The 115,343-nt window shown below is 39.8% G+C and carries 104 protein-coding genes and 1 riboswitch (1 of these 105 running past the window's edge); of the genes, 50 read left to right on the top strand and 54 right to left on the bottom strand.

The features are described 5' to 3' along the window. Positions 1-260: the final stretch of a flagellar brake protein gene (locus tag FW757_RS01920; RefSeq protein WP_257325865.1), read on the top strand. The gene continues 466 nt to the left of window position 1, outside the view; the window shows 260 of its 726 coding nt (coding positions 467-726); its start codon lies beyond the left edge, outside the window; it ends in the stop codon at positions 258-260. Between the two features lie 54 nt (positions 261-314). On the opposite strand, the gene FW757_RS01915 is transcribed toward FW757_RS01920, so the two are convergent. The 4 genes from FW757_RS01915 to aceK all read right to left on the bottom strand — a co-directional run bounded on the left by FW757_RS01915 (position 315) and on the right by aceK (position 3,878). Continuing rightward, entirely contained in the window at positions 315-569 is a 255-nt protein-coding gene (locus FW757_RS01915) for a DUF2999 family protein (protein ID WP_149981015.1), read from the bottom strand. Positions 570-631: 62 nt separating this feature from the next. Beyond that, a complete protein-coding gene (locus tag FW757_RS01910; protein WP_182767454.1) occupies positions 632-1,594 on the bottom strand; it encodes a zinc-binding dehydrogenase in 963 nt (320 codons plus the stop codon). 21 nt (positions 1,595-1,615) lie between these two features. Next, positions 1,616-2,008, bottom strand: coding sequence for a hypothetical protein (locus tag FW757_RS01905; protein WP_182717912.1), 393 nt, complete (start codon positions 2,006-2,008; stop codon positions 1,616-1,618). An 82-nt stretch (positions 2,009-2,090) separates the two neighbouring features. After that, entirely contained in the window at positions 2,091-3,878 is a 1,788-nt protein-coding gene (aceK, locus tag FW757_RS01900) for a bifunctional isocitrate dehydrogenase kinase/phosphatase (RefSeq protein ID WP_446440809.1), read from the bottom strand. A gap of 104 nt (positions 3,879-3,982) precedes the next feature. Between aceK and FW757_RS01895 the strand changes: the two genes are divergently transcribed. Both FW757_RS01895 and FW757_RS01890 read left to right on the top strand, forming a co-directional pair. Then, positions 3,983-4,930, top strand: a complete 948-nt coding sequence (locus tag FW757_RS01895; RefSeq protein WP_145233680.1) for a LysR family transcriptional regulator — start codon at positions 3,983-3,985, stop codon at positions 4,928-4,930. A 149-nt stretch (positions 4,931-5,079) separates the two neighbouring features. Then, positions 5,080-5,529: a hypothetical protein gene (locus FW757_RS01890; RefSeq protein WP_149981184.1), complete on the top strand. Its 450-nt coding sequence runs from the start codon at positions 5,080-5,082 to the stop codon at positions 5,527-5,529. A 1-nt stretch (position 5,530) separates the two neighbouring features. Here FW757_RS01890 and icd read toward each other — a convergent pair whose 3' ends face one another. Continuing rightward, complete coding sequence (gene icd, locus FW757_RS01885) at positions 5,531-6,790, bottom strand: NADP-dependent isocitrate dehydrogenase (protein ID WP_446440808.1); 1,260 nt, start codon at positions 6,788-6,790, stop codon at positions 5,531-5,533. A gap of 167 nt (positions 6,791-6,957) precedes the next feature. Here icd and FW757_RS01880 point away from each other — a divergent pair, with 167 nt between their 5' ends. After that, complete coding sequence (locus FW757_RS01880; RefSeq protein WP_182717915.1) at positions 6,958-7,770, top strand: M61 family metallopeptidase; 813 nt, start codon at positions 6,958-6,960, stop codon at positions 7,768-7,770. Here the strand turns inward: FW757_RS01880 and FW757_RS01875 are convergent. The 5 genes from FW757_RS01875 to FW757_RS01855 all read right to left on the bottom strand — a co-directional run bounded on the left by FW757_RS01875 (position 7,759) and on the right by FW757_RS01855 (position 16,701). Continuing rightward, positions 7,759-10,461 carry a 7TM diverse intracellular signaling domain-containing protein gene (locus FW757_RS01875; RefSeq protein ID WP_182739227.1) on the bottom strand — a complete coding sequence of 901 codons (2,703 nt, stop codon included), beginning with the start codon at positions 10,459-10,461 and terminating at the stop codon, positions 7,759-7,761. The two genes, FW757_RS01880 and FW757_RS01875, sit on opposite strands and share 12 nt — an antisense overlap. Positions 10,462-10,491: 30 nt before the next feature. Then, entirely contained in the window at positions 10,492-12,762 is a 2,271-nt protein-coding gene (locus FW757_RS01870) for a TonB-dependent receptor (RefSeq protein WP_145233672.1), read from the bottom strand. Positions 12,763-12,868: 106 nt separating this feature from the next. Continuing rightward, entirely contained in the window at positions 12,869-15,115 is a 2,247-nt protein-coding gene (locus FW757_RS01865) for an NAD(P)-binding protein (RefSeq protein WP_182739226.1), read from the bottom strand. Positions 15,116-15,124: 9 nt separating this feature from the next. Continuing rightward, positions 15,125-16,081, bottom strand: a complete 957-nt coding sequence (locus tag FW757_RS01860) for an acetoacetate decarboxylase family protein (protein WP_182717918.1) — start codon at positions 16,079-16,081, stop codon at positions 15,125-15,127. Between the two features lie 68 nt (positions 16,082-16,149). Beyond that, positions 16,150-16,701: a dienelactone hydrolase family protein gene (locus FW757_RS01855; protein ID WP_149981006.1), complete on the bottom strand. Its 552-nt coding sequence runs from the start codon at positions 16,699-16,701 to the stop codon at positions 16,150-16,152. Positions 16,702-17,150: 449 nt separating this feature from the next. Between FW757_RS01855 and FW757_RS01850 the strand changes: the two genes are divergently transcribed. Together FW757_RS01850 and FW757_RS01845 are read left to right on the top strand one after the other, a co-directional pair. After that, a complete protein-coding gene (locus FW757_RS01850; protein WP_182717921.1) occupies positions 17,151-17,294 on the top strand; it encodes a hypothetical protein in 144 nt (47 codons plus the stop codon). A gap of 126 nt (positions 17,295-17,420) precedes the next feature. Then, positions 17,421-18,308 carry a TIGR02285 family protein gene (locus FW757_RS01845; RefSeq protein ID WP_182717919.1) on the top strand — a complete coding sequence of 296 codons (888 nt, stop codon included), beginning with the start codon at positions 17,421-17,423 and terminating at the stop codon, positions 18,306-18,308. Between the two features lie 19 nt (positions 18,309-18,327). On the opposite strand, the gene FW757_RS01840 is transcribed toward FW757_RS01845, so the two are convergent. The 5 genes from FW757_RS01840 to rnm form a co-directional block, all read right to left on the bottom strand. Then, positions 18,328-18,906 (bottom strand): YceI family protein, encoded by a 579-nt coding sequence (locus FW757_RS01840; protein ID WP_145233661.1) that lies wholly within the window; start codon positions 18,904-18,906, stop codon positions 18,328-18,330. Positions 18,907-18,909: 3 nt separating this feature from the next. Beyond that, positions 18,910-19,464 (bottom strand): cytochrome b, encoded by a 555-nt coding sequence (locus tag FW757_RS01835; protein ID WP_149981004.1) that lies wholly within the window; start codon positions 19,462-19,464, stop codon positions 18,910-18,912. Positions 19,465-19,657: 193 nt separating this feature from the next. Then, on the bottom strand, positions 19,658-20,491 hold the full coding sequence (locus FW757_RS01830; RefSeq protein WP_182718908.1) for a segregation and condensation protein A: 834 nt from the start codon (positions 20,489-20,491) through the stop codon (positions 19,658-19,660). Positions 20,492-20,506: 15 nt separating this feature from the next. Further along, positions 20,507-21,127, bottom strand: coding sequence for an L-threonylcarbamoyladenylate synthase (locus tag FW757_RS01825; RefSeq protein WP_145233655.1), 621 nt, complete (start codon positions 21,125-21,127; stop codon positions 20,507-20,509). Next, positions 21,120-21,977, bottom strand: a complete 858-nt coding sequence (rnm, locus tag FW757_RS01820) for an RNase RNM (RefSeq protein WP_182718907.1) — start codon at positions 21,975-21,977, stop codon at positions 21,120-21,122. The genes FW757_RS01825 and rnm overlap by 8 nt, the downstream gene beginning before the upstream one ends. 423 nt (positions 21,978-22,400) lie before the next feature. Between rnm and FW757_RS01815 the strand changes: the two genes are divergently transcribed. The 6 genes from FW757_RS01815 to trpA are packed head-to-tail and all read left to right on the top strand — an operon-like array spanning position 22,401 to position 29,046. After that, a complete protein-coding gene (locus tag FW757_RS01815) occupies positions 22,401-23,969 on the top strand; it encodes an anthranilate synthase component 1 (RefSeq protein WP_145233651.1) in 1,569 nt (522 codons plus the stop codon). 1 nt (position 23,970) lies between these two features. Then, on the top strand, positions 23,971-24,588 hold the full coding sequence (locus tag FW757_RS01810; protein WP_182718905.1) for an aminodeoxychorismate/anthranilate synthase component II: 618 nt from the start codon (positions 23,971-23,973) through the stop codon (positions 24,586-24,588). A 53-nt stretch (positions 24,589-24,641) separates the two neighbouring features. After that, positions 24,642-25,670 carry an anthranilate phosphoribosyltransferase gene (gene trpD, locus FW757_RS01805; protein ID WP_259398526.1) on the top strand — a complete coding sequence of 343 codons (1,029 nt, stop codon included), beginning with the start codon at positions 24,642-24,644 and terminating at the stop codon, positions 25,668-25,670. Further along, entirely contained in the window at positions 25,663-27,027 is a 1,365-nt protein-coding gene (gene trpCF / locus FW757_RS01800) for a bifunctional indole-3-glycerol-phosphate synthase TrpC/phosphoribosylanthranilate isomerase TrpF (protein WP_182718903.1), read from the top strand. Before trpD ends, trpCF begins: the two co-directional genes overlap by 8 nt. A 7-nt stretch (positions 27,028-27,034) precedes the next feature. Beyond that, positions 27,035-28,219, top strand: a complete 1,185-nt coding sequence (gene trpB, locus FW757_RS01795) for a tryptophan synthase subunit beta (protein WP_145233645.1) — start codon at positions 27,035-27,037, stop codon at positions 28,217-28,219. Continuing rightward, positions 28,216-29,046, top strand: coding sequence for a tryptophan synthase subunit alpha (trpA, locus tag FW757_RS01790; RefSeq protein ID WP_182731444.1), 831 nt, complete (start codon positions 28,216-28,218; stop codon positions 29,044-29,046). The genes trpB and trpA overlap by 4 nt, the downstream gene beginning before the upstream one ends. Positions 29,047-29,106: 60 nt before the next feature. On the opposite strand, the gene FW757_RS01785 is transcribed toward trpA, so the two are convergent. Continuing rightward, the gene (locus FW757_RS01785; protein ID WP_145233641.1) at positions 29,107-29,376 is read right to left on the bottom strand and encodes an HU family DNA-binding protein; all 270 of its coding nucleotides are present in this window, start codon (positions 29,374-29,376) and stop codon (positions 29,107-29,109) included. Between the two features lie 174 nt (positions 29,377-29,550). Between FW757_RS01785 and FW757_RS01780 the strand changes: the two genes are divergently transcribed. After that, positions 29,551-30,144, top strand: coding sequence for an inner membrane-spanning protein YciB (locus FW757_RS01780; RefSeq protein ID WP_145233638.1), 594 nt, complete (start codon positions 29,551-29,553; stop codon positions 30,142-30,144). Positions 30,145-30,204: 60 nt separating this feature from the next. Further along, a complete protein-coding gene (locus FW757_RS01775) occupies positions 30,205-30,846 on the top strand; it encodes a CPBP family intramembrane glutamic endopeptidase (RefSeq protein WP_145233636.1) in 642 nt (213 codons plus the stop codon). Between the two features lie 66 nt (positions 30,847-30,912). Here the strand turns inward: FW757_RS01775 and FW757_RS01770 are convergent, their stop codons facing one another. After that, complete coding sequence (locus FW757_RS01770) at positions 30,913-32,337, bottom strand: sodium-dependent transporter (RefSeq protein WP_182718902.1); 1,425 nt, start codon at positions 32,335-32,337, stop codon at positions 30,913-30,915. Between the two features lie 316 nt (positions 32,338-32,653). Between FW757_RS01770 and FW757_RS01765 the strand changes: the two genes are divergently transcribed. From FW757_RS01765 to FW757_RS01745, 5 genes are all read left to right on the top strand, one after another. Continuing rightward, positions 32,654-32,956 (top strand): YciI family protein, encoded by a 303-nt coding sequence (locus FW757_RS01765; protein WP_182718901.1) that lies wholly within the window; start codon positions 32,654-32,656, stop codon positions 32,954-32,956. 218 nt (positions 32,957-33,174) lie between these two features. Beyond that, a complete protein-coding gene (locus FW757_RS01760; protein WP_145233630.1) occupies positions 33,175-33,438 on the top strand; it encodes a PepSY domain-containing protein in 264 nt (87 codons plus the stop codon). Positions 33,439-33,441: 3 nt separating this feature from the next. Further along, positions 33,442-34,116 carry a response regulator transcription factor gene (locus tag FW757_RS01755; protein ID WP_058558569.1) on the top strand — a complete coding sequence of 225 codons (675 nt, stop codon included), beginning with the start codon at positions 33,442-33,444 and terminating at the stop codon, positions 34,114-34,116. Continuing rightward, positions 34,110-35,447: an ATP-binding protein gene (locus FW757_RS01750; RefSeq protein WP_149980994.1), complete on the top strand. Its 1,338-nt coding sequence runs from the start codon at positions 34,110-34,112 to the stop codon at positions 35,445-35,447. The genes FW757_RS01755 and FW757_RS01750 overlap by 7 nt, the downstream gene beginning before the upstream one ends. Then, complete coding sequence (locus tag FW757_RS01745; protein ID WP_149980993.1) at positions 35,434-35,844, top strand: hypothetical protein; 411 nt, start codon at positions 35,434-35,436, stop codon at positions 35,842-35,844. The genes FW757_RS01750 and FW757_RS01745 overlap by 14 nt, the downstream gene beginning before the upstream one ends. Before the next feature lie 12 nt (positions 35,845-35,856). Here FW757_RS01745 and FW757_RS01740 read toward each other — a convergent pair whose 3' ends face one another. Continuing rightward, on the bottom strand, positions 35,857-36,897 hold the full coding sequence (locus FW757_RS01740; protein ID WP_149980992.1) for an AI-2E family transporter: 1,041 nt from the start codon (positions 36,895-36,897) through the stop codon (positions 35,857-35,859). A gap of 134 nt (positions 36,898-37,031) precedes the next feature. Between FW757_RS01740 and FW757_RS01735 the strand changes: the two genes are divergently transcribed. Both FW757_RS01735 and FW757_RS01730 read left to right on the top strand, forming a co-directional pair. Continuing rightward, on the top strand, positions 37,032-37,925 hold the full coding sequence (locus FW757_RS01735; RefSeq protein WP_182718899.1) for a TIGR01777 family oxidoreductase: 894 nt from the start codon (positions 37,032-37,034) through the stop codon (positions 37,923-37,925). A 220-nt stretch (positions 37,926-38,145) separates the two neighbouring features. Continuing rightward, positions 38,146-39,195 (top strand): GGDEF domain-containing protein, encoded by a 1,050-nt coding sequence (locus tag FW757_RS01730; RefSeq protein ID WP_182718898.1) that lies wholly within the window; start codon positions 38,146-38,148, stop codon positions 39,193-39,195. A 59-nt stretch (positions 39,196-39,254) separates the two neighbouring features. On the opposite strand, the gene FW757_RS01725 is transcribed toward FW757_RS01730, so the two are convergent. Continuing rightward, positions 39,255-39,719, bottom strand: coding sequence for a GNAT family N-acetyltransferase (locus FW757_RS01725; protein ID WP_259398525.1), 465 nt, complete (start codon positions 39,717-39,719; stop codon positions 39,255-39,257). 483 nt (positions 39,720-40,202) lie between these two features. Between FW757_RS01725 and FW757_RS01720 the strand changes: the two genes are divergently transcribed. From FW757_RS01720 to FW757_RS01710, 3 genes are all read left to right on the top strand, one after another. After that, on the top strand, positions 40,203-43,175 hold the full coding sequence (locus tag FW757_RS01720; protein ID WP_446440807.1) for a TonB-dependent receptor: 2,973 nt from the start codon (positions 40,203-40,205) through the stop codon (positions 43,173-43,175). Positions 43,176-43,281: 106 nt separating this feature from the next. Next, positions 43,282-44,817 (top strand): tryptophan halogenase family protein, encoded by a 1,536-nt coding sequence (locus tag FW757_RS01715; RefSeq protein WP_446440806.1) that lies wholly within the window; start codon positions 43,282-43,284, stop codon positions 44,815-44,817. A gap of 7 nt (positions 44,818-44,824) precedes the next feature. After that, positions 44,825-46,315: a tryptophan halogenase family protein gene (locus tag FW757_RS01710; RefSeq protein ID WP_182739221.1), complete on the top strand. Its 1,491-nt coding sequence runs from the start codon at positions 44,825-44,827 to the stop codon at positions 46,313-46,315. A gap of 71 nt (positions 46,316-46,386) precedes the next feature. Here the strand turns inward: FW757_RS01710 and FW757_RS01705 are convergent, their stop codons facing one another. Continuing rightward, positions 46,387-48,963, bottom strand: coding sequence for a glycoside hydrolase family 3 protein (locus FW757_RS01705; RefSeq protein WP_182739220.1), 2,577 nt, complete (start codon positions 48,961-48,963; stop codon positions 46,387-46,389). A 321-nt stretch (positions 48,964-49,284) separates the two neighbouring features. On the opposite strand from FW757_RS01705, the gene FW757_RS01700 reads away from it, so the two are divergent. Genes FW757_RS01700 through FW757_RS01690 form a run of 3 tightly spaced genes read left to right on the top strand, consistent with a single transcriptional unit; the run spans position 49,285 to position 53,243 of the window. Continuing rightward, positions 49,285-50,613, top strand: coding sequence for a GH1 family beta-glucosidase (locus FW757_RS01700; RefSeq protein WP_182734311.1), 1,329 nt, complete (start codon positions 49,285-49,287; stop codon positions 50,611-50,613). 43 nt (positions 50,614-50,656) lie between these two features. Beyond that, complete coding sequence (locus FW757_RS01695; protein WP_182718893.1) at positions 50,657-52,183, top strand: MFS transporter; 1,527 nt, start codon at positions 50,657-50,659, stop codon at positions 52,181-52,183. 58 nt (positions 52,184-52,241) lie between these two features. Then, on the top strand, positions 52,242-53,243 hold the full coding sequence (locus tag FW757_RS01690) for a LacI family DNA-binding transcriptional regulator (RefSeq protein ID WP_145233053.1): 1,002 nt from the start codon (positions 52,242-52,244) through the stop codon (positions 53,241-53,243). A 38-nt stretch (positions 53,244-53,281) separates the two neighbouring features. On the opposite strand, the gene FW757_RS01685 is transcribed toward FW757_RS01690, so the two are convergent. Beyond that, positions 53,282-54,247: a LysR family transcriptional regulator gene (locus tag FW757_RS01685; RefSeq protein ID WP_182739219.1), complete on the bottom strand. Its 966-nt coding sequence runs from the start codon at positions 54,245-54,247 to the stop codon at positions 53,282-53,284. Between the two features lie 130 nt (positions 54,248-54,377). Here FW757_RS01685 and FW757_RS01680 point away from each other — a divergent pair, with 130 nt between their 5' ends. Beyond that, complete coding sequence (locus FW757_RS01680; protein ID WP_182718891.1) at positions 54,378-55,325, top strand: sodium-dependent bicarbonate transport family permease; 948 nt, start codon at positions 54,378-54,380, stop codon at positions 55,323-55,325. A 45-nt stretch (positions 55,326-55,370) separates the two neighbouring features. On the opposite strand, the gene FW757_RS01675 is transcribed toward FW757_RS01680, so the two are convergent. The 3 genes from FW757_RS01675 to FW757_RS01665 all read right to left on the bottom strand — a co-directional run bounded on the left by FW757_RS01675 (position 55,371) and on the right by FW757_RS01665 (position 59,853). After that, complete coding sequence (locus tag FW757_RS01675) at positions 55,371-58,292, bottom strand: UvrD-helicase domain-containing protein (protein WP_182739218.1); 2,922 nt, start codon at positions 58,290-58,292, stop codon at positions 55,371-55,373. Between the two features lie 86 nt (positions 58,293-58,378). Then, positions 58,379-58,888, bottom strand: a complete 510-nt coding sequence (locus FW757_RS01670; protein WP_145233049.1) for a M23 family metallopeptidase — start codon at positions 58,886-58,888, stop codon at positions 58,379-58,381. Positions 58,889-58,908: 20 nt separating this feature from the next. After that, positions 58,909-59,853: a Gfo/Idh/MocA family protein gene (locus FW757_RS01665; RefSeq protein ID WP_446440805.1), complete on the bottom strand. Its 945-nt coding sequence runs from the start codon at positions 59,851-59,853 to the stop codon at positions 58,909-58,911. A 301-nt stretch (positions 59,854-60,154) separates the two neighbouring features. On the opposite strand from FW757_RS01665, the gene FW757_RS01660 reads away from it, so the two are divergent. After that, on the top strand, positions 60,155-61,324 hold the full coding sequence (locus FW757_RS01660) for an MFS transporter (RefSeq protein ID WP_149980981.1): 1,170 nt from the start codon (positions 60,155-60,157) through the stop codon (positions 61,322-61,324). Between the two features lie 75 nt (positions 61,325-61,399). On the opposite strand, the gene FW757_RS01655 is transcribed toward FW757_RS01660, so the two are convergent. Continuing rightward, positions 61,400-61,807, bottom strand: a complete 408-nt coding sequence (locus FW757_RS01655) for a hypothetical protein (RefSeq protein ID WP_446440804.1) — start codon at positions 61,805-61,807, stop codon at positions 61,400-61,402. Between the two features lie 461 nt (positions 61,808-62,268). On the opposite strand from FW757_RS01655, the gene FW757_RS01650 reads away from it, so the two are divergent. The 4 genes from FW757_RS01650 to FW757_RS01635 all read left to right on the top strand — a co-directional run bounded on the left by FW757_RS01650 (position 62,269) and on the right by FW757_RS01635 (position 67,881). Beyond that, positions 62,269-63,090 carry an AraC family transcriptional regulator gene (locus tag FW757_RS01650; protein ID WP_182718886.1) on the top strand — a complete coding sequence of 274 codons (822 nt, stop codon included), beginning with the start codon at positions 62,269-62,271 and terminating at the stop codon, positions 63,088-63,090. Between the two features lie 16 nt (positions 63,091-63,106). Continuing rightward, on the top strand, positions 63,107-63,703 hold the full coding sequence (locus tag FW757_RS01645) for a LysE family translocator (RefSeq protein WP_182718885.1): 597 nt from the start codon (positions 63,107-63,109) through the stop codon (positions 63,701-63,703). Positions 63,704-64,276: 573 nt separating this feature from the next. Next, a complete protein-coding gene (locus FW757_RS01640) occupies positions 64,277-66,226 on the top strand; it encodes a methyl-accepting chemotaxis protein (RefSeq protein ID WP_446440803.1) in 1,950 nt (649 codons plus the stop codon). Between the two features lie 296 nt (positions 66,227-66,522). Then, on the top strand, positions 66,523-67,881 hold the full coding sequence (locus FW757_RS01635; protein WP_182718883.1) for a GGDEF domain-containing protein: 1,359 nt from the start codon (positions 66,523-66,525) through the stop codon (positions 67,879-67,881). 62 nt (positions 67,882-67,943) lie between these two features. Here the strand turns inward: FW757_RS01635 and FW757_RS01630 are convergent, their stop codons facing one another. Then, on the bottom strand, positions 67,944-68,771 hold the full coding sequence (locus tag FW757_RS01630; protein ID WP_446440802.1) for a phytanoyl-CoA dioxygenase family protein: 828 nt from the start codon (positions 68,769-68,771) through the stop codon (positions 67,944-67,946). 115 nt (positions 68,772-68,886) lie between these two features. Further along, entirely contained in the window at positions 68,887-69,780 is an 894-nt protein-coding gene (locus tag FW757_RS01625) for a LysR family transcriptional regulator (protein ID WP_149980968.1), read from the bottom strand. A 91-nt stretch (positions 69,781-69,871) separates the two neighbouring features. Here FW757_RS01625 and FW757_RS01620 point away from each other — a divergent pair, with 91 nt between their 5' ends. Both FW757_RS01620 and FW757_RS01615 read left to right on the top strand, forming a co-directional pair. Then, positions 69,872-70,795, top strand: coding sequence for a DMT family transporter (locus FW757_RS01620; RefSeq protein WP_182739213.1), 924 nt, complete (start codon positions 69,872-69,874; stop codon positions 70,793-70,795). Between the two features lie 172 nt (positions 70,796-70,967). Then, the gene (locus tag FW757_RS01615; RefSeq protein ID WP_182718880.1) at positions 70,968-71,213 is read left to right on the top strand and encodes a hypothetical protein; all 246 of its coding nucleotides are present in this window, start codon (positions 70,968-70,970) and stop codon (positions 71,211-71,213) included. A 92-nt stretch (positions 71,214-71,305) separates the two neighbouring features. Here the strand turns inward: FW757_RS01615 and FW757_RS01610 are convergent, their stop codons facing one another. The 3 genes from FW757_RS01610 to FW757_RS01600 all read right to left on the bottom strand — a co-directional run bounded on the left by FW757_RS01610 (position 71,306) and on the right by FW757_RS01600 (position 73,660). Further along, positions 71,306-72,655, bottom strand: a complete 1,350-nt coding sequence (locus FW757_RS01610) for an SPFH domain-containing protein (protein WP_149980966.1) — start codon at positions 72,653-72,655, stop codon at positions 71,306-71,308. Continuing rightward, entirely contained in the window at positions 72,648-72,986 is a 339-nt protein-coding gene (locus FW757_RS01605; protein ID WP_182739212.1) for a methanolan biosynthesis protein EpsI, read from the bottom strand. Before FW757_RS01605 ends, FW757_RS01610 begins: the two co-directional genes overlap by 8 nt. A 266-nt stretch (positions 72,987-73,252) precedes the next feature. Continuing rightward, a complete protein-coding gene (locus FW757_RS01600) occupies positions 73,253-73,660 on the bottom strand; it encodes a hypothetical protein (RefSeq protein ID WP_149980964.1) in 408 nt (135 codons plus the stop codon). 942 nt (positions 73,661-74,602) lie between these two features. On the opposite strand from FW757_RS01600, the gene sbcB reads away from it, so the two are divergent. Further along, positions 74,603-76,048, top strand: coding sequence for an exodeoxyribonuclease I (gene sbcB / locus FW757_RS01595; RefSeq protein ID WP_182731262.1), 1,446 nt, complete (start codon positions 74,603-74,605; stop codon positions 76,046-76,048). A 48-nt stretch (positions 76,049-76,096) separates the two neighbouring features. Here sbcB and FW757_RS01590 read toward each other — a convergent pair whose 3' ends face one another. The 11 genes from FW757_RS01590 to FW757_RS01540 form a co-directional block, all read right to left on the bottom strand. Continuing rightward, positions 76,097-76,759 (bottom strand): hypothetical protein, encoded by a 663-nt coding sequence (locus tag FW757_RS01590; RefSeq protein ID WP_246175522.1) that lies wholly within the window; start codon positions 76,757-76,759, stop codon positions 76,097-76,099. A 38-nt stretch (positions 76,760-76,797) separates the two neighbouring features. Continuing rightward, positions 76,798-77,538 carry an iron transporter gene (locus tag FW757_RS01585; RefSeq protein ID WP_446440801.1) on the bottom strand — a complete coding sequence of 247 codons (741 nt, stop codon included), beginning with the start codon at positions 77,536-77,538 and terminating at the stop codon, positions 76,798-76,800. After that, on the bottom strand, positions 77,525-77,851 hold the full coding sequence (locus tag FW757_RS01580; RefSeq protein WP_246175520.1) for a cupredoxin domain-containing protein: 327 nt from the start codon (positions 77,849-77,851) through the stop codon (positions 77,525-77,527). Before FW757_RS01580 ends, FW757_RS01585 begins: the two co-directional genes overlap by 14 nt. 13 nt (positions 77,852-77,864) lie before the next feature. After that, complete coding sequence (locus FW757_RS01575) at positions 77,865-79,169, bottom strand: ATP-binding protein (protein ID WP_446440800.1); 1,305 nt, start codon at positions 79,167-79,169, stop codon at positions 77,865-77,867. Further along, positions 79,169-79,828 carry a response regulator transcription factor gene (locus tag FW757_RS01570; RefSeq protein WP_145233022.1) on the bottom strand — a complete coding sequence of 220 codons (660 nt, stop codon included), beginning with the start codon at positions 79,826-79,828 and terminating at the stop codon, positions 79,169-79,171. The genes FW757_RS01575 and FW757_RS01570 overlap by 1 nt, the downstream gene beginning before the upstream one ends. Before the next feature lies 1 nt (position 79,829). Next, on the bottom strand, positions 79,830-80,477 hold the full coding sequence (locus FW757_RS01565; protein ID WP_446440799.1) for a hypothetical protein: 648 nt from the start codon (positions 80,475-80,477) through the stop codon (positions 79,830-79,832). Positions 80,478-80,479: 2 nt separating this feature from the next. Beyond that, the gene (locus FW757_RS01560; RefSeq protein WP_446440798.1) at positions 80,480-81,274 is read right to left on the bottom strand and encodes an SDR family oxidoreductase; all 795 of its coding nucleotides are present in this window, start codon (positions 81,272-81,274) and stop codon (positions 80,480-80,482) included. Continuing rightward, entirely contained in the window at positions 81,271-81,960 is a 690-nt protein-coding gene (locus tag FW757_RS01555; RefSeq protein ID WP_149980954.1) for a TenA family transcriptional regulator, read from the bottom strand. Before FW757_RS01555 ends, FW757_RS01560 begins: the two co-directional genes overlap by 4 nt. Continuing rightward, positions 81,957-83,429, bottom strand: coding sequence for an AMP-binding protein (locus FW757_RS01550; protein WP_446440797.1), 1,473 nt, complete (start codon positions 83,427-83,429; stop codon positions 81,957-81,959). Before FW757_RS01550 ends, FW757_RS01555 begins: the two co-directional genes overlap by 4 nt. Then, positions 83,429-84,067, bottom strand: coding sequence for a thermostable hemolysin (locus FW757_RS01545; RefSeq protein WP_149980952.1), 639 nt, complete (start codon positions 84,065-84,067; stop codon positions 83,429-83,431). The genes FW757_RS01550 and FW757_RS01545 overlap by 1 nt, the downstream gene beginning before the upstream one ends. A 242-nt stretch (positions 84,068-84,309) precedes the next feature. Then, positions 84,310-85,191, bottom strand: coding sequence for an NAD(P)-dependent oxidoreductase (locus FW757_RS01540; protein WP_182731253.1), 882 nt, complete (start codon positions 85,189-85,191; stop codon positions 84,310-84,312). A 122-nt stretch (positions 85,192-85,313) separates the two neighbouring features. Between FW757_RS01540 and FW757_RS01535 the strand changes: the two genes are divergently transcribed. Together FW757_RS01535 and FW757_RS01530 are read left to right on the top strand one after the other, a co-directional pair. Continuing rightward, positions 85,314-85,835 (top strand): glutathione peroxidase, encoded by a 522-nt coding sequence (locus FW757_RS01535; RefSeq protein ID WP_182731252.1) that lies wholly within the window; start codon positions 85,314-85,316, stop codon positions 85,833-85,835. After that, a complete protein-coding gene (locus tag FW757_RS01530) occupies positions 85,795-86,781 on the top strand; it encodes a 2-hydroxyacid dehydrogenase (RefSeq protein WP_446440837.1) in 987 nt (328 codons plus the stop codon). The genes FW757_RS01535 and FW757_RS01530 overlap by 41 nt, the downstream gene beginning before the upstream one ends. 202 nt (positions 86,782-86,983) lie before the next feature. On the opposite strand, the gene FW757_RS01525 is transcribed toward FW757_RS01530, so the two are convergent. Further along, a complete protein-coding gene (locus FW757_RS01525) occupies positions 86,984-87,358 on the bottom strand; it encodes a DUF3224 domain-containing protein (RefSeq protein ID WP_149980950.1) in 375 nt (124 codons plus the stop codon). A gap of 98 nt (positions 87,359-87,456) precedes the next feature. Between FW757_RS01525 and FW757_RS01520 the strand changes: the two genes are divergently transcribed. Continuing rightward, the gene (locus FW757_RS01520; RefSeq protein WP_182762815.1) at positions 87,457-88,251 is read left to right on the top strand and encodes a helix-turn-helix transcriptional regulator; all 795 of its coding nucleotides are present in this window, start codon (positions 87,457-87,459) and stop codon (positions 88,249-88,251) included. 279 nt (positions 88,252-88,530) lie between these two features. Here FW757_RS01520 and FW757_RS01515 read toward each other — a convergent pair whose 3' ends face one another. The 5 genes from FW757_RS01515 to FW757_RS01495 form a co-directional block, all read right to left on the bottom strand. Beyond that, positions 88,531-89,142, bottom strand: a complete 612-nt coding sequence (locus FW757_RS01515) for an SLATT domain-containing protein (protein WP_446440796.1) — start codon at positions 89,140-89,142, stop codon at positions 88,531-88,533. A 221-nt stretch (positions 89,143-89,363) separates the two neighbouring features. Continuing rightward, complete coding sequence (locus tag FW757_RS01510) at positions 89,364-89,894, bottom strand: hypothetical protein (RefSeq protein WP_446440795.1); 531 nt, start codon at positions 89,892-89,894, stop codon at positions 89,364-89,366. A gap of 424 nt (positions 89,895-90,318) precedes the next feature. Then, positions 90,319-90,798, bottom strand: a complete 480-nt coding sequence (locus tag FW757_RS01505) for a zinc-ribbon domain containing protein (protein ID WP_182719138.1) — start codon at positions 90,796-90,798, stop codon at positions 90,319-90,321. Positions 90,799-90,803: 5 nt separating this feature from the next. Next, positions 90,804-91,208, bottom strand: a complete 405-nt coding sequence (locus tag FW757_RS01500) for a biotin/lipoyl-containing protein (RefSeq protein ID WP_182719137.1) — start codon at positions 91,206-91,208, stop codon at positions 90,804-90,806. A gap of 137 nt (positions 91,209-91,345) precedes the next feature. Continuing rightward, positions 91,346-92,668: a sodium-dependent transporter gene (locus tag FW757_RS01495; protein ID WP_182719136.1), complete on the bottom strand. Its 1,323-nt coding sequence runs from the start codon at positions 92,666-92,668 to the stop codon at positions 91,346-91,348. A gap of 153 nt (positions 92,669-92,821) precedes the next feature. Between FW757_RS01495 and FW757_RS01490 the strand changes: the two genes are divergently transcribed. Next, positions 92,822-93,565 (top strand): 4'-phosphopantetheinyl transferase family protein, encoded by a 744-nt coding sequence (locus FW757_RS01490; RefSeq protein ID WP_182740677.1) that lies wholly within the window; start codon positions 92,822-92,824, stop codon positions 93,563-93,565. On the opposite strand, the gene lysC is transcribed toward FW757_RS01490, so the two are convergent. Together lysC and nhaD are read right to left on the bottom strand one after the other, a co-directional pair. Next, positions 93,542-94,945 (bottom strand): lysine-sensitive aspartokinase 3, encoded by a 1,404-nt coding sequence (lysC, locus tag FW757_RS01485; protein WP_149982695.1) that lies wholly within the window; start codon positions 94,943-94,945, stop codon positions 93,542-93,544. The two genes, FW757_RS01490 and lysC, sit on opposite strands and share 24 nt — an antisense overlap. Positions 94,946-95,022: 77 nt before the next feature. Beyond that, positions 95,023-95,194: riboswitch (Lysine riboswitch) on the bottom strand. Positions 95,195-95,308: 114 nt separating this feature from the next. After that, positions 95,309-96,556 (bottom strand): sodium:proton antiporter NhaD, encoded by a 1,248-nt coding sequence (gene nhaD, locus FW757_RS01480; protein WP_145242276.1) that lies wholly within the window; start codon positions 96,554-96,556, stop codon positions 95,309-95,311. 178 nt (positions 96,557-96,734) lie between these two features. On the opposite strand from nhaD, the gene FW757_RS01475 reads away from it, so the two are divergent. The 4 genes from FW757_RS01475 (at position 96,735) to FW757_RS01460 (ending at position 102,058) form a co-directional block, all read left to right on the top strand. After that, entirely contained in the window at positions 96,735-98,015 is a 1,281-nt protein-coding gene (locus FW757_RS01475) for a hypothetical protein (RefSeq protein ID WP_182740676.1), read from the top strand. A gap of 5 nt (positions 98,016-98,020) precedes the next feature. Then, positions 98,021-98,566, top strand: a complete 546-nt coding sequence (locus tag FW757_RS01470; RefSeq protein WP_149982697.1) for a condensin complex protein MksE — start codon at positions 98,021-98,023, stop codon at positions 98,564-98,566. Then, a complete protein-coding gene (locus tag FW757_RS01465; RefSeq protein ID WP_182719133.1) occupies positions 98,566-101,343 on the top strand; it encodes an ATPase in 2,778 nt (925 codons plus the stop codon). The genes FW757_RS01470 and FW757_RS01465 overlap by 1 nt, the downstream gene beginning before the upstream one ends. 169 nt (positions 101,344-101,512) lie before the next feature. Beyond that, a complete protein-coding gene (locus tag FW757_RS01460) occupies positions 101,513-102,058 on the top strand; it encodes a DUF4136 domain-containing protein (RefSeq protein WP_145242267.1) in 546 nt (181 codons plus the stop codon). Positions 102,059-102,113: 55 nt separating this feature from the next. Here the strand turns inward: FW757_RS01460 and FW757_RS01455 are convergent, their stop codons facing one another. After that, positions 102,114-102,506, bottom strand: coding sequence for an SMI1/KNR4 family protein (locus FW757_RS01455; protein WP_446440794.1), 393 nt, complete (start codon positions 102,504-102,506; stop codon positions 102,114-102,116). Between the two features lie 77 nt (positions 102,507-102,583). Beyond that, a complete protein-coding gene (locus FW757_RS01450; protein ID WP_182740673.1) occupies positions 102,584-103,096 on the bottom strand; it encodes a peptide-methionine (S)-S-oxide reductase in 513 nt (170 codons plus the stop codon). A 203-nt stretch (positions 103,097-103,299) separates the two neighbouring features. Here FW757_RS01450 and FW757_RS01445 point away from each other — a divergent pair, with 203 nt between their 5' ends. Continuing rightward, positions 103,300-105,156 carry a TonB-dependent receptor plug domain-containing protein gene (locus FW757_RS01445; protein WP_446440793.1) on the top strand — a complete coding sequence of 619 codons (1,857 nt, stop codon included), beginning with the start codon at positions 103,300-103,302 and terminating at the stop codon, positions 105,154-105,156. Positions 105,157-105,200: 44 nt separating this feature from the next. Here the strand turns inward: FW757_RS01445 and FW757_RS01440 are convergent, their stop codons facing one another. After that, positions 105,201-105,464 carry a YkgJ family cysteine cluster protein gene (locus FW757_RS01440; protein WP_145242261.1) on the bottom strand — a complete coding sequence of 88 codons (264 nt, stop codon included), beginning with the start codon at positions 105,462-105,464 and terminating at the stop codon, positions 105,201-105,203. Between the two features lie 126 nt (positions 105,465-105,590). Here FW757_RS01440 and FW757_RS01435 point away from each other — a divergent pair, with 126 nt between their 5' ends. From FW757_RS01435 to FW757_RS01425, 3 genes are all read left to right on the top strand, one after another. Then, positions 105,591-106,763 (top strand): efflux RND transporter periplasmic adaptor subunit, encoded by a 1,173-nt coding sequence (locus FW757_RS01435; protein ID WP_182762336.1) that lies wholly within the window; start codon positions 105,591-105,593, stop codon positions 106,761-106,763. A 3-nt stretch (positions 106,764-106,766) separates the two neighbouring features. After that, positions 106,767-109,946, top strand: coding sequence for an efflux RND transporter permease subunit (locus FW757_RS01430; protein ID WP_149982707.1), 3,180 nt, complete (start codon positions 106,767-106,769; stop codon positions 109,944-109,946). A gap of 173 nt (positions 109,947-110,119) precedes the next feature. Next, the gene (locus FW757_RS01425; protein WP_182731964.1) at positions 110,120-111,565 is read left to right on the top strand and encodes a serine hydrolase domain-containing protein; all 1,446 of its coding nucleotides are present in this window, start codon (positions 110,120-110,122) and stop codon (positions 111,563-111,565) included. A gap of 95 nt (positions 111,566-111,660) precedes the next feature. On the opposite strand, the gene FW757_RS01420 is transcribed toward FW757_RS01425, so the two are convergent. Then, positions 111,661-112,599, bottom strand: coding sequence for a LysR family transcriptional regulator (locus FW757_RS01420; RefSeq protein ID WP_182831087.1), 939 nt, complete (start codon positions 112,597-112,599; stop codon positions 111,661-111,663). Between the two features lie 124 nt (positions 112,600-112,723). On the opposite strand from FW757_RS01420, the gene FW757_RS01415 reads away from it, so the two are divergent. Continuing rightward, the gene (locus FW757_RS01415; RefSeq protein ID WP_182719128.1) at positions 112,724-113,380 is read left to right on the top strand and encodes a nitroreductase family protein; all 657 of its coding nucleotides are present in this window, start codon (positions 112,724-112,726) and stop codon (positions 113,378-113,380) included. Positions 113,381-113,452: 72 nt separating this feature from the next. Here the strand turns inward: FW757_RS01415 and FW757_RS01410 are convergent, their stop codons facing one another. Next, entirely contained in the window at positions 113,453-113,737 is a 285-nt protein-coding gene (locus tag FW757_RS01410; protein WP_145242251.1) for a hypothetical protein, read from the bottom strand. Between the two features lie 845 nt (positions 113,738-114,582). Here FW757_RS01410 and FW757_RS01405 point away from each other — a divergent pair. After that, a partial coding sequence (locus FW757_RS01405; RefSeq protein WP_446440792.1) for an MCP four helix bundle domain-containing protein occupies positions 114,583-115,343 on the top strand: 761 nt, incomplete at its 3' end.

Raw genomic sequence — 115,343 nt, 5'->3', positions numbered from 1 at the left:
TGCAAGGTTTGATCATCGATATTTCACCGACTGGTTGTCGCTTTACTGTGCATGTTAATTCAGGGTTTTTAGCGCTTAAAAAACGCCCCGTGTTTGTGCATGTTCTATCGCCTATCGACAACAGTGCCGTGGTGATCAGTGCGCATGTGCGCAACAATCAAATGCAGGGAGATCGTTTAAGTGTGGGCATCGAGTTTGCCGCACATGAACAACAAAAAATGCAAAACTTATTGGCCGCTTACACGATAGACATTGCTTAATAATTGCATGCTTAACAAATGAGAGTAACTAAATGTACTCTCATTGATAGCTCGTTATTGGTTTTTCAACTGCTGCTTAGCTTTTTCAAGCTCACCTTCACCAATACCAAGTGAATCAGCGGCTTCTTTGATTAAATGAGGCTGAGTCATTACCAAGCCCATTAGTGCTTGTAACTTCTCTGGTGGAATACCGAGTTGCTGCACAAGTGCCATTGCCATCATTGGGTTTTGAGTAAATGCTTGAAAAAGTTCGTGTACTTTTTCATCGCTAACATTGTGCTCTTTTAATGTTGCTATAATTGGGTTCATGTTTTTGCCTTAAATCGCTTTATAGTTGCCCATAGTTATATGGGCAAATATTGGTTTTTAAACTACTGAACTAATAATACAACTTTTCCGGCATTTTCGTTTCGTTCAAGAATCGCGTGTGCCTCACCAGCGTCTTGCCAAGGCAACGTTTTATAAATATTAAAATCAAACTGTTGATTTGCTATATCGTCATAAAATTTTGCTACAAACTCATCGCGTAGTTGGCGTTTAAACGCTTGACTGCGATTGCGCAGTGTTGAGCCATGAAACGAAATACGCTTTTGTAACAAGAGTGCAAAATCTACTTCTGCGAAGCGACCATCTAAAAATGCCAGCATAATTATTTGGCAATCCATTGCAGCGATTGCTGCATTTTTACTTAAATAGCGCCCAGATACCGGATCAACAATCACGTTCGCCGTTAAACCATAGTTTTGCATGTAAGCAACAAAATCGTCGGTTTTGTAGTTGATTACATGATCGGCACCAAGCGCTTTGGCATGTTCGCACTTTTCATCGCTACCTGCGGTAATAACAACCGTTGCCCCAATACGTTTAGCCATTTGTATAGCTGCCCCACCCACGCCACTTGCGCCTGCATGGATCAGTGCTGTTTGCCCTGCTTGTAACTTACCAAGTTGAAATAACGCACCAAACGCGGTTAAATATACTTCGCTGATCGCTGCACCTTGCGCCATAGTTAAATCACTTGGTAAAGCCATTAATTGTGCGGCATCGACCGCCACATATTCGCTATATGCACCGCCTGCACACAAAGTAAATACCGCTTTATTAAGCCAGCTTTGATCAACCTCGGTGCCAAGCTCAATCACAGTGCCTGCGCATTCAAGCCCTAGAATGGGGCTGTCGCCCTGTGGCGCTGGATACTTACCTTGACGTTGCATACAATCAGCGCGGTTCACGCCGATAGCAGCAACTTTAATTAACACTTCATTAGTTTTTAATTGCGGTTTAGCGGTGTCGCTTAATGTTAAATGCTGATCTTGATGAGAAATAAATTGCATTGCAGCTCCTGAATTGATGAGTTAATCGATTTTACGCCACACTTCGGCTTCAACTAACTTACCATTTTCTGTTAAAGAATGATGCCACAAATCTCCTTCAATTTTGTAATCAAAAGCCATGGTTTTGCCAAGCAACGATTCAATGTTACCGTAAACAAAAGTCTCTACAAATTGTTGGTTTTTTAAGGTGTACTGCCCGCCACCTGCATAATGAAACTGGCCATTTTTTTGGGTGATGTAATTAAAATGAGTGGCGGTTATTAGTTTAACTGAGGTCAACTCTGGTGCTTTGGCAGTCACATAACCTTGTTCAACTGCATATTTCCCTTCCACAAACTCCCAACTACCTAATAGCGGGTTAGCTAAAACCAGCGGTGAGGTGATGAGTAAACTTGCTAATAATAGAGATTTCATGATTTTCCTTGGATTTTGTTTTATGAAACTTTACCTTTTTACACGCCCAAAATTAATCAGACTTATGGGTAATAACCCCCGGCTAAAATCGCCAACTTTGTTTGTATGGATACACATCAGCCAATTGCCCAGCATTGATATCAGCTTGGCACTGCAGCCAAAAATCAGGACTAAATAAGTCTTGATGTTGCTGGCAAAAATGACTAAATGCTTGCTGATCAGCACTAAAAAACACTTTAAACTGACTCGGGAATACATCATTTTCGGCAACATCAAAATAGCTTTCGCTGCTTAGTTCATCAAAACTATTTTCACTGCTCGGTAAGTCTCTAAAGTTACAATCCGTTAATGGGCAAATTTCATCATAATCATAAAATACCACGCGCCCCCAACGGGTCACACCAAAGTTTTTCATCAACATATCACCGGGGAAAATATTAGCCCCGGCTAACTCTTTAATCGCCTTGCCGTAATCAAGCATTACATTATTCAGTTGTTTATCGTCACATTGATTGATGTATAAATTAAGTGGTGTCATTTTGCGCTCAACGTATACATGCTTAAGCACTAAGGCTTTATTTGCAATAGCCATGCTTGAGCCGATACTCGCTCGCATATGGGTAAGCAATTCATCGCTAAAACGATTTAAATCAAATGCTAAATAGCGAAATTCATGGGTGTCGACTAAACGGCCGACTCTATCCGCTTGTTTTACAAAGTCGTATTTTGCCATCACCTGTGCTTTGGTTGATGTTTTAGGCGCGCTAAATTTATCTTTTATTACCTTATAAACATAATCTGAGCCAGCAGTGGTAAATACTAGCATTACCATGCCTGGCGTGCCGGGGGCAATAATGTACTTATCATCTATGGGACTATTGTTGGTGGTGTCGACCTTATAGCGATAAAACTCTGTTTTGGCATGTTTAATAAAGCCAATGGCATTGAATAATTCAAATCGTTGCTTATGTGGCATTAGCACTGATAAGTAATCTACATAGCGCGCGGGTTGGTCGGTATCAACCATAAAGTAGGTGCGAGCAAAGCCGAATAATAAACTCAGTTGATCTGCGCCCATCATCACCGCATCAAGCTTTAAACCGCTTTGGGTATGTAAAATAGCGACAGCAAAGGGCATGTTATCGCCATTTTTAGCAATACAACGACCTATTAAGTAGCAGGCTTTATTTCTAAAAAACAGTGAATTAGCGTATTCAATATAGCCATCGTTTAAATTCATCAGCTCATACACTTGACGACATTGCTGCTGCGCACCTAACGCCAAAGTACGCTGCAAAATATCAACATCATGAGCTAAATCTGTAAATCCAACCCGAAAAGCTTGTCGATAAATAAGTTGCTCCACCGCCTGGCTAAAGCCATTTTGCAATGAAATACGACTTACTAAATTATCAAATGGCCGAGATTTAGCGCGGTATTTGGCTTTTAAAACAAATAAATGCACGGTGCGAATTTTTTTATCATCCCAAATCGAGCCAAAAGTTGAATTAAAAAATGTATGCGCAATCGGTTGGTTTTCATGCTCTTGCACCATTTGGCCATAAATATGCTTTGCCTGCTGCCACAGTCGCGGATCGTTGAGCTCTTTAAATGCAATGACTCGCACCGCTTCACTAACATTTTTAACTTGCCTTTCATATACTTGTAAACGCTCACGCATTGCCGATTGTACACTTTGCCATTGCCGTTGCTCAAAACGACTTTGTGCACCTAAGGTAATATTTAAAAACTCAGCAAACATCGCTTCAAAGCCTGCGAATACGGCACGCGCTAATTTGGTCGCAATGACTTGCTCAATTGCGTTGTTAGTTTGAGTCGATAACGTATTTGCTGTTTTTAGCTCTAGCATATTTCTATCACTTATGATGACTATGTCTATTTAGTGGTTTACACACCTTAGCAAGCACGCTTTAATTTAGATAATTAATACAGCGAATGAATAAGATTGATCAAATGAATATAAGAAATGTCGATCTCAACTTGCTTGTGTACTTAAATGTACTGATAGATGAGCGAAATGTCTCGAAAGCGGCAAATAAATTAGCATTAACCCAACCTGCAATGAGTAATGCACTAAAACGTTTACGTGATTTATTTGACGATCCGCTCCTAGTTCGTGCCGCAGGCTCTATGACTCCTACTGCAAAAGCGCTGAGTTTAAAACCTGAAATAGAAGCGCTGTTAAAAATGGCTGAGGCAATAACCCAACCCAGTGATATGTTTGATCCAACCACTGGCGAACTCACCTTTAGAATTATGGCGAATGATTATTTAGAATCAACGCTAGTCGCGCCTTTTATTACCCAGCAACTCAATAAACATCCAGGACTTAATTTTGATGTGCTTAGCCCCAGCGATGTTAGCCTGCAAGATATGGAAAAGGGCAGCATTGACTTAGCCATCAATCGCTTCAACGGCCTACCACGGTCTTTTCATCAGGCCAGTGTCTGGCGCGATAACTATTGCTGTTTAATGCATCCAGCTAACCCATACTTAAAACAGCCTGATCTAGAGCAATACTTAGCGTCAGAGCATATTTGGGTAAATCGTGCAGGCTGGGGGGCTGAAGCTGCCGTCACGAATAAATCAGGTAGCCAAAAGCTGGGATGGGTAGACGAAGCTCTTTGGCAGCTTGAACAAACCCGTCATATTCGGGTGTTTACTCGTCATTACATGGTGGCAAGTTTGCTATGCCAATCGCCACAACTGATCGCCACTCTACCAAGACGACAAGCAATGCTGCTAACTAAACATACCGAGTTAGTGATTAGTCCTGTGCCGTTTCAAATTGTCCCAATTGAAGTAAAAATGCTGTGGAGCCCATTACTGCATCATGCCAGCCCACACCAATGGTTACGCCGCGAACTGCAAGCGTTTGCTAATACGATTGCTGATCGCTAGAAAGCTCTAATTAAAATGGAGCTCTCTCGTTATTATTGATTAAATCAATATCAGTTATTGAAAACAACAATTTCATAAATAGTGTGCTTAGGGCTACAGTGAAGTCATACCAAATGAGTTAACCACTAACACTGAGAGACAACATTATGATGCAAACTACAGCAAGCTTCACCCAACAAGACGGATTATTTATCGACGGCCATTTACATGCGTTCATCGAACAACAACTTTGTAAGCAAACCACCCTTGAGTGTAATGATGTTTACCAAGCATTGGCGACTCTGGTTGATGAATTTGGCTGTCAATGTCGTAAAAACAAACATTTTGACAATGACAGTTTAGATGTACAAACGTTATTGCATGCGTATCAAGTTGAGCATAATCACCCGCATTGTCATGTTGATGCACAAACAACAACTGCGGTATTAGATGAATATTGCTGTCAGGTGCCAGCTATTATTGTTGTTGCTTTAATGGATACATTAAGCGGTACACCAAGCGATGAACACAATGCAAAAGCAATTTATCAACGTGCTGCAACACTGACTAATCGCCCTTGCATGTATCGTGCAAAGCTCTACAACGCCAATGCAGCGTAGCTCATGAAACTTTTAAACGCTCGATTATCCTTTGTGTAAAATCACTGCAACTGAGGATGGTCGAGTTTTGCTGCTCTGCCTGTAAATCAAAGGTCACTTCACCGGCTATAAATGTCTGTTGCAAAGCCAGCTCTATACTGTTGGCCGCTTCGTGCCAATTCATAAACCGTAGCATCATCACCGCACTTAAAATACTACTGGTAGGATTTGCACTATTTTGTCCAGCAATACGCTCAAACGTGCCATGAGTTGGTTCAAAAAAAGCCACTTCATTATTTAAATTTGCTGCGGGCATAATACCAATACCGCCCACTTGTGCAGTCAACATATCTGCTAGATAATCGCCATTTTGGTTGGTTGTTACCACTACATCAAATTGCTCAGGATTCATTAACGCTTGCTGGAGCATGTTATCTGCAATCACTTCTTTAATAACTAACGGTGCCAAGCCCTCACGCGGTATTTCTAGCCAACGGCCATTACTGTGTGGTACTGCTGAGAACTCAGTTTGCGCCAAGGCAAACCCCCAACGCTTAAACGCACCATCAGTAAATTTAAGTACATTGCCTTTATGCACTACCGTTACCGAGTCACTATTTTGTTCAAGCGCATACGCTATTGCATAGCGCACTAGCCGCTCTGACCCTTCTTTAGAAATATTTTTAATGCCAATACCACATTGTTGATCAAAGCGCAGACGGGTTACGCCCATTTCTTGGCATAAAAAATCCAGCATTTTTTCGGCTTCGACACTGCCAGCTTGCCATTCAATTCCAGAGTACACATCTTCAGAGCTATCGCGGATCACAACAATATTGGTATTTTCAGGTTTTTTTAACGGTGACGGTAATGCGCAATAGCCTTTAATCGGCCGCATATTTACAAACAAATCCATTTCATGACGAAGAGCAACATTGAGTGAACGAAAACCTCCGCCAATCGGCGTGGTTAAAGGCCCTTTAATCGCTATTTTAAATTGCCGAACCGCATGAATCGTCTCTTGCGGAAACCAATCCCCATCATATAGCTGCGCAGCTTTTTCACCGTTAAAGACTTCCATCCAGTGAATTTTTCGCACTCCTTGATAACATAACTGCACAGCATGGTTCACAATGTCGCGCATACACGGAGAGATATCCTGCCCTACTCCATCACCATCAATATAAGCAATGATCGGCTGCGCCGGAATATGCCACACGCCTTTATTATCAATGCTAATTTGTTCACCCTGAGGTGGGATTTCAATGTGTTGATAACCCATAACCTGCCATATTTTTATTATAAAATATCATATAAACATTAAACCATGGTTGGCAGTGAGTGTCGTGGTTTTAGCATCTATACTTATTATTCAACAATAAAATAGTGAACGGATTTTATGCTTTACTCGGTCTTCTGTGAGCAATTAAAAACCATTAAGTACCAGATATGAAACTGTTTAATCGAATTTTATTCGTTACTTGTTTAGCGAGTACATCTGTTTTCGCAGCCCAGCTTGACCCTCAAGGATTAACCGAGCTGTCAAAAAGCAAGCAGCAAATAATACTGCAATGGCTGAATTTTAGTCTTGAGCAAACTCAGGCAACTTTAGGCCCACTGCCATACTCTAATTTACCCATTTATTTACACCCTCGGTATATTGCATTTGAACCCGTGCCTTGGGGAAGTGTGCGCCGTGGTGATCCAGGTGGCATAGAGTTACATTTTGATCGCTTTGCCAGTTTTACACAATTACGCGATGACTGGACCCTCTACCATGAAATGGCACACCTTTACTTACCGTTACTACCCTATTCGGGCTTCTGGTTAAGTGAAGGATTTGCAACCTATATGCAAAATATAATAATGCGTGATAGTAAAGTGATCACTAGAGAGCAATTTATACAACGACTATCTGCAGGGCTTGAACGCGGACGTCAGCAAACGCGAACAAAGCAACAGCCATTAAGTGAACTTGCCGACGATATGTGGCAACAAGGTGCACAACAAAGAGTTTATTGGAGTGGTAGCGCATTTTTTATTGAAGCAGAGCTGGCTTTACAGCAACAAGGACAAAGCTTGACACAATTAATAAAACGCTATCGCGAGTGTTGTTATAGCTCAAAAACAACAGCAAAAAAACTGATCACAACATTTGATCAGCTTTCACGCAGCGCCATTTTTTCAACCTTATATGCCCGTTATACACAGCGTACTGATTTTCCGGACATTACCCGTGAGCAGCTTATTTTACTGAGGTGAGTGACATAAAATATCATCAATTTCATCAAACACTTGATAAACTAAATGGCTATCTAACATCACGCTATCGGCTTTAAGGGCTTTGTCTAACTTGATTGCATGTTGGTACAATGTTTCGCACTCAAACATTCCAGCAGTTCCTTTTAGCATATGAACACTTTGTGCAAACCCTGTCATATCGCCATCTGTATATTGCTTGGTTATTGTTTCTCGCTGCTTTTTAAGCCCTTCTATGTACACCTGTTTAAGCACCTCAAATTCATGCTCTGGCAATTTTACATCTTCAAGCATTTCGATATCTAAATAACTAGCAATTTTATGACTAAATTCACTGCGGTCAATTGGTTTGCCTATATGATCAATAAACCCTTGTTTTAGATAGCGATCAACTTCATGCTTCATAGTATTTGCTGTAAGGGCAACAATGGGTGTCGTTAATCCTGTTGCCTGCATAATATGAATCGCTTGTTCACCATCCATTACTGGCATTTGAATATCTAATAAAATCAAATCAAATTGATGATCTAGGGTCGCTTGCACTGCATCTTTGCCATTTTCTACCGCAGTAACCGTTAACCCCATTCGCTCTAAAATACGTTTGATCAGTTCACGGTTTTCAGGATGATCTTCCGCTACCAGCACTTCACCCACGAGATTTCGCTGATCTTGACTTGGCAGCTCTTTTTCTTTGCTTATAGAGATCTCATCAAAACTATTGATCCAACGCACTCGTTCAGGCATATATAGCGCGATATTGAGGCTAAACTCACTGCCACTGCCAACATGGGAATGAGCGGTGATATTACCATCTAACTTTTCGGCTAAACTTTTTGAAATATTTAAACCGAGTCCTGTACCGCCATATTTACGTGAGATCGATGAGTCAGCCTGATAAAACGGCGTGAACAAGTCTTGTTGCTCAGCCTCTGTCATCCCAATGCCGGTGTCTTTAACTTTAATGATAAGCTGCTCTTTAGTGCAACTCACCACTAATTGAATATGCCCTACCGTGGTAAATTTTAATGCATTAGCTGTTAAGTTTAACAATATTTGTCGTAATCGGGTTGGATCAGAAATAATCCAATCAGGCAGTGGGAATTGGTAATCAACTTTAAATTTAAGACCTTTATCACGAATTTGTTTGCCTAATAGCGATTCTATATGCGCAATGGTTGCAAATAAGTCAGTCTCGACTAAATCAATTTCAAGGCGATTGGCCTCTATTTTTGACATATCAAGTATGTCGTTTATGAGTCCTAAAACATGGCGGCTGTTTTGTAAAATAACCCGAATACCATGATTTCGTTCGTGAGGCTTAATATCGCCTAAAATAATACCATCTGCGTAGCCTATAATAGAGGTCATTGGCGTACGTATTTCATGACTCATATTTGCTAAAAAACGGCTCTTAGCTTCACTGGCATCAGTGAGTTCTGACGCCAATTGTTGTAACTCCTGCGTACGCAATTGCACTTTTTGCTCGAGGTTTTTAGTAAGCTCAACATTCTCATCATGTAAAATACTAAATTTATTTGCCACTGCAAACGCGAGTAACATCGCATCTAAGGCGGTGCCAATCAAACCTAATAGGTACAAATCGATTGCAATCGGCGTCAGTACACCTAAATTAGTTAAATTTCCCACCATATTAGGAATTGCCATCGCTAGGTAAGCAAAGACAAAGTATCGCGCGGGTTTAAAACCACTCATCCAACTGCGAACCCCTATGTACATGCCTAAGCATAAGGTGCACCCCGTTACTATTGTTGCCCAAATAAACCCAAAACCTGGCCACATAGCAGCGAAAGGCAAACCTGCGGTTGCCACCACAGCTAATATAATTGATGCTTTGGCTAATTGTGGAAAACTGTCTTTTAGCTTAAGCAAATTATTGAAAAATAATATGTTAGTTAATGGTATTAAAACAAACCCTAGCCAATGAAAATGGGCATTATAAAAACCAAATAGTTGATCTGGAATATGGAAAAACTGGCTCCAGGCAAATACCCAGCATGCTGTAAATAAGGCGTAATAAAGGTGGGTTACATCCCGTGCGCCAAAATATATTAATAAGTTATACAAACCCAGCGCAATGCCTACTCCAAAGCACAACATCATCACCATATTTTCGATGGTGACCTGGGTAAAGAAGTCTGCATAGGGTTTTAATACCAGTTTAGGAGGAGTGTAAAAGTAGTCACTTTCATACTTGGTGATCAAAAAGTAACGCTTGCCTGGTGTAAGGGCTATTTTATTGCCGTAATGAAAAGCAAATTCGTTTTTTTCAATCCCCCCTGTTACGTAACGCGCGGCCTCAGATGTGGGATCGGCCATATCATATACACGTGTTTCAATACGCGATACTAAGGTGTTGTAAGGGAACAACACTAATTCAGCTAGCTGAGTCTGATTTTCAAGTTCGACAACTAACCAATAACTTCCGCCATAATATGTGGTACTTGTTTGTGGTTTTTTATTGTCAAGCCACGTCGCAACCTGAGTGCTGTTATCAGGAAACCCTTCATAACTTGCCGCTAATAAGGTACCAACTTGAAACAAATTTATATCTTGTTGTTGCTCTGTATAAACAAACACATCCGCTGACTGTGTTGCTCGCACTTCGCAGACATATATTGTTAGCAAGCCTAAAAAGACTACATAGCAAAAACCTTGTATTGCTTTTAACAGCATACAATACGCCTCAGTTTAATGACAAAAAGATTAGAACTGATAACTGATATCCAAACCATAGCGGCGACCTTCCCCTTTAAAATCTTCCAACATGCCAAGGAAAGAGCTCAAATCAAACTTCAAATTACTGTACTCACTGGCAAATAAATTTTTCCCCCACAGTACAAAACCTAGGTTATCTAATTGATAACGAATATTACCATTGACTAAACTGTAACCATCTTGCATAGCATACGGATTTTGGTTTTGATCAAAATAATAGTCTGATTGATAATCCACTAGTAATTGTGTTGTTAAGGGATTACCAGCAAGCTCTAAACGATATTCTACGCCTGCACTCACATTCCACTTTGATGTAAATGGCAGCCGATTATGAGTCAAACTGTTACCCAAAGGATCAACAAATTCTTCAAATTCCGCATGGGGAATGTAACCCATCGCAAAACGCATTGAAAGTGCTTTAGTCGCTTGATAATCGAGTTCAGCTTCAAGGCCATAGATCACTGAATCACCAACGTTTTCTAATAATTGCACGGGTGGCTTTTGTGGTGAGTCTGATGGTTGGTTCATAAACACTTGCTGATCATTGTAATCATAATAAAAAGCAGCCCAATTAAACCGCACACCTTGCTCAGGCCACCATGATTTAGTACCAATTTCATGCGCATTGAGACGCTCTTTGCCATAGTCAGCTAATTCGGCTTGCTCTGGGGAAGATAAAAACCCGCCATTATAACCCCCACTTTTAATCCCATTTGCAAAACGGTAATAGCCATGGGTTGTATCGTTAATAAGGTAGTTCACAGCAAACTGGCCAGAAAAACCATTATCGGATTGCTCGCCTTGCACATGATAAAATGGCACTAAAACCCCTGCTAAATCACTCGGATCAACTACCATATTTAATTGTGCCACTGAGTCATAATCAAGTGACTCATAGGAATAACGTAGTCCAACACTTAGCAACCAATCTGAATTAAGTTGATAGTCTAACTGGCTGAAAGCGGCAATATTTTGCGTGTCAATTTGGTTATCATAGAAGAAGGTTGCGGTTAAGTCGGTGGCTAATATACCGCGATAATCTCTTAAAATATCGTTAATATTATCTTGTTTGATTGATTCATCTGCGTAATATAAACCACTGGTTAAAGTATGTTTGTTCCATTGCGTTTGCAAGCGTAACTCTTGGCTAAATAAGTGAGTATCTAAACCTAGATTTCCTTCGCATAATCGCGCTGGTGAGCCATCACAATTAAATGCATGATCGCGCTCTAATTGGTTATAACTACTAATCGAAATAATTTCGTTAAACTCATTTAATTGCCAATTAATATGTGCACTAAACCCTTTACCATCCGTTTTATGCGGAGAATCGTTATTAACTTTAACCGTGTAAAAGTCATCACTGGCATCATTGAAGCCAAAGTTATCATAGCAATTTGTCGAACCAGCTTCGCTAGGACTACATAACTGACCTGTTAATGGATCCGCCACTACACCGATATTACCGACAGGCTGCACAATACCCTGCCAATCTTCGAGGTGCGCTTGTAACAATACCTGTACAGTATCAAACTCACTTAATAGTGATAGCCGTGCATTGGTTTGTTGCATTCCAGCGGTAGGTGATTGTGCAAAAGTATTGGTGGTTGAATAGTCATAGTCTTGATGATTTAAAGCAACACGAAACGCGCTGTTATCACTTAATTGATTGTTATACATAGCATCAATACTAAACGCGTTATTATTTGCTATACCCGCTGTTAAATACCCCGACTCGTTAAATTCAGGGCGTTTAGTGCGAATTAAAATTGCTCCGCCAGTTGAATTGCGGCCAAATAAAGTCCCCTGCGGACCACGCAAAATATCCACTTGCTCAATATCAAAGAAGTTAACGATCTGATTACTTGCAGATCCTACGGCAATGTCGTCTACATAAATAGCCACAGGCGAGGTGTTCGCCGTATTGTAGTCAACTAAACCAACCCCCCGGATATTTACCGCCGGTGGCGTACCTTCAGCCGCATTTTGGCTGATTTTTAAATTAGGCGCGAATACCGATAACTCTGTTGAATCTTTATAATGTTGATTTTTAAGGCTATCACCTTTGACCTGACTAATGGCAATACTAACATCTTCAATTGCCTGCGCGCGTTTTTGGGCGAACACCTCAATGACTTCGAGGCTTTGGCTAGAGCCACTCGAATCGTCATTTTTTGCCTGTGCAGCCACAGCAAAAACGAGGCTCGACGAGCACAGCAGCAATATATGATTTGAAAAAGGATAACGTTGGCTTTTCATTAGATGGTGAACCTTAATACCGACAATGTAAAGATATTGTAATTATTTACGATTATAGACTAATTTATTGATTAAAGTCGCCAAGTTATCCATTAATTAGCTAGTTTTACTGCGCTTCAAAGGCATTTTCACCACTGATCTGCTGCGGATACCCACACAGTGCTCGTGCTGTTTGCATTCCAGCCATAACCGCAGCTTCAACACAACCTGCATTAACACCTGTTTTGATCCAATCGCCGGTAATAAATAAATTACTAAATTGCGTGCCATCAGTTGCTAAACGATATTGACTGGAACCTGAAACCGACAGCACATAACGCTCACTTGGATCAACATTCACTCGCCAGTACTGTTGATCTAAGCGCGCTGATTCTGGCACGTCATGCTGTGTATATAAAATGGACCAATCAAAGTCATTATCGTTATAAGCTAACGGCCATAATGGCTGCATATTAGTTGTTAATAGTTGTGTTAAGTTAGTTTTTACTTGTGCTTTTGCCCGTGCAGGGAAACCATGATCACTCTGTGGTGGATACTCTTGACAAGGAAATGCACTACAAAAATAGGCAATATTCTGCGGACTATTGCTTGCAGGCCACTGCTCTTTATCAATTAAGTTTTGCATTGCAGCCCAAGTATCAAACGGTTCGCTAAAACCACTCAAAATAGGCCCTTCTTCACTTGGCGGCATATACTGCCAACCTAACTGTTGATCTGTTTTATTTAACCAAATCTGACTGGCTTGTGTAGCTACCGAAAGAACATTTTTAGCCTGAGCAGCAAAGTTGTCGTCTATTGCTAATAATTGTGGGCAAACATGCTCTAATGAAGCAACTGAGACCCCAAGGATCAGCCGGTCAAAATCATCTTTAAACTGCAGTGTTTTAGTTGGTAGTTGTGCGCCAAAATGTGCTTGGTAACAGCTGGGCCAATCACTCCAAAATGATTCTAAATTAATATTATTCTGCTTTAGTAACAGGGCCTGCTCGTGGTTTATCTGCTGATAAAGAGGCTCACTTGGCCAGCAAGCTAAGTTTTTCACATCAATTAATGGCTGATACTCTGATGAGTTATTTAAACTCACTTGCTGTTGTAATAACACAGAAGCAACACAGTTTTGGCCACTTTCATCAATCCCAGGTGTAAGTTGCTGTAGTTGATGGAAGAATTCAAAGTTAACGCCTCTTTGTTTTAATAGTTCATACAATGGCGCAAAAATAACATCGCCCATTCCCGCCTGCATTTTCCACATTACCCCACCGCGATAACACAATGCGATTCTAAGCATGGCAAGTGCAGCAACTCCAGCTTCTACATTTGGTTTTTTAAAATCACCTTGTGGGTAGGCAAACACTAAATCATAAAAACCACGCACGGGCGCAGAATCGACACTGTATTGTTTATTCGCACCATTTTTTAATAACCATTGACGAAAATCATACTTGTTAATGACCCCAAAACCATCGCGATAAACTTTATCTTTAATCAATCCAACCAGCATCGCTATCGCTAAATCGGCACAAATATAAATACGCCTCAACTCTGCATTGTCATCCAGTAACTCGGTTAACTCTTGGTTAATCCAGCGTTTTAGTTTTCTGACAATATACCAAATCACTAAACTATCTTTCTTCTCAGAAATTTGTGGCTGCAGTGTGTTGTTACTTTGCACAAAGCTATTTAATTTATCAACAAGTAAGCTAGGTGTTGAAGTGATTTCTTGATTGAGATTTTGTATATCGTTGGTAAAGGTTTGCCATGCATCACTGCCATCAGAAACCAAGGTCTGAATTTGTTGATGAAAATGGCGTAGTAGGTATCTATCTCGTGGTTTTTTTGTCGTTAATTGTGTGCTCTTAGCTTGGACTCTGGCGGCCAGTTCAAATTGTGGTATCCATTTTTTTAGCCATGCAAGGGTCATTTTTACAAAGTCCCACACGGTAATATCTAAACTCCCATTCGCTGGATTGCCAGGTAAAACAGGAAACTCTATAGGCCACGTTTGCCACTGTTCATCAATGTGCTCCTCAAGGGCAATAAAACTATGCGGTTTAAGTGCTTGTTGCCAGGTACTCAGTGCACTCGTTGGCGGACGCTGTAGCTTGTCGTATACAGTTTCAATGGTTTTAAAACTATTAACATAGGCACCAAACCAGACATGTAAACCATGCTCTTCTATGCGCTGCCCCATAACAGCATTACGGCCACTGGCTCCTTTTCCTCCTAAACGCCAACCTTGTTGGTACACTGTAATATGTCTTTTTTGCTGCCAATTAGGTTGTTCAGTCAGGTATAAAGCAGCCGTCATTGCGGCAACACCACCCCCTATAATAACTATTTTTTCTTGCTCCATAATGGATCCTTACTTAGGGAGTATTTGTGTAGCTTGAAGTTGGTCAAAATCCATCTTGATATAAAACGGCAAATACACAGCTTGCGCTCCTAGCTGTAAACCAAACATTTGCGCTAAAGGAAAACTATCTAGTTGCTGTAAATGTAGCTGATAAGCACCACTGAGTAGCTTAAATTGATGGATTTTCTTTATTTCTGAAGGAGAGTGCATAACCGCTTGAAAAACAGCCTTATCGCCTTGCCCGTCAGGTAATTGCTTAAATAGTATTTGATCCATCTGTGGATTCACAAAACCCTGTAACAGCTGCTTTAATAGCGAAAAATCAATACCAATATGATCCCCATCAAACAAATTGGCGACATGCTCGCCAAAGTCCTCTAATACAGATAATAAGCCATCGCTTTGCGTCTTGACGTTTTTGGTGACTGAAAATAAATGCTGTGATTGTAATTTTGACGTTGGCGAAAAATGCTTAAAACAATCCAATGAAACTGAAAAGTCGGTTATATCACTTACCGAACTGGGCATCTGGTAATCACATAAATATTTATTGTAACCCCATGTTTCTCTGCCGTTTATTAATGCATAAACATTATTTACGCAAATAAACGCCGGATACCAATAAAGATGAGTAATATCTTCATCATTGCCTTGCTTTTCTACCTTTGCAACTGGTAACCAAATAATAATATCAGTCTCTTGCATCCAACCGTGCTCACTAAAAGGCGGCGTTAATGAGGCAATTTTTTCTATGTCGGTAAAAGTTAATAATGCATATTCGCCTATGCCTTTAAAATATAACTCATCCGTTGCAACAATATTAAGCGTTGTATCGATATACTGTTGAACTTTATCCTGATCTATTTTTGCAAAAAAACCATACATATTTGCATTAGTCATTCGACATGGTGGCTTTGCAACAGGGTTTGATAAAAAGTGACTATAAGGAGGTAGTTGTACGGTCATGATTTATAATTATTTTATTGGATAAAAAATAAGTATAGCCAAGATTTTTTACAAGGTAGTAATTTCAGTTAATTATTTTCAGTGAGCAAGTATTGGCTATATTGTTGATAACCAAAGCTATCGAAGCCTTTTGACAAGGGATTCATAAACCCATGACCGTAGTCTGCACGCTGGCATTGCACTTTGATTTGCTGCTCTAAACAAGCGAGCACAGGATGAATATCAAAGTGCACTTCTTGCTTCGCAAAAATAAACTCGCAGGCCACGCTGGCAGACAAATCTAAATAATGACGAACTTGATTTGGATAAAATGCCACTAATCTTTTTATCTGTGAATTTTTCACAGTTGCTTGGCTTCGCCACGCAGCGGCTCCACCAGCACTAAAACCGATTACCGTAGTTGGTTTAGTTACTCTACTAAGAATGGTATTAAGCTTGTTGAAATAGTTATCGTGACCACACTCAGTGATAAATAAATCATACTGTAATTGCTCATCAATCACTGGCTGCAATTGCCCATCGTACGGATCGACAATTATGCTTTTAGCGTTAAATTGCCGTGCAAAGTGACTCAAATGAGCGGTTTTACCAAAAATATCACTAACGATAATGTATTCCATAGCCAAATCTTATTATTTACAGTTAAATTACCGCACAACAGTTAAAATACCGCTAAACGCCTTTTTCAGATTAGCTAATTAAAATACAGCAGTTAAAATACAATGGCTAGAATAAAGTTAAAATAATGCTTGCGTAAATAAAATTACTGGGGTAAATTGTCCTCTTGGTCCTAAAAAAGCCTCGCGGTTAACCTCTTTACCCTGATCCAGTAATCCCCGCAAAACGTATATTATAGAGCTAAGTTATTGTACGGCGAGAACCCCAATTCAGACTACGGCATATTTTTAAATAGTCGCATAAATGTCATAAAGATCGTCAACACTGTAATGAAGCTAAACACAACACGGTCTATCTAATTGTGCTTTGAAAGCTAATAAAGAAATTAGCGCACATTAAAGATAACAAGAAAAAAGTGAGTTTTATTATGTCTTATAGTTACAACGGATCTATGATCCAAATCGCACATCCAGTGCAATCAATTTCAGTAAATAAACAACGTGTTATTTTTTCTGATACACAAGGTTTAAAAAATACCTTATTTACAAAAGCAAGTGACGCACGTCAATTTGTTAAATGGTTAAAAGCCAATTAATCGATACTGATTTGCTTCCTCGCAATTTAAATGACGCCAGCTAATGCTGGCGTTTTGCTTTTTTTAAGCTAACTATTTAACAGCTGCTACACTTAGTATATTAATAATTTATCTGTGGTTGAATTAATGCATTATGCCTTTCGTTATGCTTTTTTATCATTGTTAATTAGCACTCCTTTGCATGCTAAAACAATTGATTGGATAGTCACTGACTTTGCCCCTTATTATATTTTTAACGATCAATACGCAGGAACAGGCCGCGATGAAGGTGTTATCGCCTTATTAGAACAACAGCTTCCTAGCTATACATTCAACCGTACTATTTTTCCATCAAGTCGCACAATACAGGAGCTGTCTAACCCAAATCATACTTACTGCATGCTCTCGCTATACCAAAGCCCGCACCGCAAACAACACATCAGCTTTAGTGAACAGACTTCGACGGTTGGCTTATCGCCTTCTATTGCTATTCACCAAGAGCTTGTGCAACATCTCAAGCTTGAAACAAGTACACCTGCATCATTGAAAACCCTACTCAATCAATACCAACTTGCACTGGGGATTTCTATGAGCCGATCATACGGTAATGCTATTGATGCAGTAATTAATAATAGTGCCGACGCATCGATAATTATTCGACCTGGTCGCGATACCCTTGCCAGTTTGACTTACATGTTAAAGAAAAAGCGCATTGATATTTTATTGGGCTACCCAAGCGAGCATTACTATTTAGCAAAATCGATGGGGTTTGAAGATCAGTTAATGCAATTGCCTCTGACTGAAGCTCCCGATCTGAGTTATGGCTATATTGGCTGTACTAATACCGAGCAAGGTATCGCGCAAGTTGAAGTGCTTAATGCAGCACTGAAAGAAATAAAACAACAACCAGCCTACCACGAAGTGTTATTACGTTGGTTACCAGATAATTTAAAACCGTTACTAGAGCAACGTTACAAGCAAACAAAAACGCCCCAACTGAGTGAGGCGTTTATCAATATTAGCATATTTATTTAACCTGAATTCAGGTTAGGTTTTACTTACGCACACCTTCAATATACAAACCAATATCAACATGTGTAGATGCAGGACCTAGGTTGTAATCAATACCAAAATCAGCAAGCTTTAAACTGGTTTCACCTTCAAAGCCAACTCGGTAACCACCCCATGGATCTTTACCTTCACCAATTTTATCGATTTCAAAGGTAATCGTTTTTGTTACACCATGAAGGGTAAACTCACCTGTTACATCAGCTTCATCACCCTCTTCATCAAACTTAATTGACGTACTTTTGAAGGTCGCTGTTGGAAACTTATCAACATTTAAAAACTCTTTACCACGTAAATGCTTATCACGTTCAGCATGGTTCGAATCGATACTTTTAGTATCAATATTAACCATGATCTGTGATGCGTCTGGGTTAGCTGCATCGTAGCTAAAGCCGCCGTCAAAAGTATTAAAACGACCGTGTAACCAGCTATAACCTAAATGCTTAATTTTAAAGTTTACAAATGCATGGGCACCTTGAGTGTCAATAACATAATCTGCAGCGTGTGCAGTATTAGCACCAAACAATGTTGCTGCTACTGCAGCTGAAAGTAATATTTTTTTCATTTATTAATCATCCTTTTGTGGTTTTATCATTCTAACTAAGGTTTTATCTTTATCGATAAAGTGATGTTTTAACGCCCCAAGAGCATGTAAAACCACTAATCCTATGAGGCTACACGCCACATAGTAGTGAACTTTACCTGCAATATCTGCTTGATTAGCTACTGAAAAATCAATTGCGGGAATACTAAATAAGGTAAACACCTCAATTGCACGACCATCCGCAGTAGAAATCAAATACCCTGAAATCACAATGACGCTAAGCAGTAGATATAAAAATATATGTACTGTATGCGCTACATTATTTAACGCTTTACTGCTGCCCGCTACTGGCTCAGGCTGCGTGCCCAATGCACGCCAAGCAAATCTAAAAATTAATAAAGCAACTAAGGTGATCCCTACGCTTTTATGTAAATCCAAAGAACCTTTATACCAACTATCGTAATAAGTAAGTTCAACCATGTACAAGCCAAGGCCAAATAAGCCAATCACCATTACCGCCATTAACCAATGTAATAAAATGGCAACCACACCGTACGAAGATTTTGTATTTTTAAGCATGTGTTATTAATTCCATTATCGAATGACATCAGAATAGCGCGTACCTAGATAGAAGAAAATAGCTAATAACAAACAAGTTATGTGCGTATATGCACAAGTAAGATTAAATTTAGCAAGTTAGCAAGTTAGCAAGTTAGCAAGTTAGCAAGTTAGCAAGTTAATCAATGATAAACATCATCACCCTAATAATTGTTTAATTATTTTCAACCAAACCGATATAAATTTGTGTTGTAGGATCGACTTGCAAGCAAGTGATAAGGTTTTCTTTGATGAGCTCTAGCATAGCAATAAAGCTAACCACTACACCACTGCGGCCTTCGTCAAGAGTGAATAAGTCAGTGAAAGGAAGTTGCGTGCCGACTGTCGATAACTTTTGCAAAATTAAACTCATTCTTTCGCGAGTTGATAAAGCTTCAGCGGTTATTTGATGATGCTCAAAAGTTTTAGCTCGCGCCATCACATCACTGAGCGCAAATAGTAAATCTTTTAAATCAACATCCGGTAACAATTGAGCATGCTCGCTCTGCTCAGGCACTAATGCGTGGGCAATAAAAATATCACGGCCAACACGTGGAATATCATCAAGGTTCTGCGCAGCTAGCTTAAATTGTTCATACTCTTGTAAACGACGAACTAATTCAGCCCGTGGATCTTCTTCTTCCTCAAGCTCTTCATGTTTTGGCAGTAATAGTCGTGATTTTATTTGTGCAAGTAATGCCGCCATCACCAAATATTCACCTGCAAGCTCCAATTGAAACTCGGTCATCATTTCAACATAACGGACGTATTGTTCAGTAATGCTAAAAATCGACAATTCCAGAATATCTAACTTATGTTTTTTTATTAAATATAGTAATAAATCAAGTGGCCCTTCAAAGGTTTCTAAAATTACTTCTAGAGCGTCTGGCGGAATATACAAATCTTCCGGGGTATTCATTACTTCTTTGCCATGCAAAAAAGCCAGCGGCAACTTTTGTTGCGCCGGCTCTCGTATTTGAGCTACATCATCAGTATGTAGTTCGTTCATGGTTTATCGGCGTAGTTATTCAAATGGAGCTGTATCGCCACAGCCTACACGCAGCACCTCAACAGTATCTTCTGACAGGTCGATCACTGTGGTTGCTTGCTCAGCTAAATAGCCGCCATGAATAATTAAATCAACTTGATTACCTATGCGATCACGTATCTCGTCCGGATCAGACTCAGTAAACTGCTCACCGGGTAAAATTAATGAACACGACATCAATGGCTCACCTAACTCGGCTAACAATGCGCAGGTAATTGGATGTTCTATTACACGAATACCAATGGTTTTTTTCTTGTCGTTTAACAAACGTTTTGGTACTTCTTTAGTGCCTTTAAAGATAAACGTATAAGGCCCGGGTGTATTGTTTTTAATTAATCTAAACAGTTGGTTATCTACTCGTGCATAAGTAGAAAGCTCAGATAGATCACGACATACTAAGGTAAAGTTATGGTGTTTTTCAATACCACGGATGCGCTCAATACGCTCTTTTGCTTGTTTGTTACCTAAATTACAGCCTATTGCATAGCCTGAATCGGTTGGGTATACCACCACACCACCTTGTTTGATAATGTCGACCGCTTGATTAATTAAGCGTGGTTGTGGATTATCTGGATGAATATGAAAAAAATCACTCATTTAGTTCTCCTGTTTGCCCTTCCCAAGTTTGCCAAACGCCTTGGCAATCTTTTGGCAAATATAAGTTTTTTCCTAATTCTAGCCAACTAGTAGGAAAATGAAAATCAGATCCTTGCGAACACAGTAAATCGTATTCACGGCTCAATTCGCCTAAAAACTGTCGCTCAGTTGGTGCTTGTTGTGGTTGTGCAACTTCCATTGCATCGCCACCGGCATCTTTAAACTGACTCAATAATTTGCGCAGCCATTTATTTGACATTTGATAACGCCCAGGGTGGGCAATCACAGCAACGCCACCTGCGGCATGAATGGCGGCAATGGCGGTTTGCATATCACACCAATCGCTTGGTACGTAACCCGTTTTAGCGCGGCCAAGGTATTTTTTAAACACCCCAGGAATTGTGGTTGCAACGCCACGAGCAATAAGTGCTCTTGCATAATGTGCACGGGTAATTTGTGCATCTGCGGCAAGCTCTTGCGCTTGTTGATAAATGCCATCAAAGCCATTTTTCTCTAAACGGCGACCAATCTCGACAGCTCTATCAGCACGTTTTTGCTGTTGGATAGTCAATAAGCTGGTCAGTGTTGACTCGTTGATATCTACGTTTAATGCCACGATGTGGATCTCAAAACTTTCCCACTTAGTGGAAATTTCAACCCCTGATATCAAGGTTAATGGTAGAGATTCGCTTTCTATATATGCTTGTGCAGGTTTAACCGCAGCAGTGGTGTCGTGATCAGTGATCGCAAACACATCTATCTTTTTTTCAACTGCACGCAATAATAATTGCTCAACAGTTAATTGCCCGTCAGAATGTGTGGTATGACTGTGTAAATCGTATTTTATCAAAAGAGAAGACTGCTCTTATTAAATGTGCGAAAGTTGTTATTAAGTATAACAAAATTTTTTAATAAATTGTTTTAAATAAATACTTGACACTAACGCCGTTGATACGGTTTACTGTAGTCACTTGAGACACAAATAGAACTACAACAATGATCAATTCAATCCAAAACACTATCTGGTGGTGGCACTCGTAAATTATCGGGTGACGAATTGTCGTGTCTAACACATTCTAAACCCGCTTATTGCGGGTTTTTTTATATTTAAATTTTAGGGTAACAAACATGAATAACGTAGCAACTCTTACACATCATTGGTGGTGGCGCCTGGTATAGCGGGACGGTAATGGTCTATCTGAAACATAGGTATCGTTATTCAAACCCCGCATAGCTTAGCTTGCGGGGTTTTATTTTTTTGAGGGAATGAGGTTTGATTTTTAGTCATATAACAACAACGCCAGGTGAAGTTACTAGCATCACCGAAGTGCGAGAATATATACATAGCCCATTGGCACTATATGGATTGCTTGATAAAGATAATTCATTACTGTTAGAGTCAGCAGAAATTGATTCTAAAGACAGTGTCAAAAGTTTAATTTTGGTAGATTGTGCACTAAAAATAATCTGCACAGGTAAAACAGTCACAGTAACGGCGCAATCTAATAATGGTCAGCAATTACTGCCTTATTTACAAACTAAATTAGAAAACTGCCATACTCAATTAAACAAGCAAACTCTCAGCATCGAATATCAAGGTATCGATCATAATATTGATGAAGCCTCAAAGCTGATTGCCGATAATGCTTTTAGTGCCTTGCGCTGTTGTATAAATAGTATCAGCAGCACCACAAACAATCCATTTTCGTTATTTTTAGGCGGTGTGTTTGCTTACGACATGGTAGCCAACTTTGAACAACTGAGTGATGTACCAGATGGAGAAAATAGCTGTCCTGATTACGTATTTTATTTAGCTGAAACCTTAGTGGTAATTGATCACCAAGCTAAAACCACTGAGCTGATTGGTAACGTTTTTAATGGCCCTGATGTGCATGCAAACTGTTTTGAAGTGGGTAAAAAGCTCGAACGTTTAAATACCTTATGCGACCAAGCCGATAGCTATAGTGCGCAGCAAAGTGCTGGCATCAGTGACGTCAGTGTTGATATTAGTGACGAGCTCTATTGCCAACAGGTCAATAGTTTGAAAAAACACATTGTCGATGGCGATATTTTTCAAGTTGTGCCATCGCGTACCTTCTCGTTAGCTTGCGCCAACCCACTACATGCCTACAGCCAACTAAAAAAACAAAATCCAAGCCCGTACATGTTTTATATGCGCGACAGTGAATTTGCGTTATTTGGTGCCTCTCCTGAGTCAGCTTTAAAGTTTTGCGCTACATCACAACAAGTTGAAGTATATCCAATTGCAGGAACTCGCCCGCGAGGAAAGTTTGCTAATGGCCAAATTAATCCAGATTTAGACAGTCGTATTGAACTGGAACTGCGCAACGACCAAAAAGAGCGTGCTGAGCATTTAATGTTGGTTGATTTAGCACGAAATGACGTAGCTCGTATCAGTGTCCCGGGAACTCGCCACGCAAAAGAGCTATTAAAGGTCGACCGTTATTCGCAAGTAATGCATTTAGTGTCACGCGTTGTTGGCACATTAAAACCTCAGCTGGATGCCCTACACGCTTACCAAGCCTGTATGAACATGGGCACTTTAGTTGGTGCGCCTAAAGTCAGCGCGGCAGAGTTGGTAAGGCAAACTGAAGGTAAGCGCCGTGGTAGTTACGGTGGTGCGGTAGGTTATTTAACCGGTGACGGCGCCATGGACAGTTGCATTGTTATTCGCTCGGCTTTTGTTAAAAATAATACCGCGTATGTACAAGCCGGTGCCGGAGTTGTGTTTGACTCAGACCCTCAATCTGAAGCTAATGAGACTCGTGCTAAAGCACAAGCGGTTATTACAGCCATTCAATCGACGTACCAAGGACACTAAAATGAGTGAAAACATCAACAACTTAACGGACTTAAAAATCTACTTTTTAGATAATTTTGATTCATTTAGTTATAACTTAGTCGATGAACTTTCTATGTTAGGCAGCGATTTAGTGGTATATCGTAACAACATAGACGCGCAGGTGATTTATGACAAAATGTGTGCGGAAACTAAACCAGTGATTTTAGTACTGTCGCCGGGCCCAGGCACCCCCACTGCGGCGGGCTGTTTAATGGCATTGATTGAACTATGCAAAGGCCGTTTTCCAATGTTGGGGATTTGCCTTGGTCAACAAGCACTAACACAAAGTTATGGCGGTATTATTGGCCATGCTGGAGAAACCGTACATGGTAAATCATCAATCATTGAGCTTGGTGAGCACCCAGTATTTGCAGGTATGGGTGAACGTATGCCTGTTGCACGTTATCATTCACTGATGGCCACGAAAGTACCCGACAGTGTTGCAGTGATAGCCCACTATGAGTCAATACCGATGGCAATTTATCATCGTGACGATAAAGCCCTTGGCTATCAATTTCATCCTGAGTCTATTTTGACGCCCAATGGCGCCGCGCTACTTCAACAAAGTATGCAATTTTTAGCCAGTGCACAGCAGTAGAGGATAGTATGTCAGTAAACCAACAATCAGCCAGTGAGGCGAGCATTGGCTCAATGATTGATGTGTTATTAACGCAAACATCATTAAGCTTTAGTCAAAGCCAACAGTTATTTGATGCCATTATGCAAGGCAAAGTAAATGACATCGAACTGGCAGCCATCTTAGTGGCACTGAAAATAAAAGGTGAAGTAAGCGACGAAATCGCAGGAGCTGCCGCATCAATGCGTGCTAATGCGATACCTTTTATTACTCACTTAACAAACCTTGTCGATAGTTGTGGCACTGGCGGCGATGGCTCAAACACTATTAATATTAGCACCACCGCCGCCATCGTTGCTGCAGCTTGCGGTATAAATATGGTCAAACACGGTAATCGCAGTGTTTCGAGCAACTCCGGCTCCGCTGATTTACTCAAAGCATTGGGCATCAATATAGACATGAAACCAGCACACGCGGCGCAGTGTTTAGAGCAAACCGGCTTTACGTTTTTGTTTGCTCCGCATTATCACAGCGGCGTACGCCATGCTATGGGTGTGCGAACGACCTTAAAAACCCGTACTATTTTTAATATTTTAGGGCCATTGGCAAATCCAGCAGCACCGGATGTGCAATTATTGGGGGTATATGATGAAAGTTTATGCTTAGCGATGGCACACACCTTAAAAACGTTAGGTACACCGCGCGCAATGGTCGTTCATGGCTCGGGTACCGATGAAATAGCCTTGCACGGTGAAACGACCGTCGCAGAGCTTAACAACGGAAAAATCAGCCAGTACACACTTACCCCTGCTGATTTTGGTCTTGCAAACTATTCACTTGAACAACTTGCCGGTGAAGGGCCAGAATATAACGCCAAGGCTAGCATGGCTATTTTAGCTGGTAACGGCACCGACGCGCACAATGCGGCCATTATTGTTAACGTTGCTGCGTTGCTTTATTTAACCAATAAAGCCGACGATTTTAAAAGTGCCGCGATGCAAGTTAAAGAGATTTTACAAAGCGGCCGTGCATTGAATACCTTAAATGCCATTGTCATAAGCAGTAATAAAGAATACGCAAACTCCGAGGTTAGTAATGGCTAATGTATTAGACAAAATAGTTACAGATAAAAAAATAGAGCTCATCGAACGCAAATCCAAGCGCCCTCTTGAGAGCTTTAAGCATCAAGCAATACCCACAAATCGTGATTTTTATAAAGCCCTTTCAGCGCCTGGCACTCAGTTTATTTTGGAATGCAAAAAGGCCTCGCCATCAAAAGGCCTTATTCGAGAGCCGTTTGATTTAGCCGAGATCACCCGTGTTTATAAAAACTACGCTAGCTGCATCAGTGTGTTAACCGATGAAAAATATTTTCAGGGTAGTTTTGATTATCTCGAATTTGTGCGCAGTCAAGTAGAGCAACCATTGATCTGTAAAGATTTCTTTATTGATGAATACCAAATTTATTTGGCCCGTATTTATGGCGGCGATGCTATTTTATTAATGTTGTCAGTACTCGATGATACGCAATATCAATCGCTTGAAAAAGTTGCAAAAAGCCTAAACATGGCAATCCTCACCGAAGTGAGTAACGAAGCTGAAGTACATAGAGCTCTTGCACTCAATGCGCAAATTATTGGTATTAATAACCGTGATTTACGTGATTTGAGCACAAACTTAGCTACCACAGAGGCACTAAGAAAGCTTATTCCTGATAACAAAGTGGTTATTTCAGAATCAGGTATTTACACACACCAAGATGTAAAACGCTTGGCCCCGTTGTGTAATGGCTTTTTAATCGGTAGTTCACTGATGGCTGAGCGTGATTTAGAGCGCGCTTGTCGAAGCGTAATTTTAGGTGAAAACAAAGTTTGTGGCTTAACCCGTAGCCAAGATGCCATTGCCGCTTATGAAAGTGGTGCCGTTTATGGGGGGCTAATTTTTGCACCTAAATCCCCTCGATTTGTTGATTTAGATTGTGCAAAACAAGTTATGCAAAGTGCCCCGCTTGCCTATGTAGGCGTATTTGTAAACGCAACAATCGCAGACGTTGTCAATCATGCTCAGAGCTTAAAGCTTGCAGCAGTGCAATTACATGGCCAAGAAGACGCAGTCTATATAAACGAACTGCGTCCTTTGCTACCAAGTAATTGCCAGATTTGGAAGGCGCAAGCTGTGAAGGATAGCTTGCCAGCACCTGTCAATGGCGTTGATCGCCACTTATACGATACTCACAGCGATACACAAGCTGGCGGTACCGGTAAGACCTTTGATTGGGCAATACTCAAAGAGACTAAGCAGCCATTTATGCTTGCTGGTGGCTTAAACCCAGAAAATATTCAAGGTGCATTATATCAAGGTGCGCATGGACTCGACCTAAATTCAGGGGTTGAGCAAAGCGCCGGTAAAAAATGCCCAAACAAATTAAATGATGCATTTATTAGCATCCGTAAATATTGAGGTCAATATGAATAATCCAGCTTATTTCGGCGAATTTGGCGGCATGTTTGTCCCAGAATTGCTAGTACCAGCACTTAAACAACTCGAAAACGAATTTAATAAATCGCAAACAGATCCGGCTTTTCAAGCTGAACTGGAAAAGTTACTTAATGAATATGCTGGCCGTCCTACGCCGCTGACATTAACGCGTAACTTAATTAAAAACCCAAAAGTAAAATTATACTTAAAGCGTGAAGACTTACTGCACGGTGGCGCGCACAAAACGAATCAGGTGTTAGGCCAAGCACTATTAACTCAACGCATGGGTAAAAAACAAGTTATTGCTGAAACAGGCGCAGGCCAACACGGCGTTGCAACGGCGCTTGCGTGTGCATTACTTGGTTTAAAATGCCGTATTTATATGGGCGCTAAAGACGTGGCACGCCAACAACCAAACGTATTTAGAATGAAACTAATGGGCGCTGAAGTGATCCCGGTTACTGCAGGCTCTGGCACATTAAAAGATGCCGTAAACGAAGCGCTTCGTGATTGGTCAGCAAATTATAAAGAAGCGCATTACTTACTTGGTACTGCTGCAGGTCCTCACCCATTCCCTACCATCGTTCGTGAGTTCCAAAAAGTGATTGGTGAAGAAGCGAAACAACAAGTATTAAAAGCTGAAGGTCGCCTCCCTGATGCGGTGCTTGCTTGTGTAGGCGGTGGCTCTAACGCCATTGGTATGTTTACAGATTTTATTGACGAGCCAAGTGTAAAACTCATTGGCGTAGAGCCCGCTGGCAAAGGGCTTGATACCCACGAGCACGGTGCAACAATCTGTAAAGGAACCAAAGGTATTTTGCACGGTACTTATACCTATATAATGCAAAATGATGATGGCCAGATTGAGGAATCATATTCTGTCTCAGCGGGTCTTGATTACCCAGCTGTTGGCCCACAACATGCGTTTTTACATGAAACTGGCCGTGCGCAATATGTGGGTATTACAGATACCGAAGCATTAGAAGCATTCCAATTACTGGCTAAAAACGAAGGGATTATTCCTGCGCTCGAATCAAGTCATGCACTAGCTTACGCACTGAAGTATGCAGAGCAGCAAACTGAAGAGTCAATTTTAGTAGTGAATCTAAGTGGTCGCGGCGACAAAGACTTATCACACGTTATGGATGTACTTTCTAAAGGGGATCAGTTATGAGCCAGACAGCAATTCAAAAAACAGACCGCTACGGTAAAATGTTCGCCCGTTTAAGCGAGCTAAATCAAGGTGCATTTGTGCCGTTTGTTACAATTGGCGATCCAAATAAAGAACTGAGCGTTGAAATAATCAAAAGCTTAATTGATGGCGGCGCTGATGGCTTAGAGCTGGGTATTCCATTTTCAGACCCAATAGCAGATGGCCCAGTTATTCAAGCTGCCAATATTCGCGCTCTTAAAGTAAATATAAATACCCAAGATTGCTTTGATATCATCAAACAAGTACGCCAGTACAATGCTGATATCCCAATTGGTTTATTGTTGTATTCGAACTTAGTTTTTAAACGCGGTTTAGAGGCTTTTTACCAAGATGCCAAAGCAGTTGGCGTTGACTCAATTCTAGTTGCAGATGTGCCGCTTCATGAATCTAAAATGTTTCGCAAAGCGGCAATGAGTAATGGCATTGACCCCATTTTTATAGCCACGCCTAACGCACCTGATGACACTTTACGCGAATGTGCCTCTTATGGCCGTGGTTATACTTATTTGCTATCTCGTGCGGGTGTAACAGGCACAGAAACTAAAGCACAAATGCCTGCGACATCAATTGTCACTAAACTAAAAGAATACCACAGCGCCCCTGCGTTATTAGGTTTTGGGATTTCAACCCCTGATGATGTAAAAGCAGCACTTAATGCCGGTGCAGCGGGTGCTATATCTGGCTCGGCGGTAGTGAAAATTATTGAAGCGAATCTCGATACCCCTCAAGCTATGCTCAGTGGTTTACAAGAGTTCGTAGCGAGCATGAAAGCTGCAACTGCGCTGTAAATTCATACTTCGAAAATAAGAAAAGGGCCTGTTGCGGCCCTTTTCTGGTAATCAAACGCGTTAAAGACTCTCTTTCAACGCTTTTGCTGCTTTAAATACAGGCTTGTTAGCGCCTTCAATGTCTATTGCCTCTCCCGTTTGTGGGTTGCGTCCTGTACGTGCGGGATAATAACTTAACGCAAACGTGCCAAAGCCATTTACTTGCACTTGATCACCTTCTGATAATGATTTAGTGATGGCTGCAAGCATGCTTGATAAAGCCGCTTGAGAATCTTTTTTAGTTAATTCACTGTGTGCAGACATTGCACTAATCAGTTGTGCTTTATTCATAAAATGCTCCTAAAAATACCGCTTACTCAGTCACTGTTCAGCAGATTTTGGTAATGATTGAATACAAAGGCACGCAGGCTAAGGGTTAGTAACTACTAAGTCAACCTTGTAAACAACACAATAAGTTGATACAACCTCTGCAACTATTTTTGGTTTTAAATTTTTGGGCATTTTATGCATGCAATAATTGAGTTTATTCCGCTAATTTTATTTTTTGCGGTATTCAAGTTAGTTGATATTTACTGGGCAACGGCATTATTAATGGGCACCACTTTTCTGCAGGTCGCTTATTCTTATTTTAAAATAGGCAAAGTACCTACACGCCAATGGTTATTTTTTGCCATTGCAGTGATTTTAGGCACTCTTACGCTGGTGTTTCATGATGAACAATTTGTGAAGTGGAAAGCCACTATCATCTACGCTGTGCTCTCATTAAGCTTATTGATCAGTCGCTACTTTCTTGGTAAAAATTTAGTTAAACAAGCACTCAGTGCCATTTTAAATAATGCATCAGACTCTGAGCAAGAAATTACCGTACCTGAGTCGCTTTGGGATAAACTCAACATATTGTGGATAGCGATCACAGCGGGAATATCAGCGTTAAATATCTATATCGCTTATAACTTTTCTCTCGATTTTTGGGTTAACTTTAAAGTGTTTGGCTTAATGGGGATCACATTTGTCAGTCTTTTTGCCACTATCATCATGTTGTATAAATATTTACCCGATGAAGATGAGCCCAAAGTAGACAATAAAAAGCGCTCTTAATGTCATAAATATGTCGTCTTAGCTTGTTAGCCTAGTATACAAAATCACGCTGAGACGACCTTGAACGCCAATCAATACCGCTGGTTTGAATTTACCTTTATATTTGTATGCCTTCCTTTGCTGGGTTTTTACCTTCGTGCCTACCTTGCTAATTGGCTGATCCCCGCGTTAATCGTGTTAATGAGTGTCTGCGGTATGTTGCTGCTAGGCGATCCCCACTTTAAACGCTTTAGACTTACCAGCCTTGGTCAATTTTCCGCAGTGAAACGCCGACTGTTTAGTTTCTTTTTTATCGGCGCACTGTTTTCAGGGGTTTTTTACGGGATCATTAATCAAGGTAATTGGTTTATGCTGCCTCGAAACTCATTTAATGACTGGTTAATGTTACTCGCGTTCTATCCATTATTGTCAGTCATGCCGCAAGAGTTGATATTTCGAACTTATTTTTTTCATCGTTATAAACGCATCATGCCAAAAAAAACGGTGCGCATAATTGTTAGCGCCACAGTATTTGCTTTAGCGCATATTGTTTATGCTAATTGGGTGGCAGTACTACTGGCATTTATAGGCGGGTTATTATTTGCATTTACCTATGCTCAAAGCCGCTCCACGTTTGTCTGCGTTATCGAACACAGCTTATGGGGACTGTGGATGTTTACATTAGGAATAGGTCAGTACTTAGATTCGGCAACAATCTCTTAACTGAAAAAGCCGTGCTAATGATACTTAACACGGCTTAATTATGGGAAGCTCAATTAGTTGTATTAATTAAAAACCGAAAATGCTCATAGCAAAAAACTTAGTCGCTACGGTATTAATAAATATAACTACTAAAATTACCGGAATAAAGGTTGATAGCGAAAAATTAACGTATTTTTCAGTAAAGCTACCTGCATAGCCTGGACAACCTTGGCTTAGCTCTTCACTTAAACGTACTTTTTTCCAGCGATACATCACGAATAAACATACCATTAAACCATTCAATGGCAAGATAGTGTCGTAAAATACATCATACACAATATCAAATAAGCTTTTAGACGCTCCACCATAGTTAGTAAATGAAGTTAACCCTTCAACCATACCAAACGACATAGTACATAACACTGTCAGTACACCGATGCTACCAGTTAATATCAGTAACGCCATTTTACGACTTATGCCTTTACGGTCACTTAGCGTAGCTGTTGGCACCTCAACGATGGATACCAACGAGGTAATTGCAGCAAAAAATACCAGCAAGAAAAACACAAACGCAACAATTGATGCACCAACATAGCCAATATCAGTTTGTAGCGCGAGTAAAATCTTTGGTAAAAACTCAAAAATCATCGACACAGATGAGTCAGACAATTTAGTAGGATCAGTATCTGGGTTAAAACTAAAGATAGCTGGTAGCACCATAAGACCGGCAATAAACGCCACCAGTGAATCAGTCAGTGCAACCATTTTAGCACTGCCAACAATGTCATCCTTTTTCGAGATATATGAAGCGTAAGTCATCAATATACCCATGCCCAACGACAATGAGAAAAACGCTTGCGCTAATGCACCATTCAAGACACTGGCATTCATCTTAGAAAAATCAGGGATAATATAGTACTTAACGCCAGCCATAGCATTGTCTAGCGTCAATACATACGCCACTAATGCGATTAGCAATACGAACAATGCGGGCATTAAAAACTTAGCTGCTTTTTCAATCCCTTGCTTAACACCACCGACTAAAATCAAATTAACAATTAATGCCACGGCTGCCATATACGCAAACACGCTGGAACTATTAATAAACACCCCAAAGCTTTTTGGATCAGCCAACACATCTAAGTTCCCAACCGCAACTTGGCTTAAGTAACCAAAAATCCAGACTGTAATAACCATGTAAAACACTGCAATCATAAACGGGGTTAATACTGCTAAAAAGCCAGCAAAACTCCACTTAGCATCATTACCTGATAATAACTTGTAAGAGCCTAGTGGATCTTTTTGTGCTTGGCGTCCCATTGCCATCTCTGCCATCATTACCGGCAAACAAATAAACACAACAAATAGCGCGTAAACGAGCAAAAATGCACCACCACCATTTTTTGTTGCTGAGACTGGAAAACCAACCAAGTTACCAATACCGACCGCAGAGCCAGCAGCTGCTAATATAAATCCGAGGCGGGAGCTAAAATGCTCACGAGTATCGCTCATTTAAAAACCTTATTATTATTTTGTACCATTCAAGCGACTCTACCAGTGTTGTGCTGGGCTTTTCAAGCAGATTCCACTTAAAAATATAATGATACTGTAAACCTTAGAGGTTGTTGTTCTTTTAAGATTAAAATTTGTTCAAGCTAACAGTGATTAAATCGCAGCATCAGTTTATAGCCTCGAAAGTTAACTAAAAACTGCGTAAAGCTTTCGCGCTTTAGTAAGACTCTAAACTAATCGCAATTTATTCGCCTATTAATTTTGCTGTGCTAATATCAGCATAATTCCAATAATATTGAAATCCAGAGAACACACCATGTTGTATATGATTTACTCAACTGATGTTGAAAATAGCTTAGAATTAAGAAAAGCCGCCCGCCCTGCTCATTTAGCACGCTTGCAAGAATTAGAGGAGCAAGGCCGATTACTGACAGCAGGTCCATTACCTGCCATTGATAGCGCCGAGCCAGCTGACGCTGGTTTTACTGGCTCTTTAGTGATTGCAGAATTTAGCTCATTAGAAGCGGCTCGCGAATGGGCTGCAGCAGATCCTTACGTAAACGGTGGCGTATATGAAAACTCACAAGTTAAACCGTTTAAGAAAGTTTTTCCTGGCTAAGTAAAACCAACAACCAAACTGGATTACACTGTTTAAATGAACCAGAATTTAATGCAATGGCTATAAGACTTAGAGCCAAATCACCACAATTCAGTGTTTGTTCACCGGATGTTAATTAAACTCTGTTGTATTGAATCATCAGATTTAGTGATTTTTCACTTGAATTATAGCTACTTGGTTCATTAAACTATTCAGGTCTGGTTTAGGAGTTTCTCATCATGCGTACTGTGTTAGCTCTCAGCGTCGCCATCACTGTGCTATTTTCGAGTGTTTTTTCGACTAGTAGCCAAGCTGCATCTCAAGTCAATAAAGCTGAGATCAATAAAAAACAAGCTGTTGAGCTTGCTAAAAAAGTCGAAGATGGTAAAACTCTTAAAATTACCGTACTTAACGATATTTATACTGTAAGAATATTAAAATCGGACGGCCATGTCGTCGACGTTCATGTCAATAAAAAGACCGGCGAAGTGAAGAAGGATTAAGAAATGCGAATTTTAGTAATTGAAGATGATTTACACTTAGCAGACAATCTGCGTAATGCATTAGAAAAAGAACGTTATAGTGTCGATCTCTGTCATGATGGCGAAGCTGGTTTATTTCACATCACAGAATATCCTCTTGATATGGCGGTAGTTGATTTAGGCTTACCAAAAATCGATGGTATTGAACTGATCAATAAAGCCCGTGCACAAGGGGTCACCATTCCAATCCTGATTTTAACAGCACGTGACCGTTGGCAAGATAAAGTTGAAGGACTTGATGCTGGTGCTGATGACTATTTAACTAAACCATTTCATGTTGAAGAGTTAATAGCGCGGTGTAATGCGTTAATTCGTCGTAGCGCAGGTAAAGCAAATCCTGAAATGACTGCTGGGCCTATTAAAATTCATACCCGCTCACAACAAGTGTGGGTTGATGACCGAGAACTAAGTCTCACCGCATACGAATACAAAGTGCTTGAGTATTTAATGGTTAATCCACAAAAAGTGATTTCTAAATCTGAGCTTACAGAGCACATATATGATCAAGACTTTGATTTAGATTCAAATGTAATCGAAGTATTCGTACTGCGCTTACGTAAAAAGCTTGACCCTGATGGTACTTTAAATCCAGTAGAAACACTACGCGGACGCGGTTACAGGCTTAAAAGTCAGTGGTAGCATCGCAAATACCGTTAAAAGTAAGGCAAGGATTTATCCTTGTCTTTGTTTTATTAGTCGCTTTACCTATCCTATTCTTCTCTATTGGTAAGGCGTACTACGCTTCATTAGTCGAAGCCACCGAAAAAACCCTCGAAGCCCATTTATATTCTTTAATTTCAGAAGTCGATTTTACTGAGCGCGGCATTATCATGCCCAGCACTATTTTAGCTCCTGAATTGAATCGTTTAAATTCTGATACTTATGCGATGATCTATCGTGAAGAGCAGCCTGTATGGCACTCTGAGTCGGCGGTAAATGTTAACTTTGTGCCTGACGAACTAGAGACCAAAGCAGGCGCTGCCGATTTTCGTCGTGTGGAATATAAAAATACCGTGTATTGGCAACTTAGTCTCACCGTCATTTTAAATAACATTGACCAGTCAGAGCATGCCCGCTTTATTTTATTAAAACGCAACGATGCTCTACTGCGGTTAATGGATGGTTTTAAACAAACCCTTGTAAACTGGATGTACGTCATGGGTGTAGCCATTGCAGCATTAATGGCTGTGGGCTTTGTCTGGAGCGCGCGGCCATTGCAACGCTTGGATAAAGAAATAAAAGCCATTGAGTCGGGTGATATTCAAGAAATTAAAGGACTTTATCCTGTTGAGCTGCAAACCATAAAAGCCGATTTAAATTTATTACTCGAAACTCAGCAACGCCAAAAAGAGCGCTATCGTGCGTCTTTAAGTGACTTAGCTCACGCACTTAAAACGCCACTGGCAGTATTAAAATCGAGCCCGCTTGCCAACGATGCCGATGCCCAAGAGCAGCTTGACCGTATAAATGTGATGATCGAACACCAATTAAAACGTGCTGCAACAGGTGCATCTGATACTTGGAAAAAACAAACAGCCATTAAGCCGGTGCTCGATTCAATCCTCAATGCAATGAGTAAAGTTTACCGCGATAAAGATATTATTTTTACCCATGCGGTTAAAGACAAAGATTACTTTTTAGGTGACAAAACTGATTTACTCGAACTACTCGGTAACTTAATTGATAACGCCTGTAAAGCTTGTCGTTCACAAGTCGATATCCAAGTCATTCAAAAACGCAATCTCACCATCGCTATTAGTGATGATGGGCCCGGTGTGCCGATTGATAAACGCGAATCCTTACTTACTCGAGGTACCCGCTTGGACACCTACGAAAGCGGGCATGGTGTCGGTATGGCGATTGTGTCAGATTTAGTAAAGTCGTATCACGGTACCCTGACTATTTTAGATGCTGATACCTTAGGCGGCGCGAAATTTATTTTAGAGTTTAACTATAATGATAAAAAATAGTCGGTTAACAACAATCTCAGCACTACTTTTAGCACTGAGTACAACAACGTTTGCAGCAGAAGAGCAATGTACTGTCGTTGAGCAAGCAACACCTGATGAAGCTAAAAAATATATTCAATGTTTAGATAAACAAATAGAAAGCTTAACCCGCATTCAACAAACCTGGATAAATAAAATCACTTTAGATTTAAATAAGATCCAAGAAGATAGCGGTAACACTCAGTTACTACCAATCTTTAAACGTAGCATTATTAGTCATGATAAGTACGTGGAAGACAGCTGTAAATGGCGTTATTTACACAAAGTACCTAACGCCACCCAAGCTGCTATTGTATATAAACGCTGTGAATTGCGTATGTTAGAGCAGCACATCACTGTATTAAAACAACCTATCTAACCACCAGTGTGGCTATTTAGACGGTGACTCAATTTCTTCACCATTACCCAAAAGAGTCGCTAACCAACGTCCTTCATCACTGGTTTCTAGGGCAATTTTAACAATCATCGTCAGTGGCACCGATAATAACATACCTACAGTGCCAATCAGCCAGCCCCAAAAGATCAGTGATAAAAATACCACTAAGGTCGACAACCCTAAACCTTTGCCCATGTACTTTGGTTCGACTATATTACCCATCACGGTATTAATAGTTAAATAACCTGCACCTACGATCCCTGCTACCAAGGGTCCTTGTGTGATCAAAGCTAATAAAACAGCTGGGATAGCGGCAATAATAGAGCCAATATTAGGGATGTAATTAAACATAAATGCCATTACTCCCCATAACACGAAGTAGTCAACATTTAAGATCCACAGTAGTAGCCCGGCTAATACACCAGTACCAACACTCACCACTGTTTTGATCGCTAAATAAGAATTAATAGAATTTAAAAAACGGTCTATTTGCTGCATTTTCATATCAGGATCGTCTAATGCCATATGAATTTTATGACTAAGCATAGGCCCTTCAAAAAGCATAAATACCACAGTTAAAATAATTAAGAACAAATTTGCCATCACGCCACCTAAGCCAGTCAGCATACCGGTGGCAACATCAATCATTTTTCCCGGGTCGAACATTGATATAACTTGCTCTTTATTGAGCAAAATATTGTACTTGGCAGCAACATCAACCAACCAAATAAACTCATCCTGTAACTTACTTTTATATTCAGGTAAATGCTGTGAAAAGTCAGTCAATGATTGCCCGACTAAGCTTGCAAGGCTAACCCCTAAGCCAACCACCATCAACATCACTAACATAATCGCGATGCCTTTAGGTATTTTGTACCGACCAAAAAAACTTAATAAAGGACTACAAATAATGGCAATAAATGCTGCAAGTACAAACGGAATGACAATTACACTTGCCGCTTTAATACCGGCTAAAGCAACCACCAACGCTGCAAAGATAACTAAACTTTTGTTTACCCCAGTTAAACTAGCCAAACTACAATCCTTTAAAATATAAACTGCAGCTAGTGTATGTGAAAAGTCTGTAGAATGAAATATTTGCAAAGTGATCAAAGCAGCCTACCCTACGTATAACCAATAAATAATTACTAAAAGAGTTTTATACTGCTATGCATATCTTAATAACCGGCGCAACAGGCCTGATCGGTCTTCATTTGTGCCCTGAGCTGAACAAAGACCATCAATTGACAGTACTCACCCGCAATCCTGCAAATGCGACAAAACTGTTAGGTGAGAACATTCATGCGACTGACTCCCTTGAAGAGGTTGATTTTAATAATCTCGATTGCATTATTAATTTAGCCGGTGAACCCATCGTAAATAAACGCTGGAGCGACAAACAAAAACAAATACTGCGAGACAGCCGTATTTCGCTCACTCAACAAATTAGCGCTGCAATTAACCAATGCGATACACCGCCGCATACTTTTATATCAGGCAGTGCGGTCGGATTTTACGGTCGCCAATCAACCACCGTAATTGACGAAAGCTTTGTTGATGTGACCCCTGAATTTAGTCATCAACTATGCCATGATTGGGAACAAGCCGCCCTGCAAGCAGAATCAGTCAATACTCGAGTATGTTTATTACGTACCGGTATCGTTTTAGCTAACAATGGTGGTGCATTAGCCAAAATGTTACCACCATTTAAATTAGCACTAGGTGGTCCTATTGCTGATGGCCAGCAAGGCATGTCATGGATACATATCGAGGATATGATTAATTTAATTATACATATTATCAATAACGTGCAACTCAGCGGCGCAATTAATATGACCGCTCCAACACCTGTATCAAATAGCGAATTTAGTCAAAGTTTAGGTAAGGTATTAAATCGACCAGCAAAAATAACTATGCCTGCATGGGTACTAAAATTAGTAATGGGTGAAATGGCAGATTTGCTGCTTTACGGACAATATGTACAACCAACTAAAGCACTTGATAGCAACTATTGCTTTCGTTATAAAAAATTAGACAGTGCACTTACAAACCTATTACAATAAATGCAGCAATTTAATACTACCTTGCTATTTAAATACTAATACATAATAATTATAACAACAGTGACTAAAGCAGCTCGATTAAACAAGGCAGATTCATAATGCTACATTTACCTACTGTGATGAGCATATCATTACTTTTGAATGTCCTGATCGGCGGCTTTTTTTTACCGTTTATAATTATAAAAAACAACCCTGTTATTTATACTTAGGCGGGTCGTGTATGGTATTTGTGGCCGCGCAAATTTTAGCATGCCTGCGAATAGTGCTCGATAACCCTTTTATTACGCACTATCTGGCTGATATGTGCATCATAATTAGTCCTATACTCGCTCTTATTGGTTTGCAGAAAGTAACTAACCTCACTAAAAATACTAACCGGCACTTTTTAACCTTAGTGATTGTCAGTGCAATTGTGTTACTACCAATCTATGCTATTACAGCAGGCCAATTGGTGACAAGTATTGTTATTGCAACACTCTTTATTTACGGCGCATGTTTAGTTCATAAGATGAAATGCGTAGCACCAATGCAACAAAAAATCTTGTCCGGCTGTTTTATTAGCCATTGTTTGATCATGTATATACAAGCATTTATGTTATTAGCTCCTTTGGTTAGTAATTCTGCAACTGATTATAGTCTTTGGCTACAAATAATTTTAGTAAGCCATGTCATTCTAGCGACTGCTACAGCTTTGGTATTGCCGTTTTTATTATTTGTAAATATTGAAGAAAACCTTCAGCGACTAGTCAATCACGATGTGCTCACCCGCCTCTTAAATCGACGTGGTTTTTTTATGCAAGGTGAAAAACTCCTCAAACAAGGCGTTGCATATCAGCAATCATTTTCGATAGTTATGATCGATATTGATTACTTCAAAAGTGTTAATGATAAATATGGTCACAGCACAGGTGATACCGCTATTAAATGGATCGCGCAACATATCATGGCACAGCTAAATGATAACGATATTGCTGCGCGAATTGGTGGTGAAGAGTTTGCTTTATTACTCCCTGATCAATCTCTTAATCAAGCTCAGGTAACTGCTCAAAAACTCTGTGATGCAATTAGAGGGCATAGCTTACGTTTTAAAGGAAACACTATTAATTTATCAGTAAGTGTGGGAATTAGCAGTAGTTATGATGCCAATGCTTCAATTAAAACACTGTTAGATCAAGCCGATAAACGCTTATATATCGCTAAAGCAAAAGGCCGAGATCAAGTGGTTATTAGTGATCAACAAACCGACCATGTTGCCAACGGTGTTATGTAACCGAACTGAATTGTAATTTTTTAAGCACTGAGTCCACTGAGTATAACCACTGATTAAACTTAGCCTGGTGTCTTTGTCATATACAAACAATTAGCAAGTGGTATTGGCTCTGGGTAATCAGCAAGCACAAAGCCAAGTTTTTTATACGCTTTAATCGCACTTTTGTTATGAGCTAATACAAATAAAGAACATGTTTGCGTAGCTAAAGTTAATTGACCTAGTTCACTGAGCTGCGTAATTAGTGTTGCTACAATGCCACCACCACGATACTCAGGGTTAACCACTAACCTACCTAGATGACAACGACCAATACGTAAATAAAACTGACCAAAAGCCATTAGCGTATTATCATCAGCAAGCAATACAAATGAGTTTATTTCATCAAGTTTTAAACCCTTTTTGAAAGAATTAAAATCGTACGGGTATCTAAAATTAGGCCCAGCCCATGCATGAACTTCTTCTTCATTTAAAAACCATGACATGATTTCTTTTATGTGGGTATTTCTGACGTGAGTTAACAACATAACGACTCTTACTTAATCTCGGGAAGTACGATATATTCCATGTTAATTGATAACAAACAATACGTTATAAATATACCAACCGCAATTAGATAATAACAATAAGGTACTTTTTACTTATGCTAATTGCTACTCCATCATTCAATTAGCCTCCCGTTTAAGTTCAGTTGTTTTCATATTTATGGGCATAAAAACCATGCGAACACTCATTTACCTAATAAAGTTACAAAGATGAAAATAAAAAATAATTGACCGATAATTATATATAAAACAATAAACACCACATCCAAACAAACAAATTTAATACATTTTAGCTGCAATAAATTAAACACAGTTGTTGACGCAACATAAAAATTACACTAGCCTTTCTGGAAGCGCTTCCACAGAAATTAATACAAGCCACTATGGAAGCGCTTCCACACACAGTGATACCGCCGCATTTTTGTGGCGAGTAAATAATAATGATAACAGTACGAGGGAAGTCTAATGTCCAAGCATATTTTAATGAAAACAAAGTTAGCCACCAGCTTATCTTTGATTTTAGGTGCCGCAACCACTATGTCTACGTTTGCCGCCGAGGTTGAACAACAAAGTGAATTAGAAGTGATTCAAGTCACCGGTTTTAAAGGCAGTATCAAAGAATCAACTCAGCTTAAGCGTTACTCTTCTGGGGTTGTTGATGCCATTTCTGCAGAAGACATTGGTAAATTTCCAGACACTAATTTAGCTGAATCGCTGCAACGCATTACCGGTGTTTCAATTGACCGCAGCAATGGTGAAGGTTCTAAAGTGACGGTGCGTGGTTTTGGTCCAGATTATAATATGGTGACATTAAACGGACGTACAATGCCTGCGGCCTCTCTTCCTGCTGGTGGTGGTGCTCCAAACTCTCGAGCCTATGATTTTGCTAATCTTGCCTCAGAAAGTGTGAAATCAGTGGAAGTATATAAAACAGGTAAAGCAAGCATCGCATCTGGTGGCATTGGTGCAACCATTAATATCAATACTGCTCGTCCGCTTGATAACCCTGGCCTAGTTGCCAATATTGGTGTTAAAGCACAGCACGATACAACTAACCGTGTCGGCGATGATGTTACTCCAGAAATTTCAGGGATCTTTAGCTGGACAGATGAAGATGCTAAATTTGGTGCTTCACTCACAGCAAGTATGCAACAGCGTGATAGTTCAGCAACCGGGGCATTTGTTGGCGAATGGCGCACCACAGAATATGATGGCACCATCCCTCAAGCAGCAGATGACATTGTATTAGAAAATGCTCCTGCGATGGGCCAGTATTATTCAATGCCATCAGACTTGCGCTACACCATTGCAGATCGTGAGCGAACTCGTACTAATGCTCAATTAACATTGCAATACAGCCCTATTGACTCGTTTACCACAACACTTGATTATACTTACTCACAGCAAGAGTTATTTGAAGCCCGTGCAGAGCAATCAATTTGGATGGACAACTATAAAACCCATTTAACATTTGATGACAATGCTGTTAAAACACCGATTTATTACCGTGAAGAACGCCGCGACTTATCTACTCGCGACTTAGGCTTAGCATTACAAGAGCAAAATCAAGTAAACGAAAATAATTCAATCGGTTTAAACCTTCAATACTACTTTAGTGATCAACTGAACTTTACGTTTGATGCCCACAGCTCAAAAGCTACCAGCAAACCCGATGCGCCTTATGGTAGTTGGATAAATGCAGGCTTAGGTGCCAATGTCGTGGCCGCACAACAAGTTGACTTTAGCCGTGACTTACCCTCTATGGTAATAGATTTCGATGACTGTAGTCGCACAAATCTAAACTGCTCAGGAGCGCTTGATCAAGCTGATGTAGGTAGCTCAATTTTAGATGCAAACTTTGCAAGTCAAGAATCAACCGTTGATGAATTTCGACTACACGGTAGTTATCTCATAGACAACGGCAGTATCGACTTTGGTATTGAGTCACGCTCAATGGAAAGTCACTCTTTACAATCGCTAACACGTAATACAATGGGTAACTGGGGCATTGAAAACCCTGGTGAACTACCCGATGGCTATTTAGATCCAACTAATTTTTTAGCCGAATTTGATGATTACGATACCAGTGGTTCATTTGATCAAGGCTTTACCGGTAGTGCTTCACAAATTGGTTACTGGGCGGCAGATCAATACGGGTTCAATTTTGCGGCTGATGGCGCCTTTGCAACAAATCGCACTATTGAAGAAGATATTCAAGCGGCATTTGTACAATATAATTACAGTAACGAAATCAATGGTATGGTATTTAACCTTGTGATTGGTGCGCGCTATGAAACAACCGATATTACCTCAACTGCTAATATTGATTTACCTGATGCAGTTGCATGGGAAGGTAACAACGACTTTAATGTGCGTTACGGCACCAATAAAGATGACTATTCCTTGAGCTCAAGCTATAACCATTTTTTACCTAGCTTAGATTTTAACATTAACGTTATTGAGGATGTGACTCTTCGCGCCTCTTACAGTACCACTATTGCCCGCCCTACTTACGACAATTTAAGTTCTGCGGCAACGGTAGGTGTACCTACCGGCCCTTCGATCATTCCAGGCACCACTAATGCACCAGCAGCAACTGGTAACCCTAGCCTTGTCCCACTTGAATCGAATAATTTTGATGTATCTGCTGAGTGGTACTTCACTGATCTAAGTTATGTGTCGATTGGTTACTTTAATAAAAAAGTAGATAATTTTATTGGTCTATCACCAATGACTCAAAACTACTACGGCTTACGCGATGCATCTGCGGGTCCAAGAGCACAAGCAGCCAAAGCAGAGCTTGAGGCACAAGGTATTGCGTTTACCGATTCAAATTTATTCCAAATGGTTGCTGCAATGGAAAATGGTGTAGCATTTGACTCGATGAGCTATGAAGAATTTGAAGCCGCTTACGACGTTCTACCAAACAGTGATGACCCAATGATGGACTTTACGGCACAAGTACCAACCAACAGTAAAGATGCCAAAATTGATGGTTATGAATTTGCTATACAACACTTCTTTGGCGACACGGGTTTTGGCTTACAAGCTAACTACACCATAGTAAATGGTGATATTGATTATAATGTAGCCGCTGATCCAACCGTCACACAATTTGCCCTTGTTGGCTTAAGCGACACAGCTAACTTTATAGCCATGTACGAAAACGATAAGTTTCAGGCGCGTATCGCCTATAACTGGCGTGATAAATTCTTAAACAGTGCTGCCCGTTACGTTAACGAGCCGGGCTTTACAGAAGAGTATTACCAAATTGATTTTAATATTGCTTACAACTACAGTGAACAAATGTCGTTCTTTGTCGAAGGGCTTAACATTACTGAACAAAATATGCGCCAACATGGCCGGTATGAAGCACAGTTATGGAATTTAGAACAAAATGGTGCACGCTATAATATTGGTATGCGTTATAACTTCTAAGCAAGGGTTATTGACTCATTAACGCCATGAGTATTAAGCCGCTAGTTGTTAGCGGCTTTTTGCGTTGCAGGTTAATAGCAATTTTATTAAAACAACAGAGCACACAATGAATAATAAAATACAACACATTGTGGTATTAGGTGGTGGCGCAGCAGGTTGGCTAAGTGCAGGGCTATTAGCCGCTGAACACCCTAAAAAAAAGATTACCTTAATAGAGTCTGCAAACATTGCTATTTCAGGTGTAGGCGAAGGCACTTGGCCGTCTATGCGCAATACGCTCAAGCGAATTGGTATCGAAGAAATAGATTTTATACGTCACTGTGATGCTTCATTTAAGCAAGGTTCAAAATTTATAAACTGGCGTAACATAAATATAGGCGAAAACTACTATCATCCGTTTATGACTCCCGAAGGCTATTTAGAAACCGATTTACACGCTTACTGGCAACATCATGCAAGCACTCAAAAATATGCCGACGCCGTTAATATGCAAAGCTTTGTTTGCCAAGCAGCACTTGCACCTAAGCAGTTACACACACCAGAATACGCGGCGGTCACTAATTACGGCTATCATCTTGATGCCGGTAAGTTTGCCACATTTTTAAAACACCACTGCGTAGAAAAACTCAATGTGCATCATATTATTGATGACGTCATCGAAGTAAAAAATAGTCATGACGATTATATTCATTCACTCACCACCATAAAGCACGGTGACATAGACGGCGACTTATTCATTGATTGTACCGGTGCTCGGGCGCGTTTGATTGGTGAGCACTATGGCGCAACGCTTATCACACAAGATCATATTCTTTTTAATAATAGCGCTATCGCTGCACATCTCCCTTATAACGATAATCAACAAGAGATCGCCTCAGCCACTTTATCAACGGCGCAGCCACATGGTTGGATCTGGGATATTGGTCTACCGAGTCGTCGTGGTATCGGTTATACCTATAGCGATAAATACTGCGATGAACAAACCGCTGTGAACACCTTAAAGAGCTATGCTGCGCTATCTGTTGGTGAACAAGTCGCCGAGCAAATACAAACTCGCAAGCTGAGTTTTCTTCCTGGTTACCGCACACAGTTTTGGGTAAAAAACTGTGTTGCTGTTGGTATGTCGCAAGGTTTTATAGAGCCACTTGAAGCATCAGCACTGGCGATGGTGGAGCTTTCAATCAGCATGTTAAGCGAACAAATGCCGCAAAACCGTACTCATATGGACTTGCTGGCTAAACGATTTAATCAGCGCTTTAGTTATCGCTGGCAGCGAGTAATCGACTTTTTAAAGTTACATTACATATTAAGTGAACGTGATGATAGTCAATACTGGCGTGATATAAAAAAACCATCGAGCATTCCTACTCGTTTGAATGAATTGCTGGCACTTTGGCAATATCAACCACCAAGCAGGTTTGATTTAATTGAAAACGAAGAGGTATTCCCCTCTGCCAGCTATCAATATGTATTGTATGGAATGGGCTTTCACACGCAAAATACAACAGCAGAAAATACCTTTAATAACGCTAAAGCTGGGCAGTATTTTTATCAGCAAAACCGTGAAAAAATTGCCAAATACTTACAAGGGTTACCAACAAATCGCGCATTATTAAATCAACTTTTAAACAATAAGGCTTAACCTGACAATGACACACAACAAACCTATAAAAAATGTGGTGATCGCTGGCGGTGGTACAGCTGGTTGGATGGCTGCGGCTGCATTCAGTAAACTCGTTGGTAAAAATATCAATGTCACCCTTATCGAATCCGACGACATTGCTACGGTTGGTGTTGGTGAAGCTACTATTCCACCGATCCGCACTTTTCATAAATTACTTGGCATAAATGAGCAAGCATTTATGAAAGCTACCCAAGCAAGCTTTAAATTAGGGATCAGTTTTGAAAACTGGGGCGAAAAAAACACCGATTATATTCACTCATTTGGCATGACGGGCAAAGAATGCTGGGCAGGTGAATTTCATCATTTTTGGCTACACAGCTTAACATTAGGACTTGAATCCGAGTTTGGTGATTACTGTTATGAACTGCAAGCAGCTAAACAAGGTAAGTGTGCTTTTAATCAGCAAAATCCAATTAATTATGCATTTCATATGGATGCGAGTCGTTATGCATTATTCCTACGTGAATTTTCAGAACAACTAGGGGTTAAACGTCTAGAGGGAAAAATAATCCACGTTAATAAATGCGCCACTTCGGGCTTCATAAACAGCCTAACTCTTGCAGATGAAAGTATCGTAAATGGTGATTTTTTTATTGATTGTACCGGCTTTAATGGACTACTTATTGAACAGGCTTTGCATACCGGCTATGAAGATTGGTCACACTTACTGCCGTGCGATAGCGCAATTGCAGTACAAACTAGAGCCATTAGCGATGATATAGTGCCTTATACCCGCTCAATTGCACATGATGCAGGCTGGCAGTGGCAAATTCCTCTGCAACAGCGCGTAGGTAATGGTCTAGTGTATTGTAGCCGTTATTTAAACGATACTGATGCAAAGCAGCTTTTACTCAGTAATATTCAAGGTGAAACTCTCACTGAACCCAAAGTAATTAAATTTAAAACTGGCCGCCGACGCAAAGGCTGGAACAAAAACTGCCTTGCTCTGGGGCTTGCCAGTGGCTTTGTTGAACCCCTTGAATCTACCAGTATTCATTTAATTATGTCGGGCATTATTCGCTTTATCCGGCTATTTCCATTTGATGGTATTACCGAACAAGCAATCCACGAATACAACAAACAGCTAAAAAGTGAGATTGAAAACATTCGTGATTTTATTGTCTTGCATTATAAAGTCACTGATCGCACTGATAGCGAATTTTGGCGTCATTGTAAAAATATGGAAGTGCCTGATACCCTTGTTCATAAAATTAGTTTATTCAAAGAAACTGGGCGGGTATTTTTAGATGACGGCGATATTTTTAGAGTCGACTCATGGGTGCAAGTAATGTTGGGTCAAGGTCTCAAACCCAAACAATACCATTTAATTGCAAGCCTGATGAGTGATGATGAGTTAAGCCACTTTCTGAACAGTATCAAACAGCAAATTGCTCAACGCGTGGCACAATTGCCAACACATAAAGCATTCTTACAACAATATTGTCTTGCTGAATAATCTGAGTGAGCATAAAAAGCCCTTTAAAAACGTAAAGGGCTTTGCACAACACAACAAAATCAAAGACTAAGTTAACTATCTGGGCAGATAATTGTTGCCTGTTTTGCTCCTTCTGGCACAAAGTTGATATTCGCCACAGAAACCGAACCGTTACCCGTGATCTGTAATGAAAATGGGCTAGTCACTCTTGAAAAATCAACGCCTTGCTCAGTAAAGCAGGTTAAGTCTATGCTGAGTGTTTGCCATCTATTTAATGTAGCCTTTTTGAGTTCTGCGCTGATATCAACACGTCCACCACAACCATGCTCGCAACTCATAGCAACAAATAATGGAGCAGCAAATTCGCTATTTATCTTGTAATCAAAACTCAGCGCTGAGTTTGCTTCGATATAAGCCACTTTATCTTCAGTGAAGTTACTATTGATTTCGGCTGTAGTAAGGCCTATACCTGTAAATACAAATGCCATTGCATCTTCTTGAATATTTTTATCTTCAGTACGATAACTAATACCAGCTAATTCAACGCTATTGCTAGCTACTTGAACTTGCTGCTGTGCTGACTTTAAAAACAATCGCCATGGATCAGTCAGCACGCCATTAAAAATAGCCATATTAGGCAAACTAGCTATATCAACACCTGAGTCTTCATTTAAATTATCTGCCAGGGTATTTTTATCTGTATAGGTTAAACCAAAGCCATAAGGAAATAGTGGCGAATAGTCTACATCATCTCTATTTACTGCGGTTTGCAGTGGTGATTTTGGCCATGAAAACGACAATTTACCAGTAAAGTCATGCTGAATATCACCTCCTGCGTCAGTTAATAATACATCGGCCACACCTTGTCCTTCTGTACCCGGTAGCCATGCGGCGACAAACGCATCAGAGGCATTTAACTCAGCGTTAACCCACATTGGTCGACCTGAAATGAATACCGATACGACCGGCACGCCTTTTGATTTAAGCTGTTTTAATAACGCTAACGACTTTTTATTATTACGCTCAAACTCAAGATTATCCCTGTCACCGTGGCCTTCTGCATAAGGTTCTTCTCCAAACACCACAATCGCCACATCAGGTTTTTGTGTAAAGTGTCCATCAGGACTTAAAATGGCCTCTCCACCTGCGGCCGTGATCTGCGCTTTTAAACCCGCAAAGATTGACGTAGCACCAGGGAAATCGGTATTTTCGTTATTGGTGCCTTGCCAAGTAATACTCCAGCCCCCCGCTTGCTTAGCAATATTATCTGCGCCATCTCCGGCAATTAATACTCGTGAATTAGCCGCTATCGGCAAAGTATTGTTGTTGTTTTTTAATAACACCAGTGATCCACGCACAGCTTGTCGCGCAATATCGCGGTGCACTTGCGCGCCAATTAACTGCGTTTTACCTGAGAACTGACGTTTTGCAGGGCTCGGTTTATCAAATAAACCCGCTCTTAGTTTGACTCTTAAAATACGCGCAACAGCATCGTCAATTCGGCTCATGGCAATTTCACCGGCTTTTACTTGCGCTATCGTATTTTCATAAAGTGGTTTCCACGCCCCCGTAGGAACCATAAAAATATCAAGCCCCGCGTTTACAGCCTGTGGGCAGCTTTCGTTACTACAACCTACAACTTGTCCGTGGCCATTCCAATCACCAACAACAAAGCCATCAAAGCCCATTTTCGTTTTCAGTACATCGGTAAGCAGGTATTTATTGCCATGATTTTTCTTACCATGCCAGCTATTAAACGACGCCATAACAGATTGACTACCAGCCGACAAACCACCAATGTAGCCTTGAGCATGAGTATCAAACAAGGCTTGCTCTGAATCGATATTGTTACCTTGATCGTCACCATCGACGGTACCGCCATCACCTAAAAAGTGTTTAACTGTGCTAATCACCCGCTTATGACTTAAAAAATCACCATCTGCATGGCCTTGCAAGCCGTTAACAATGGCAACTGAGTACCGGCGGACAATCTCTGGATCTTCAGAATACCCTTCATAAGTTCGACCCCAGCGGTCATCACGTACAACAGCAACAGTCGGCGCAAATACCCAATCAATACCAGTAACCATCACTTCGATTGCCGTCGCAGCGGCTATTTTTTCTATTAAAGCGGGATTATTTGCTGCGCCTAAGCCAATGTTATGTGGAAATAACGTTGCACCAATCACGTTATTATGACCATGTACAGCATCGGTGCCCCACATGGTAGGAATATCGATGCCATCAAGAGAATCGTCAACCGATGCTTGATACATCTGTTCAGCAAGTGCAATCCAATCTTGTGGTGTGGCATGTTTATTCGCGTTCGGAAATGAGCCTCCGCCATTTAAATACGAGCCAAAACCATATTTACGCATATCATCAGTCGTTATATCGCGGATCTCAGGTTGAATCATCTGCGCAACTTTTTGCTCTAATGTCATCGTCTGCAAGTACTGAGCAATCTTAGACTCAATTTGCGGATCAGCTCGAACCACATTATTCAGCTTTGGCCAAATAGCTAGCGATTGTTGCTGCTGCATTTGTTCAACAGCTCTATTATTTTGAGACGTATCTTTACTTTCGCTTGCTGAACAACCAGCCAGAGTAACTAATCCAGCTAACAAACTTAGTGTAGGTAACTTAGCTGTGTGTAAGTGTGTTTTCATTTTTATATACCTATCTATTATCAACTCATTGCTGCTTAAAAGACTCTAAGTACCTGCTGTATTACAAAAGCGAGACCAAGCGGTTTATTCATCTAAGCAACGGTAGAACTATTTTTTGTCATCATTGAAATTAAAATTTAACTGTTGACCTGTTAAGAAATAGTCACTAACCTAAATATGGAAGCGCTTCCTTAAAGTCATTAAATACCATCTATTGGCATTAATCAAATTAAATATGGAAGCGCTTTCAGATATGTTAGCTTTAAAAGCTAAAAATAACAGCATCACGGACTATAAAAAGAAAGCAGAGGTTTTCTATTAATGAAACAATTATCTTTACCTAAACACTCGCCGCTACTGAGCAAAGACTTCACTTTTGGCGTAGCAACTGCTTCATTTCAAATTGAAGGTGGTGCAGCAGATCGTCTGCCATGTATTTGGGACACCTTTTGTGCTCAAGACGATAAAATTGCCGATAACTCAAATGGTCTAATCGCCTGTGAACACTACACTCGTTGGCCTCAAGATATTGAGTTAATAGATTCTCTGGGCGTTGATGCCTATCGTTTATCAATTTCTTGGCCACGCGTAATGCATCAAGATGGTAGTTTAAATCCATTAGGTGTGAAATTTTATACTGATCTTCTAGATGAACTTAAACGCCGCAACATCAAGGTATTTGTCACTTTATATCACTGGGATCTACCGCAGTATTTAGAAGATCAAGGCGGCTGGTTAAATCGTAATACCGCCTATGAATTTGCTCACTACACAGATCTTATTAGCAAAGCGTTTGGTGATCGTGTTTATTCATATTCAACCTTAAATGAACCTTTTTGCAGCTCTTATTTAGGGTATGAAATTGGTGTGCATGCCCCAGGTATTGTCGGTCGGGAATTTGGCCGAAAAGCTGCCCATCACTTATTACTAGGTCATGGTTTAGCGATGCAAATGCTGGCTAAAAATAGCCCACAGACACTTAATGGTATCGTACTCAACTTTACTCCCTGTTACCCGGTAACACAAAGTGACGCAGATCTTAAAGCCACAGCCTTTGCTGATGATTATATTAACCATTGGTATATGCGCCCTGTAATGACTGGCAAATACCCAGATATTATTGAGCAACTTCCAGCAGAGCAGCGTCCAGATATTCACCCCGGTGATATGGAAATTATTGCGCAGCCATTAGATTACCTTGGCGTTAATTTTTATACGCGTTTACATTACCAAGCAAGCGCTGATGATTTTTATGACGAGCGCCCACATCAAGGCCTATTAACTGATATTGGTTGGGAAATTTACCCGCAAGCACTTACTGAATTATTAGTATCGTTAAATGAGAAATATACCCTACCACCGATTTATATTACTGAAAATGGCGCAGCAATGGCCGACAAGATGATAGATGGTAAAGTTAACGATTCAGATCGCATAGCTTACTATCAGCAACACTTAAACGCATTGCATAACGCAACTGAACAAGGTGTGGTGATCCATGGCTACTTTGCATGGAGCCTAATGGATAACTTTGAATGGGCTGAAGGCTATTCAAAGCGATTTGGTATCGTTTATGTTGATTATCAAACTCAACAACGTACTGTAAAAGCCAGTGGCCTTGCGTATAGTAGTTTAATTACTAGCCGGTAAACTTAGCTAGTGCTCCTTTAAAAACAACAATAAGAAACACACAGTGAACAAAATTCCTTTATACGAAAAAATCGGTTATGCGATGGGTGATGCCGGAGCCAACTTGGTTTGGCGAGGTGCACTTGCCTACCTAGCAGTATTTTACACTGACACATTTGGCATATCGGCTGCGGCCGCAGCTATGTTATTTTTGGTGGTTAGGTTATCCGATGGTGTAACCGATATCATTATGGGAATGATTGCAGACAGAACCACCACTCGGTTTGGTAAATTTAGACCGTGGATTTTATGGTCTGCTCCTTTTTTAGGACTGTTCATGGTGTTGTGTTTCACCACACCTGATTTCAATGACACCAACAAGTTAATTTACGCCTACATTACCTACATAGGCTTAACGTTAGCTTATACGGTGAGTAACGTGCCTTACTCTGCATTAATGGGAGTAATGAGTCCAGACGATACCGAGCGCACGAAACTATCGAGTTTTCGCTTTGCCGGAGCCTTTGCAGGCGGTTTATTAGTGATGGGCTTTTTACCTGAACTGGTTGCTTATTTTGGCGATGGCGATAACGCCAAAGGTTATCAGTTAACCATGTACTTATTTGCAGCATTACTAATTGTTTTGATGGTGATCACTTTTGTTAGCACCAAAGAGCGGGTAATCCCCCACAAAACAACCAGTGGTAATTTAAAATCAGAGCTCAAAGATTTAACTAAAAACTTACCCTTTATTATTCTGCCATTATTGGCAACTACCTTGTTCTTTTATTATCGCGAAATCTACAGTGGGCTATTTTTTGCATTTATCATGACTATGATGACTGTTGTGATAAAAAAATTACTCAACAAAGATCATCAAAATCTCACCGGAACTCAACGTGATATGGTTGATTTGCTCACCAACAAGCCTTGGTTAATTTTATTAGGCATGGGCTTTTTGACCATGATGTTCAACGGTATAAAGTATGGTGTAATTGCTTATTACTTTAAATATCAGGTTGGCAGCGAACTGATGGCAGGCCAATACTTCGTTGCGTTATTAGTGGTGTCTATCCTCGGCGCTCTTGCCACTGGTAAACTTGCCGAACTAATAGGCAAACGTAATTTATTTATCATCTCTTTAATATTAAGTGGCTTATTAACCACAGCATTTTATTGGGTGCCTGCTGACAACATTGTTGCCATATTTACTTTTGGGTGTGCAGCTGAATTTTTTGCTGCCATGATGCCTACCCTGTTTTTTAGCATGTTAGGGGATGCTGCCGATTATTCTGAGTGGAAAAATAAACGCCGCGCCACGGGCTTAATTTATTCCGCAGGGACGTTTGTGCAAAAAACTGGCGGCGGTTTCGCTGGGGCATTAGTATTAGTGGTATTGGCAGGCTATGGCTATAACGGCATGAACGAAGCAACCATTACGCAATCATTACCTGGCATGCAACTATTAATGAGTTGGATCCCCGCAGCATTTGCTTTTTTAGGTGCCGCCTTGATGCTTATCTATCCGTTGACACCCGCAATGACGCAGAAAATCACGGAAGACTTGGCTTTTAGACGCAGTAATGTGTAAATTATATTTCATTATCAATACGTTTTTATAAAGTGCGAATAATCACGCTAGGAAATTAATGGCTACAATTTATCAAGTATCAGAACTTGCAGGTGTCTCTCTCTCTACGGTATCAAGGGTTCTGAACGACAATGATTATGTAAGTAAAAAAACCAAGAAAAAAGTGCTCGAAGCAATGCAGCAACTTGGCTATCAACCCAGTTCTATTGCCCGTTCTTTAGCATCGAGTCGTACCAGTAGTGTTGGTGTTTTAGTCTCTGAACTAGACGGCCCATTCTTTGGCCAAATGATGTCGGCGATAGAGCAGCAACTTCGTGCCGCAGGTAAGCATGTTATTATTACCGCAGGGCACAGTGACGAAGACAAAGAGAAAAATGGCTTTGAATTTTTAATCAGTCGTAACTGTGATGCCATAATTGCCCATGTGGAAATAGTATCGGACGAATATCTAATTGAACTTAGTAAGGGAAAAATCCCCATTTATTTAATGAGCCGTTATGTTGAGGAAATTAAAGACAACTGTATTAGTCTTGATAACGTTCTGGGCGGTTATCTTGCCACTAAAACGATGATCAATAAAGGTCACAAAAATATTGCTTATATTGCGGGTCCACAATTTAAAGTTGATGCGTCAGACCGACTCGTAGGACATAAAAAAGCGCTTGCTGAATACAATATAGCCTTTGATGAAAGCCTTTTTTACATTGGCGACTTTAAAGAAACCGGCGGCAATGATGGCTTAAAACATTTTATTGAAAATAAAGCGCAATTTAGCGCAATTGTCTGTGCCAATGATGAAATGGCCTCAGGTGCGATGAAGTTCGCCAGAGAACACGGTTTTAATTTACCGAAAGATCTCGCCATTATGGGCTACGATAACGTGATTTTCACCAATTACCTTTACCCAACTCTAACAACCATAGATAACCCAGTCCCAGAGATGGGCAGAATGGCGGCTAACCTTGTACTTAAAGACATTTACAAACGCCCTGGCATTACAATTAATCGTGTATTCCAGCCGACTCTCGTTTTAAGAGACTCCACGCCAGATATTAATTAATGCGGTAAAATCATTCGTTCACTAGGTTGAATTTTCAACTAACGAATTTGCTGATCAGCTAAACTTAGATTCAGCCCATGCAATTCATTACGTACCCATCGGCCATCTAAGTATTGTTCAAGGTGGTCTTGGGCAAATGTTAAAAAACTACGCGCAGCATGAGCAATATGCCGATCAGTGCGGATCACAAAGTACCAATGACTTGCTAAGCTTGCATCACTTACAGTTAATACTTTGAAGCCATGATCTCCTATTGGCAACACATGGCGAGACAGCACACCAATTCCCATTCCTGATGATACTGCAACGCGAATAGCCTCATTACTTGCCATTTGCACGCTGTTACTCAGTACTAAACCGCGTCTTTGCAGTTCGCTCTCAAATAACATCCGAGTTGCAGAGCCAGGCTCTCTTAATAAAAAGCGGTATTTCACTAGCTCAGAAAGTGCAACGTGTTGTTGATTAGCTAATGGATGATCAGTAGGCACAATAAACTCAAGCGGGTTTTTTAAAAAGCGTGCCGCTTTTGCATGTTCAAGTGACGGTGGATGGCTAAATACATAAATATCATCTTCACCGCGTTCAAAGCGCGCTAACACCTCTGCTCTATTGCCAATCTCAAGAGGCAACTCAACATGAGGATGCAAATTACTATAGGGCCCGAGTAATTTTGGCAAAATATATTGTGCGGTATTCACCATGGCGATTTTACATCGCCCGCGCTCGCCCCCTTTGAGTTCAGCTAAAAAATCGTTGTAATCATCAAAGTGGCCAAACACTCGTTGGCAAGTCCTAAATAACTCATGCCCGGCTTCTGTGACATGCAGTTTTTGTTGCTGTATAATCACCAGCGGCTCATCTACAGCCTCTTGTAAACGTTTAATTTGCAGCGACACCGTTGGCTGAGTTAAGTGTAAACGCCTTGCGGTTTCACTGATCGAGCCGGTTTTTACTACACTCATAAACACTTCAAGCAGCCGAAAAGAAATATGTCTTAAATCCATCGCTATCACATCCCCTTTGGTATTAATCAACCCATAGATAATAACCTATAACTAACTACCAATCATTTTATTATTTACAATGTATGATTTTATCTACAATAGCGCGACTTTAAATTAATAGGAGAAAGGTGTGCCAGATATTGTTGTAATGTTTTTTGTTTTGGGTTTAGTTGCGGGGATTTTACGTTCTGATCTCGTTATTCCAAAAGCAACTTACGAGACCTTAAGTTTGCTGCTGATGCTGACCATAGGCTTAAAAGGCGGCATGGTATTACACGGCAATCTTAGTTGGCAATTATTGCCAGAAATGGGCTCGGTGATGCTGCTTGGCGCATTTATACCTTTAATGCTCTACCCTATTTTAAAATATGTGATAAAACTTTCGGTAGCGAACAGCGCAAGTATCGCCGCCCATTATGGCTCCGTAAGCGCGGGGACATTTGCAGTCGCCCTCGCTTATGCTGAATCGGCGCAGCTAGCAGTAGGTGCTGAAGTAACCCTGTATTTAGTGATGCTAGAGCTTCCCGCGATTATCGTAGGGCTGTTAATTTATCGACGACTTGATAAACAACATAGTGCCGATAATACCTTATCGCTTAAAGCACTCTGGCATGAAACCTTAACCAATAAGAGCGTTATTCTCCTCGTAGGCGGTGTTGTTATTGGTATGATGTATGGCACACAGCAAGGCAGCCAAGTAACTGGATTATTAACCAATAGTTTTAAAGTCGTGCTTGCATTATTTTTACTCGAAATGGGTTTAACGGCAGCGCAAACATTACGCCCTATACCTTGGCATCACTGGAAACTGACACTATTTGCTATAATCAGTCCATTAATATTAGGCGCGATTGGAGTCAGTGTCGGCACTTTATTAGCGCTTGAGTTAGGCTCAATCGTTATCTTGGGGAGTTTAGTGGCCAGCGCATCTTATATTGCAGCGCCTGCCGCTATAAAAGCCGCAATCCCCAAAGCCGATATAGGTCTGGCTATGCTCAGTTCACTAGGCATCACTTTCCCATTTAACGTACTTATCGGTATCGGTTTGTATCATCAACTTGCTGTTGCGATGCAATAAATTAAACAATAGATAAGGGCTATTTAGCCCTTATCTATCTATAGGTTAAGCAAGCTCGGGCCATTGAATTGACTTACTGTCTTTGCCATTTTTACAGCTAAGTGGATCATTACCTTTATAATTTTTGCATCCCCAAAACTGCCCTTTTGCGCTATTGCGTAATACCATTTCAGCACCGCATTTATCACACGTTGGCACTAGATGGTTACAGGCTGTATTTATACATAATTTAAACCCTGTATAGCGACTGCGAGTCATTGGGCTTTGGCACTGCTCGCACGATTTTTCTTTATGCTCACAACGTGGAAATAACGAACAGCCGTAGAATGGCCCAAAACGACCATTGTGTTTTTTTAATACCCCGCTATCACAGCGCATACAGTTTATATCTGCGATATGTAATTGATCAACATCACTAGTAAATTCATCCAGTTCTATGTCATGTTCAGCAATTAACTCCGAGACAAAACAACTGCTATTGGTCATATCAGCAATGATGTAGGCGCGGTGTTTTGCGCGCGTTAGTGCAACGTAAAATAACCGTCGCTCTTGTGCGTAAGCGAAGTTTTCTGGCGCTGGTAATAAAGCTTCGATAATTGCGGGCGCAACTTTTTCAGATGGAAAACCATGTTTACCCTTTTGTAATCCGATAATAATAACATGATCGGCTTCTTTACCTTTTGAGGCGTGAAAAGACTGCGACTGAATTTTTAACAACGGATATTTAACACTCATGGTTTTAATATCCGTATTTGTTGGTAGCTGAAACCAAAATCGCGCTAAAAAATACACGGTTGTGGGTTTACATGCCTTGCTGTGTATTGTGCAGAGTATGTCATCAATCGCACCATTTAATAGTTCAGGAATGTCACTGTAATAACTATTTTTATAACCAATAGACGCATTACTACTGCGCCTTAATAACGACACACTAGGATGTGAAACCTGAGTTAAAGAAGTAATCGTTTTATCAAGCTGCGCGGGATTTTTTCTAATAAATGCTGAGGCAACTTCACCAATTTTATTATTAAAACGAAACGTAAGATCCAGCGCCGTTTGCGTAGTAAAGCCAAAATACGTTGCAAACTCAGTGGTCAACTTAATATCAGCGCCGCTGAATCGGTAAATTGCTTGCCAATCGTCACCCACTGCAAATGCTGAACTACCTTTGTTGCTATCGCGAAGTGCTTTAACCAATCGTGCTCTTGGCTGTGATATATCTTGAAATTCATCAACCATAATATAACGCCAAGGCGATTTAAACTTGCCCGACTCAACATACTCGATTGCCTTGATAATCATATCATCAAAGTCAATTTCACCGCGCTGCTGCAAGTGAGCGTTGTAGTTAGATAAAATTGGTTTTAATAGCGCCAACGCTTGGGTTGTTTGTTTGGCGTCAAGGGAGCGTTTAATGACATCAACTTCATCAGCATCAGTTAAATAAGCCGCCTTATATAAACTCAGCAATTGACTAAATAACGCAGCTAATACGGTGATCCTGCCAGTTTCTTTTAAGCTTTCGAGCAGTGATTCTAAGGGCAATATCTGTGTTTTCACGCTCGCACTTAAAAGCGCTTGTTCAAGTTCGTTTAACAGCTTACCTTGTTTATGTTGCCCATAAGTCAAAGCTATACAGTGAGTGTTATTACTGGCATGAGTGGTATTTTTCCAATCAATTTCGCTATGGTATTGCGCTTTATCAATGTAAGGCGCAGTATTGCCAGCGTCATCGATGCCGTAATATTCAATGTAAATATCGTACTCAGGTAAATAAAAATCAGGCTTGTACTGTCTGCGTTCAATGGTTTTTACGTCAACTTTATAAGGCGCTTCGTATTGATAATCTATGCCGTGATAAAACAGCCAATTAGCTATATATAACTCACCAAAGCTTTTTACCTTGTCGCCTTTTAGGCTACGGATATCGTTATCATTTAAGTAGCTGTAATAGTCACCCAATGTTTTAAAATCAAATTCATTTTTTTCAACATAATAGTATTTACTAAAATAATCTAAAACCAGATGACGATACTCGGCACTGTTTTCAATCAATGATTCAAAGCACTGCTGCACCCATTTTGCTTTCGCTTTTTCGTCTTCTGCAAATACACTCATAGTCGGTTTAGCACGTTCAACTTGTGAGATAATCGCCAGTCCGACACTATGAAAAGTAGCGGCTTTTATTTTATCGGTGGCGAGCTTATTTTCGATCCGTTGATCCATTTCATCAGCAGCTTTGCGACCATAGGCCAGCAATAAAATATCACTGTAACTTGCCTGCTGACTTTGCACTAAAAACCCAGCCCTGCCAATCATAACACTGGTTTTACCGGTGCCTGCGCCAGCCAATAACAAGTTATTATCGTCATCAATCACACAAGCACGTCTTTGACCTAGTGTTAATGGATTTGCTTCAACACGGTCAAAAAAAGCGTGGTGTAGGTTAAGTTGCTTAGTAACGTATTTTTGTTGTAGATACTGGGTAAGTGCAGCATCCCAGTTTGCATATTGCTCTAATACGTTTATTTTTTTATCCACTAAAACAAATGCGGGGCTGATTTTTATCCACGGCAACCAACGATCATGCTCTTGCTGTGCCAACCGCTGAATACGACTAACATAAGACTGGCGTAAATATCGCTGCTTGACCAGTTTTGTTATTTTATTAAGAAAAGTGTCAAGCTTAGCTTCATTAGCGTTCACCCAATAGCGTTCAAATTCAGTTTTAAATTTACGGTGAGCACCATATGCCAGCAGCGAAAATGTATGATTTTGTTGTGCCGTAACAAAAGAAATCGTTTGACCAAACAAGCCGAAAGCAAACGACGGCGGTGCCTCCAAATCACTCCAACTTATTTGTCTAGTTGAGTTACCTTGGAGAATAGTCAACATATGGTGATCAAACGCCAACATGGCTTTATTAGAAAACATCCTGCCAAACAGGCTAACTGCAATAGAATTCATTACTGCTGAATTCCTAAATAAAAAGAGTGAATTACCGGTATTTTAAGTTAATCAGCTGGATAAGTGTGAAAATAACGGCAATTATTTTAGCGTAGTTTTTCATCTGGATTTAAAAAGAACATTTTCTTCCAGCCTTGGCTTTGCGCGGTCATTAACCATGGGTACGGCAGTAGCGATAAAATAGAGTAATGTACGTGAGGTTGTTTACCTGCCGCATTCCCCGTGTCTCCTAAGCTACCAATCACCTCACTGACTGCAACATAGTCTCCTGCACTTACCGAATAACTTTCTAAGTGGGCAAAGTAATGCAGTCGCCACTTAGGCCCAAGTAATGCCACCACTTTACCACCGCGCTTTAGCTCACCTGAATACAGCACCACACCACTTACCGAAGCAACCACTGCCGTGTGTTTTTTGCCAAAAATATCTATCCCTTTGTGTACACCTGATTTACCCCAAGGGCTATACCAAAAGGTATTATGATGCCAATCATTTGCTGTTGCACCTTTGACTGGGATCACTATTTTTTCAGGTATGAGCAGCCCAATAACAAGGACTGTAAAGAACGTTAGTCCCATGTACTTCATCACTTTCATTACAACTTCCTTGAAATAGTTTAACAGTGAAATAGTTCATTATTGTTTGATACGTGTGCAACCAGCCACTCACACAACTCATGTGTTAAACTATCTTTTTTAAGCTGTAATTGGTCTACCTGCTGCGTTTTAACCGCCGTTAGCCATGCCTCTAGCATTGACTCAAAGCCCCGTTTATATAGCGTTGCTTGCCAATCATTTTGCATCGCGCTCTGCTGTATTCCATTGACCATAGAAGTCATATTGGTTAGCGATTCAAACCGCCACTTTTCATTCAAAGCAGTTATTTCAACCACTTCTTCATTACAGCCACTTAATCTATCCATAGCGCCTTGAAATAACCGCCCTTCAAACTCAAAACTAACATGTATTGCTGCCAATAAGCCTTGTGGATCTAGCTGTGAAAACACCTGTAACTGGGTAAGTTGATCAAAACGCTCTACATTTGCAAAATGGCATAAACTATCAACCACATGGATGAAGTCATCAAAAATAAAAGTGCGCGGCTGTGCTGGTAAATTTAAGCGGTTTTTTTGCCATTTAAGATGGCGTATTTGTGGCTTTGCAATATCGGCCATAATTGGTAAAAAGCGACGATTAAAACCTAAAAATAATGGCGTGTTATGTTTAGTTGCTAACGCAATAAGTTCACTTACCTCACTAAAACTATACGCTAATGGCTTATCCACAAACGTAGCGATTTTTTGTTCAAGTGCCTGCTTCGCAAACGTAAAATGAGACTCAGTATTAGTGTGGATCATCACCCCATCGGGCTTACACGCCAGTACCGCTTGGTAATCTGTAAAGCACTTTTGAACCCGATACTGCTTCGCTAACTGCGTTAATGTTGTCAGGTTTCGTGTACAAAAAATAGGATCGATCTGTGCATGTTGCGTGGCAATAGGTAAATATGCTTTTTGTGCTATATCCCCAAGCCCGACTAAAGCGATTGTTAGCTGGTTCATTTTTACTACTGCCTCTTGATGAAAAATAAAAACACAGCATACCAAGTTATTATTTAGATTGATAAAACAACTACAAATTTTAAACAATTTCGCTAAAAAAATGATACCAAAATGACGTAAATAACCGGTTTATTTACCTAACTAACCGTTCTAAATAAAATGTTGAGTAAATATTCAAATATAACTTTACTTGTGTTCAAAATCGGATTAAATTCGCCGCAAAATTAACCAACCAAAAATAATTGCCAGCTATTAAAACATTCCAACGCAATTATTTATGCCCTTTAAATCGGATTCTTTAATGGTTGAGCTCGCTGCCGGTCATAAACCAAATAACCCACTTGCGCCTGTTATTGGTTTGTCTTTTTTTGCTATTGCCTCAGGCTTTTTAATGAGTCTAATTCCTTTATCATTGAGCGCCTTTGGGCTTGATAATGAACTTGCCTCTTGGTTAGCTAGTGTCTTTTATCTTGGCTTATTAATTGGTGCTTTTTTTATTGAGCGTATTGTTGCAAGAGTAGGCCACCGTCATGCTTTTCTGGCATTTCTGGGGTTATTAATTTTCAGTGTTGCAGCACAGCTTATTTTACCTAATGCCAACGTGTGGCTTTTAGCCCGCTTTGTAGCTGGTATCGCCGTAGCTGGGGTATTTGTGGTGGTTGAATCTTGGTTACTAATGACTGACACTGCCAAAGCACGAGCTAAACGATTAGGCCTGTATATGACATCCCTGTACGGTGGCAGCGCCGTTGGCCAACTAGCTATCGATCCGCTTGGCACCAGTGGCCCACTCCCCTATTTGTTTGTTATTGCTCTATTATTTTTAGCGATGTTAGCACCGCTGCTGATTAAATCAGGGCAACCGCAAAGTCAGCACTCGCAAAAGCTACAATTAACTGAGTTAAAAAAGCTCAGTCGCCCAGCAATTTTAGGCTGTTTGGTATCAGGATTAGTACTTGGCCCAATATACGGTTTAATGCCAGTATATATCGCTGCCCAAAGTGAGCAGGCCGCTTTTACTGGCACCTTGATGGCGGTGATTATTTTAGGCGGTATGTTAGTACAGCCGTTGGTGAGTTATTTATCAACACGAATGGCAAAAAGCTTATTAATGGCATTATTTTGTTTATTTGGCGCGATGGGTGTAGTTGGTATTATGCAAGCTGTACACTTCAACGTATTGATGGCCAGTTACTTTATTTTAGGGGCTGCAAGTTTTGCACTCTACCCCATTGCCATCACCTTAGCCTGTGACGCATTGCCAATCGAAAAAATAGTCTCAGCAACGGAAATTATGTTACTGAGTTACAGCTTTGGCTCGGTCTTTGGGCCTTTGCTTGCTGCCAACTTATTTGCTTCAGCTAACGGCATTATGTTGTATTTAGGCGGTTGTTTATTCACAACCTGTATTTATATGCTGATCAAAAGCCTTAAAGGCATCTCCACTGACAATACCCCTGTGGCAGGATAAGCCATAGCCTAATAACGCAAAAACCCCATGCTGAGTTAACAGTATGGGGCTTTAATTCAAGTAATAAGGCCTAATTTATAACGATAGGTATTCTTTAGCACGAGTAAGGTTATGCGATACCATCGCGCTATCAGCCATTTGTGCAGCTTCATATAAATCTGAAAGACCAGCGGTATCATTTTTAGCCATCATACGTGATACACCGCGATTACTTAATGCAAACGATGTTAATTCACGTAATTTCATTTTTGGGCCTTCGCTTTGTTTTAGCAACGCAATCGCTTTAGTACAAATAGTTTCTGCTTGCGCGTAATTTTTTGATTTAACGTTTAGTGCGCAATTATTAAATGATTGTTCAACTGGCTGTGGTGCTGTTGCTGTCTCAATAACCATTAATTTGTAATCACTTTGATCAGCCATAGCAACAGCTGAACATGTTAATAGTGAGCTAAGAGCAATAGTTTTGATAAGTGTACGTTTCATGATTATATTCCTATTTGATTATTTGCCTAAATCGTGTCGTATCTGGTGCCTACAATTGAACTTTAGAGTGTTAGCTCAATTTCAACAAACGATAAAAATAAACCTAATAGGTGAAGAAAATTAACTTATAGACTTTAGTCTAATAAAACAGCTTCCTCGCTCTGTTAATATTAATTGCATTAAATTATTGACCTTATAGCTTCACGAAAATAACTCAATAACAGGGCAAAAATTATGACGTATAGTTGTTCTCTGCAATTGCTCTTGCATTGCTCTACCTTTTGCCTCCATGAATTTACTTTAACGCAATTATTGAGCTATTTGATCAGCAAGAATGCCCATATTTTTAATAGATATACTATAGCTGCTTGAATAGCTAAATCGCGCAATTTTGTTCAAGTTTTTATATTTCAATCTGCTTATACTCAAGCAATAGGTGATTAGCGAAGAGTGCGAAGCAAATGAATCAATTTCAGTACATCAACGATAAAACATTAAACCAGTTTACTTTGCTTGATGCGAAGATGACCGACTTTAGCTACTCAAAACATGCCCATGAAGAGTACTCACTGGGTGTTACCTTAAAAGGTCGGCAAGATTTTTTTAGTCAAAGAGCCTTTCACAAAAGTCCAACTGGCGGAGTAATAGTATTTAACCCAGAAGACGTTCACGATGGTCACTCAGGTTTAACAGAACATCTTGAATACGTTATGCTCTATGTACACCCAAATGAATTTGAACCAATGTTTAAAGCATTGGGTTACACCAAACATGCAACGCCAAGAGTCGCTACACCTTTGCTGGCAGACCCACAATTAGCACAGCAGATTTTAGCGCTCAAACAACTTATCAGTGGTAACAATTACACAACCATTGATACCGAAAACACGCTGTTTAATATTGCTCATTCAATCATCAAACAGACAGGCTGCGCCATAGAGCCGCTGGGGCTCAGTTCAAGAAAAGACACTTTATTACTTAAAGCAAAAGACTACATTATGGCGAACTTAGGTCATGACATCTCAATTGATGATATCGCTGGTGTCGCTACTATGTCGAAATATCATTTCATTAGGCTGTTTAATAAGCAGTTTGGCCTAACGCCTTATCAATATGTGGTGAACTGTCGGATAAATATGGCCCGAAAATATATCGAATCAGGCGCACGAGCATCTCAGGTCGCATTAGATTCGGGCTTTGCCGATAACAGCCATTTAAATCGCCATTTCAAGCGTATTTATGGTTTAACTCCTAAACAATACCAATTACAACTTTCGCTCTAAACAATAAGGGATCAAAATGTTAGAAATATTCGCTTATGCAATAGGTATAATGTACACCCCTGGACCCATCAATCTGCTCGGTTTACAAAGTGGCATCAATAATAAAACCACGGCACATTTAGGCTTTTTCTCAGGTGTAGCCACCGCGATGCTAATCTTATTTATATTACTAGGCTATGTGGGTATAGAGTTGATCCCGGCGAAAATATTACCAGTTTTAAGCTTTGCAGGTTGTTTATATATACTATATATCGCGGTTAGAATTGCTAAAACACAGGTCAATTTTAACAATCAAAAAACCACTACAAAATCGCTGTCATTTAGTAACGGCTTATGGATGCAGCTACTTAATCCCAAAGCACTGGCTGCGACATTACCCATCACCACCATTCAATTTCCAGCAGCGGATATATCAGGCATGGCAGTCATCGTTTGGTCATGTATCCTCGCATTACTAGCGTTTGGCGCTCCTGCGAGTTACTCATTAGCTGGCCATGCTATTGGTAAACATATGACAAACTCAAAATACTTTAAAATAATTAACTTAGTCATGGCTGTTTTGCTGGTCGTGGTTGCCATTGATATAGCCCTCACACACGTATTAGTACAGTAATTATGATTATTACTTCACTCAGTATGAGTGAAGTAAACAGTTAACTATCCTGCTTGAATCTCTACCTGCTTAATCTAAACCTTTTGATGAACGCACCACTGAATTCTAGCTGTTAAAAATAACATCTTGAAGATTACTTTCTGATAATTTCACATTTTTAACACTACAACCTTGCAACTACACCTTTAAGAGTAAGCATAACGGTTATTAAAAACCATATAAATGTAATATAATACCATATGATTACTTTGGCTCCTCTGCTAATCTACAAAGGAAATTAGTTTTTCTATATCAACCTGAACTCTGGTTAACATTTTAACTAACAGTTTGTTCTTATTTTATAAACTTATATTTCACCTTTCCATCCATAGACTTCCAGTGATAATAAAACGAATTTAAGATATAAGCATTTGATTATTAAATAAATCGAACGCTGGAAATAGCTGCTGGAAATAGATTTATTATCCACAGTTCAAATTATATTAATGGTTCATATTGTGTTCTTTACAGCGTCCCAGTCTTCACTGTTAAGAATATAATATGCTTAACCCCAACTAGAAGGTGTGATTATCAATGTTCAAAAATTTAAACTTAGGGAAAAAAATAGGTGTTGGCTTTGCAACGGTACTTTGTTTGTTATTAGTCGTTGTTGGCATCAGCATGAAAGCATTACAAAAAGCCAGTTCAGAAACAGATGAATACCAAAAAATAACGCAAGTCACTACTCTAGCAGGTAGAATTCAGGCCAATATGCTGATGATGCGAATGTCAGCCTCTAAATTTCTGCGCAATAAGGATTCCGAGTCAGTAAAAAGCTTTAAAGAGCGCTTTAATGCCACAATGCAATTTACTACAGATAGTAAAAACGATATCAGCGACCCCAAAATGAATGCTGTAATTGACCAAATATTACAGTTGATAAAAGAATATAATCAGGCGTTTGAGAGCGTTGTAGTATTAATGGATGATATACAAAAAAAACGTATACCTGCCCTCAGTCAATACGGTGAAGATGTGCGCCGTGAATTAGATTCAATTACCGACACGGCGTTTACTGATAACAGCCTGACCTCTTCGTATCAGGGCGCAAGTGCACTAAGTTCAATGCTAACTGGCCGTATTTTTGTACTTAAGTTTATTGGGTCGGTTAACAACAAAGACTACCAAGCTGCAATGAACTTTTTAGTCAACGATCTAAAAGGCGAGTTAGACACGCTCGATAGCAATCTACAAAATCCGCAAAGAAGAGCATCTCTTAAAAAAGCGATGCAAAGCTATAACTCATATATTAATCACCTTAAAGAACTTAATGAGCAGTTAATTAAGCAGAACGATATTTCACAAAATACCTTAGATATGATTGGCCCAAAAGTCGCGAATCTAATTGAAGACATTAAGTTGGAAATGCTGAGTAAGCAAACCGCTCTTGGCACTGAATTAAAAGAGGCTATTAGTTATAGCTTTTATTTTTTATTATCAATATCGCTACTCGCTATTGTTATCGGTATTGCAGCTGCAATGATGTTATCCCGCATTATTACCAAGCCAATTCATGAAGCAGTAGCAGCTGCAAATCAGCTAGCAAAAGGTCAACTTAATATAAATATACAAAACACTGCAAACGACGAAACTGGCTTGCTACTTAATGCTATTACCAATACAGCAAACAATTTAAAAGCAATGATCTCTACAATTACAAATGCAAGTAAAGAGCTTGAGTCTGCTTCACAAGAGCTTGCTGCGGTAACAGATCAAACCTCGCAAGGGATCCGCAATCAAGAATCTGAAACAGATATGGTTGCAACCGCTATGAATGAGATGACCATAACTGTGCGTGATGTAGCTAATAACGCAGCTCAAGCAGCCGATGCAGCAAATACTGCAAGTAACGAAGCCGTATTGGGTTACCAAGTTGTCAAAGAAACTATTTCCTCAATAAATAAACTTTCAAGTAATATTAATGATTCATCGTCCGAGTTAAGCGGTGTGCAACAATCTGTTGAGAGCATTAGCACGATATTAGATGTGATCAAAGCGATTGCCGAGCAAACTAACTTATTAGCCTTAAATGCTGCTATTGAAGCTGCCAGAGCTGGTGAGCAAGGTAGAGGCTTTGCAGTTGTTGCCGATGAAGTTCGTTCACTAGCATCTAGAACGCAAAATTCAACGGGTGAAATACATAATATAATCAAACAACTACAAACTGGCACAAATAGCACAGTGGCAACAATGGGTATAGGTAAAGAAAATGCCTTAGTATGTGTTACTCAATCTGAAAAAGCCAGTGCAGCACTTGAGTCAATTACAAATAGTATTTCAATCATAAACGACATGAATATACAAATAGCCAGCGCCGCAGAGCAACAAAGCTCTGTCGCCGAAAGCATTAATCAAAATGTTGTCAATGTGAAAACTATTTCTCAAGAAAACTCAGTTGCAGCAAGTCAAACTAAGAGTTCGAGTGAGGATATCGCCCGTTTAGCAACGCAATTAAATCAATTGATCGTTAAATTTACTGTTTAATGTCATTTTTATATGTAACTGTCTGGTGAAGATTAATTACCGCACAGTTACAGTGCCAGCCAAAATGACTTGTAGAGCTCCATAACCCTTTACCAAATATATAGTTAGCTTGAGCTTTGGTTTAAATATTTAATAACATGTTGATTAAAAATCAATATTCGTTTTACTCTCCAGCCAGAGATAGATTTATCATCAACAGATCAGAATAATTAATGCTTGCTGTGGTCATACTGAATAAGCTAGATTACGCGCTTTTTAAACTATACTTGAGGGACTATTAAGCAGTGAGGAACTTTATGTCGGTATTCAACTGGTACAATGCGTCAATAAAGCAAAAAATTGGTGGATTATTTGTTTTTTTATTAACGTTTTTGTTTTGTGTTATTGTTTTTTCGGCCTATAAAGTAAATCAAATAGAGCGTGAAATGCGCGTAGTGGCTTTTCTGGATATTCCGTTAAGTCAGTTAATGCAACAAGTGGAATTCATAGAGCTTGAACAACACCTGCAATTTGAGCAATTTCAACTAAAAAACAAAATTGATGATAAGCCGCTCAACCCACATCAACAATTTGCTTTTGAAAAACAAAAAATAAAACAATTGCTCGATAAAGCGGTAGCAATGATTAATCACTCATTAGCATTAAAAGAAGTCATATTACAGCCTGAAGCACATCAAAAAGTGGCCACCACAATTGAAAACTATACGCAAAAAAGTGACGAGTTCGAAAACTATTTAGAAAATGTTTACCAACAAAATCAACTTACTGAGCAAGCGCGGTTGCAAGTCGAAACAATGGCAACTGAGCTAGAAAGTGCAGAAAAACAAATAATAGCGCAATTAAATAAATTAACCTCTGATGATGCGTATTACACAGATCAGCACGAAAAAGACTTTCTATTTGTCAGCAGCTTACTCGGTATATGCGCCATCATCCTAGGCTTGCTGTTAACGACCTTTATTATTCAAATTATTTTACGTCGTATTCAACGCATCCAATCTAATATCGAAACGTTAAACTCTTCTGTTGAACACCATGAGTTACCCTTGGAACTTCAAAAAAAGATCAAAACTAAAGATGAGCTTGCAGCATTAGAACACGATATAAAAATTGTTATATCACGTTTGAATCAGGAAATGACTAGCCGTGAGGAAATTGAAAAACAATTAATAATATTAGCAACCCAAGATCGTTTAACCGGTGTATTTAACCGACACAAGTGGGAAGAACAAATAGAAAACCAGATCAATATGGCAGCACGAAGCGAATATCTATTTGCTTTAATAATATTGGATATTGATCACTTTAAACAAGTTAACGACCAATATGGCCATCAAATAGGTGATAAGTTATTAAAACATCTTGCGACACAATTACAGCCACAAATACGCACCATGGATATGCTGTTTCGTATCGGTGGCGAAGAGTTTGCAATTATTTCCCCCACACAAGATAAGCAACAAGCCCATCAACTTGCAGAGCGATTACGAATGTATATTAGCGAATTAGATGAAGTGAGCTTACCTAAAGTGACCGCAAGCTTTGGGGTAACATGTTATCAGGCAGATGACTCGAGTTCAGTTATTTTTAATCGCGCAGATAAAGCACTCTATGAGGCAAAAGCACAAGGTCGTAATTGTATCGTAGTCGCTTAACTTGTATTGGCTGTATTATTTAGGCTGGCTTTACACACATGTAAATACCTATGTTGATACTGTTAACTGGCAAACTCAATACAATATTCTGCCGGCTCTATTTGTACTTGAGTTACATACAAATCATTGGGTAGCTGCACATTATTAGCCATATCAGCTGAATTAAGCGCGTTGAGGTTAGCCATTAACGCTTGCCGCTTTTCGACCCACTCACTAGGAAAGCACGGATTATCAATAAAATGTGATACTGCTCTGAACTCAAAGTAGATCGTTCTACGTATAGCTGAACCTTTCTGTCTTCCTGATGCATGAACCGTGTTTACATGGTGAATTACCACATCCCCTGCATTGGCCGTAATATCCACACCCTGTAATTGTGCAATGGATAGCTGGCGCTTTAAATCACACACACTTGCTTGGCTACAATGAGACCGCGGGATCACTGTTAACGCCCCTTGCTGCGCTATAGCCTCATCTAAATATACCCCAACGGTAAAAATAGGCTCTTGAGTTCTCACCGCCATATCGCGGTGCCAATCAAATCCGCGTGCATCTAATGAATTTTTTATCACAAGTGACTCATAGCTAGGCAAAACAGCTTCGCCGATAATCGCTTCAACGTAACTCATTAGTTCGGTTTGCGCTAGCAGTTGAGCAAATTGTGGCTGAAATTGAAAAAGCTCATTAACGCGATAAACAAAAGGCTCATCTGCAGTTTGCATAACAGCAATATTATCCAATGGTAAACCGGCTACATAGTGTGACTGTGCTTGAGCAACCAGCTCATCACAAAAGTGCTGCAGTTTTGTGATTACACTTGGTTTAAGTACTTGTTTAATTTTTACAAAACCCTGCTGCTTAAACCGTTCAACCACTAAATTGGTTTGCATATTTAATATCTCCTTTTAATATACAGGTACTTAAATTTGTAGTCCGGCGCTATTAATAACTAAACAGGCTGTATTTCACTTTCCCAACAGTTCAGAAAAGTAATAAAAAAGCATACTAACCTTGCTCAAATCTAGCTAGCACATATTCGATGAATAATCTGACGCGCAATGGTATATGGTCACGATCCCGATATAACATAAATAAAGTGCGTGCCTTGCTTTGCCAATCAGGCAAAACATGCTGAAGCTCACCTTGAGCTATCATTGGTAATGCATAATAGTCAGGAATATAACCAATCCCCAAGCCTTTTTTAACCGCGTGTGTGAGCATTTGAATTTCATCAAGCTCTAAACGAATGCCCTTACTGGGTTGAAAATCATAAGCGTCATCATTTTGTTTATTTACTAATTGCCAAATAGACATCGGCTGGCAAATCACAGCGCTTTTTGCACATAAATCAGTGGGATGCTTAACACTGTCGGCCACCGTCTGCGAATTACTGCACAAAATAAAGTGAATATCTTTTAGTGGCCTCGCAATCCAATTATCAACCACCGTATTACCCACCCTAAACACCACATCCATTGCTTGCGCTTCAATATCAATTAAAGTATTCGAGAGCCTAATATCTAGTTGGATCTCAGGATATTGCAGTAAAAAATCATAAAAAATATCCCTTAAAAATTGCGAGCCGGCATTAATAGGTGCACTGATTATGATCTTACCTTTCGGTTGATTCTTCTCGATATGAAGATCATCATTAATGCCATCTAACTCAGCAAACAATGCACTCGAACGTTGGTAATACAGCTCCCCCATATGGGTCAGCGATACGCGATGAGCATCACGGTTTAACAATCTAAGCTGTAAATCATCTTCAAGTTGTCGAATACGACGGCTCAATGTTGATAAAGGCACTGATAAAGCCAGTGCAGCATCTTTAAAACTTTTTAAATGGGCAACAATACAAAAATAGCGTAAATCGTCTAGTGAATATCTATATTTCATTTTTGGAATCTACCCTCTTATTTTTGCTTGTTTATCCACATTATGGAAAGTAATACACTTGCCGCAACTTTTCAACATCTCTGGATTGCTGATGAACTTCTCAGCCAACACAAAGGCTATTTTACTCTTGTTATTATGTGCATTTTTTTGGGGAAGTTGTTTTCCTATTGGTAAACATGCATTAAATCAAGTACACGCACTGACTTTAGTATTTTGGCGCTTTAGTATTGCCGCAACCTGCTTGGCTATCTACTTAAAAATAATTAACAGTGCAAAACCGAGTTTAACGTTCAACCAATGGGCTTGGGTGATTATTGTTAGTGCTGTTGGCGTAGGTGGCTTAAACCTAGGTTTATTTACCGGGCTGGAACATACCAGTGCCGCAAACGGCTCGTTAATAATGGCGCTGAGCCCACTTTCAACCTCATTAATAAGCTCAGTTGCAAAGCGCTCAATGCCTACTGCAGCACAATGTTTTAGCTTAATCGTTAGCCTATCAGGTGTATTATTAGTTATCACCAATGGCGACTTAGCCGTGCTTTTGAATATGCAAATCAATGCCGGCGACAAAATGATCTTTTTAGGTATGTTAGCTTGGAGTTCATACACTTACTTTAGCCAAGGTATCAATCAGTACATGCCTGTATTGCCTTATACTTTTGTTAGTATGCTAAGTGGTGCAACAATCATTGGCTTAATGTGTTTAGTGACCGCCAATGTACACCCGCTTAGCGAACTCAGTAATAGCTCAATGGTAGGTATTTTCGATGTTATTTATATTGGCTTATTTGGAACTGTTGCCGGCTATCTTCTGTGGCTGAATGGCATACGCCAACTTGGCTCAGCGAATGCGTCGTTATTTTTTAACTTCGTTCCGGTATTTGCCATGTTAACAGCATTTTTGATGGGCCAACCAATTACAGAACTACAATTAATTGGCATTATTGTTGTGATCATCGGCTTATTACTGCCACGAATTGTTACCCCAAAACGCATTCCTGAACCTTGTAAATAACAAGTAATACAGCACCAGCTCATGATATATAGCGATGGGTTACCTACAACTCTATCGCTATTTAACCGCGTATTATTTTAGGATAAACAAGTAAGTGTGGCAGTTACTCTTTAAATAGAAAGAGTTACAATAATGCATTAGCAGCACACATAAACACCAAAGAGCAAAAAAAATGAAAAATAACGACACCTTTAAAACTATCGCCACCTTAATTTTTAAGCAGCTTTATAAGCAGTTTCCAACACCAGTCAATTTAGATCCGAAAGCTATTATAGAAAGTGCATCAGCAGAGCAAATCGAATCAGTTAAAGGCACAATTGCGTTTCTTAACTACGAGGGCTATATTTTTGCTACCCCAAGCGCGACTTTTTTATTAACTGAAAAAGGCTTTGATCACGCTTTATGTCCAAAGTTTTAAATATTAAATCAATACGTTAGCCTATAGTTCACTAAGGCTAATCACATAAAAAAGCCCTAGTTGACTAGGGCTATTAAATACAATTGACTGTTCTACTTTGTTTTTTTATCTTTATCTAAACGCTTTTGTAAGCTCAATGCTGCATCCGCTGCAAGTATGCGCATAAACTCAGAGCCATTGCTTTGCTCGCCCTGCCCGGCACCTATTACAATTTCAGGCACTAAACGACTATTACCTAAACTGGTGAATAAAGCAGTTTGAATTTTAACTTCAGCTTTTAGTGTTTCATCAAACACATACTTAGGATCAAGGGCTGCCGATTTAGCCCGTTGACGCGCTTCGGCAAGTACATCCATCCCCATCGCTTCTAAGCGCTGCTGTTTTAAGATCTCTGCTTGCTCTTTAGCCAATTCAGCTTTCACCGCTACGCGTTGCTGCGCAGAAATAATTGCATTCGCTTTTACTCGTTCAGCATCAATTTGTTCTTTGATTTTTAACTTTTCTGATTCTGCGCGCTGTTTAGCAATCGCTTGTTCACCTAGAGCAACTTCAGTACGGGCTTGTTGTTCAGCTTTTTTTAAATTCTGTCTTGCTAAAGCTTCATCAGCAGCCGCTTGCTTTTGTGCCTCAAGTCTTGCATTAACCTTACTTTCATAGTCAATATCAATAATACTGGCGTCAACCACTGTAATACCATACGCACCTAAAATAGGCGCATTACGTAATGCATTACCTTCTGAATCCTTTTTGATATTGATCGTGACACGTTGCTGTTTACTCAAATTATTTAGCTCATCCGTTTTATCACGTTCACCGCTACTAATAATTTGTTCAGTCACAAAAATACCATTAGTAAGTTGATCTGCAAAATCTTGGCTTAATTGACCATTACCACCAGAATAATGCTGCTCTACAGACATCATCCGCGCAGATGCCTTTACATTTTCAGTGGTAGCGCGCATTAATAAGTTTGAGATCAAGGTTTCTTGCGAACCAAACTCTTCATGGATCTTAAGTAATCCACGTAAAGAACCAGATTCACCAGCAGGCACATTACCAGGTAACCTAAATCGCGACACCCCTCTTGCACCGCCTGTTGTTGTATCTAAAAATCGAATCGGAATTAGCGGCACAATGGCGCTTGCTGTAGCACTACTGTCGCCAGTAAAGTTAATTGAAATAACTTTTTTATAAGCAGATGTAGAACCAAAAGCTTTTAAATAAGGTCCAGCCTGATCGATAACAGTTAAGTTACCCGTAAATGCCGATTGATGAACTAAACGTTCATCAGCTTCATTCCATGAAATAACTTGCGACATAAGCGTAGCAATTACAGCTAATACTATAAAAATAGCACTCACTAAAATAACATTACGACGACCAAATCGACTTATAAAAGAACTTTTATTGCCTTGAGGGGTTACAGCTTGCTGACTATCCATTTTTATTACTCTCCATATCTAATTTTTTCTTAACAAAGTAAATAATTTCTTGCTCACTTAGTTGCCCGCAAAAACTACCAGAGCGATGCAACTCGATGAAAGTTGTTAAAATATCTTCTTTGCTTTTAAGCACTTCATTTTCGGTTTCTTGGGTTTTATTCTTTTCTGTTAGCTGGGTAATTAACTCATCTACAATCGTGTCTTTATCAAATAACACATTGTATTCTTTAAATTTATTAATCCTATTTTTATGCATGTTACTGTAAATTATATACAAAGCAGCGCACAAAATAATGATGAGTATCGTTATCCCAATAAGGTAAAAAATCATAAAATCTACTTATATTGTTTTAATATTGGGGGGGTTGGTAATAAGTGTAAAAATGGTTTACACCTGTTAAGCCGAGTATTATACAAGGTAACAGGAACAAAATGCAGGTTTTAAAATACCAAGAAGAAATATAATTTCTCTAATTGTATAAGTAATAACATATAAGTGAGTTTTACGGTTGGCTCAGAAGAGAAACACTTTAAAAAACAAAAAACCACGTTGGCTTAGCCTAACGTGGTTTTGTCTTTAATCGTTTATAAAAACAATTATAAAGAAAGGTATTCTTTAGCGCGCGTCAGGTTATGAGAAACCATTTCGCTATCAGCGATTTGTGCCGCTTCGTATAAATCAGAAAGACCAGCCGTATCATTGTTTGCCATCATACGTGACACACCACGGTTGCTTAATGCAAATGATGTTAGCTCGCGAACTTTCATACGTGGACCATTACTTTGCTTTAGCAATGCAATTGCTTTGGTACAAATTTCATCTGCTTGTGCATAATTTTTTGATTTCACATTTAATGCACAGTTATTAAATGATTGTTCTACTGGCTGAGACGCTGCCGCATTATCAATAATCATTAATTTGTAATCACTTTGATCAGCCATAACAGCCGCTGAGCAAGTAAATAATGAGCCAAGTGCGATGGTTTTGATTAGTGAACGTTTCATGATTATATTCCTATTTGGTTTGAGTCGTGTCATATCGTCTGGGTTGCCGACAACTGAACTTTAGAGTGTTGGCTCAATTTCGACAAACGATAAAACTAAACCCGATAGGTGAAGAAAATTAACTTATAGACTTTAGTCTAATAAACGAACTGATATTCTATTTATTAACGGCATTAAATTGTTCATATACGCCTGACAATGAAATATTACTGGACTTGTACGTAATCGCTATTAGTATTGAATATAAGATAAGTTGTGGACTTTATATTTAGTTTCAGCAACTTAATTATAAAAATAATAATTCTCTTGTTATTTTCAAAGTTGAAATCCTCAACTTGGCTAAACGAGCCTCTGATTGCCGAGTCCCAATTATATAAATTAGCTGCAAACATGCTTTTAAGCTCTTTCTAGTCGTAACAATCTGAAAATAAGCAATTGATGATGAATTCCATCTGAGTAATGAGAAAAGCTGTAAAGTATAGAACATGATAAAAAGGTAAAAAACATTCGTGGCTAAAGCACACTCCTACTTATAGGGCCAAAAAGCTCAACAACAATTTAAATATTGCTTTTAATTTAGAGCACTGATTTATAAAAGCTTTAACGCTGATACTCGCCCTTGCTTTCTCGACCAAAAAATACGCCAGCAAGCTTAACGCCTACGATAATGCTCTTGTAGCTCGCAGTAAAATTTTTTCGGGCTAAAACTCAACCTACAATTGAATGTATTCATAGTTATGAGTTTTTAAGCAGGCTTTTCTTTTAATGATTAATTAGGTTTCGCAACACTTAAGCCAAGCTACCCGAGAATAGTATGATTACCATCATTTCATCATCCAAACCTATAAACTCCCTCGCCTGTATGCCATAATCTAAATAATTCATGAATTTAGTAACTTGGCGGTATTACAACCGCTTCAAGCTAACTTAAAGGGTTTTTAAATGGCTTATCAAGAGCAAAATCAAGCAACTATTTATTGGCACGATTATGAGACCTGGGGGGCGAGTCCGCAAAAGGATAAGCCGAGCCAGTTTGCGGGTGTTCGTACTGATCTTGATTTAAACATTATTGGTGAGCCGCTGATTGAATATTGCAAACCTGTAGCTGATTATTTACCGCATCCTGAGGCATGTTTGATCACCGGTATTACTCCGCAAGTGGCGATGCAAAAAGGTTTAGTTGAGGCTGACTTTATTGCCAAAATTCATGCTGAGTTTAGCGTGCCAAATACCTGCGTGGCCGGTTATAACAGCATTCGTTTTGATGATGAAGTAAGTCGTTACAGCTTTTATCGTAACTTTTACGACCCTTACGAACGCGAATACAAAAACAATAACAGCCGCTGGGATATTATAGATTTAGTGCGTGCTTGTTATGCACTGCGCCCTGAAGGTATTGAATGGCCGTTAAAAGAAGATGGTAGCCCAAGCTTTAAGTTGGAACATTTAACCGTTGCTAACGGCATTGAACACGCTGCGGCACATGATGCACTAAGCGATGTAACCGCGACGATTGCTTTGGCTAAACTAATAAAAGAAAAACAGCCAAAACTGTATAACTTCTTTTTTAGTTTGCGCGGTAAAAAAGCCTTAGCTGAGTTAGTTGATGTGTTTAATATGACGCCGCTGGTGCATACTTCATCACGTATTCCTGCTACCCAAGGCTGTACCAGTTGGATTGCGCCAATGAGCTTTCATCCGACTAATAAAAATGCAGTAGTGTGTTTTAACTTAACCGAAGATCCGCAGGTATTACTCGATTTATCAATTGAAGAGTTGCGCACCCGCCTTTATACCAAGCGCAGTGAGCTTGCCGATGATGAACTGCCTGTTGGTTTAAAACTGGTACATTTAAATAAATGCCCTATTTTAGCGCCTGCTAAAACCTTATTACCTGAAAACGCCGCCCGCTTAGGCATTGACCGCGAGCAGTGTTTAAAAAATCTTGCGATTTTAAAAGCCAACCCAAGTCTTCGCGATAAAGTCACTGAAGTATTTAACGATAAGCCCGATTACGGTAAAACCACCAATACTGATTACATGTTATACGACGGCTTCACCAGTCATGCTGATAAAGCTAAATTTGCCATTATCCGTGATGCCAGCCCTGAGCAATTAGCGGGTATGAAGTTGGATTTTGAAGATAAAAAGTTTGATAACTTATTGTTTAAATACCGTGCCCGTAATTGGCCGCAATCGCTTAATCAAGATGAACTTGATCAGTGGCGTCAATATTGCCAAAACAAATTAATGCATGGTGAAGATCAACCATCGATCAGCGCACAAGATTTTATGGTTACGCTAGAAAATCTCGCCCATGAACATGACGATAATGAAAAAAATCTGACTATTCTAAAAGCGCTTTATAACTACGCGCAAAGTATGTAGTTTGCAGAGATTTAAAGCCGCGAGTAGAGTTATTCGCGGCTTTTTACTTTAAAATTCAAACTCTAGGGCAAGGCGAAAACTATGATCTTTACCTTGTTGGCTCAGCTCGGTCACAAATCCTGCTTCCCACTTTAGTTGTCGCTTCGCTGAAAATCGATGCAGGCCAATAAAACCAGGGCCAATACCAAAGAAGTCTTCTCCGGCGTATAGCTCTAATGCAGGCTGAAACTCAGAGCGAAAACGATAACGATACTGTGCGCGAAACTCAGTTTCCCATTCGTTTTTAATATCACCGCCCCACTCGTAGACTAAAAATGCATTCATGGTGAGGCTAGTCCGACCAAATTCTTTTTCCCATAAAAAGCCAGTTGTGGCTTCATAACTATCTTTGCCTTCTTGCTTTTCAAGTTCAAATAAGGCGCCCCAATCAGCCCACAGCCGCCCTTGCTCCACCAACTGCCAACGCAGTTCTAGTTCGTAGGCTGAGAAGCCAAAGTTACCGTCGTCATCACGTTCTCCAACCGCATAACCTTCCAAACTCATGGTATCGTTAAACGAGCCACCTAAGCCAATTCGTTGGGCTAAAATATTGCCCTTATCTGTTTGATGAGAGATCAAACGCCATTCAAATTCGCGCTCAAATGGTAGTACGTAAGGGTGGTAAACTTTATCTACGACTATTCCATCGGCTCGCACATTAAACGATGCCATGAACAAAAGCGAAGTTAAGCACCACGCGAGAATAAATCTCATGATGGCTCCTTTTGAGAAAATTGCCGAGTAAATACTATACTGGTGCCAATAAAGGCTAAAACCGCCACTAGATAAAGCCATAATGCAGTTTTGCTTGGCGTTGCTTCATAGCCGACTAAGGCTTTGAGTACACGGCCTAACTCTGAGTTTTCGACTAGCACTGCACGCCAATCAAAGTAGTTGGACGTAATATTGATCAAGTCAATTTGGCTGGCCAGATCTAATACTATCAGTAATTTTGCCGAGGCATTAAAAGCCAAAAACAACATCAGTGGATACACACCAAATCGTGCTCTAACACTATGCAGTAAAAATAATAGCAACACACCAAAACTACCACAGATCCCTATTCCCAAAGATGTCCCTATAAGCAAAGGTTTTGCTGTATCGGTGTTATGCCAAAAACCAACCAGATAAATAAAATAGTGACTCAAATACAGCGCCATAACCGCAACTATTGCAAGCAATGCGAATATACGCTGCTGTTTACAACTTATTAGTGATGCAATATACACAATGACACATAACAGCATTTGACTAAACTCAAGGCCGCGATGATCAAATAACTGGCTCAACCAAGCGGCACTTTGTACATAAATAATACTACAAAGCAGCCCAACAAAAGCGGTCACTATCAGCACGTGCTGGTTTAGCTTTAGCAATGACTGTAACAGCACGAGTAAAATTACGACCGGTAACAGCTGATTTATACTCATCAATAAACTAGTTATCAGCATCAGTCTTTCCTTCTACTAATACTGCCCCACGGGCTGTGTTAGGTGAAAACTCGCCAAAAAACTCATAACGCCCAGGGCTCAGTGGCCCGATATAAATCACACTACTACGATTAGGATACAGCACTTTTTCTCGATTTAAATCAAAACTGTCAAACTCTTCTGGCGTACTATCTTGATTTTCAATTAAAAGTTTTAGTTTAGTATTGGCAGGAACAATGATCTCCGCGGGATAAAAAAGGTGATCTTTTAAAATTAATTTATATTCTTTAGCAAAACACGAAAATGGTAATACGCTAAATAGCAGCAGGCTGATAAACCCTAACCAGTTATTCACTCTCTGCTCCTTGCATAAATTCTACTCGTACTTGTAAGCCGCCTAATTCACTGTCGGCTAAAGAAATACTTGCATCATAAATTGTTACTATATGTTCAACTATCGCCATACCTAATCCGGCACCTTGCTCTCCAGAGGGGTGTTTATCACCTCCAACACGGTAAAAACGGTTAAAAATTCGTGCTTTATGGGCATCATCAATGCCAGGACCTGAGTCATCAATCTGCCAACCATACGCACCTTGCTGATTGTTTAAGCGGATCACTATATTGCCACCACTGGGCGTATATTTTATTGCGTTACTTAATAAATTACTAAATAAGGTTGCCAAGGTAAATTGGTCACCATTAATAACATAATCATCGCCTTCAATACTGATCATATGTTGTTTTGCATCAAGTCGTTCGTATAGCTGTGCAACCACTTGTTGACTGACCTCTAGCACTGAAATTGGGCTAAATTGTGCCTGCCATTGCTCTGGATAGGTGCGTCCCAAAATCAACATTTGCTCAACAATATTACTAAGTTTATCGATACCTTGCGCCATTGCATCAAGTTCCAAGCAACCGTCACCTTGTGCGCGTAGATTATGAACATTTATTTTTAAACTACTTAGCGGGGTGCGTAATTCGTGGGCAGCATCTGAGGCAAAAAAGCGTTCTCTTAAGTAGGCACTTTCTACACGTTTAAACAGATCATTTAAACGTGAGATCACCGGTTTAATTTCGTATTCGCTCACCTGCCAATTAATGGCAGTAAAGTCATTGGCTTGTCGCGTTTTTAATAATGTTGAAAGGCGTGTTAAGGGCCTCAGTCCTTGTTTGACAAATAGACTGATCAACACCGCAAGCAGTGGCACACTCCAAAGCAAAGGTGTCATTGCTGACAAAATCATAGTCTCGCTAAGGGCATAGCGTTTACTCAGCGGCTCTGCCACCAGCACTTGTTTTGTCTGCATGGTTAATCTGAATACTCGCATCCGCTGTCCGGCTAAGTTTTCAACACTAAATCCATTCAGGCTTGGTTTTTGCGCCAGTTCAGCTAATGATTTAGACGCGCTAAGCAAATTGTTATCTTGCCAAATTTGAAACAGTAATCGAGTTAGATCACTTCTTAACACTGGCTTGTCGCTGTGTATAGGTTGCTCGATCAGTACATGAGCAATGGTTTGCAATTCGTTATCTAGTAGCAGCTCGGCCTGAATCATACTTTCACGGTAACCTTTACTGAATGCCAAAAAGCAAGTTAGGATCACCGTTGATAAAATAATCAGCGTTAATCTGCGTTTAATTGACACTAACGTTTACCTACCACATAACCTATGCCACGTAAGGTTTTAATTAGATCTTTAGGGAGCTTTTTACGTAGATGATGAATATGCACCTCAATAGTATTTGAACCTACTTCTTCGCCCCATTCATATAGTTTGCTCTCTAATTGTTGTTTGGACAATACGCGCCCTTGATTTTCAAAAAGCGCTTTTAGTAACATAAACTCTTTACGCGGCAGGTTTACCGGTTGCTGATCAAGCGTGACTGTAAAAGCGGAGGTATCCATTTCTACATTTGCTACGTTAATAGTACTTGATTGCGCATGAGTTACGCGCCGACTAGCGACTCTTAAACGGGCAAATAATTCAGCAGGATCAAATGGCTTAGCTAAATAATCATCAGCACCTAAATCTAACCCTTGTACTTTATCATCAATACTACCGCGTGCCGTTAAGATCACTACCGGTAAGTTAGGGCGATGCTTTTTGACGTGTTTTAATACATCAATGCCATCGCCATCAGGTAGCCCTAAATCAAGTACAAGTAGTTCGATCTCGTCATTTTCGAGCCATTGCATGGCTGATTTTATACTAGCACAGTACTCAACACTGTAACCTTGTTGACGAAGTGAACGACATAATCCTTCAGCCACTAACTTATCATCTTCAACCAGTAGTAAATGCATATTATCTCTTTAGTTTTTTATCTACTTTTGCCAACAACTGGGTGATCTCTTGTTGGCGGTATAAATCCGCTTTTGGCCTATCAGGACGTGCCGGTGCCTGTTGAGCGGCAAGTAAATGTGTTTTTGCCTTTTTGTATTCCCTTTCGTCGTACAAAAATGCCGCGTATAAGTAATTACTATCGATACCGTTTGGATTAATAGCAAGCGCTTGGTTAAATAATTTATTCGCTTTGTCATCATCACCAAATCCAATTGGCCAACCCGGTACTTTACTGTAAAGGGTTGCTAAACTGGTGTAAGCAGAGCCTGATAACGCATTGGCATCAATTTCTATGGCTTGCTCTAACTGTGCTTTAGCATCTTTTGCTAACCCTAATGCACCTAAGCCGCCTTTTGCCCCAGCATAACTTGATAGCACAATACCATACCAAATATGGCTTTGTGCCTGATCATCATAGGTCTTTGCAAACTCAGCGGCCTGCTCTGATAACTTTTCAAATGCATTGAGCTGCGCTTTATCTACTAATTCATAATTCACAGTTGCCCAACTTGTTTGCACCTGAGTTAATTCGCTAGCAACATCGGCATGCGCTGCGCTAGTTAAAAATATCCCAGTTAACAAGCAGCTAGTATAAAGTAGTTTAGTCATAGTCATTCACCTTGATCAATTTTATCTGCAAAAAAACTTTTAATTTTAGGAAGTTGTTTTGCAATTGCGTTATCTACTAAGGATGGAAAAGCACCATTTAGTTTGACAAATAAGCGTTCTGGAAAACCAATGTAACTGCGTGAATTTCCAGATTTCAATAATGAAATAAGCGCATCTGCCACTTTATCAGGTGGATCCATTGTATTGCCTAAAGCTTTATTCATCGCGCGTACTTGCACTGAATTGATATTTGTATCAGTTGCTCTAGGTGCTAAATATAATATTTTTACATCACAGTGACTGAGTTCGCGGGCCAGCGCTTCGGTCATTCCTCGTAAACCAAATTTACTTGCGCAATATAAGGTTTGATAAGGGTAACCAATACTACCAAACGATGATCCCACATTAACAATTGAGCCTTTTTTAGCTAAAATTTGTGGTAAAAATAGTTGGCATAACTTAATTGGCACCGACAGATTAACGATCAGTAAGTCATCTATTTGCTGCTCCGTCATTTCACTAAAACCTTGCATCACATTAATGCCAGCGTTATTGATAAGCATTGTTGCACCGCCAAGTGATTTAGCATGTTCAAGTAATTTTTGGCGAGTCTGTGCTGATGTTAAATCACCAATAAATATCTCACAGTCTTGGCCACACTTAAGCTGTAATGCCTCTAGTTGTGCTTGTTGACGACCAACTAACAGGAAACGCCAGCCATGCTGAATCAACTTTAATGCTACGGCTTGACCAATTCCGCCTGTCGCACCTGTTAATACGCAAAGTGGACGGTTCATGCAGTTTGCTCCAAGTCGCTACTTGCAAACTGTGGATCTGTATCTAATTCACGAAAAATATTGCCATATAACTTATAAAAACATTTAGCGGCATGCACAATCGCTTGTTGATCTGCAGGAGACTCTATTTTATTCATCAGATCTTCAAAAAACTTCACATGCTCAATATCCAAAGCCCCATGAGATGTTAAATAGCTAAATGCCTTTTTAGGTAATCCGGTCATATTGGCTATATTACTTGCCGCATTATCGGCTAACGCAATTGAAGTACCTTCGAGTACATGCACCATGCCAAAAAATGCCAATGGATTACCACGATTAATTGTATCGTAGGCATAAGCAACCATTAACTCGGTGGCAAATTTGGGAGCACTTTGACGTACTTGTTGTTTATCAAAACCACAGGCTGCAATATCATTGAGCACCCACTCTTGATGACCTATTTCTTCTTCTATATATTGTGCAACAGCCTCGCGGATCCACTCTTGTTCAGTCGATAATTTCGCGCCCACGGCCATCATTAATGGCACCGTATGTTTAACGTGATGATAGGCTTGAGCTAAAAATGAAGCATACTCAGTTGTGCTTACTTGCCCCTTGAATACTCGAGCAATGATCGGTGCAGCCAGTAAATACTCGCGTTCTGCTTGGGTTTGTGATTTTAATGTCTCGAAAAAATTGCTCATAATATTGCCTCACTGTACAGTGCTGTTAGTTGTGCATGATAATAGTTTGCTATTGCTTGGCGTTTAGGGCGGTTATTACTGGTTAATAATCCCCGCTCTGCAGTAAGTGGTTCAGCTAAGCGATGAAATGTTTTAATTTGGGCATATTCAGGTAATTGTGCGTTAATACCTCTACAATGCTCGGCTAATACCTCATCAGTCATATTTACTGATGCATAAATAAGTGCTACTAAATGCGCTTTACCTTCACCAAAGACAACAGCTTGTTGTACTTCACTGTTACTGAGTAGCAAAGATTCAGGCCACTCAGCGCTGATGTTGCGCCCAAAACTAGTAATAATTTGGTTTTTTAAACGCCCCTTAATAGTTAACCGACCTTGTTGTTGATCAACCAAATCACCGGTTGCATACCAACTCGTTTGATCATGGGGTTGTTGACCTAAATAGCCTAAAAATAAGGGTCCTTTAATAAATAGCTGCCCGTCTACCAGTTTGCTTTGCAAGTGATTTAACACCCGCCCTGCACACTCTATGTCATCATCATTTGGCGTGTTTAAGCTCACCACTGATGAAGCTTCAGATAAGCCATAACCTTGATAAACTGGTAACCCTAAACTACGCGCCACAGTGATCAATTCACTACTGAGTACAGCGCCACCAACGGCAATAAATTTCAGGCTCTTTGGTACTGTCCATCCCTGCTTGGCAAACCAGACTAAACAGGTCAATAATTCCGGCACCAAAATAAGCGTATTCGGTTGCACACGATCAATGGCATTGATCAGTTGACTGGCATCATTTAATTTTGCCCCAGAGAAGCCTAATTCTGGCAGTGTCATAACATGCACTTCACCTGCGGCTAGTAACGGTGCAAAAACCCCTGCAATGTTTTCAAGTAATACTGGCAAAGGTAATAAACACAGATGTTTTGGCTGTTTTATCGCTATTTTTTTATGCAATGAGGTCGCCACTTGTAATTGGCTTTGTAAAGATAAACACACTCCCTTTGGCTCACCGGTAGAGCCTGAAGTAAACGTCACTTTTTGGGTATCTGTAAAAAATGTTGTAGGGCTCGACGCGCTTACTTTATAGATATAAAGCGGGTAGCGGGTTAACACGCTCAAGGTCGCAATACATTCTAACCCGTCAAGTTCACAGGGGGTGTCGCTGATAAAATGCGAAACGCCGCTTTTATTCACGCTATTAGTAAGCTGTTGTGGGCTAAAAAAGGTCGGCAGCGGAATGCTTACTTGTTGTAACTCAATCAATGCAAAGTCAACAATTAACCAAGCAGGCGTATTGTCCATTACAAACGCCACGGCTGACATATCAAGCGCTTTAAAGTCGATAATTAACTCGGCCACTTCTTGCATCAGCGTCTGTTTACTGATCGGCTGCATTTGTTGGTCATGATGATCAACAATCACAGTATCAAGCGCTGCGTGTGGTAATTTCGATAAAAACCCCATTATGCCTCCAATTGCGATGCTAATTGGCAACTCGCTTGATGATAGTGCTGTTTAATATTAAACAAATGAGGTGTGTTTATTACGCAATCATGAGCAGCCGCTAAATCAACCACACACAGTGTTGGTTTATTTTCATAATAAGTCCCCCAATCTGCTGGGTTATCAAGTGCCTGACTATTGGCTAATGCTATTTCAGTGCAATTAACTGAGAGCATTTTTAATAATGCTCTAACCTTTGCAGTGGCACAAAATACCAAACGTTTTGCGCCAATTTGATAAAGTGCTTCATTCATTAGTACAAAATGAGCGAGAGTAGCTTTGCGATTTGTTGAGCATAAATTACCAAGCTCGTAAATATCTTCCCTCGGTACATCAACAAAGTATTCAATCGGCTCTGGTAAGTATTGCTCGATAAAAAGTGATTGAGTAGCAGCTCTAAGTCCCAGCGTGCAAGAATCAGCGGCAATACTTAATTGGCATAACACCGGCATAAACTGCTTAATATTGGCGCCGTAAGCTCTGGCAAAACTCGCTTTAACGACTTGCTCTAATTGCACACGAAATGGCATGTTTGCATTTGCACACACATAATCATGTGTGTTGGTAACAGGCAAGTTAGTAACTTGAAGTGATTGCATAGTGTTCGCTCTTTTTAGACTATGGGTAAAATCTAACGAGCAAAACTTAAATAAACCTTAAGAAAAATTAATTTTTATAAAAAAACCCAAACAATGTTTGGGTCAGTGATTACGTAACTGGAGATTTCAGGAATAATAAGCCACATCTACCCGCTAATTGCGGGCTTATGCAAGTAAATTTAAGACAGTTAGCGTTTAATTTACTTGCTGGAGATAGACTTATTATCCGACGCTCTGATTATCTATTTTTTATGTAACGCTTCGATGCGCGCCAATAAGCTTGAAGTGTCAAAACGCCCACCACCAAGTGCTTGTACGTCAGCGTAGTACTGATCGACCGTCGCGGTCATTGGTAAAGTGGCACCATTATTTTTTGCTTCATCTAACGCAATACCTAAATCTTTACGCATCCAATCAACAGCAAAACCAAATTCGTACTCACCTGCCCACATGGTTTTGTAACGGTTTTCCATTTGCCATGAACCAGCCGCACCTTTTGCAATCGTCTCAATGACTTTTTCGCCATCAAGGCCTGCTTGTTTGGCAAAATGTAAGCCCTCGGCCAAGCCTTGTACAACGCCCGCGATACAAATTTGATTAACCATCTTACACAACTGCCCAGAGCCAACTTCGCCAAGTAACTGGCTAAAACGGCTAAATGCCGCCATAACTGGTTGTACTTTTGCAAACACTGCTGCGTCGCCACCAGCCATGACTGTTAATACACCATTTTCAGCACCAGCTTGACCACCCGATACTGGCGCATCAATAAACGCAATATCTTTTAGTGCCGCATTAGCGGATACTTCGCGCGCAACTTCGGCTGAAGTCGTAGTGTGATCGACTAAAATAGTGCCTGCTTGCATACCTTTAATCACCCCGTCAGCACCATAAACGACTGAGCGTAAATCATCATCGTTACCTACACACATAAATACGATATCTGCATGTTCTGCGGCTTTTGCTGGCGTTAATGCCACCTGACCTGCGTATTTTTCTGCCCATTGCTGTGCTTTTGCTGTGGTACGGTTATACACGGTTACTTGATGACCGGCAGTTGCTAAATGACCCGCCATTGGATAACCCATTACACCTAAACCGATAAATGCGACTTTCATTGACATAAAATTGACCTATTTCAGTGGTAACTTAAAAAGATAATTTGATTATCTCAACCGAACAGTAAAAAAGCGAATGAAAAAGTCTTCATTAAATTTCTTCATGGACGAGACAAAATAGGTAACCTATGGATAGCATATATCAATTCAGTGCCCCGCTTTATAACGGCGAAAATTTTGCCTTAAGTCAGTTAAAAGGCAAAACGATTTTAATCGTCAATACCGCCAGTAAGTGTAACTTTTCGGTGCAGTTAAGCGCACTTGAAAAGCTGTATCAGCAATATAAAGCACAAGGGTTTATTGTGTTAGCATTTCCGTGTAATCAATTTGACTACAATGAGCCAATAGACAACATTGATATTAAAGACTTTTATCAACAACAGTTTAATGTTAGTTTTCCTGTGTTTAGTAAAGTAATGGTCAACGGCCCTGATGCTCACCCGTTATTTAACTATTTAAAAGCACATACCCGAGGAATTGCACAAAATCGTGCTATAAAATGGAATTTCACCAAGTTTCTAATAAACTCTGAGGGACAATTGGCGGTACGTTATGCACCGCGCACTAAACCCGACACCTTGAAACAGGTCATAGAGAGTAATATTAATGATGCAACTAACGGTAGCGCTTTTCAGTTCGCAAAAATATGAACATGCATCTTTTGATGCCTGTTTAAACAATCAAACACGCATCAAATTAACCCGTTTTGAACAATCTCTTGATGCGAAAAGTGCCATACTTAGCCAAGGCTTTGATGCTGTATGCGTATTTGTAAACGATATCGTTGATAAAACGGTTATTGAGCAGCTTGCTCAATTCGGCGTGAAATGTATTTTATTACGCTGTGCTGGCTTTAATAACGTTGACCTAGCTGCGGCACATGCCCATAACATCAAAGTATGCCGAGTACCCGCTTACAGCCCTGAGGCAGTTGCAGAGCACTGTGTGGCATTAATGCTTACCCTCAATCGCAAAACTCACAAAGCCTATAACCGTATCCGTGAAGATAATTTTGATTTAAATGGCTTGCTTGGCTTTAACTTATTCAAGAAAACCATTGGTATCATTGGCTGTGGAAAAATTGGCTTGGCTTTAGTAAATATACTCAATGGCTTTGATGCAAATGTATTGGTTTGCGACCCTTATGCAGTACCAGGCAATTATACAATTTGTGATCTAGACACTTTATTAAGTCAAAGCGATGTGATCTCTTTGCACTGCCCGTTAACCGAGCAAACTCATCATATGATCAACGAACACGCTTTTGCCAAAATGAAGCAAGGGGTGATGCTTATAAACACTTCCCGCGGCGCATTAGTTGATAGCAAAGCCTGTATTGGCGCACTTAAAACTAAAAAATTGGGTTATTTAGGGCTAGATGTGTACGAACAAGAGTCAGAACTATTCTTTAAAGACCGCAGTGATGAAATTATGCAAGACGATGTGTTTTCGCGTTTGGTAAGTTTTCCAAACGTACTGGTCACCGGCCACCAAGGCTTTTTTACCAAAGAAGCATTGAGTGAAATTGCGCAAATCACCGTAAATAATGCACTTGAGTTCGCCAATAACCAACCACTAAGTAATGAAGTTAAATAAGGGGTTGATTTAGGTGCTAGGTAAAAGTTTAAAAACTAAGGCACAAAAAATCAACCAAGCTAGCTTGGTTTAAACCGGTTAAGTTGCATAAGCTGAAGTAACAAATATCTGTTCTAACACTTTTAACTAATAATTAGAGTTGGCTGGCAGGCTGCTATGAGGGATAAGCGGACGTAATACTATTGTCCGCTTTGTAAAGAATTTATGAAATTTGGTAGGTGGCTTTCCCTCCTTCTATGGAGCTGAAGGTGCCACTTTTACCTACTAGGTTATTTTCATGGCTACTATCAACTATAGTAAATTCGCTTGATGCAATTCCACTCTCAAATCTTCCATCATGTTTTATTGTGAGTAAAACTTGTTCATTGTTTTTATCATATGTAATGGTTTCAAATCCGTTGAACAGAGCATCACCACTTTCGCTGTAGTAAAGCTGATACCTTACTTCGCTATTACCATTAATATCACCTGAGTAAGCTTGTTGTACCAATGCGGCACTCAATTTCTTACCCTTTTCAAATTCTTGTTCAACGGTTTCTTGCCAGTCGGTAATTTGAAATGTACCTTTTAACTCCATAGTTTTTTCCTTTTAATCAACCTAACAAAAAAATGTTACTACGTTATTAGTTGCTTGATATAGTAAAAACGCGACAATAAACAAAAGACTGATCAGATTTGAAAATAAATAATGAAGAAATAAAAGGGGTATTACACCGTCAGGTGAGTGAAGAGAATTATCACTTACGTAGATATTTTCCAAGTGACCTTTTTAATGGGTTTATTGAACAATTTTGGTTTGTGAATTGGAACTTAGAAGAGCAAAAAACTCATACTCAACAAAACTTACCAGATCCAAATTTTCACTTAATTATCAGTAAAGAAGGGGTTAAGTTATTGGGGCCTGTGAGCAAAAAATACTCTTATAAAATGGAAGGGGTAGGACGAATAATAGGTGTGAAATTTGAAACTGGAGCCTTAAAGGAACTTTTACCTCTGCCGATTGAAGATTATGTTAATAAAGAGGTACTAGCCAAAAAGATATTTGGCTTAGATTTCGTAAATAATTTAATATCTTTATATGAACATGAAAACGATTTAGAGGTTATTAGCTATATTCATGATAATCTTGCTTCTTTTGTTCAACCGATCACTAAGTCAAAAGCTATCACTCAAAGTTTGGTCTCATTGATCAAAAATAATGAAAATATTTGTACAGTTAAGCAAGTAGCAAGCTATGCTAACATCTCTTCACGATCTGTTCAGCGATACTTCTCAGAATATGTAGGTCTTAGTCCTAAATGGCTTATACGTAAGTACAGACTTAGTAGGGTTTTAGATGAACTTGAAACCAACTCCGTTAGCATCTTAGATATTGTTACCCAATTGGAATATGTTGATCAATCTCACCTTATTCGAGATTTTAAAGAAATTTTAGGAATAACTCCGAACAGATACAACAAACTAAAGTGAATTTTTATATCCTAGTAGAGTCAATATCGGCTTATGGCACACTCACGAAGTTCTGTTTGGAGCGAGAAGCAGACGGCCAGAAAAACTCGTTTTTGGACAGAAACGGGTTAGAGGCGAAGGACGGTTCTGTGCCAGTAAGTGCTGCTCGGTTACCCAGACATCAACAGCTTTTACTTGATGAAAGCAGACCTCGGTAACGCCCAATAAAGTTGTGAAGCACACCACAACTTGACCCAAATCAAAAATGCCACGCGTTCTGAATCACTCTTAAATTGTTTGTTACGAAGCAGGTGGAAGTGACACGAAAACTGTATACAACACATAACCAACAAACAGCCACGGTGGAAAATACAGCATTAAGCCCTTAATTTGATGATACCTGAGTTTTACACTGAACCTGATGGAATTGAAGAGTTCAGCATAGCTTTGGGGGTTCACTTCTAGCTTTGTCGCATAGTAATCTACTATTTCATGGTTCTCATATTTTTCAAGAATTGAGTAATACTCCTCGACCAAATTAGAGTATTGAGTTTCTGTGTATGAACGAATATAGGGCTTAAGTTTACGAGCAAACTTACCTAATTCAACACCGTTTCGATGCATAGCTTCAGAGCGAGATATAAAGTTTTCTTGACCAAGTAACAAAGAATAAACAAGGACAAGTACAGCCAGAATAGATTGAATAAAATTTAATTTTTGGTTGTCTATTCCAATAGACAAACCCCACGCTTGAGCCATTGGTATCACCAATAGCCCAATTGATATGAAAGCTACTGTCCATTGAGAAATTCGATGATGAGATTTAAATCTCAGACTTGCCCCATAGCGCGAAGATGTTGTTATTTTGACTCTACGAAGCAATTCACTAATATCATTATCTAACTCTGCCACTTGAATATTTCCTCTTGCTACATAACTCAAAACTAACAGGAAAAAATTAAGCAAAATCGAGCTTACTTAAATTTTTCCTTGTTTAGCATCTTGTTATGGCTTTTTGTTAGTCGGTGGTTTTGGCGGCGGTGGATTGTCATTATTTCTCACATACCTTGGCCCCGGTGGTGGCGGAGGCGGAGGCGGTTGTTTATTAATACCTATTGTCATTCTGAGTCCCCTTAAGTAAGTATCGCTGATATTTTAAAGCACAAAGCTGCTAAAAATGAAAAGGATAGTGCAAATGTAATCGACCTTACAGCTTTATAAAGTTGTGTAGATCTATAGTCATTATTTTTTGAATTGTAACTCGCATATTCAGAGTAACTTTCAAGTAGAAACTGATTAAAATACTGATCTGCAAGGTTATCTTTTCCATCGTACTCTTTATAGTTTTCTTCTAATTTAACATGATAAGCTTCGATTTCTTCTGTCGTAGGCATAAAGCGATCTATTAAGCCCGACCAACAATTTTTGAAATGATAACAAGACAATAATATTGAAATAAGTGATAAAGCAATAAGTAAAAAGAAAATGCTTTTTAGACAAACAGAAGTATTTAGGAAATTTACATTTAGTAAGTACGAAATAAATCCTAACAAAGCAACTATAGCAGCCATAGGTACATTAAGCCGAGCATTCAGTTTTTCACGACGTTCGACCTCAAAAAGGTATATTTTCTCGTAGTACTCTATACGTTTTCCAGTTTCCATACTTTACCTTAAAACCATAATTTAATAGTGCGAACATCGCGCATATTTCTTACGACGTCACGCTCATTTATCTACCTCATATAGTTTTAACAAATAACCTAAGGTATTACATCACTAATTTTTCAGAAATTTTTAGGTAAAGTTAAATGAAGCAATATGCTCTCAGCCCACATTTTCATGAATATATGCGCAAAGAGCAGTCAACCAATCAATTAACGACTATATTTATCCAATCTCAATGACCGCTTTTGCTCAAAACAAACCTTTAGAGTATTTGCGTTAACTCATTTTGGGGCAGAAACGAGTTACGCCTGAAGGTCTGATTTTGGCACATCTGTGACAGTCAGACTTGATTGAGTCCTATTTATCGGTTCTGACAAATCAAGTTAAGATGTAATCACATAGGTCTCTTAAGTACGTCTACTTACATTTTACGGATAGCATTCACTTTATTAATCTTCTTAATAACTCCTGACTCAAAAAGTTGCTGCGCGCTGGACTTGAGCAATTGAGTTTCCTCAAGCGTTATATGCTCTTTAATGATTAAGTTTGCATAGATAATTTGCAACTGGTTTATTGCACGGCTTTTCTTTCTGCATTCAAAGCACTTGATCGCATGTGCATCAATCCAAAACTTTAATTCTTCAAACCAATATTGCTGCTCTTTAGCAAAAAATATAAACGCTCTATGACAATCGACACATTGCTCTTCTATATCAACATAGAGTTGCCTTGGATATAAACTGTCACATTGTTTTTCGATAACTGCGGGGATTGCCGTCTCAGGAAAGTAGCGAACACTTTTATACCACCAAAAGGCATTCTCGATTTCTTGCTTTGTATAACTATTACCAGAGAGGATTGGCTCGCTGCCATATCTTGGGTGGTTTACATAATTGGTCATCTTAGCTATTTACCCAGCACAAAAAGGATGGCTAAAGCGCCGACTGCTAGAGCAATAATTAAACTTTTATTTAGTTTACTCAACCAAGGAGAAACAATAACGTCATTTTCTGAGTCGTTTACTCGCGGTTGAGGCTGTTGAGCTGTTGGTCTTGCTGGCAGTTCGCTGTCTGCAAGCTGCTGCAAAGTCATTACAACCTGTTCAGGATTAACATGGTCGCCATTTGCAATCGTTATATTCTCAATAATGCCACTGCAGTCGGCCATTATTTCTAAAACAACTTTTTCAGTTTCAACATCAAATAACACATCACCGGCATAAACGAGTTGGCCTTCACTAACATAAAGTTTAGCGATATCTGCTGTGTTTATTGAGTCTGGAAGCGTGGGGACTTTAACATCTATGTTCATAATTCCTCCCTGGATATAATACCAATCGACTTAAATATTTAACCATTTATCTGTCGCTATAAATGGTCAGTAACTTAAAACGATTGGTACAACACTATATATTAACAATTAAAACTAAAAAACTGAAAGCTAAATTATCAACCAAACGCGACATTAGCGAACACGGCGGTCATCAGTATCGGACACACATAACGTATGTACTGAGCAAACCAATAACGCATGCCACTTGCAGCCTCATTTAATTGATTACCACGGCGCCACAACCACCCTACAGTGATAAAGTAAAATAAGCCCATAAGCGGTAATTGATACTGAGTCAGTACCATGATCACTAAACCAAATAGCCAATCAAAATTGAAAATAATCAACGATGACGCGGCTAAAACCGTTAAGCTCACTAAAAACGTCGCTTTTTTACGCTCTACTTGATGGTTTTCAACTAAAAAAGCCACTGGAATTTCAGTGGATGAAATAGTCGATGTGAGCGATGCAATCGACATAAGTACAAAAAACAGTAAACCAACCAATAAGCCAATTTCGCCCATAGTATTAAATAACTGCGGTAGAATTGCGAAAATTAGTTGCCCTTCTCCCACTAATTTTCCATCACTAAATACTTGCACGCCATTGTGCTGCGCCACGTAAATTGCAGGAATAATTAATAAACCCGCTAAAAAGGCAACCCCTGTATCAAGTAACGCTACCGACGCGGTTAACCGCGGCAAATTAGCATCAGGCTGCAAGTACGAGCCATAAATCATCATACAACCGACACCCAGTGACAGTGAAAAGAACGCCTGTCCCATTGCCGCAATAATTAAACCTGGGTCGAGTATTTGGCTAAAGTCTGGCACTAAATACGCAGCAAAGCCTTCACTTGCGCCATCAAGCGTGGCTATATAAGCAATTAGCACAACGAGTAACACCAATAGCATCGGCATTAACCGTCGCGACCATGTTTCTATGCCAGATTTAACACCTTTGAGAATAATACTCGCAGTGAGGATCAGCATCAGTGGTGTAAATACAAAATTACGCGCCATCGAATCCGTGTGCAAAAACGTACTGACGGTGGTAAATCCAAAAAAGCTAGCAATGGGTTCAAGGGCATAAGCAAGCATCCAACCTGCAACAATTGAGTAAAAGCTCAGCATCACAATCGCACCGGCTAAACCTAAATAACCAGCAGCAGCGCCTACTTGCGGTGCTTGCTCTTGCCATGCTTGTCTAAGTGCTTTAACCGGATTAGCTTGCGCTTTATGGCCTAAGTACAACTCAGTGTATAAAGCTGGCAAGGCTAAAAAAAAGATAACTATAAAATAGACTAGTAAAAACGCGCCGCCGCCATGATTTGCCGCTTGCGTGGGAAATCCCCAAATATTACCTAATCCAACTGCAGCGCCAGAAGCTGCTAAAACAAAGCCAAGGCGGCTTTGAAAACCATCACGCAATTGTGCCATACATCTACAAATCTGTTATTATTTTTCATTATTGTGAATTAAACCATATTTAACTCTCACAGAGTAATAAATTTGCCTTGGCTTAATTAACCAGCGCACAACCGCACAAAATATAAACATGTTTGTTCTTTTATCACTTTAATTGTGGATTTTATGCCTGCATTATTTTTTCAACAGCAACTCGTTATCACCAAACACAGCGTGCAGCCATTCAATGCGAATACTATTTTATTATTTGATGCCCAGCAGTTAAATGTTGATGAATTCGATTTAAACGCACTATTAAGCCCATTTGAACTGACGGTGATCACCCGTAGAAAAAGTTACAAAGCCAAGCAAGAATATTTAGCCACTCGGCTACTGCTTAAGTATTTGGTAAAACAAACGATGCCACAATTTCGTGATCTAGCAAATAACCATATTAGCTCTGAATTTGACCAGCAAAGCAGTAAATTACTGCTACATATAACTGACAGTGACACTGTATTGCGTAGTTGTTTATCCCACTCTAATGGTTTTGTCGGTGCTGCATTAAATGTAGAACGAATTGAATTTGGTTTTGATATTGAAAAAATAAACCTGAAGCGCCCATTTGCAAAGCTCGCTAAGCATTTTTATCATCTTGATGAGGTAAATTTAATAACGCAAGATCAGCAAAGCGCAGAACGATTTTTTAGAATATGGACCTTAAAAGAAGCACTTGCCAAAGCCACCAGCCAACCAATTGCAAAATTACTCAGCCCCAATGTATTTACTGAACTTGAGCGAGCAAATTTAACAGCGCTGAGTTGTCAATATCATGAGTTTGATATCAGTGTGGTAAGTGACAAGAGCACTGTCTGGCAGTGCTCTGTGGTAAATTCTACCGCCCAATTACGCGGCGTTTTGAACTTCTAATAAACGGCTGTGGATCGCTTGCACAACAAAGTCTGACTCGCTCTGCTCCACTAAAAAGCACAGGTTATGTTTACTTGCGCCATGACAAATTAAGCGAATATTAAAATCGCTTAATACATTCATTAAGTTAATTTCTTGCTGACGTAATTGAATTTGTGAACCAATTAATGCCACTAAGGTTAAGTTGTTCTCAACCGACACGTGGCAAAACTCCGCTAACTTATCAAGGCATTCTTGATCAAGCTCAGGACGCGAGGCATTTGGCGCATTATCTAAAGTAATTGCAACACTTATCTCTGAGGTAGTTACCAAATCAACCGAGATATTAAACTCACTTAAAATTGTAAACACGTGGGCTAAAAAACCACTAGCCAAAAGCATTTCGGGGCTTTTTAAGGTTAACAATATTTGATTTTTACGCTGCGTGACAGCACGAATTCCGGGGATTTGTGATTTCTCACGTTCGATCCAGGTACCACCACGTTCAGGCTCACGGCTAGAACCAACAAACACACTAATATGGCTGCGGCTCGCAGGTAAGATAGTTGCCGGATGTAATACTTTCGCCCCAAAGGTAGCCATTTCGGCCGCTTCATCAAAACTTAAACGCGCAATCGGCGTAGCCTTAGCACATAAGCGCGGATCGGTGCTAAAAATGCCCACGACATCAGTCCAAATGTGCACGCTTTTAGCGTTTATAGCTTCGGCCAGTAATGCCGCACTGTAATCTGAACCACCACGACCAAGTGTGGTAGTTTGACCATGCGCGTCACTGCCTATAAAGCCTTGAGTTACAATAACCTGTTCAGCTAATAACGGAATTAAATGCTCTTTTGCGGCCATTGCTGTTGCAGCTACATCTGGGGTTGCTTTAGAAAACTGGCTGTCGGTTTTTAATACCTGTCGCACATCAAAACGCACCGCATTTAAGCCATTTAAACGCAGTACCTGAGTAAATAAATAGGATGATAAACGCTCACCAAAGCTCAATAACTCATCATGTTGTTGCTTTGATTTTAGTGGCTCACTGGCAAGTGACTTAAAAGCTTTAATGGTTTCATCAAAGCCATGAGCTAAATCAGCATCCAATGACAGCTCATTTAAAATAGCTTCTTGAATAGCAATAACGCCAGCAATGTTCTCATTGCGCTCATCTGCTGATAAATCTTTTTTACATAAGGTCACAAGGTGATTAGTCACTCCTGCGCTGGCACTTACGGCCACTACTCGTACGTTGTTATCGGCTACAATAATTTCACTGCAACGGCTCATCGCTTCAAAGTTAGCCACACTGGTGCCACCGAACTTTGCGACTACGTAGTCTGATTTTTGATTTTGTGCTGACTGTTGCAAGTTAGTTGCAGCTAATTGGGTATTCATGTCGTCTCCTTTTGTGGCATTCATACCACGATAAAACAAGAAGAACTTGGCAAGGGGGTGCTCGATAAGAAAAGTCCACTGCCAGAAGCTCTCCACCTAATTGGTGACAGTTTTGAGGATTCAGCCCCATAAACCGAAAAACCACTGTGACGTCCAGTTGCTTTCCTCGGCGAGTACTTCCCTCCTTAATGATTACAGGCATACGTCGCCTAACATTAAGTACCTAAGTACCGCACCTCTTCTGAATGTTAGATTAATTACGTAAATTATTAGCAATTAAATAACAAAACCCGCTATTAAGCGGGCTTTGAAAGTTATCGTTTAGACGTCTAGCTGTCAAGTTGTTTTAAATAATAAAAGCAATTAAATAAAACTACCTGCTAAATACGATCCCATATAACCAATTGTATAAGCGATTAATAAATACACCGACATACGTAAATAACTCATAAAGGTAAGCGCTTTTACTTTACTCATAGCGATAATACCGGCAGCCGAGCCAATAATAAGCATGGACCCCCCCACCCCAGTTGCATACGTAAACGACAACCATTGTTGTGGACTCATCACTATTTCAGCTTTAAGTAACGCAGCCGTTAGTGGTACGTTGTCAACCGCAGCTGATAATATACCCATTAAATAATTAGCGTATTGTGCTGGCATTAACTCGTAAAGGTGAGTGAACTTACTGAGCATACCGACTTCTTTCAGGGCGCCTACAAGTAATAATACGCCAACGAAGAACAGCAAGGTGTCGTATTCTATTTCGCGAATATAATCGATGATTTTTTTATTCACATCTTTTTTGCGCATTAAAAATTGCGCTACTAAAAACATCAACGACAAACCAAATAAGAAAGTTAACAAAGGCGGCACATGATAAAGCACGCTTAACGTTAATGTCCCGACAATCGTTGATAAGAAAATCACTGCAATAGTGATATCTGTTTTCTCAATGCGACGGTCCTCTTGTTTGGTAAACTCAACTTGGCCGTTGAGCCCAAATGACAGCATAATGGCCAATAGCGCCACGCTAAATAACGCAGGCACAACCAACAATAGCAAGTGACCAATGGTAACTTTGTCATCAAGGAAAATCATCAAGGTAGTAACATCACCGGTAATTAACGACACTCCGCCCGAGTTCACACTAAAGATGATAAGCGTAGCGTATTTAATTAGCTTTTTCGGATCGAGTTTTAACGACATAACCACCGCAAGGGAAATTAATGTGGCTGTGATATTGTCTGAAATCGACGAAAATAAGAAGGAGAACCCGCCAATCAAAAACATCAGTTTGCGTTCGCTAATAGCACTGGGCATTATCTTATGCACAATATTTTGGATAAAACCTTTGGAGTTCAAATAGGCTACAAAGGTCATTGCAGCCATTAAAAACAACCACAGTGTGGCAATCTCTAAAATATTGTGGTCAAGTTGATGTTGTACGTTTTCGGGGCTTTGCCCGTGAAGCGGCGAGATAAATAAGATAATCCAGCATAAAGTACCAAAGAAAAGCGTGGTTTTGGCCTTGTTTACATGGATAATATCCTCTATAACGATGAGCACGAATGCTAGCGTTATCAGGGTTAGGATAATTGCAGTTACCATGGTGTTTGAACAACCTTTATAAAAATGTAAAAATTGTATGTTATGAGCCGCAGGACGACACGGCGCGCAGTCTAGCACCAAAGAATGTGTAAAACTATTGTCAATTTGCTTTTCTACGACTAATCGCTGAGGCCTAACAAGCCGGCTTTACAAGATAAATTAGGATTTTTGGAGTTTTATGATCCCAGCTAAAAAGTTGCTAAATACCCTAACAGAGCACTGGGGAATGTTAGAGCTGCTATTTAAACGTTTTAAAATGGCTGATTTCAGCCTAAAAGACGTGCAAAATGCGATCAAACAAAAACAACCTACGTGGTCAAATGAGCGCATTTACAAAGAAACCAACCGCCTTTTAAACCAAGATATTATTATTCCCTTGGCTAAATCGTCACAACTTGAAATTAACCGTGCAATTGCAGATTTTGCCACTTTTTTATTGCAGGAAGAACATTTAGGCTTGGCGCAAGAAATTAGCGTGCTGGTTGAAGATTTAGCCCGTTTGGGTAACCGTTTAGACAATGCCGGTAGTATTGAAGACTACGACGAGATGCGCCGTTTTAGCCGCATTATGGATGATCGGGTGCGTAAAATAATGAAACTATTTGCCCACAACGAAAATGCCATTTTAAATATTGTAGAACAAGCAAAAGCTAATAATGCGGTGCAATCATTACAAAAGCGTTATCAAGCGGTGATTGAAGCGTTTGATGAATACATTGAACCAATGCTTGAAATGGTTGATATTCGTGGCGATTTTCATGCTTGTTTTAATACCATCGAAACACAAATCAGTACGCAAATCGAATATATTGAACGCAGCGGTAAAGCTTATCAAGATAAACGCATGCTTGAACGATTACGTACCCGAATTTTAGAAATGCATTTAGTTGGTCGCGAAAGCCTGCGTAAAAGTGCCGATATGCTAATGCCACTGCGTGAAGAGTTGCGCCGTAATAATATGATCACTCGTCAAGCAGCTAAAGTACTTGGTTTAGTACGTAAAAATGGCGTTGATAATATGCTCAGCGCCGTACAACCACATTTTGTCTCTGACACGCAGCGATTCTCATTGGGGCAACAGCGCCATATGGTCGCTTATATGGCTGCACTTGTTGAGTTTGAACACAGTGAATACGAACTTCCTGATCAACAAGATGTGCCTGCTTTTGTTACGCCAAATATTCCAGATTACAATAATGTTAAAGCAAACTTTAAAAAACGCTTCAATGCTAAACGTAAAAAGCCACAACCATTATTGACCTTTTTAGAGCAAAGCTACCCCGACCTTGAAGCCGACGAAATGCTGTTTTTATATCAAAAGCTGGTAAGTGACACCGATATTGAAATCAATCAAAGCGATGAAAAAATGCGCGTAAAAATTGCCGGGCAACATTTTTCTCTTTTCCCTTTTAATTCTAAGCCTGTTGACTCTCAGCAAACACCAACAGTGGATGAGTAACCGTTATGACACAGATAAATTTAGATGAACTTAGTCATCTACAAGCAATTAATAAAAAATTAGTCACCGGCTATCACATTAGCGAACAAGACACCGTAATGTGGCAAGAGCTTGATCAACAAATTGATCATTACCGCGCATTATTCAGCGCCCTTGGCCACGATTTACAACATGACAGCCGTGGTTTTTATTACTTTGCCAGTGATGAAAGTACACCCAATATGGGGAAAATTTCCCGCGCGATTGCCTTAACCATTTATATCTTAATTGAGCACTATGCAAACTCAGGTAAAGACCCAATGCGTGCCTTATTTGATGAAGTGAATGATTTAGAACTGATGCAAACTTTAGTGCAAATGAACAAGCACTTATTTGATCAACTCGAAATTTTTTCAGGATCAGACCTACGTAAAGACGTGTACTTACGCATGATTCGACTTGGCCTTGCCCGTGAAGTAGAAGGCGGCTTTATGCTGCAAGCACCTATCTACCGTTATATTGATGCCTTAATGGAAGTAAACGAAGAAACCTATATTGGAGAGGACGAATAATGAAAAACCTATACGGCCTCAGTAAGCTGGCATTATTAAACACCGCCGGTTATGCCAAATGTGTGATCCCGCTTGATAAAAGCAGCTCAATTTGTGCACCAAATAACACCGGTAAAAGCTCGGTGATCAATGCTCTGCAATTTCCGCTTATTAATGATTTACGCCTAACAGAATGGGACGGTCATGATTTAGACGAAACCCGTAAATTTTATTTTTCGTCAGATCAATCCTATATTTTACTCGAAGCCGACCTACCCCATGGCCCGGTGGTGATTGGTGTAGCTGGGCTTGGTAAAATTGCCGGTTACGCACATCAGTTTTTTTGTTACCAAGGCAAGCTTGATCTTGAGCAGTATACTCAAGGTAAAACCATCATTAAGTTCACTAAACTGTTTAATCATTTAAAAGAGCAAGGCTTTAACCCTATTGAGCTTAAAGCGCAAGAGCTCAACGCACTATTAACGGGTGGTGCCACGCCATTTGATGGCGACATTAACTTAAAGATGATCCCGCTTAACAACGTGCAAGATTCGGCAATTTATAAAGAAATTTTCCGCCGTATTTTGAACCTGCATAAATTAGGCGCTGCCGACGTAAAGCGCTTTATGTTACGCGTATTTGAACGCCACATGTCAAACTCAAAGGTCGATTTTTATGAAGTATGGCGTCGCTCCTTTGATAAAGTAAACCGCGCAAAACGTGAGCTAAAAGCACTCGAGTCGATGCAAGAGCCTATCTGCGCCCTTGAATCTATGCTTGAAAACCAAACCGTACTCAAAGGTAAATTAGCCGCATACGCCCCCAAAATTGACCAAGCATTAATCGATTTTGATAGCTACCAAGAGGCGCAATTGAGCGAGCTTAATGTTGCCCTTGAAGACATTGAACACGAAAAGCACGAGTTTGAACAAAAACAACAACTTTATGTACAACAATCGCGCGATATTGAACGCAGGCAAACACAAATAGAGCAATGGTTTTTAGACTTTGGTGCTCTAAAATCTGAATTTGAATTGGTTAACATGGCAACCTTAAAAGTAAGCCTTGGTCAATTAAAGCAAGATTACGAGTCACTATCGCATTCTATCAACAGTGCACAAGGGCAAAGCCTGCATACTCTTGATTACCGTATTAGTGAAACACAAAAGCAGATCAAAAGCTTAAAGCTACAGCTTAAAAATCTTGAGTTTAATTTATTTACCCGTATGCGCGAGGATTTATCACTTAAAGAAGTTGAAGAGATCTCGCGTATTCTAAACCCTGACATTCTGTCATTTGCCACCACCAGTAATGGTGATATAGATATCACTGATGAAGATGCCTTTGGTGCATTTTTAGAGCAATTATCAGATAACGTGAAAGGCGGCGTGCTTACCCTGCCAGGCGCGACCATCAAGCTGAAAAAACTCTCACCGGTGCAGATGCAAAGCGGTGAAAATAAAGAGCAACTTACTGCGCAACTCAGCGCCCTAGAACAGTCACTCAATGAATTTAAGCAACAGCGTGATGTGGCCGCCAATGTGGCCGACAAACAAAAAGAAAAAGATGCCTTATACGATGAACTCATGGCAGCAGAAAGCGCACTTAAACGCTTTGAACAATTCCAGGTTATGCTGCAATCTATTGATGCACAAACACTCTTAAAAGAGCAATTATTGGCTGAACGCGAGCAAGTTGATAGCTACTTACAAGATATTCAAAATAACAGCGGTTCAATTAGTGATCGACGCTCGATTATTAAATCGAAAAAAGATTTAATTTCACGCCAAGCCGAGCGCCTACGCCAAGTGAAATCTGAACGAATTGACCACACGCTGGATTTATATAGCGGTAAAGTCACCCCGTATATGATTGATGTGCAAATTGACTTTGATAATCTCAGTGACTTAGTTCATCACTTTAATAAAGATTGCCAAGAGCTGCGTAATTTTGATATCAACGTTCGTAATACCTATTTGCATATTTACAATGCCGGTATTACCAAATTTGATAACGAAAATGACGAGTTTAGTAAATACCAGAAATTGATTGGCGCGTTCCATAATATTGATAACGAACGTGATGCGGTTGAACGCCAAGCCCGGGTTGCACTCACAGAAGTAGCCGCGACGATTAAGGGACTGCGTGAAGATTTAGACAGACTGCGCCGTGAAATGAACAGCTTCAATAAAGGCATTAGTCAGCATCGTATTTCAAACTTACAAGCATTTAAAATTAACGTGATACCACGCAAAATGTTGGTTGATAGTATTGATACCATAATCAGTACCTCAAATCAGTTTGAACAAGGTGATACGCTGGATTTACTCAGCCAAGAACCCTACAGTGAAAGTGCTGTCAACGAAGCAAAAGATCACTTAATTAAACTTGCCTCTGATAAAGCCGGTTTAACCCTTACTGACTTATTTGATATTCGCTTTGAAGTAGTAAACCGTGCAGGCGAAACCGAGCATTTTGAAAAAATTGATTCGGCTGGCTCAAACGGTACGCGTATCACCATAAAATTATTATGCGGTATGTTGTTTATCCGCTACTTATTAAGCGACCAAGAGCAAAACTTATACCGCATCCCGATTTATATTGATGAAGCGGCCGATATCGATCCGCAAAATCAAAAAGCAATTATAGAAACCGCACTCAGCTTTGGCTTTGTGCCAATATTTGCCTCGGTGAAACCACAAATTAGCTGTGATTATATTGTGCCAATTCGCTCCGTTAAAGACGGCGCCCAGAACTGGGTAGATGAAAAGGATTGGATAGAAGTAGAGCATGAATAAGACAATAGCCACGTTTGTGTAAATTAATGCATCATTCAGTCAAGGACGACTAGACTGATCAACATCTACTTTGTACACAAATTACAGGTAAAAAATAACATTTCCTTGAATTAATTCTATGTTATGTTATCAAACGAATAGTAATTAAATTTGCCAAGGAGCAAACTCCATGAAAAATATACTAATTGCAGCTGCTGTATTACTACTAGCAGCGTGTGCAAAAACGCCTGATATTGACTACGACAAATCTGTGGACTTTGGTAACTACAAAACGTTTGCTTGGTTTCCACAAGCAACCTTGGCTGACGCTGGTAACTATCAAATCAGCCCATTGATGGAAAAACGTGTGCGTGAAGCGGTAAATGCACAATTACAAGCAAACGGTATGACACCTGCCGATGAAGCATCAGCAGATGTGTTAATTAACTATCATGCCTCTGTTGATACTAAAGTTGACGTTGATACATTTAATGTAGGTTACGGTGCACGTTGGAACTACTGGGGCATGGGTTATAACACGCAAACAACAACCCATGAATATGATGTGGGCACTTTAGTGATTGATGTTGTTGACCGTGCCTCTAACCAGCTTGTTTGGCGTGGTGCTCGTGAAGGTCGCCTTCAGAAGAAACAAACACCTGAAGAGCGTAACAAAGCAGTGCAAGAAGCCGTTGCAACAATTTTAAGTGGTTTTCCACCAGAAAAACTAAAATAACACTTTAAATTAGCATTCAAAAAAGCTCACTATTTAGTGAGCTTTTTTGTAAGTCTTATGCCTCTTTTAGCACATTCGCCACAAATTCTGTGAACGAATTGGCTATAGGACTAGTAAAGCTAGCATTGTATACATTGCTTGTATCGGGTCTAATATAAATAGTACCATCTATATCGTTTGAAAAGACCATAAGAAACCCATATCTAAAATGTTCAGTGTGCTTATTTTGTTCGTAAATATCTAAACGTTTTATCTCAGGGTTAATCCCATAAATAGGCTCATCAAATATTTCTGCATAATTTAAGTTTACCAGGTAATCAAAAAAATCTTTTGGTAAATCAATATTTAATCTTGCTTCTAGATCATAAACTTTTTTTCTTGCTTGGCCTTGGCCTTGGCCTTGGCCAACTACACTAGAATGATCTTTCAACATTTCTACTAGATTCATAAGTCCTTCTTATAATTAATTATACATAGCATTTTTTATGAAAGTTAAACTATGCAGGTTTATTAAATTAGTAAATGCTAATCCGCCTTATATTTATGCAGTAAATCTAGCGGTATATGGCAGTAATCATCTGGATGATTAGTTAGTCGGTCTTGGTGCTCAGCATCACTGGGGACATAATTTGTTAGCGGTTTAACCTGTACAGCTATTTTGTCGGCATCATCTCGTTGGCTGATATAATCGCTTGCTAACGTTAAGTGACTTTGCTCTTCACTATAAATAGCCGTGCGGTATTTTTCACCCACATCATCACCTTGCTTATTAATACTGTATGGGTCAATAATTTCAAAGAAATAATCAATTAGTTTATTAACCGTGACAGCATCAGTATCAAAAATGACTTTGACACACTCTGCATAACCATCGTACTCACTTTGTGTATTATCACTTGTACCATTAGCCCGCCCTGCTTCTGTAATAACTACTCCGGGTAAGTGCTTCATAAACTCTTGCACGCCCCACAAACACCCTCCCGCAAAATAAATAGTTTGCTGGCGAGCATAAAAGTTAGCTGGTTGTTTTTCATTCATAGAGGGACCTAATATATTTAACAAGCAAAGACAGTGTAATGCTTTCATTTTAAGAATGATTATCAAATGCAGTTTTTTCGAATTAATGTACAATAGCGCCAAAAATCGTGACTGTTTAATTTTGCTATTTTATCACGCTATAAAAAAGTGTTACGACTTTAATTTATAGCGCAATCGCACATAAAGAATATGAGAAAAACAACATGAACCGTACCTCGCACCTTATTATACCCGCAGTACTTGCCAGCATATCAAATGTTGCTTATGCGGCAGATGACTCTGAAGAATCGACAACCATTGAGCAAATAACAATCGAGGCATCCCCTACAGCAAATACGTTACCAGTAGGTACCTTTGACTCACCTATATCAAATTTAGAGTATGACCCTCGTGTTGATTTGCAATCGCGTAACATGGCAGAAGCACAAGCTGATGTTACTATTCGTGGCGGTATCTTTGAAAACACCGGTTTTAGAGTCGGCAGTGCTACTTTACTCGATCCGCAATCAGGCCATTATTTTGCAGAAATTCCTATTGCACCACAAATGCTCACTGGCGCAAGTGTATTGACCGGTGCTGATAATGCACTTTACGGTGTAAATAGCTCAGTAGGTACTGTGTCGTTTGGTTGGAAGCCAATTACCACTGGTGGCAGTGTATCTGTAGGTGTAGGCACTAACGACTTTAATTTACAGAGTGTTCATGCTGGTAAAAGTATCCCTTTAGATACAATCGCCGATTGGCGCCTAGGTTTTGAAGGGGAATATTCTCATTCACAAAGCGATGGCTCAATTGATTTTGGCGATCATGATTTTAATCGCGCTACTGCTCGTGTGCAATTAACGAGTGCAGATTCACAAACTGATTTTTTTTTTGGCTCACAAGAGAAATTTTTTGGCTGGCCGAACCTCTATACCCCATTTGGCGTGAATGAAACAGAAGACTTAGAAACGCAACTGTTAATGCTTAACCATAAACAAAGTTATGCAACAAACAGTGAGTTTGAAGTATCGGCTTATTATCGAAAAAATAACGACCATTATATTTACTCTCGTGAAAACCCAAGCGCGTTTGAAGCTTTTCACGAAACAGAAGTTAAATCATTCGCCATCTCCGGGCGACATGCTCAAAACGATGTGTTCTCACTAAACTACTCAGCACAATTTATTGAAGATTCCATTGAATCAACCACGCTTGAGAATAACTTTACTTCGCGTAACTATTATAAAATCAGTGTATTGCCAGAATACACTGTGGCTCTTGAGAACAATCAGCAGCTAACAGTGCGTTTAGGCGCAGCCTTCGATGATACCAACCGCGATGACTCACAATTATCGCTGATAGGTGATATCACATTCAATACAATTAATAGTAACGCCACTGAGCGGACATTTTATTTATCCTACGCTGAGGCCAGTCAAGTTGCAGGTTATACTGCTATTGGTGGCAATGACTCTGGTGGATTGTTTAGAAGTAATTATAACCTTGAGCGTGAAACCACCAAAAACTTAGAACTGGGTTTATTACTAGAACAACAAAGTTGGCAGCTTAATTCGGCTATTTTTTACCGCCAAGATAATAACTTAACTGACTGGACATTTAGCTTTGATTCAACCTCAGCGCGTTTTGCCGAACCAGTTGATATTGATACCGCTGGCCTTGAATTTTTAGCCACTAAGCAATTTGAAAATACTGAAATTATAGCCAGTTACACCTACCTCCATAAATCAGAAACCTATGGCTCGCCAGATGTCGATGCAAGCTTTTATGCCTTAAACTTCCCTGATCACCGTTTAACTCTTGGTGCTGTATGGAGCCCTACGGATATATTAGAGTTTCGGATTGATAATGAATGGCGTAAACAGCATAAAAATGCCCTGCGACGCTCTGATGATGAAGCCTTGTTTACTCAGCTGACGTTAAAAGTAACGCCACCGATACTGCAAAACTTCTTTATTACTTTAGCAGCAGATAACCTTTGGGATGAATCGTTTGAGGAAATTCCAGGCACACCTGGGCGCGGTGAGCAATACACACTAACTGCAACTTATAGCTGGTAAATAAAAAATATGTATAAAAACCGCATTTTTAAGATGCGGTTTTTTTATGTCATTTGTTCAAGCTCGGTAATTAATTGCAGCGCTTGCGCATTCGTTGTTCCACACACATCAATCGTCGCACTAAAATCACTGCATACTTTTGGCCGCCTTTCATCACCAAATAACTTACATAAATTGTTGTTATCTAACTGAATACAGCGCTCTCCTGCTTTTTTGCCATTAGGCATCCCCGGAATTGGTGAGCTAATACTTGGTGCGATACAACAAGCCCCACACCCGAGTCGACACGCCATTGGTGATGTATTCATCTTTGCCCCTTTTGTAATCTATTTCGCTAATTTGTTAATTGTGTAATGACTTGTTACATCTTAATACGCCTTGTAAACACTTTATTCATTATAATTGCTGTGTCACCTAATTATGAGGAAAGCCCAGTGGCTACTAAAAAACAAATAATTCTACCTATTGCCGTATTAGTCGCCGGTGTAGGTCTTGCTGTTGCGTTTTCAGCAATGAAACAACCGCCAGAAGAAAAGCCAGCACAAGATACACGCCCTCTGGTATCAGTTAGCGCAGTTCACCTTGATGCAATTACGCTAGACGTAAAATCCTATGGTGTAGTAAAAGCAAAAGATCACACCCCACTGGTTGCGCAAGTAAGCGGTCAAGTGGTATTTGTCTCTGAGCAATTTGTGCAAGGTGGATTTGTCAAACAAGGCGATATTCTAGCACGAATAGATCCAAATGATTATGAAGCAGCGTTAATTGAAGCCCAAGCAGGCATGGCGCAAGCCAGCTCTGATCTAGAAATTGAACGAGCGCAAGCTCATGTAGCACAGGCAGAGTGGGATCGAATAAAAGACGATTCAAATCAAATGATCCCATCTCAATTATATTTACGCAAACCACAATTAGCCGAAAAACTAGCGCGTTACCGTGCAGCACAGGCGTCTGAAAAACGTGCAAAACGTAATTTAGAGCGCACATACATAAAAGCGCCTTATGATGCGATTATTTCTGAACGTGCAATTAGTTTAGGCAGCGTAGTTAATCCTGGAAGCCAATTTGGCGCTCTCAGTTCAACCTTAGTGGCTGAAATTCGCCTTCCTGTGGCAGATAAAGAATTACAATACCTAATCGATAGCGGTATCGGCGCGAATGTAACACTCAGTGCAGACTATGCTGGTAAGCCAACTACTTGGCAGGCAAAAATTGTCCGCAGCGAAGGTGTTATTGATCAAAAAAGTCGTATGAGCTATTTAGTGGCGCAAGTAAATACACCTTATGACAGTGAGCAACCGCTGCGCTTTGGCTCTTATATCAATGCGACCATTTCTGGCCGCGAGCTTGATAATGCGATTATCGTTCCTCATCACTTAGTGAAAAACGGTAAAATAGTGGTAATGAATGATGATTTAACCCTTTCGTTCAAACCTCTTAATATTATTAGAGAGCAAAATGGCATGGTCATCGCTTCACAAGGCTTAAATGATGGTGAGCAATTGATCACCTCGGCTTTAGATTTCCCAACTGAAGGCATGCAAGTAAAGCTAAATGACTCTGATAAACCTGCAGCTGCAACTCAACTTGCACTGAAAGAGGAATAGAGCATGACCATCCATAGCGAAAAAGGCTTAATTGCCTGGTTTGCTCGCAACCCTGTTGCAGCAAACCTATTAATGATTTTTATTTTAGTGGGTGGTATTTTAACCGCGTTTTCTATTCGCAAACAAATGTTCCCACAATTTGAAAATAACTGGATCAGCGTCCAAGCTGTCTACCCAGGTGCTGCCCCACAAGAAGTAGAAGAAGGCATCACCATCAAGGTAGAAGAAGCTCTCGAAGGCCTAGAGGGTATTAAACGGAAGATTACTTATTCAAACCGCGGTTATTCTCAAGCGTGGATCGAAATTGAAGAAAAATATGATACTAAAGAAGTGCTCGATGAAGTAAAAATGCAGGTTGATGCAATCAACACCTTCCCTGCAGACATGGAGCGTCCTATTGTGCGCCATGATAAGTTTGAGCAAGAAGTAATGATCCTCGCCTTATACGGTGACATGAGCAATTATCAGCTCAAAGAACTTGGCAACAATATCAAAGACGAACTGCAAGCACTGCCACAAATTAACTTAGTTGAATTTAATGGTGGCCTTGATTATGAAATTGGTATTGAAGTTAGCCCTGATAAACTTCGTGAGTATGGTTTAACTTTTAGAGACATTGCGAATGCAGTGCGTGCTTTTTCAGCCAATATGTCTGCAGGTCAGATTCGCTCTGAAAACGGCTATATTTCGATGCGGGTTGAAAAACAAGCTTACCGAGGGGATGAATTTGCCAAACTGCCATTGATATTACTACCAGATGGTGCACAAGTGTATTTAGGCGATGTAGCAACCATTAACGATGGCTTTGCAGAAGGCTTACAATACTCTAAATACAATGGTAAAAATTCCTTGTCGTTTGAAGTAAATGCCTCAAAAGATCAAGATATTACCAAAGTTGCAAAAGTTCTTAAGCAATACCTTAATGATAAAGCAGGTCAACTTCCAGCGGGTGTTAAACTCACGCCGATTGTCGATTTAACCTACTACCTAGAGGGTCGATTAGACATGATGATCGACAACATGGTGTGGGGTGGTCTATTGGTTATGGTGGTACTTGCGCTATTTTTACCCCTACGCTTAGCATTTTGGGTGATGATGGGTTTACCTGTGTCATTCCTTGGCGCGTTTTTAATGATGCCGATGGGCTTTTTAGATGTCACCATCAACTTAGCATCACTATTTGCCTTTATATTAGTGCTCGGTATTGTGGTTGATGACGCCATCGTCGTAGGTGAATCAGCCAGTGCTGAAATTGAAAAACATGGCCACTCTCTTGATAACGTAGTACGTGGTGTTAAGCGCGTCGCAATGCCTGCCACCTTCGGTGTCTTAACTACCATCGCTGCTTTTTTACCGCAAACTTTAGCAAGTGGCCCTGGTGCTGCGTTTTCAAAAGCCATTGGCGGGGTTATTATCCTGTGTTTGATTTTCTCTCTGATTGAATCAAAACTTATTTTACCAGCCCACATAGCAGCAATGAAACACCGAGAACCAAATCCGAAAAACCCATTACATCGCCTCCGTAAAGTGATGGATGGCGGTTTAAAACGGTTTGTTGATAACTATTACACGCCATTTATTGGCCATTGTATTCATTATCGTTATACCGTAATTATTGGTTTTATTTGTGTATTAATTGTCAGTGCTGGGATGTTTGCCGGTGGTTTAGTGAAGTTTGTAGCGAACCCTAAAATTCCTCATGACTTTCCACGTATCTCAGTCGAAATGAACTTAGCATCGTCTGAACAAGCAACCCTAGAAACCGCGCAAAAAATAGAGCAAGTTATTATCAATGTTGATAAACAACTTAAAGAGCAATATGGCACAGCTATGGTACGCGATCTTTCCGTTAGCTTACGTGGACGTACCGATGCCAGTATTATGGCAGTATTAATTGATCCTGAGTTACGCCCTATCGATACCTTTGCATTGAGCGCACTATGGCGTGAACAAATGCCTCCTTTACCGGGCGTGAAAACACTAACCATTCAAGACAGTATTATGAATGGTGGTCGAGACGACGGTGATGTGAGCTTCCGCCTAGAAGGAAAGGATGCCAAACAACTAAAAGAAGTAGCAGCAAAACTTAAAGAAAAACTCAACACCATGGAAGGTGTGGGTGATGTAAATGACTCAATGCAAAGCGCTACAGATGAAGTACAGCTTGACTTAAAACCACTGGCGTACAGCATGGGTTTAACCCTTGCCGATGTTGCCTCACAAGTCAGCTTTAGTTACTACGGCCTTGAAGCACAGCGTATTCTACGTGACGGCGAAGAAGTGAAAGTAATGATCCGCTACCCTGAAGAAGCACGTAACTCGATCAGCGATATCGCCAGTGCTCGTATCATTACACCTAGTGGCGCAGAAGTACCTTTGGCTGAAATTGCCGATGTAAAACTGGTTGATGGTGTAAACCGTATTCGCCGCGAAAACTCAAAGCGTACTGTTAACGTATGGGCTGCGGTTGATACCGACCAAGTTGAACCTTTTGCCATTGCTGAAGAAATACGTGATGAGTACTTACCGGCACTACTGAAAAACTACCCAGGTGTACAAAGTAGTGTTGCTGGACGTATTCAAGAAGAAATGGATAGCGTTGCTGAGCAAGTGCGTGATTTTGCACTTTCAATGATGATTATCTTCGCGTTATTGGCAATCCCACTACGCTCATACTCACAACCATTGATTATTATGTCAGTGATCCCATTTGGGGTTATTGGTGCCATGTTTGGCCATATGATTTTAGGCATGACAATGAGTGGCTTATCAATTTTCGGGATCATTGCTGTAGCCGGTGTTGTTGTGAACGATTCATTAGTAATGGTGGACTTTGTTAATAAAGCACGTGCTGATGGCGTAGCAATAAAAGACGCAGTAATGCAAGCTGGTGCACGTCGTTTTAGAGCGATTATGCTCACCTCAATCACTACCTTTATTGGCGTGTTACCAATCATTATGGAAACCAGCTTACAAGCTAAAATTGTCATCCCAATGGCAGTATCATTGGCCTTTGGTGTCTTATTTGCCACGGTGATCACGCTGATCCTGATCCCATGTCAATATGTCGCACTAGAAGATGCTAAACGATTAATTCGTAAATGGCGTGGAAAAGAAGCGCTGGTAGATGGTGAATCAATTCATAGCAAAGTGAATACTATAATAAACCGCTCACCTTTATAAAATTTTATATCCCAACCAACTAGCCCGAGCTGTATACAGTTCGGGCTTTTTTATGCTTATAATAACAATGAAATATAATTTATTCACATAAAATCAACACGATAATAATTTACTTTGTATTTTATCCACGGTAAAAGTAGTACATAAAACAAACTAAAAAACCAAGGAAGCTCATGAAACTCACCTCGAATATGTTTTACCACACTATTTTTATGACAGCTCTACTACTGCTCTCACACACTGCAATTGCAGGCGAACACGCGAAAGAAATGGATGCATTTATTGAACAATTTCATGGTTTCAAACAATTCAATGGCAACGTACTGGTCGCCAAGCAAGGTAAGGTTATTTTTGAAAAAAGTTATGGCTACGCCAATTTTGAATGGGACATCAAAAATACTGCCGAGACTAAATTTCGAATAGGCTCAATTACCAAGCAATTCACTGCGTTGCTTATTTTACAGTTAGCGCAGCAGAATAAAATACAGCTTGATGCTCCCCTTGCTACTTACCTACCCGACTATCGCCAAGATATAGGAAATAAAATCACCATTAGGCAAATACTTAATCATACATCAGGACTTAGTAATTATACTCAAACGAAGACCTTCAGAAGTGAATACAGTCGCAACCCTTACAGTGTAGATGAATTTATAAAATTACTGTGTAGTGATGATTTATTGTTTGAGCCTGGCACGCAATTTCGCTATAGCAATTCAGGCTACTTTATTTTGGGCGCTGTGATTGAAAAAGTCACTCAACAACGTTACCAAGATGTACTGCAAGAAAATATTTTTAAACCACTCAATATGCATAACACCGGTTACGATTCGCATGCAAAAATAATCAACCAACGTGCATCTGGTTATAGCAATAACTTAGACGGTTATACTAATGCTGATTATCTAGATATGTCGATCCCTTATGCTGCGGGGTCAATATACTCAACCGCACGCGATCTCGTTAAGTGGGATCAAGCGCTGTACACAAATAAGCTAATAAATAAAGAACTAAAAAAACAAATGTACACCGTATCTGAACAGCGTAATTACGCACTTGGCTGGGAAGTTAATCAGCTAGATGCTGATAAATATGGTAAACCATTGACACAAGTACAACATGGCGGTGGTATCGAAGGGTTTAATGCATTTATTAGCCGTATTATTGAAGATCAGCTACTGGTGATAATTTTAAATAACACTGGCGGTGCACCAATGACACCTATGACTAAAGGATTAACCAATATTTTTTATGGTAAGCCCTATGACGGTGCAACTGAAAATGTGGATAGCCAACTTTATCATGCCTTGCAAAATGGCGGTATTGCACAGCTTAAAAGCAAATATAATCAATTGGATGAGCAAAAAGTTCCGCTGCGAGAAAGAAGCATCAATTACTTTGGTTATGAATTAATAGCAATGAAAAAACTCGATGCCGCAATCGCAGTATTTGAACTAAATGCTGCTAAATACCCCGATTCTGCTAATACTCACGATAGTCTGGGTGAAGCGTATTTAACTGCTAATAAACCCGTACTTGCATTAAAAAGTTACCAGCGCGCCCTTGAATTAAACCCCGACAGTGAAAGCGCAAAGCAAGCAATTATAAAACTACAATAATTCTAAAAAGTCGCGTTATATTATTTAAAATCTGCAACATTAAACTCGCTTATGCTACGAACATAAGCGAGTTAGTAGTTTATGATTTCAAGTGATTAGTCATCAAGAACACTACGTTCAAGTATACCTTTATCAATTAGTTGGCTTATCATCGTACGTGCTTTTTCTCTGCATATATCACGTAATAAACGCACTGCAGGCGTTATTGATTGGCGGCTTGGACAAATTAACCACAGCTCACCACAGGTATGCTGGTAATTATTCATCACTGTAACTACCCTATCGTTAAGAAGATCATCAGCAATATCTAATGCCGATTTTACGGCAAGCCCTTTGCCAGCAACACACCAGCGCCTGACTAAATCACCATCATTTGAGGCACGCTTGCCTTGCATTTTTACTTTGTATTTTTTTTGCCCATTGGTAAATTCCCAAACATTATTGATAATATCTTGCAGTTGATAAAATAACCCTGGATGCTGTGCTAAATCATCTGGATACATAGGCGCACCATAACGTTTTATATAGTCAGGTGAGGCGCATAATAAACGTGGAATATTACAAATTTTAAACCCGTAAACATTGGCATCAGTTGGCGAGCCATAACGCAGTGCTATATCCACCGAATCTCGGTAGAAATCCACGTTACTATCACTAATATGTGTGCGCAGGCTCACCTTCGGGTAACTATCCATAATTTCATCAATCCAAGGGATAACTAAATTACGGCCAAGATCAGAAGATAATGCAACCCTTAACTCACCTTCAATCTCATCATGTTCGCCTTTTAGGTTCTGCCGAGCTTGCTCAAGTATCGCTATTGCTTGCTCACACTGTGGGATATAGCGCTCCCCTGCGGCAGAAAGCCTTAGATGACGTGTTGTACGCACAAATAGGTCTACACCTAATGTTGATTCCACCCGTTTGATAGCAGCACTGGCGGTTGCTGTACGCATATCAAGTTTTGCCGCTGCAAGGGTAATACTTTTAAATTCAGCGACTTTCAAAATAAGTTTTAAATCGTCAATCTGCATATTATCTAAATATATTTGATAATGATTCAATAATTATGCTGTTTATCAAAAGTAATGCAAGCGCTATCATCTGCCTCATTCAACGGCTTTGATTAAATAAAGCTATTCGCTACAGGAACCAATTATGACACACCCGATTATTACCGACTTAGAAGCGCGTTACACAGCAAAAAAATATGATGCAACTAAACGTGTATCGGCAGAAGATTTAGCTGTGATCTATCAAGCCATGCGTTTATCTCCGTCATCAATTAATTCGCAGCCATGGAAATTCATTGTTATTGAGTCTGAGCAAGCAAAACAACGTATGCATGATACTTTCGCTAACAAGTTTCAATTTAATCAGCCGCATATTAAAACTGCATCACACATTATTTTGTTTGCTTACAACCCGAAATACACCAGAGAAGATTATGCAAAAGTGATTGACACTGATATCGCCAATGGCCGTACGCCAGCAGAAAATCGCGAGCAAGCCTTTGGCGCATACGCATTTGTTGACTTAAATACTGACGCATCTGGCAATAATGCCGCATGGACCAAAACACAAACTTACCTTGCACTTGGTAATACTATGCATGCTGTTGCGCGCTTAGGTATTGATTCAACACCAATGGAAGGCGTAGATAGCGAGCTAATTAGTGAACTTTTTGCGGATGAGTTAGATGGTTATATTTGTGAAGTCGCACTTGTCATTGGTTATCACGAAACACAAACCGACTATAATGCTAAGCTTCCAAAATCACGTTTGAGTCAAGATCAAATTATTCAAGTGGTTTAAGTTTTACATTACCGGTTAAGAAGAGCCTGTTACAGGCTCACTTTAACAAGCTTTTTTGCATTATAGCCTCTGCTATGTGCTCTCTTTAGCAGCTCCACAAACAATTTTTTCTTCGCCAAGATGATATATATTATTTATTGCTACATAGGCGCCAGATACAACGCCTGTAATAGGGACTAATAATATCCCACTAATTGAATAGTAGGTATTGGTATCCTCAAAGCCATTAATTATTTTCAATGTCTTACGGTCAGAAGATATTTCACATTTATTAACTGCTGACATGTCCTTAGTTGGTACAACGATACAGCCTGATAACATCGTCAAAGTAAAACATATAGTCGTAACTAATTTCATCTTGTAACATCCTCGTTTTTAATTGTCATATAGAAACCATAAAAATTAATATTTATAGATTGTTGGCTAACTATCTTATAAATACTTTACTAAACAAAGTATGCGCTCCACGCAACCTGTTAGTAAATAATGGTAAAAAATTTTTATCTAAGAAAACCGCTTTTTACAGGCTTGCCTCCATAACTCCCCGCAAACCTTGCACATATAAATCAAGCTTATAAGTTCAATTTTCACTAATAAACATGCACATCAGACACAATACTATGCACCGTTTTATATTGAGGAAACTTATCTAAAATTTTCTTGCAATAACAATAGCATAGATGGGCAACTTACTTTAGCAGTGATTCTGTTAAAGAAATCAAATAAAAACCAATAAAGAAACTATTAATTTAACAAAGGTAATGAATTGCAATCAAATTGTAAGCAGTAATGTATTTAGAAAAGTAACTTATTCAGTTAATTATTATATTTAATTCAGGTACAGAAACAACGTCAAACCATGGTTATATAATAGTACAATTAAAATTAACTTTGATAAAAATCAAATTTAGATGTCTTAAATATGGCTGTTACGACTCATATTAATTATTTTTATATGGAGCCTAAAACCCGTAAAATCTAATTACAAAGCATTAAAAAAGTATTTTTGTATAATGTTACTTTTTAGGCTAATTAAAGAGTTTTAAATAGATCAATGACAACCACATTACTAGATCACACTCATTTAAAAGTATCATTGAATGATATTTAGAACTGATCGTTATCAGTACACAAATCCACCCGGTTATTGCAGCATGCTATTAAATACTGCAACAAATAAAAAACATTTATATAGGTAAAAAATGATCAGAAATATAAAAATAGGCATGCGTTCAGCCTTGGCATTTGGGATTTTGGGTTTGATTACTCTGATTCTGGGGGTATTTTCCATTATGCAATTATCACAATTGAACTCTATATCAGATGTCATTAGCCTGCATCGAATTCCTGCACTCACAACAGCGGTTGAATTAGAACGATATTCACTGCATACACAGCTATTGATTACTGAAATTTCTGACACTAAAACTCAACAAGAACGAAATGATATACAACGACAATTAGACAAAGAAGAACGTGACTATAAAAGTGCAGAAAAACGCATGGCAGCTTTAGTTCGTTCAGATGAGGCGCGTAGACAACTCGATAACGTTATAAATTTGCATGATGAATTTACAGCAACATTTACTAAGTTGTTTCGACTTTATGAGCAACAAAATGAAGAAGAAGCGTTAACTTTTCGACGTAAAAAATTTATGCCCGCTGCTGAGCTGTTAATATCTGAATTAGAGAAATTATCTCAATATCAAATTCTTAAAGCTAATCAGATAAATGATGAAGCAACGCAAACATACCTCAATTCAAAAGCGGCACTTATTAGTGGCATTGTGATTACTTTAGTGTTGCTTAGTGTTATTGCTTTCTTTTACAGCCGCAGCTTAACACTCCCGTTACGTTATGCTGTTGCAGTTGCAAGACGCGTGGCTAAAGGCGATTTAACTGAAAGAATTAATGATCCTCACAGCGATGAAGCAGGTGAAATGCTTCAAGCATTAGCTGACAT

It is taken from the genome of Pseudoalteromonas sp. 1181_04 (assembly GCF_052850545.1).
The sequence above is the reverse complement of the archived record's forward strand: the minus strand, read 5'-3'. Positions and strand labels throughout refer to the sequence as shown.

Excerpts from the sequence above, each read along its gene's own strand:
- FW757_RS01915 (WP_149981015.1), bottom strand. The coding sequence starts at position 569 with ATGAACCCAATTATAGCAACATTAAAAGAGCACAATGTTAGCGATGAA.
- FW757_RS01910 (WP_182767454.1), bottom strand. The coding sequence starts at position 1,594 with ATGCAATTTATTTCTCATCAAGATCAGCATTTAACATTAAGCGACACC.
- FW757_RS01905 (WP_182717912.1), bottom strand. The coding sequence starts at position 2,008 with ATGAAATCTCTATTATTAGCAAGTTTACTCATCACCTCACCGCTGGTT.
- aceK (WP_446440809.1), bottom strand. The coding sequence starts at position 3,878 with ATGCTAGAGCTAAAAACAGCAAATACGTTATCGACTCAAACTAACAAC.
- FW757_RS01895 (WP_145233680.1), top strand. The coding sequence starts at position 3,983 with ATGAATATAAGAAATGTCGATCTCAACTTGCTTGTGTACTTAAATGTA.
- FW757_RS01890 (WP_149981184.1), top strand. The coding sequence starts at position 5,080 with ATGCAAACTACAGCAAGCTTCACCCAACAAGACGGATTATTTATCGAC.
- icd (WP_446440808.1), bottom strand. The coding sequence starts at position 6,790 with ATGGGTTATCAACACATTGAAATCCCACCTCAGGGTGAACAAATTAGC.
- FW757_RS01880 (WP_182717915.1), top strand. The coding sequence starts at position 6,958 with ATGAAACTGTTTAATCGAATTTTATTCGTTACTTGTTTAGCGAGTACA.
- FW757_RS01875 (WP_182739227.1), bottom strand. The coding sequence starts at position 10,461 with ATGCTGTTAAAAGCAATACAAGGTTTTTGCTATGTAGTCTTTTTAGGC.
- FW757_RS01870 (WP_145233672.1), bottom strand. The coding sequence starts at position 12,762 with ATGAAAAGCCAACGTTATCCTTTTTCAAATCATATATTGCTGCTGTGC.
- FW757_RS01865 (WP_182739226.1), bottom strand. The coding sequence starts at position 15,115 with ATGGAGCAAGAAAAAATAGTTATTATAGGGGGTGGTGTTGCCGCAATG.
- FW757_RS01860 (WP_182717918.1), bottom strand. The coding sequence starts at position 16,081 with ATGACCGTACAACTACCTCCTTATAGTCACTTTTTATCAAACCCTGTT.
- FW757_RS01855 (WP_149981006.1), bottom strand. The coding sequence starts at position 16,701 with ATGGAATACATTATCGTTAGTGATATTTTTGGTAAAACCGCTCATTTG.
- FW757_RS01850 (WP_182717921.1), top strand. The coding sequence starts at position 17,151 with ATGATCCAAATCGCACATCCAGTGCAATCAATTTCAGTAAATAAACAA.
- FW757_RS01845 (WP_182717919.1), top strand. The coding sequence starts at position 17,421 with ATGCATTATGCCTTTCGTTATGCTTTTTTATCATTGTTAATTAGCACT.
- FW757_RS01840 (WP_145233661.1), bottom strand. The coding sequence starts at position 18,906 with ATGAAAAAAATATTACTTTCAGCTGCAGTAGCAGCAACATTGTTTGGT.
- FW757_RS01835 (WP_149981004.1), bottom strand. The coding sequence starts at position 19,464 with ATGCTTAAAAATACAAAATCTTCGTACGGTGTGGTTGCCATTTTATTA.
- FW757_RS01830 (WP_182718908.1), bottom strand. The coding sequence starts at position 20,491 with ATGAACGAACTACATACTGATGATGTAGCTCAAATACGAGAGCCGGCG.
- FW757_RS01825 (WP_145233655.1), bottom strand. The coding sequence starts at position 21,127 with ATGAGTGATTTTTTTCATATTCATCCAGATAATCCACAACCACGCTTA.
- FW757_RS01810 (WP_182718905.1), top strand. The coding sequence starts at position 23,971 with ATGAGTGAAAACATCAACAACTTAACGGACTTAAAAATCTACTTTTTA.
- trpD (WP_259398526.1), top strand. The coding sequence starts at position 24,642 with ATGATTGATGTGTTATTAACGCAAACATCATTAAGCTTTAGTCAAAGC.
- trpCF (WP_182718903.1), top strand. The coding sequence starts at position 25,663 with ATGGCTAATGTATTAGACAAAATAGTTACAGATAAAAAAATAGAGCTC.
- trpB (WP_145233645.1), top strand. The coding sequence starts at position 27,035 with ATGAATAATCCAGCTTATTTCGGCGAATTTGGCGGCATGTTTGTCCCA.
- trpA (WP_182731444.1), top strand. The coding sequence starts at position 28,216 with ATGAGCCAGACAGCAATTCAAAAAACAGACCGCTACGGTAAAATGTTC.
- FW757_RS01785 (WP_145233641.1), bottom strand. The coding sequence starts at position 29,376 with ATGAATAAAGCACAACTGATTAGTGCAATGTCTGCACACAGTGAATTA.
- FW757_RS01780 (WP_145233638.1), top strand. The coding sequence starts at position 29,551 with ATGCATGCAATAATTGAGTTTATTCCGCTAATTTTATTTTTTGCGGTA.
- FW757_RS01770 (WP_182718902.1), bottom strand. The coding sequence starts at position 32,337 with ATGAGCGATACTCGTGAGCATTTTAGCTCCCGCCTCGGATTTATATTA.
- FW757_RS01765 (WP_182718901.1), top strand. The coding sequence starts at position 32,654 with ATGTTGTATATGATTTACTCAACTGATGTTGAAAATAGCTTAGAATTA.
- FW757_RS01760 (WP_145233630.1), top strand. The coding sequence starts at position 33,175 with ATGCGTACTGTGTTAGCTCTCAGCGTCGCCATCACTGTGCTATTTTCG.
- FW757_RS01755 (WP_058558569.1), top strand. The coding sequence starts at position 33,442 with ATGCGAATTTTAGTAATTGAAGATGATTTACACTTAGCAGACAATCTG.
- FW757_RS01745 (WP_149980993.1), top strand. The coding sequence starts at position 35,434 with ATGATAAAAAATAGTCGGTTAACAACAATCTCAGCACTACTTTTAGCA.
- FW757_RS01735 (WP_182718899.1), top strand. The coding sequence starts at position 37,032 with ATGCATATCTTAATAACCGGCGCAACAGGCCTGATCGGTCTTCATTTG.
- FW757_RS01730 (WP_182718898.1), top strand. The coding sequence starts at position 38,146 with ATGGTATTTGTGGCCGCGCAAATTTTAGCATGCCTGCGAATAGTGCTC.
- FW757_RS01725 (WP_259398525.1), bottom strand. The coding sequence starts at position 39,719 with ATGTTGTTAACTCACGTCAGAAATACCCACATAAAAGAAATCATGTCA.
- FW757_RS01720 (WP_446440807.1), top strand. The coding sequence starts at position 40,203 with ATGTCCAAGCATATTTTAATGAAAACAAAGTTAGCCACCAGCTTATCT.
- FW757_RS01715 (WP_446440806.1), top strand. The coding sequence starts at position 43,282 with ATGAATAATAAAATACAACACATTGTGGTATTAGGTGGTGGCGCAGCA.
- FW757_RS01710 (WP_182739221.1), top strand. The coding sequence starts at position 44,825 with ATGACACACAACAAACCTATAAAAAATGTGGTGATCGCTGGCGGTGGT.
- FW757_RS01705 (WP_182739220.1), bottom strand. The coding sequence starts at position 48,963 with ATGAAAACACACTTACACACAGCTAAGTTACCTACACTAAGTTTGTTA.
- FW757_RS01700 (WP_182734311.1), top strand. The coding sequence starts at position 49,285 with ATGAAACAATTATCTTTACCTAAACACTCGCCGCTACTGAGCAAAGAC.
- FW757_RS01690 (WP_145233053.1), top strand. The coding sequence starts at position 52,242 with ATGGCTACAATTTATCAAGTATCAGAACTTGCAGGTGTCTCTCTCTCT.
- FW757_RS01685 (WP_182739219.1), bottom strand. The coding sequence starts at position 54,247 with ATGGATTTAAGACATATTTCTTTTCGGCTGCTTGAAGTGTTTATGAGT.
- FW757_RS01675 (WP_182739218.1), bottom strand. The coding sequence starts at position 58,292 with ATGAATTCTATTGCAGTTAGCCTGTTTGGCAGGATGTTTTCTAATAAA.
- FW757_RS01670 (WP_145233049.1), bottom strand. The coding sequence starts at position 58,888 with ATGAAAGTGATGAAGTACATGGGACTAACGTTCTTTACAGTCCTTGTT.
- FW757_RS01665 (WP_446440805.1), bottom strand. The coding sequence starts at position 59,853 with ATGAACCAGCTAACAATCGCTTTAGTCGGGCTTGGGGATATAGCACAA.
- FW757_RS01660 (WP_149980981.1), top strand. The coding sequence starts at position 60,155 with ATGGTTGAGCTCGCTGCCGGTCATAAACCAAATAACCCACTTGCGCCT.
- FW757_RS01655 (WP_446440804.1), bottom strand. The coding sequence starts at position 61,807 with ATGAAACGTACACTTATCAAAACTATTGCTCTTAGCTCACTATTAACA.
- FW757_RS01650 (WP_182718886.1), top strand. The coding sequence starts at position 62,269 with ATGAATCAATTTCAGTACATCAACGATAAAACATTAAACCAGTTTACT.
- FW757_RS01645 (WP_182718885.1), top strand. The coding sequence starts at position 63,107 with ATGTTAGAAATATTCGCTTATGCAATAGGTATAATGTACACCCCTGGA.
- FW757_RS01640 (WP_446440803.1), top strand. The coding sequence starts at position 64,277 with ATGTTCAAAAATTTAAACTTAGGGAAAAAAATAGGTGTTGGCTTTGCA.
- FW757_RS01635 (WP_182718883.1), top strand. The coding sequence starts at position 66,523 with ATGTCGGTATTCAACTGGTACAATGCGTCAATAAAGCAAAAAATTGGT.
- FW757_RS01630 (WP_446440802.1), bottom strand. The coding sequence starts at position 68,771 with ATGCAAACCAATTTAGTGGTTGAACGGTTTAAGCAGCAGGGTTTTGTA.
- FW757_RS01625 (WP_149980968.1), bottom strand. The coding sequence starts at position 69,780 with ATGAAATATAGATATTCACTAGACGATTTACGCTATTTTTGTATTGTT.
- FW757_RS01620 (WP_182739213.1), top strand. The coding sequence starts at position 69,872 with ATGAACTTCTCAGCCAACACAAAGGCTATTTTACTCTTGTTATTATGT.
- FW757_RS01615 (WP_182718880.1), top strand. The coding sequence starts at position 70,968 with ATGAAAAATAACGACACCTTTAAAACTATCGCCACCTTAATTTTTAAG.
- FW757_RS01610 (WP_149980966.1), bottom strand. The coding sequence starts at position 72,655 with ATGGATAGTCAGCAAGCTGTAACCCCTCAAGGCAATAAAAGTTCTTTT.
- FW757_RS01605 (WP_182739212.1), bottom strand. The coding sequence starts at position 72,986 with ATGATTTTTTACCTTATTGGGATAACGATACTCATCATTATTTTGTGC.
- FW757_RS01600 (WP_149980964.1), bottom strand. The coding sequence starts at position 73,660 with ATGAAACGTTCACTAATCAAAACCATCGCACTTGGCTCATTATTTACT.
- sbcB (WP_182731262.1), top strand. The coding sequence starts at position 74,603 with ATGGCTTATCAAGAGCAAAATCAAGCAACTATTTATTGGCACGATTAT.
- FW757_RS01590 (WP_246175522.1), bottom strand. The coding sequence starts at position 76,759 with ATGGCATCGTTTAATGTGCGAGCCGATGGAATAGTCGTAGATAAAGTT.
- FW757_RS01585 (WP_446440801.1), bottom strand. The coding sequence starts at position 77,538 with ATGCTGATAACTAGTTTATTGATGAGTATAAATCAGCTGTTACCGGTC.
- FW757_RS01570 (WP_145233022.1), bottom strand. The coding sequence starts at position 79,828 with ATGCATTTACTACTGGTTGAAGATGATAAGTTAGTGGCTGAAGGATTA.
- FW757_RS01565 (WP_446440799.1), bottom strand. The coding sequence starts at position 80,477 with ATGACTAAACTACTTTATACTAGCTGCTTGTTAACTGGGATATTTTTA.
- FW757_RS01560 (WP_446440798.1), bottom strand. The coding sequence starts at position 81,274 with ATGAACCGTCCACTTTGCGTATTAACAGGTGCGACAGGCGGAATTGGT.
- FW757_RS01555 (WP_149980954.1), bottom strand. The coding sequence starts at position 81,960 with ATGAGCAATTTTTTCGAGACATTAAAATCACAAACCCAAGCAGAACGC.
- FW757_RS01550 (WP_446440797.1), bottom strand. The coding sequence starts at position 83,429 with ATGGGGTTTTTATCGAAATTACCACACGCAGCGCTTGATACTGTGATT.
- FW757_RS01545 (WP_149980952.1), bottom strand. The coding sequence starts at position 84,067 with ATGCAATCACTTCAAGTTACTAACTTGCCTGTTACCAACACACATGAT.
- FW757_RS01540 (WP_182731253.1), bottom strand. The coding sequence starts at position 85,191 with ATGTCAATGAAAGTCGCATTTATCGGTTTAGGTGTAATGGGTTATCCA.
- FW757_RS01535 (WP_182731252.1), top strand. The coding sequence starts at position 85,314 with ATGGATAGCATATATCAATTCAGTGCCCCGCTTTATAACGGCGAAAAT.
- FW757_RS01530 (WP_446440837.1), top strand. The coding sequence starts at position 85,795 with ATGCAACTAACGGTAGCGCTTTTCAGTTCGCAAAAATATGAACATGCA.
- FW757_RS01525 (WP_149980950.1), bottom strand. The coding sequence starts at position 87,358 with ATGGAGTTAAAAGGTACATTTCAAATTACCGACTGGCAAGAAACCGTT.
- FW757_RS01510 (WP_446440795.1), bottom strand. The coding sequence starts at position 89,894 with ATGGAAACTGGAAAACGTATAGAGTACTACGAGAAAATATACCTTTTT.
- FW757_RS01505 (WP_182719138.1), bottom strand. The coding sequence starts at position 90,798 with ATGACCAATTATGTAAACCACCCAAGATATGGCAGCGAGCCAATCCTC.
- FW757_RS01500 (WP_182719137.1), bottom strand. The coding sequence starts at position 91,208 with ATGAACATAGATGTTAAAGTCCCCACGCTTCCAGACTCAATAAACACA.
- FW757_RS01495 (WP_182719136.1), bottom strand. The coding sequence starts at position 92,668 with ATGGCACAATTGCGTGATGGTTTTCAAAGCCGCCTTGGCTTTGTTTTA.
- FW757_RS01490 (WP_182740677.1), top strand. The coding sequence starts at position 92,822 with ATGCCTGCATTATTTTTTCAACAGCAACTCGTTATCACCAAACACAGC.
- lysC (WP_149982695.1), bottom strand. The coding sequence starts at position 94,945 with ATGAATACCCAATTAGCTGCAACTAACTTGCAACAGTCAGCACAAAAT.
- nhaD (WP_145242276.1), bottom strand. The coding sequence starts at position 96,556 with ATGGTAACTGCAATTATCCTAACCCTGATAACGCTAGCATTCGTGCTC.
- FW757_RS01475 (WP_182740676.1), top strand. The coding sequence starts at position 96,735 with ATGATCCCAGCTAAAAAGTTGCTAAATACCCTAACAGAGCACTGGGGA.
- FW757_RS01470 (WP_149982697.1), top strand. The coding sequence starts at position 98,021 with ATGACACAGATAAATTTAGATGAACTTAGTCATCTACAAGCAATTAAT.
- FW757_RS01465 (WP_182719133.1), top strand. The coding sequence starts at position 98,566 with ATGAAAAACCTATACGGCCTCAGTAAGCTGGCATTATTAAACACCGCC.
- FW757_RS01460 (WP_145242267.1), top strand. The coding sequence starts at position 101,513 with ATGAAAAATATACTAATTGCAGCTGCTGTATTACTACTAGCAGCGTGT.
- FW757_RS01455 (WP_446440794.1), bottom strand. The coding sequence starts at position 102,506 with ATGAATCTAGTAGAAATGTTGAAAGATCATTCTAGTGTAGTTGGCCAA.
- FW757_RS01450 (WP_182740673.1), bottom strand. The coding sequence starts at position 103,096 with ATGAATGAAAAACAACCAGCTAACTTTTATGCTCGCCAGCAAACTATT.
- FW757_RS01445 (WP_446440793.1), top strand. The coding sequence starts at position 103,300 with ATGAACCGTACCTCGCACCTTATTATACCCGCAGTACTTGCCAGCATA.
- FW757_RS01440 (WP_145242261.1), bottom strand. The coding sequence starts at position 105,464 with ATGAATACATCACCAATGGCGTGTCGACTCGGGTGTGGGGCTTGTTGT.
- FW757_RS01430 (WP_149982707.1), top strand. The coding sequence starts at position 106,767 with ATGACCATCCATAGCGAAAAAGGCTTAATTGCCTGGTTTGCTCGCAAC.
- FW757_RS01425 (WP_182731964.1), top strand. The coding sequence starts at position 110,120 with ATGAAACTCACCTCGAATATGTTTTACCACACTATTTTTATGACAGCT.
- FW757_RS01420 (WP_182831087.1), bottom strand. The coding sequence starts at position 112,599 with ATGCAGATTGACGATTTAAAACTTATTTTGAAAGTCGCTGAATTTAAA.
- FW757_RS01415 (WP_182719128.1), top strand. The coding sequence starts at position 112,724 with ATGACACACCCGATTATTACCGACTTAGAAGCGCGTTACACAGCAAAA.
- FW757_RS01410 (WP_145242251.1), bottom strand. The coding sequence starts at position 113,737 with ATGAAATTAGTTACGACTATATGTTTTACTTTGACGATGTTATCAGGC.